The organism is Beduini massiliensis, from assembly GCF_000829905.1.
Lineage (GTDB): Bacteria > Bacillota_I > Bacilli_A > Erysipelotrichales > Coprobacillaceae > Beduini > Beduini massiliensis.
This window is the reverse complement of the sequence record NZ_CDPP01000004.1, coordinates 1-115,343: the sequence shown is the minus strand read 5'-3', so window position 1 is coordinate 115,343 and position 115,343 is coordinate 1. Positions and strand designations below refer to the sequence as shown.

At 34.9% G+C, this 115,343-nt stretch carries 103 protein-coding genes, 15 tRNA genes, 1 rRNA gene, 1 other RNA gene, 1 riboswitch and 1 other annotated feature (1 of these 122 running past the window's edge); of the genes, 105 read left to right on the top strand and 15 right to left on the bottom strand.

The features are described from left to right. From BN1225_RS04360 to BN1225_RS04250, 23 genes are all read left to right on the top strand, one after another. Window positions 1-77: the final stretch of a nicotinate phosphoribosyltransferase gene (locus tag BN1225_RS04360; RefSeq protein ID WP_041138593.1), read on the top strand. It extends 1,402 nt beyond the left edge of the window; only the last 77 of its 1,479 coding nucleotides appear in the window; its start codon lies off the left edge, out of view; it ends in the stop codon at window positions 75-77. Next, complete coding sequence (locus BN1225_RS04355) at window positions 77-475, top strand: hypothetical protein (RefSeq protein WP_041138592.1); 399 nt, start codon at window positions 77-79, stop codon at window positions 473-475. Before BN1225_RS04360 ends, BN1225_RS04355 begins: the two co-directional genes overlap by 1 nt. Window positions 476-495: 20 nt before the next feature. Further along, window positions 496-2,244: an ABC transporter ATP-binding protein gene (locus BN1225_RS04350; protein WP_041138591.1), complete on the top strand. Its 1,749-nt coding sequence runs from the start codon at window positions 496-498 to the stop codon at window positions 2,242-2,244. Next, window positions 2,244-4,262, top strand: coding sequence for an ABC transporter ATP-binding protein (locus BN1225_RS04345; RefSeq protein ID WP_041138590.1), 2,019 nt, complete (start codon window positions 2,244-2,246; stop codon window positions 4,260-4,262). Before BN1225_RS04350 ends, BN1225_RS04345 begins: the two co-directional genes overlap by 1 nt. Before the next feature lie 33 nt (window positions 4,263-4,295). Further along, window positions 4,296-4,521: a binding site (T-box leader), on the top strand. Window positions 4,522-4,557: 36 nt separating this feature from the next. Next, window positions 4,558-5,397 (top strand): prephenate dehydrogenase, encoded by an 840-nt coding sequence (locus tag BN1225_RS04340; RefSeq protein WP_041138589.1) that lies wholly within the window; start codon window positions 4,558-4,560, stop codon window positions 5,395-5,397. Window positions 5,398-5,531: 134 nt separating this feature from the next. Then, window positions 5,532-6,065: a cupin domain-containing protein gene (locus tag BN1225_RS04335; RefSeq protein ID WP_041138588.1), complete on the top strand. Its 534-nt coding sequence runs from the start codon at window positions 5,532-5,534 to the stop codon at window positions 6,063-6,065. 9 nt (window positions 6,066-6,074) lie between these two features. Beyond that, window positions 6,075-7,118, top strand: a complete 1,044-nt coding sequence (gene potA, locus BN1225_RS04330) for a spermidine/putrescine ABC transporter ATP-binding protein (RefSeq protein WP_041138587.1) — start codon at window positions 6,075-6,077, stop codon at window positions 7,116-7,118. Next, window positions 7,118-7,990 carry an ABC transporter permease gene (locus BN1225_RS04325; protein WP_041138586.1) on the top strand — a complete coding sequence of 291 codons (873 nt, stop codon included), beginning with the start codon at window positions 7,118-7,120 and terminating at the stop codon, window positions 7,988-7,990. Before potA ends, BN1225_RS04325 begins: the two co-directional genes overlap by 1 nt. Beyond that, window positions 7,962-9,806, top strand: a complete 1,845-nt coding sequence (locus tag BN1225_RS04320; RefSeq protein WP_242857692.1) for an extracellular solute-binding protein — start codon at window positions 7,962-7,964, stop codon at window positions 9,804-9,806. The genes BN1225_RS04325 and BN1225_RS04320 overlap by 29 nt, the downstream gene beginning before the upstream one ends. 90 nt (window positions 9,807-9,896) lie before the next feature. Next, window positions 9,897-9,971: transfer RNA gene (locus BN1225_RS04315), tRNA-Cys, on the top strand. A gap of 9 nt (window positions 9,972-9,980) precedes the next feature. Next, window positions 9,981-10,069: transfer RNA gene (locus BN1225_RS04310), tRNA-Leu, on the top strand. A 97-nt stretch (window positions 10,070-10,166) separates the two neighbouring features. After that, window positions 10,167-10,243: transfer RNA gene (locus BN1225_RS04305), tRNA-Arg, on the top strand. A gap of 21 nt (window positions 10,244-10,264) precedes the next feature. Continuing rightward, window positions 10,265-10,341, top strand: a tRNA-Pro gene (locus BN1225_RS04300). A gap of 7 nt (window positions 10,342-10,348) precedes the next feature. Next, window positions 10,349-10,424: transfer RNA gene (locus tag BN1225_RS04295), tRNA-Ala, on the top strand. Window positions 10,425-10,446: 22 nt separating this feature from the next. Beyond that, window positions 10,447-10,523, top strand: a tRNA-Met gene (locus BN1225_RS04290). Window positions 10,524-10,566: 43 nt separating this feature from the next. Beyond that, window positions 10,567-10,643, top strand: a tRNA-Ile gene (locus tag BN1225_RS04285). Between the two features lie 20 nt (window positions 10,644-10,663). Next, window positions 10,664-10,756 (top strand) — tRNA-Ser (locus BN1225_RS04280). Window positions 10,757-10,773: 17 nt separating this feature from the next. Then, window positions 10,774-10,850, top strand: a tRNA-Met gene (locus BN1225_RS04275). A 4-nt stretch (window positions 10,851-10,854) separates the two neighbouring features. Then, window positions 10,855-10,931 (top strand) — tRNA-Asp (locus BN1225_RS04270). A gap of 4 nt (window positions 10,932-10,935) precedes the next feature. After that, window positions 10,936-11,011, top strand: a tRNA-Phe gene (locus BN1225_RS04265). Window positions 11,012-11,637: 626 nt separating this feature from the next. Then, window positions 11,638-13,878 (top strand): hypothetical protein, encoded by a 2,241-nt coding sequence (locus tag BN1225_RS04260; RefSeq protein WP_041138585.1) that lies wholly within the window; start codon window positions 11,638-11,640, stop codon window positions 13,876-13,878. Continuing rightward, window positions 13,865-14,500, top strand: a complete 636-nt coding sequence (locus BN1225_RS04255) for an ABC transporter ATP-binding protein (protein ID WP_197066532.1) — start codon at window positions 13,865-13,867, stop codon at window positions 14,498-14,500. Before BN1225_RS04260 ends, BN1225_RS04255 begins: the two co-directional genes overlap by 14 nt. An 886-nt stretch (window positions 14,501-15,386) precedes the next feature. Next, on the top strand, window positions 15,387-16,739 hold the full coding sequence (locus tag BN1225_RS04250) for a PTS sugar transporter subunit IIC (RefSeq protein WP_041138584.1): 1,353 nt from the start codon (window positions 15,387-15,389) through the stop codon (window positions 16,737-16,739). A gap of 259 nt (window positions 16,740-16,998) precedes the next feature. Here the strand turns inward: BN1225_RS04250 and BN1225_RS04245 are convergent, their stop codons facing one another. After that, the gene (locus tag BN1225_RS04245; protein ID WP_041138583.1) at window positions 16,999-17,490 is read right to left on the bottom strand and encodes a cysteine hydrolase family protein; all 492 of its coding nucleotides are present in this window, start codon (window positions 17,488-17,490) and stop codon (window positions 16,999-17,001) included. A 102-nt stretch (window positions 17,491-17,592) separates the two neighbouring features. Between BN1225_RS04245 and BN1225_RS04240 the strand changes: the two genes are divergently transcribed. The 14 genes from BN1225_RS04240 (at window position 17,593) to BN1225_RS04175 (ending at window position 38,354) form a co-directional block, all read left to right on the top strand. Then, on the top strand, window positions 17,593-18,525 hold the full coding sequence (locus tag BN1225_RS04240; RefSeq protein ID WP_041138582.1) for a helix-turn-helix transcriptional regulator: 933 nt from the start codon (window positions 17,593-17,595) through the stop codon (window positions 18,523-18,525). A 544-nt stretch (window positions 18,526-19,069) separates the two neighbouring features. Further along, window positions 19,070-19,843, top strand: coding sequence for a hypothetical protein (locus BN1225_RS04235; protein WP_041138581.1), 774 nt, complete (start codon window positions 19,070-19,072; stop codon window positions 19,841-19,843). A 51-nt stretch (window positions 19,844-19,894) separates the two neighbouring features. Then, window positions 19,895-21,127 (top strand): aminopeptidase, encoded by a 1,233-nt coding sequence (locus tag BN1225_RS04230; RefSeq protein WP_041138580.1) that lies wholly within the window; start codon window positions 19,895-19,897, stop codon window positions 21,125-21,127. Window positions 21,128-21,329: 202 nt separating this feature from the next. Beyond that, window positions 21,330-22,394, top strand: coding sequence for a leucine-rich repeat domain-containing protein (locus BN1225_RS14020; RefSeq protein WP_052466329.1), 1,065 nt, complete (start codon window positions 21,330-21,332; stop codon window positions 22,392-22,394). Window positions 22,395-22,531: 137 nt separating this feature from the next. Continuing rightward, window positions 22,532-24,013 (top strand): vWA domain-containing protein, encoded by a 1,482-nt coding sequence (locus tag BN1225_RS04220; protein ID WP_052466328.1) that lies wholly within the window; start codon window positions 22,532-22,534, stop codon window positions 24,011-24,013. Beyond that, window positions 24,013-25,530 (top strand): ATP-binding protein, encoded by a 1,518-nt coding sequence (locus BN1225_RS04215; RefSeq protein ID WP_041138579.1) that lies wholly within the window; start codon window positions 24,013-24,015, stop codon window positions 25,528-25,530. Before BN1225_RS04220 ends, BN1225_RS04215 begins: the two co-directional genes overlap by 1 nt. Window positions 25,531-25,848: 318 nt before the next feature. Beyond that, complete coding sequence (locus BN1225_RS04210) at window positions 25,849-28,029, top strand: ATP-binding cassette domain-containing protein (protein ID WP_041138578.1); 2,181 nt, start codon at window positions 25,849-25,851, stop codon at window positions 28,027-28,029. After that, the gene (locus tag BN1225_RS04205; protein WP_041138577.1) at window positions 28,016-29,737 is read left to right on the top strand and encodes an ABC transporter ATP-binding protein/permease; all 1,722 of its coding nucleotides are present in this window, start codon (window positions 28,016-28,018) and stop codon (window positions 29,735-29,737) included. Before BN1225_RS04210 ends, BN1225_RS04205 begins: the two co-directional genes overlap by 14 nt. Before the next feature lie 13 nt (window positions 29,738-29,750). Continuing rightward, entirely contained in the window at window positions 29,751-31,763 is a 2,013-nt protein-coding gene (locus BN1225_RS04200; protein ID WP_041138576.1) for an ATP-binding cassette domain-containing protein, read from the top strand. Beyond that, on the top strand, window positions 31,756-33,522 hold the full coding sequence (locus BN1225_RS04195; RefSeq protein WP_041138575.1) for an ABC transporter ATP-binding protein: 1,767 nt from the start codon (window positions 31,756-31,758) through the stop codon (window positions 33,520-33,522). The genes BN1225_RS04200 and BN1225_RS04195 overlap by 8 nt, the downstream gene beginning before the upstream one ends. Window positions 33,523-34,000: 478 nt before the next feature. Continuing rightward, window positions 34,001-34,876 carry a helix-turn-helix domain-containing protein gene (locus BN1225_RS14015; protein WP_052466326.1) on the top strand — a complete coding sequence of 292 codons (876 nt, stop codon included), beginning with the start codon at window positions 34,001-34,003 and terminating at the stop codon, window positions 34,874-34,876. Window positions 34,877-34,942: 66 nt separating this feature from the next. After that, entirely contained in the window at window positions 34,943-35,428 is a 486-nt protein-coding gene (locus BN1225_RS04185) for a hypothetical protein (protein WP_041138574.1), read from the top strand. 108 nt (window positions 35,429-35,536) lie between these two features. After that, on the top strand, window positions 35,537-37,315 hold the full coding sequence (locus tag BN1225_RS04180; protein WP_052466324.1) for a MutS-related protein: 1,779 nt from the start codon (window positions 35,537-35,539) through the stop codon (window positions 37,313-37,315). 271 nt (window positions 37,316-37,586) lie between these two features. After that, window positions 37,587-38,354 carry a histidinol-phosphatase gene (locus BN1225_RS04175; protein ID WP_041138573.1) on the top strand — a complete coding sequence of 256 codons (768 nt, stop codon included), beginning with the start codon at window positions 37,587-37,589 and terminating at the stop codon, window positions 38,352-38,354. A 95-nt stretch (window positions 38,355-38,449) separates the two neighbouring features. Here the strand turns inward: BN1225_RS04175 and BN1225_RS04170 are convergent, their stop codons facing one another. From BN1225_RS04170 to BN1225_RS04150, 5 genes are all read right to left on the bottom strand, one after another. Continuing rightward, the gene (locus BN1225_RS04170; RefSeq protein ID WP_041138572.1) at window positions 38,450-39,220 is read right to left on the bottom strand and encodes a MurR/RpiR family transcriptional regulator; all 771 of its coding nucleotides are present in this window, start codon (window positions 39,218-39,220) and stop codon (window positions 38,450-38,452) included. Window positions 39,221-39,447: 227 nt separating this feature from the next. Beyond that, window positions 39,448-39,523 (bottom strand) — tRNA-Phe (locus BN1225_RS04165). A 4-nt stretch (window positions 39,524-39,527) separates the two neighbouring features. Continuing rightward, window positions 39,528-39,604 (bottom strand) — tRNA-Asp (locus BN1225_RS04160). A 4-nt stretch (window positions 39,605-39,608) separates the two neighbouring features. Next, window positions 39,609-39,685, bottom strand: a tRNA-Met gene (locus BN1225_RS04155). A gap of 17 nt (window positions 39,686-39,702) precedes the next feature. Further along, window positions 39,703-39,795, bottom strand: a tRNA-Ser gene (locus BN1225_RS04150). 256 nt (window positions 39,796-40,051) lie between these two features. Between BN1225_RS04150 and BN1225_RS04145 the strand changes: the two genes are divergently transcribed. The 8 genes from BN1225_RS04145 (at window position 40,052) to BN1225_RS04110 (ending at window position 50,539) form a co-directional block, all read left to right on the top strand. Continuing rightward, the gene (locus BN1225_RS04145) at window positions 40,052-41,068 is read left to right on the top strand and encodes a D-alanine--D-alanine ligase family protein (protein WP_041138571.1); all 1,017 of its coding nucleotides are present in this window, start codon (window positions 40,052-40,054) and stop codon (window positions 41,066-41,068) included. Between the two features lie 318 nt (window positions 41,069-41,386). Continuing rightward, window positions 41,387-42,916: an ABC-F family ATP-binding cassette domain-containing protein gene (locus BN1225_RS04140; RefSeq protein ID WP_041138570.1), complete on the top strand. Its 1,530-nt coding sequence runs from the start codon at window positions 41,387-41,389 to the stop codon at window positions 42,914-42,916. A gap of 74 nt (window positions 42,917-42,990) precedes the next feature. Then, window positions 42,991-45,009, top strand: a complete 2,019-nt coding sequence (gene recG / locus BN1225_RS04135) for an ATP-dependent DNA helicase RecG (protein ID WP_041138569.1) — start codon at window positions 42,991-42,993, stop codon at window positions 45,007-45,009. A 39-nt stretch (window positions 45,010-45,048) separates the two neighbouring features. Continuing rightward, a complete protein-coding gene (gene plsX / locus BN1225_RS04130; protein ID WP_041138568.1) occupies window positions 45,049-46,035 on the top strand; it encodes a phosphate acyltransferase PlsX in 987 nt (328 codons plus the stop codon). Further along, on the top strand, window positions 46,022-46,729 hold the full coding sequence (gene rnc / locus BN1225_RS04125) for a ribonuclease III (RefSeq protein ID WP_041138567.1): 708 nt from the start codon (window positions 46,022-46,024) through the stop codon (window positions 46,727-46,729). Before plsX ends, rnc begins: the two co-directional genes overlap by 14 nt. A 35-nt stretch (window positions 46,730-46,764) precedes the next feature. Continuing rightward, window positions 46,765-48,693, top strand: a complete 1,929-nt coding sequence (locus BN1225_RS14315) for a phosphotransferase (protein ID WP_074434796.1) — start codon at window positions 46,765-46,767, stop codon at window positions 48,691-48,693. Between the two features lie 198 nt (window positions 48,694-48,891). Next, complete coding sequence (locus tag BN1225_RS04115; protein ID WP_041138566.1) at window positions 48,892-49,926, top strand: DNA-processing protein DprA; 1,035 nt, start codon at window positions 48,892-48,894, stop codon at window positions 49,924-49,926. Beyond that, a complete protein-coding gene (locus BN1225_RS04110; RefSeq protein ID WP_041138565.1) occupies window positions 49,916-50,539 on the top strand; it encodes a rhomboid family intramembrane serine protease in 624 nt (207 codons plus the stop codon). The genes BN1225_RS04115 and BN1225_RS04110 overlap by 11 nt, the downstream gene beginning before the upstream one ends. A 30-nt stretch (window positions 50,540-50,569) precedes the next feature. Here the strand turns inward: BN1225_RS04110 and BN1225_RS04105 are convergent, their stop codons facing one another. Then, window positions 50,570-51,118 (bottom strand): hypothetical protein, encoded by a 549-nt coding sequence (locus BN1225_RS04105; protein ID WP_041138564.1) that lies wholly within the window; start codon window positions 51,116-51,118, stop codon window positions 50,570-50,572. A gap of 131 nt (window positions 51,119-51,249) precedes the next feature. Here BN1225_RS04105 and BN1225_RS04100 point away from each other — a divergent pair, with 131 nt between their 5' ends. From BN1225_RS04100 to BN1225_RS04005, 20 genes are all read left to right on the top strand, one after another. Continuing rightward, entirely contained in the window at window positions 51,250-52,107 is an 858-nt protein-coding gene (locus tag BN1225_RS04100; RefSeq protein WP_041138563.1) for an HAD family hydrolase, read from the top strand. Beyond that, on the top strand, window positions 52,104-52,592 hold the full coding sequence (locus BN1225_RS04095; protein ID WP_041138562.1) for a GNAT family N-acetyltransferase: 489 nt from the start codon (window positions 52,104-52,106) through the stop codon (window positions 52,590-52,592). The genes BN1225_RS04100 and BN1225_RS04095 overlap by 4 nt, the downstream gene beginning before the upstream one ends. Before the next feature lie 112 nt (window positions 52,593-52,704). Further along, window positions 52,705-52,971, top strand: coding sequence for a 30S ribosomal protein S15 (gene rpsO / locus BN1225_RS04090; protein WP_041138561.1), 267 nt, complete (start codon window positions 52,705-52,707; stop codon window positions 52,969-52,971). Window positions 52,972-53,092: 121 nt separating this feature from the next. Then, window positions 53,093-55,243 carry a polyribonucleotide nucleotidyltransferase gene (pnp, locus tag BN1225_RS04085; RefSeq protein WP_041138560.1) on the top strand — a complete coding sequence of 717 codons (2,151 nt, stop codon included), beginning with the start codon at window positions 53,093-53,095 and terminating at the stop codon, window positions 55,241-55,243. Next, window positions 55,236-55,805: a Maf family protein gene (locus BN1225_RS04080; protein ID WP_041138559.1), complete on the top strand. Its 570-nt coding sequence runs from the start codon at window positions 55,236-55,238 to the stop codon at window positions 55,803-55,805. The genes pnp and BN1225_RS04080 overlap by 8 nt, the downstream gene beginning before the upstream one ends. A 92-nt stretch (window positions 55,806-55,897) precedes the next feature. Next, entirely contained in the window at window positions 55,898-56,704 is an 807-nt protein-coding gene (locus BN1225_RS04075; protein WP_041138558.1) for a Cof-type HAD-IIB family hydrolase, read from the top strand. 56 nt (window positions 56,705-56,760) lie between these two features. Next, on the top strand, window positions 56,761-57,396 hold the full coding sequence (locus BN1225_RS04070) for a DUF2238 domain-containing protein (RefSeq protein WP_041138557.1): 636 nt from the start codon (window positions 56,761-56,763) through the stop codon (window positions 57,394-57,396). A gap of 70 nt (window positions 57,397-57,466) precedes the next feature. Next, a complete protein-coding gene (gene spoVAC, locus BN1225_RS04065; protein WP_041138556.1) occupies window positions 57,467-57,904 on the top strand; it encodes a stage V sporulation protein AC in 438 nt (145 codons plus the stop codon). Next, window positions 57,888-58,889, top strand: coding sequence for a stage V sporulation protein AD (spoVAD, locus tag BN1225_RS04060; RefSeq protein WP_041138555.1), 1,002 nt, complete (start codon window positions 57,888-57,890; stop codon window positions 58,887-58,889). The genes spoVAC and spoVAD overlap by 17 nt, the downstream gene beginning before the upstream one ends. Further along, window positions 58,889-59,239, top strand: coding sequence for a stage V sporulation protein AE (gene spoVAE / locus BN1225_RS04055; protein ID WP_041138554.1), 351 nt, complete (start codon window positions 58,889-58,891; stop codon window positions 59,237-59,239). Before spoVAD ends, spoVAE begins: the two co-directional genes overlap by 1 nt. Then, window positions 59,236-60,549, top strand: coding sequence for a spore germination protein (locus tag BN1225_RS04050; protein WP_041138553.1), 1,314 nt, complete (start codon window positions 59,236-59,238; stop codon window positions 60,547-60,549). The genes spoVAE and BN1225_RS04050 overlap by 4 nt, the downstream gene beginning before the upstream one ends. 71 nt (window positions 60,550-60,620) lie before the next feature. Continuing rightward, on the top strand, window positions 60,621-61,346 hold the full coding sequence (locus BN1225_RS04045; RefSeq protein ID WP_041138552.1) for a segregation/condensation protein A: 726 nt from the start codon (window positions 60,621-60,623) through the stop codon (window positions 61,344-61,346). Next, window positions 61,343-61,936 (top strand): SMC-Scp complex subunit ScpB, encoded by a 594-nt coding sequence (gene scpB, locus BN1225_RS04040; RefSeq protein ID WP_041138551.1) that lies wholly within the window; start codon window positions 61,343-61,345, stop codon window positions 61,934-61,936. Before BN1225_RS04045 ends, scpB begins: the two co-directional genes overlap by 4 nt. A gap of 92 nt (window positions 61,937-62,028) precedes the next feature. Continuing rightward, window positions 62,029-63,456 carry a pyruvate kinase gene (pyk, locus tag BN1225_RS04035; RefSeq protein WP_041138550.1) on the top strand — a complete coding sequence of 476 codons (1,428 nt, stop codon included), beginning with the start codon at window positions 62,029-62,031 and terminating at the stop codon, window positions 63,454-63,456. A 231-nt stretch (window positions 63,457-63,687) separates the two neighbouring features. After that, a complete protein-coding gene (locus BN1225_RS04030) occupies window positions 63,688-65,352 on the top strand; it encodes a Na/Pi cotransporter family protein (RefSeq protein ID WP_041138549.1) in 1,665 nt (554 codons plus the stop codon). Between the two features lie 52 nt (window positions 65,353-65,404). Continuing rightward, window positions 65,405-66,442 (top strand): DmpA family aminopeptidase, encoded by a 1,038-nt coding sequence (locus tag BN1225_RS04025; protein ID WP_041138548.1) that lies wholly within the window; start codon window positions 65,405-65,407, stop codon window positions 66,440-66,442. Continuing rightward, entirely contained in the window at window positions 66,429-67,274 is an 846-nt protein-coding gene (locus BN1225_RS04020) for an MBL fold metallo-hydrolase (protein WP_041138547.1), read from the top strand. Before BN1225_RS04025 ends, BN1225_RS04020 begins: the two co-directional genes overlap by 14 nt. A 134-nt stretch (window positions 67,275-67,408) precedes the next feature. Beyond that, the gene (locus tag BN1225_RS04015; RefSeq protein ID WP_041138546.1) at window positions 67,409-67,822 is read left to right on the top strand and encodes an RrF2 family transcriptional regulator; all 414 of its coding nucleotides are present in this window, start codon (window positions 67,409-67,411) and stop codon (window positions 67,820-67,822) included. Continuing rightward, window positions 67,819-68,229 (top strand): RrF2 family transcriptional regulator, encoded by a 411-nt coding sequence (locus BN1225_RS04010; protein ID WP_041138545.1) that lies wholly within the window; start codon window positions 67,819-67,821, stop codon window positions 68,227-68,229. Before BN1225_RS04015 ends, BN1225_RS04010 begins: the two co-directional genes overlap by 4 nt. A gap of 15 nt (window positions 68,230-68,244) precedes the next feature. Continuing rightward, window positions 68,245-69,045 (top strand): Cof-type HAD-IIB family hydrolase, encoded by an 801-nt coding sequence (locus BN1225_RS04005; protein WP_041138544.1) that lies wholly within the window; start codon window positions 68,245-68,247, stop codon window positions 69,043-69,045. 30 nt (window positions 69,046-69,075) lie between these two features. Here BN1225_RS04005 and BN1225_RS04000 read toward each other — a convergent pair whose 3' ends face one another. Next, the gene (locus BN1225_RS04000; RefSeq protein WP_041138543.1) at window positions 69,076-69,720 is read right to left on the bottom strand and encodes an ECF transporter S component; all 645 of its coding nucleotides are present in this window, start codon (window positions 69,718-69,720) and stop codon (window positions 69,076-69,078) included. A gap of 79 nt (window positions 69,721-69,799) precedes the next feature. Beyond that, window positions 69,800-69,917, bottom strand: a riboswitch (FMN riboswitch). A 120-nt stretch (window positions 69,918-70,037) separates the two neighbouring features. On the opposite strand from BN1225_RS04000, the gene BN1225_RS03995 reads away from it, so the two are divergent. From BN1225_RS03995 to BN1225_RS03985, 3 genes are all read left to right on the top strand, one after another. Beyond that, entirely contained in the window at window positions 70,038-70,553 is a 516-nt protein-coding gene (locus tag BN1225_RS03995; protein WP_041138542.1) for a hypothetical protein, read from the top strand. 144 nt (window positions 70,554-70,697) lie between these two features. Further along, window positions 70,698-71,162 carry a hypothetical protein gene (locus BN1225_RS03990; RefSeq protein ID WP_187117530.1) on the top strand — a complete coding sequence of 155 codons (465 nt, stop codon included), beginning with the start codon at window positions 70,698-70,700 and terminating at the stop codon, window positions 71,160-71,162. Window position 71,163: 1 nt separating this feature from the next. Next, entirely contained in the window at window positions 71,164-72,285 is a 1,122-nt protein-coding gene (locus tag BN1225_RS03985; RefSeq protein WP_041138540.1) for a hypothetical protein, read from the top strand. Window positions 72,286-72,296: 11 nt separating this feature from the next. Here BN1225_RS03985 and BN1225_RS03980 read toward each other — a convergent pair whose 3' ends face one another. Genes BN1225_RS03980 through BN1225_RS03965 form a run of 4 tightly spaced genes read right to left on the bottom strand, consistent with a single transcriptional unit; the run spans window position 72,297 to window position 75,155 of the window. Continuing rightward, window positions 72,297-73,058: a pseudouridine synthase gene (locus tag BN1225_RS03980; protein WP_041138539.1), complete on the bottom strand. Its 762-nt coding sequence runs from the start codon at window positions 73,056-73,058 to the stop codon at window positions 72,297-72,299. Window positions 73,059-73,098: 40 nt separating this feature from the next. Then, window positions 73,099-73,593 (bottom strand): hypothetical protein, encoded by a 495-nt coding sequence (locus tag BN1225_RS03975; RefSeq protein ID WP_041138538.1) that lies wholly within the window; start codon window positions 73,591-73,593, stop codon window positions 73,099-73,101. Beyond that, on the bottom strand, window positions 73,586-74,143 hold the full coding sequence (locus BN1225_RS03970; RefSeq protein ID WP_041138537.1) for a hypothetical protein: 558 nt from the start codon (window positions 74,141-74,143) through the stop codon (window positions 73,586-73,588). Before BN1225_RS03970 ends, BN1225_RS03975 begins: the two co-directional genes overlap by 8 nt. After that, window positions 74,136-75,155: a D-alanyl-D-alanine carboxypeptidase family protein gene (locus BN1225_RS03965; protein WP_052466322.1), complete on the bottom strand. Its 1,020-nt coding sequence runs from the start codon at window positions 75,153-75,155 to the stop codon at window positions 74,136-74,138. The genes BN1225_RS03970 and BN1225_RS03965 overlap by 8 nt, the downstream gene beginning before the upstream one ends. Before the next feature lie 130 nt (window positions 75,156-75,285). Between BN1225_RS03965 and BN1225_RS03960 the strand changes: the two genes are divergently transcribed. From BN1225_RS03960 to BN1225_RS03930, 7 genes are all read left to right on the top strand, one after another. Next, a complete protein-coding gene (locus BN1225_RS03960) occupies window positions 75,286-75,819 on the top strand; it encodes a hypothetical protein (RefSeq protein WP_041138536.1) in 534 nt (177 codons plus the stop codon). A 794-nt stretch (window positions 75,820-76,613) separates the two neighbouring features. Beyond that, window positions 76,614-77,852, top strand: coding sequence for a radical SAM/SPASM domain-containing protein (locus BN1225_RS03955; protein WP_041138535.1), 1,239 nt, complete (start codon window positions 76,614-76,616; stop codon window positions 77,850-77,852). Continuing rightward, window positions 77,842-79,329 (top strand): ATP-binding cassette domain-containing protein, encoded by a 1,488-nt coding sequence (locus BN1225_RS03950; protein WP_041138534.1) that lies wholly within the window; start codon window positions 77,842-77,844, stop codon window positions 79,327-79,329. Before BN1225_RS03955 ends, BN1225_RS03950 begins: the two co-directional genes overlap by 11 nt. Before the next feature lie 2 nt (window positions 79,330-79,331). Further along, window positions 79,332-80,915, top strand: a complete 1,584-nt coding sequence (locus BN1225_RS03945) for an ATP-binding cassette domain-containing protein (protein ID WP_041138533.1) — start codon at window positions 79,332-79,334, stop codon at window positions 80,913-80,915. A 165-nt stretch (window positions 80,916-81,080) separates the two neighbouring features. After that, window positions 81,081-82,451 carry an MATE family efflux transporter gene (locus BN1225_RS03940; RefSeq protein WP_041138532.1) on the top strand — a complete coding sequence of 457 codons (1,371 nt, stop codon included), beginning with the start codon at window positions 81,081-81,083 and terminating at the stop codon, window positions 82,449-82,451. 145 nt (window positions 82,452-82,596) lie between these two features. Further along, window positions 82,597-84,573 (top strand): ATP-binding cassette domain-containing protein, encoded by a 1,977-nt coding sequence (locus BN1225_RS03935; RefSeq protein WP_041138531.1) that lies wholly within the window; start codon window positions 82,597-82,599, stop codon window positions 84,571-84,573. Continuing rightward, the gene (locus BN1225_RS03930; protein ID WP_041138530.1) at window positions 84,570-86,333 is read left to right on the top strand and encodes an ATP-binding cassette domain-containing protein; all 1,764 of its coding nucleotides are present in this window, start codon (window positions 84,570-84,572) and stop codon (window positions 86,331-86,333) included. The genes BN1225_RS03935 and BN1225_RS03930 overlap by 4 nt, the downstream gene beginning before the upstream one ends. 109 nt (window positions 86,334-86,442) lie before the next feature. On the opposite strand, the gene BN1225_RS03925 is transcribed toward BN1225_RS03930, so the two are convergent. Next, the gene (locus BN1225_RS03925) at window positions 86,443-86,640 is read right to left on the bottom strand and encodes a ferredoxin (protein WP_041138529.1); all 198 of its coding nucleotides are present in this window, start codon (window positions 86,638-86,640) and stop codon (window positions 86,443-86,445) included. Window positions 86,641-86,762: 122 nt separating this feature from the next. Between BN1225_RS03925 and BN1225_RS03920 the strand changes: the two genes are divergently transcribed. The 11 genes from BN1225_RS03920 to nth all read left to right on the top strand — a co-directional run bounded on the left by BN1225_RS03920 (window position 86,763) and on the right by nth (window position 95,334). Further along, entirely contained in the window at window positions 86,763-87,518 is a 756-nt protein-coding gene (locus BN1225_RS03920) for a hypothetical protein (protein ID WP_041138528.1), read from the top strand. A 43-nt stretch (window positions 87,519-87,561) separates the two neighbouring features. Continuing rightward, window positions 87,562-88,245, top strand: a complete 684-nt coding sequence (cmk, locus tag BN1225_RS03915) for a (d)CMP kinase (RefSeq protein WP_041138527.1) — start codon at window positions 87,562-87,564, stop codon at window positions 88,243-88,245. Then, window positions 88,230-89,537 (top strand): ribosome biogenesis GTPase Der, encoded by a 1,308-nt coding sequence (gene der, locus BN1225_RS03910; protein ID WP_041138526.1) that lies wholly within the window; start codon window positions 88,230-88,232, stop codon window positions 89,535-89,537. Before cmk ends, der begins: the two co-directional genes overlap by 16 nt. A 1-nt stretch (window position 89,538) precedes the next feature. Continuing rightward, window positions 89,539-90,540: an NAD(P)H-dependent glycerol-3-phosphate dehydrogenase gene (locus BN1225_RS03905; protein WP_041138525.1), complete on the top strand. Its 1,002-nt coding sequence runs from the start codon at window positions 89,539-89,541 to the stop codon at window positions 90,538-90,540. A 44-nt stretch (window positions 90,541-90,584) separates the two neighbouring features. Next, window positions 90,585-90,827, top strand: coding sequence for a stage VI sporulation protein F (locus BN1225_RS03900; RefSeq protein WP_041138524.1), 243 nt, complete (start codon window positions 90,585-90,587; stop codon window positions 90,825-90,827). Window positions 90,828-90,929: 102 nt separating this feature from the next. Continuing rightward, the gene (gene spoIVA / locus BN1225_RS03895) at window positions 90,930-92,402 is read left to right on the top strand and encodes a stage IV sporulation protein A (protein WP_041138523.1); all 1,473 of its coding nucleotides are present in this window, start codon (window positions 90,930-90,932) and stop codon (window positions 92,400-92,402) included. An 89-nt stretch (window positions 92,403-92,491) separates the two neighbouring features. Beyond that, window positions 92,492-92,767: an HU family DNA-binding protein gene (locus BN1225_RS03890; RefSeq protein WP_041138522.1), complete on the top strand. Its 276-nt coding sequence runs from the start codon at window positions 92,492-92,494 to the stop codon at window positions 92,765-92,767. Between the two features lie 80 nt (window positions 92,768-92,847). After that, the gene (locus BN1225_RS03885) at window positions 92,848-93,534 is read left to right on the top strand and encodes a zinc metallopeptidase (protein ID WP_041138521.1); all 687 of its coding nucleotides are present in this window, start codon (window positions 92,848-92,850) and stop codon (window positions 93,532-93,534) included. Window positions 93,535-93,603: 69 nt separating this feature from the next. Further along, window positions 93,604-94,071, top strand: coding sequence for a hypothetical protein (locus BN1225_RS03880; RefSeq protein ID WP_041138520.1), 468 nt, complete (start codon window positions 93,604-93,606; stop codon window positions 94,069-94,071). Window positions 94,072-94,076: 5 nt separating this feature from the next. Further along, window positions 94,077-94,679: a DnaD domain-containing protein gene (locus tag BN1225_RS03875; RefSeq protein WP_041138519.1), complete on the top strand. Its 603-nt coding sequence runs from the start codon at window positions 94,077-94,079 to the stop codon at window positions 94,677-94,679. Further along, window positions 94,672-95,334 (top strand): endonuclease III, encoded by a 663-nt coding sequence (gene nth, locus BN1225_RS03870; RefSeq protein ID WP_041138518.1) that lies wholly within the window; start codon window positions 94,672-94,674, stop codon window positions 95,332-95,334. Before BN1225_RS03875 ends, nth begins: the two co-directional genes overlap by 8 nt. 76 nt (window positions 95,335-95,410) lie before the next feature. Here the strand turns inward: nth and BN1225_RS03865 are convergent, their stop codons facing one another. Both BN1225_RS03865 and recU read right to left on the bottom strand, forming a co-directional pair. Next, window positions 95,411-98,221, bottom strand: a complete 2,811-nt coding sequence (locus BN1225_RS03865) for a transglycosylase domain-containing protein (RefSeq protein WP_052466319.1) — start codon at window positions 98,219-98,221, stop codon at window positions 95,411-95,413. Further along, a complete protein-coding gene (recU, locus tag BN1225_RS03860) occupies window positions 98,222-98,788 on the bottom strand; it encodes a Holliday junction resolvase RecU (protein ID WP_242857691.1) in 567 nt (188 codons plus the stop codon). A 143-nt stretch (window positions 98,789-98,931) separates the two neighbouring features. On the opposite strand from recU, the gene gpsB reads away from it, so the two are divergent. The 19 genes from gpsB to BN1225_RS14490 form a co-directional block, all read left to right on the top strand. Continuing rightward, complete coding sequence (gene gpsB / locus BN1225_RS03855; protein ID WP_041138516.1) at window positions 98,932-99,273, top strand: cell division regulator GpsB; 342 nt, start codon at window positions 98,932-98,934, stop codon at window positions 99,271-99,273. A gap of 42 nt (window positions 99,274-99,315) precedes the next feature. Then, window positions 99,316-99,635, top strand: an RNA gene (rnpB, locus tag BN1225_RS14310) — RNase P RNA component class B. 202 nt (window positions 99,636-99,837) lie between these two features. Then, a complete protein-coding gene (locus BN1225_RS03850) occupies window positions 99,838-100,785 on the top strand; it encodes a helix-turn-helix domain-containing protein (protein WP_041138515.1) in 948 nt (315 codons plus the stop codon). Between the two features lie 3 nt (window positions 100,786-100,788). Continuing rightward, window positions 100,789-101,364 (top strand): CDP-diacylglycerol--glycerol-3-phosphate 3-phosphatidyltransferase, encoded by a 576-nt coding sequence (gene pgsA / locus BN1225_RS03845; RefSeq protein ID WP_041138514.1) that lies wholly within the window; start codon window positions 100,789-100,791, stop codon window positions 101,362-101,364. Beyond that, the gene (locus BN1225_RS03840; protein WP_041138513.1) at window positions 101,364-101,819 is read left to right on the top strand and encodes a CinA family protein; all 456 of its coding nucleotides are present in this window, start codon (window positions 101,364-101,366) and stop codon (window positions 101,817-101,819) included. Before pgsA ends, BN1225_RS03840 begins: the two co-directional genes overlap by 1 nt. A 38-nt stretch (window positions 101,820-101,857) precedes the next feature. Next, a complete protein-coding gene (gene recA, locus BN1225_RS03835; RefSeq protein WP_041138512.1) occupies window positions 101,858-102,895 on the top strand; it encodes a recombinase RecA in 1,038 nt (345 codons plus the stop codon). Between the two features lie 283 nt (window positions 102,896-103,178). Continuing rightward, window positions 103,179-104,738, top strand: a complete 1,560-nt coding sequence (gene rny, locus BN1225_RS03830; protein WP_041138511.1) for a ribonuclease Y — start codon at window positions 103,179-103,181, stop codon at window positions 104,736-104,738. Window positions 104,739-104,777: 39 nt separating this feature from the next. Further along, on the top strand, window positions 104,778-105,545 hold the full coding sequence (locus BN1225_RS03825; protein WP_041138510.1) for a TIGR00282 family metallophosphoesterase: 768 nt from the start codon (window positions 104,778-104,780) through the stop codon (window positions 105,543-105,545). Window positions 105,546-105,592: 47 nt separating this feature from the next. Next, a complete protein-coding gene (locus BN1225_RS03820) occupies window positions 105,593-105,853 on the top strand; it encodes a stage V sporulation protein S (protein WP_041138509.1) in 261 nt (86 codons plus the stop codon). 59 nt (window positions 105,854-105,912) lie between these two features. Beyond that, complete coding sequence (locus BN1225_RS03815; protein ID WP_041138508.1) at window positions 105,913-106,140, top strand: hypothetical protein; 228 nt, start codon at window positions 105,913-105,915, stop codon at window positions 106,138-106,140. Window positions 106,141-106,222: 82 nt separating this feature from the next. Next, window positions 106,223-107,668 carry a tRNA (N6-isopentenyl adenosine(37)-C2)-methylthiotransferase MiaB gene (miaB, locus tag BN1225_RS03810; protein WP_041138507.1) on the top strand — a complete coding sequence of 482 codons (1,446 nt, stop codon included), beginning with the start codon at window positions 106,223-106,225 and terminating at the stop codon, window positions 107,666-107,668. Then, window positions 107,661-107,987 carry a YlbF/YmcA family competence regulator gene (locus tag BN1225_RS03805; RefSeq protein ID WP_041139008.1) on the top strand — a complete coding sequence of 109 codons (327 nt, stop codon included), beginning with the start codon at window positions 107,661-107,663 and terminating at the stop codon, window positions 107,985-107,987. The genes miaB and BN1225_RS03805 overlap by 8 nt, the downstream gene beginning before the upstream one ends. A 59-nt stretch (window positions 107,988-108,046) precedes the next feature. Further along, window positions 108,047-108,526: an outer spore coat protein CotE gene (gene cotE, locus BN1225_RS03800; RefSeq protein ID WP_052466314.1), complete on the top strand. Its 480-nt coding sequence runs from the start codon at window positions 108,047-108,049 to the stop codon at window positions 108,524-108,526. Between the two features lie 48 nt (window positions 108,527-108,574). Then, window positions 108,575-111,097, top strand: coding sequence for a DNA mismatch repair protein MutS (gene mutS, locus BN1225_RS03795; protein ID WP_041138506.1), 2,523 nt, complete (start codon window positions 108,575-108,577; stop codon window positions 111,095-111,097). Between the two features lie 3 nt (window positions 111,098-111,100). Continuing rightward, a complete protein-coding gene (gene mutL, locus BN1225_RS03790; protein WP_041138505.1) occupies window positions 111,101-112,900 on the top strand; it encodes a DNA mismatch repair endonuclease MutL in 1,800 nt (599 codons plus the stop codon). After that, the gene (locus BN1225_RS03785) at window positions 112,901-113,251 is read left to right on the top strand and encodes a phage holin family protein (protein ID WP_041138504.1); all 351 of its coding nucleotides are present in this window, start codon (window positions 112,901-112,903) and stop codon (window positions 113,249-113,251) included. Next, window positions 113,244-114,467, top strand: coding sequence for a tRNA (adenosine(37)-N6)-dimethylallyltransferase MiaA (miaA, locus tag BN1225_RS03780; protein ID WP_074434795.1), 1,224 nt, complete (start codon window positions 113,244-113,246; stop codon window positions 114,465-114,467). The genes BN1225_RS03785 and miaA overlap by 8 nt, the downstream gene beginning before the upstream one ends. Then, window positions 114,464-114,913, top strand: coding sequence for a D-aminoacyl-tRNA deacylase (dtd, locus tag BN1225_RS03775; protein WP_041138503.1), 450 nt, complete (start codon window positions 114,464-114,466; stop codon window positions 114,911-114,913). Before miaA ends, dtd begins: the two co-directional genes overlap by 4 nt. 304 nt (window positions 114,914-115,217) lie before the next feature. Next, window positions 115,218-115,343 (top strand): 16S ribosomal RNA (locus BN1225_RS14490); the annotation flags it as partial.

The following is a 115,343-nucleotide window of genomic DNA, read 5'->3' as shown; positions in this document are numbered from 1 at the left end:
ATGTTGATTTAACTAAAAAATTATTAGATCAAAAAATCGAACTATTAGAAAAAAATAAATATAAAGGAAAGAAATAATGAGCAGATTTAAAAGACAAATGGAACGCGGCGGATTATCTGACTATGAAAAACAGTCAGCTGCTGTCGCTAAAAAGAAGAAAAGCAGCAATATGCAGGAACTAAAAAAATATGTTTCCCTGTCGTGGGTGACATTGACGCCGATGAGCGTATTAAAAATGTTTGCTGCATATATGATCGTAGCCTTGTTGATCGAATCACAATTAAGTGCCCTATATGGCACAGTGATGGCAACGGTTTTATCTCATGGGCTGATCACCAGTTTGCTTGTAGTATTACTATTAAATGGAAGTGACGGAAAAAAAGCAAATATAAAGGAGCTGTTTGTACGATATATCATTATGGGACTGATCTTTGGATTGGGAACGGCAATAACTTCGACCTTTATATTCAAATAAAATGAATGGGGAGGGGAATTATGTTTAATATATATAAGAAATTAAGTTGGTTTTTCAAGGAAGAGAAATGGCGCTATATTGCGTTTGCGATATGCAATATTGCCGCAACATTTTTAATGACATTGCCCCCTAAATATTTAGGAAACGCTCTGGATTCCATTGGAACCGGGCAAATCACTGAGAGTTATTTTTATGCCTTGATCATTAAGATGTCGATTGTTGCCATATTATTGTATGGAGCTTTCAATTTACGATCACGCTTGATGTTCAATGGGAGTTACAAGCTCCAATACATATTAAGAAATCAGCTGATGGATTATTTAGAGAGAATGGATGCCCATTATTATAATGACCATGAAACCGGCGACTTGATGGCAGTAGCAACGCAGGATGTCAATAATATTTGTATGGCGACGTCGCAGATTTTAAACCAGCTGTTAACTTCAGCGTTTACGATTCTTTTTGTTGTGTCACAAATGATTATTGGGGTTGATTTAAAATTAACGATAGCAGCGATATTGCCTTTGCCGTTTGCGATTGTTTTGGTCTATTTCATGTCAAAGAAAATTCGCCGTTTGTTTATTGCTTCTCGTGATGCTTATGGGGAATTCAACAATACAACGTTGGAATCTGTAGCGGGAGTACAGGTTATTCGAGCGTTTGTTCAAGAGAAAAATGATATTGAAAAATTAAAACGTTCAGCTGATATAGCACGTGATAAAGAGAAAATTGCGTTAAAACTTGATTCGGCATTTGGTCCGTTATTTAGGATCGTCTTTTCTGTGTCGGTGATGATTGCGATTGGATTTGGTGTGTTTTTAGTATTTAATCGTGAGATTTCTGCCGGAGAGCTAGTGTCTTTCAATCTTTATTTATCCATGTTAAGAATGCCGATGATGGGAATCGGTCAAGTCTTAAACCGTTTGCAGCGTGCTCAGGCGTCTTATGATCGTTTTGAAGAAACGACGATGGTGGATGTTCGTGTTGAACAGCCTAAGAATCCAATGACCCTAAAACAAATTGATTCGATTGAATTTAATCATTATTCATTTCGATATCCGGGCAGTGAGTTTGACAGTTTAATGGATATTTCATTTAAGATTGAAAAAGGACAAACGATAGGAATCATCGGTAAAACTGGAAGTGGGAAGTCAACGCTGATTCAGCAGCTACTGCGTTACTATAAAAAAGGGAAAGGTGAATTTAAGATTAACGATTATTCGGTTGATCTTTATAATTTCATCGATATTCGCCAGCATTTTGGTTATGTTCCACAAGAACATGTCTTGTTTTCTAAAACTGTGCGAGAAAATATTAAATTAGGACATGTAGGAGAAGTCAGTGATGAAAAAATGATGGAAGCTATTCGCTTGGCTGACTTTGAAAAAGATATTCAATATTTACGTGATGGTTTAGATACGCTTTGCGGTGAAGACGGAACGATGCTTTCTGGAGGGCAGAAACAGCGTCTATCCATTGCCCGTGCGTTTATTGCCGATCCGGAGATCTTGATTTTAGATGACTCTTTATCGGCGGTTGACGGAAATACTGAAGCGAATATCATCGGCAATTTGAAAACGGCACGAAAAGAGAAAACGAATATTATCATCGCTCATCGTCTTTCTGCTATCAAGCATGCTGATCAGATTATCGTGTTGGATAATGGAAAAATAATCGAACATGGCAATCATGAACAATTGCTGTCAGAAAAGGGCTGGTATTATGAGCAGTTTACCAACCAATCTTTGGCGAATGGGGGGGAAGCATAATGAAAGTGTTAAAACGTGCATTTAGCTATGCCTTTCATGTAAAATTTTTAATTGTGTCTACGATCGTGTTAGTATCGATTTTGATGGTTGTAGACATCTTGCCCACACGACTTACCCAACAGCTTTTAGATGACTATGTATCCGGGATTGAAAAACCTTGGTATAAAGTGGATCAAAAAGCGGAAAATGGGGTAGAAGTCAATGATAACTTTTATGTTCAGCAGAACCTTTATAAAGGAGATGCCGGGATCATTGAAGAAGCTTGTGTTATTGAAGTGAATAAGACACTTTATATGATTGATGGCGTAGGGCAAATCGAAAGTGGAATGCGCCAAATAGAGGGAAATACAGTTACGATTACGAATACGGGGCAGACCCATGAATATCAGGCAACGGTTTTGTCAGGCAATCAGTCGCGATTACTTTATGGTCCGTTGGTAAAACCGGTCATCTTTTTATTGGTAATGCTGGGGGCAATGTATTTCTTAAACTCTGTTTTGGTTTATGTCACCAATTATTTGTATTCATTGCTCGCTTTAAAATTATCGAATTTAATGCGTTATGATATGTTTGAAAAATTGCAGCGTCTGCCAATCAATTATTTTCAAAATGAAGCAGATGGACGCATTGTTTCAAAGATTACCAATGACACCGAGACAATCAAGTATTTATACAATGTTGTGATTACGATGGTCATTGAGGGGTTGTTTAAATTTATCATTATATATTTTGCAATGTATGTCTTAAATCCTCAGTTTGCGATCATGGTATTGTTTATTTTGCCATTGATCGTTGTATGGATCTTAGCATATCGCTATTATACCAATAAATATGCCACTCAGATTCGTGCGCTTAATTCACAGATTAATGCGACATTGAATGAAAATATTAAAGGAATGAAAGTCATTCAAGCTTTTAACCAAGAGAAATTTATTTACGATGAATTTGATGGTTTGAACCGATCTTATTTTGATTATCGTGTGAAGCAGACCAGTTTAAATGTCAATGTAGGAGGACCTGTCTTTGGTTTATTCAGACGTGTTACTCAGATCATGGTTATTTGCTTCTTCGGGTATAAAGCTGTATATACAGGCGAATTTGCAACCTATGGGGTGATGTACGCCTTTGTTACGTATTTAGGAAACCTGCTTGATCCAATTGATCTTATTATGGAAAGTATTGAGATGCTTGAAGATGCTATGGTATCCGGAACACGTGTCTTTGAATTTTTAGATTTACCGGAAGAAACAGTTGCTTATGATGATGAGGTTCCGCCATTTAACGGAGAAGTGGAATTTTCACATCTTGATTTTAAATACAATGAGACGGCTCCTTATGTTTTAAAAGATATCAATTTTAAAGCGGAAGCACATCAGACAGTAGCATTTGTAGGACATACCGGAAGCGGAAAAACAACAACGATGTCATTGTTAATGCGATTTTATGATTACAATGAAGGGTCAATTAAAATTGACGGACGTGAACTTAATACAATGTCAAAACAGGCATTCAGAAAACATGTAGGAATGGTGCTTCAAGATCCGATTCTATTTAAAGGAACAATCAAAAGCAATATTTCTTTGAATGATGAACAAGTGACCGATCAAATGGTATTGGATGCCATGCATGCGATTGGAGCGGATGAAATCTTAAATAAATATGAACATGGGATCGATACTCCGATTGCCAATTTAGGGGAGAACCTCTCTACCGGAGAGCGACAGCTGTTATCTTTTGCCAGAGCGATGCTTTATGATCCATCAATCTTAATCTTAGATGAAGCAACTGCTAATATCGATACTCAGACGGAACAGATGATTCAGCGCGCTTTAGCGGTAGCCAGTGAGAACCGTACGACATTTATCGTTGCCCATCGTTTAAGTACAATTAAGCATGCCGATAAAATTATTGTTCTTGATGGCGGAAAAATTATTGAAATGGGAACGCATGATGAATTGATTGCATTAGGTGGAAAATATTATCAGATGTACCTTTCTCAATCAAATGTCGCAAGTTAAAATTGACAAATAGATTATACATGCTAATATATAATAAATACGAAGAAGTGAACAAGTAGCTTTTTGTACATTGCATAGAGACGTTATGGCAGGTGGAAATAACGAATAAGCAAAAAGTGAATACATCATGGAGTAGAACGTTGAATGAAGTAGGCGTTGCCGGGATGCCCGTTAAAGCAGGAGTCAATGACTCCATGAGGCTGATTTTGTGAAAGATCAGTGAATAAAGGTGGTAACACGAATTGCTTTCGTCCTTTAAGGAGGAAAGCTTTTTTTATTTGAGGGAGGAATGAACATGATTATTACAGTTGTCGGATTAGGAGTCGTAGGCGGAAGTTATGTCAAAGCACTGCATGGATTGGGCTATGACGTCTATGGGATAGATACCAATATACAGACATTAAACAAAGCAAAAGAAGAGGGTTATATTTTAGAGGGATATCGTGATGGAAAAGAAATCATCCCCAAGAGTGATCTTACAATCATCTCACTTTATCCATCTTTGATTGAAGCATTTATCGAAGAAAATCAGTTTAAACCCGGAAGTTTGATTACGGATGCAGTTGGGGTAAAATCTTACTTTGTTGAAAAGATAGCCGCCAAATTACCGGATAATGTGGAATTTTTGAGTGGACATCCGATGGCGGGCAGAGAAAAAAAAGGATACCAGTATTCAAGCAGTGATGTGTTTAAAGGGGCTAACTATATCATTACCCCTCATGCGGGCAATAGTAAAGAAGCAATCCTTATATTAGAAAAATTAGTTCGTCAGATGGGATTTAAAAATATTAAAGTTGTCTCTCCGCAACAACATGATGAAATAATTGCGTTTACATCTCAGCTGCCTCATGTTTTGGCAGTGGCTTTAATTAATTCGGATCAACAGAAGTTTGATACAGGAAAATTTATTGGGGATTCCTATCGTGACTTGACGCGCATTGCTAATATTAACGAGGATCTGTGGAGCGAACTTTTCTTTAAAAATAAAGAGAATCTTTTAAATTGTATCAATCATTTTGAAGATGAATTGATGAAATTAAAAAGAGCCATTTTAGAAGAAGATGAGAAGATGATCAAAGAGCTGTTTATTCAATCCAGTGTGCGTCGTGAGCACTTAGAGAAAAAAGACGATTAACTCAAAGAGACACTTTGAGTTTTTTTATTGGGAAAATGTGTTAAACCAGTTGCATTTTGTCATAATTTTTATATAATAGTTATGTTTCGTAAAAATATACAAAAAGTTTTATAATACTAAACAGGAGGACGCATATGGATATCGGTGAAAAAATCAAACGGTTGCGCGTCAGCAATCAATTAACTTTAGAAGAGTTAGCGAATCGAAGTGAATTAACAAAAGGTTTTTTATCACAGGTCGAAAGGAATTTGACATCTCCTTCTATTTCCACGCTTGAAGATATACTGGAAGCTTTGGGGACGAATCTGCGTGATTTTTTTGATGAAAAGCAGGAAGAACAGATTGTTTTTTCAAACAAAGACTTTTTCGTCAATGAGCAGGATTTACATACGATTTCCTATATCGTTCCGAATGCTCAGAAAAACCAAATGGAACCTATTTTAATCGAACTGCAAAACGGAGCACAAACAAATCAAATCGAACCCCATGAGGGGGAAGAATTCGGCTATGTACTAAGTGGTCGTATTACCTTGCATTACGATCATCAGGAGTTATTGATTAAAGCAGGACAGACATTCTATATAAAAGGGGATAAACCTCATTATATTTCTAATCAGCATCAACATGTGGCTAAAGTGATATGGATCTCAACGCCACCATCATTCTAGGAGGGTTATATGAAAAAATTAATACAATTAAAGAATCTAACTAAAGAATATGGCGGACAAGTCGTATTAAAAGGAATAAACCTGGATATTCATGAAAATGAATTTTTAACATTATTAGGACCCAGTGGTTGCGGAAAAACAACGACTTTACGTATTATCGGTGGTTTTGAAGAAAAAAGTGGGGGTGATGTTTTATTCGATGATGTGGATATTTCATCTTTACCGCCTTATAAAAGAGAAATCAACACAGTCTTTCAAAAATATGCATTGTTTCCTCATATGAATGTATTTCAAAACATAGCCTTTGGGTTAAATTTGAAAAAGATCGATCATTCGATTGTTGAACAAAAAGTTACTAAGACTTTAAAATTAGTAGGGTTATCAGGATTTGAAAAAAGAGCGATTGATCAGCTTTCAGGCGGACAGCAGCAACGTGTCGCTATTGCCCGTGCATTGATTAATGAACCTAAAGTTCTATTACTGGACGAACCTTTGGGAGCGTTGGATTTAAAATTGCGAAAAGAAATGCAGCTGGAGTTAAAGAAGATTCAAAAAGAAGTAGGCATCACCTTTATCTATGTAACCCACGATCAAGAAGAAGCGCTGACCATGTCAGATACAATCGTTATCATGAACGATGGAATGATTCAGCAGATCGGTTCACCGACAGATATTTACAATGAACCAGAAAACCGTTTTGTTGCTCAGTTTATTGGGGATTCAAATATTGTTGAAGGGGTTATGCTGAAAGATTATCTTGTGAAATTTGATGGACAGGAATTTGACTGTGTCGATTATGGTTTTGATGATAATGAAGAAGTAGACGTTGTTTTACGTCCGGAAGATTTGGATATCGTCGAATTAGGGCAAGGAAAAATGTCAGGTGAAGTGGAAACCATTATTTTTAAAGGCGTTCATTATGAAATTACAGTACGTTGTGAAAATCGTCATTATTTGATCCATACAACAGATTATGTAGAAGTAGGTAAAAAAGTTGATTTGAATTTCTATCCGGAAGACATCCATGTGATGTATAAGATGGGGACTTATTAATGAAGCAATATAAAAAGTTGGTCATTCCTTATATTGGCTGGCTCTTGCTTTTTACTCTTTTACCTATGCTGATGATCGCGCTTTATGCCTTTACAGATGGAACCGGTGAAGGCGGAGCGATGATGTTTTCTTTTACACTAAGCAATTTCACAAAATTCTTTGATCCGGTTTTTGTAAAAGTATTATTCAAATCGTTTGTTTTAGGAGTCATTACAACGGTAATCTGTTTAGCTTTAGGTTATCCGGTAGCGTACCTGATTTCTAAATGTAAAGAAAGAACACAAACGCTCTTAATCTTATTGATTACGATTCCAACTTGGATCAATATGCTGATTCGAACCTATGCGTGGATCAGTATTTTAGGAAGTAATGGGATTATCAACAATATGCTAAGTGCAGTCAACTTACCCCCGGCGACCTTATTGTATACGGATTTTGCGGTAGTGTTAGGAATGGTTTATAACTTTTTGCCATTCATGATTCTGCCTATTCATACGGCTTTGACAAAGATGGACCCTTCTTTAAATGAAGCGGCTATGGATCTTGGGGCAACGCCTTTGCAGACGTTTTGGAAAGTGACATTTCGTTTATCTTTAAGCGGAGTATTGACTGGGATTACGATGGTATTCTTACCTTCGATTTCAACCTTTATGATTCCTAAATTACTTGGCGGCGGTCAATATGCATTGATCGGAAACTTCATTGAACAGCAGTTCATCCAGATCGGGGATTGGAGTTTCGGTAGTGCCGTATCTATGATTCTTGCAGTCATTGTTATATTAATGATGGCAGGGGTAAGTAAAATAGAAAAATATACTGGACAAGATCAGGAGGAGACACACAGTGATAAAAAATCGAAAATTCTCAACTAGTCTTTTTGTTGGGTTATGTCTTCTTTTTCAATATTTACCGATCATTGTCATGGTTATCTTTTCTTTCAATTCAGCAAAGTCATTATCTAATTTCAAAGGCTTTTCATTTTATTGGTATGAAGAACTATTTAAAAACAATGAATTAATGTCTGCTGTTTTTGTATCGGTATCTATTGCGATTATTGCTACTTTGGTTTCTACGATCTTAGGAACGATCACAGCCATTGGATTATCCAAATCAAAAAAGATTGTTCGTCAGATTGTCTTGCAGTTAAATCAACTGCCTATTTTGAACCCGGAAATTGTGACGGCGATTTCATTGATGTTGTTTTTTGCGGCATTTAAAGTGGATAAAGGATATATGACAATGCTTTTTGCTCATATTGCTTTTTGTACCCCCTTTGTCATCACTAATGTTTTACCTAAGGTAAGACGTTTGGACCCCAATTTATCTGATGCGGCAATGGATTTAGGAGCAACGCCTTTTCAGGCTCTGACGAAAGTCATTTTGCCGCAGATTAAACCGGCAATTTTTACGGGGGCTTTATTGGCGTTTACGATGTCATTTGATGATTTTATTATTTCTTATTTTGTAACTGGAAATGGAGTGCAGAATATATCGATTGCTGTCTATAATATGTCAAAACGTATCAACCCAAGTATCAATGCATTATCCGCTATTGTTGTGTTTGTTATCTTAGGGGTGTTGGCTTTATCTTATATTGTACCGGCGATTGTGAAAAAGAAAACGACCTCTAAAGTGCGTAAGCGTACAGCACGCATTGTGATTGCTTTAAGCTGTCTTGCTTTAGTGATAGGAATTGCAGTTCGTGAGAGCAATAAACCGGTATTACGTGTTTTTAACTGGGGAGAATATGTAGATAAATCAGTTATTAAAGCTTTTGAAAAAGAATATGATTGTAAAGTTGTTTATGAAACCTTTGATTCAAATGAGTCCATGTATACAAAATATACGGGAGGAAATAAGTATGATATTTTAGTTCCATCGGATTATATGATTGAACGTTTAATTAAAGAAGAACGCATCCAAAAGCTGGATTGGTCATTAATTACCAATAGAGACAGTTTAGATACTTCTATCATGAATCAGCCCTTTGATCCGAATAATGAATATTGGGCACCCTATTTCTATGGAAATGTTGGGATTGTCTATGATAAAACAAAAGTAGACGAAGCAGATTTAGGACAAGGTTTCGAGATTCTGCGCAATCAAAAGTATAAAGGCAACATTTATATGTATGATTCCGTTCGTGATTCATTCACAGTCGCTTTAAAGGCTCTGGGTTATTCCATGAATAGTGATAATGATGCGGAGATTCAAGAAGCTTATCAATGGCTGGCAAACCAAAAAGAAACCATGGCACCGGTCTATGGCGGAGATGAAATCATTGATAGTATGAAAAATAGTGAAAAAGCAATGGCAATCATGTATTCCGGTGATGCTGCGGCAATTATGGCTGAAAACGAAAATATGGATTTCTATTTACCGACAGAAGGAACCAATGTTTGGTTTGATGGTTTTGTGATTACCAATGAGTGTCAGGAAGTAACATTAGCTCATGAATTTATCAACTATATGATTTCTGATGAAAATGCTTTATTAAATACTTTAGAAGTAGGCTATTTGACAAGTAATAAACATGCCTCTGCAATCGCTAAAGAAGAAGATTTTGAAGGCAATAGTGCTTATGGAATTCGTACAGATTTAACTGGAAACGATGAAGTTTTCACTTATCAAGATAATGCTTTGAAAGAAAAATATGCGATTCTATGGACAAAAATTATTTCACAATAAAATGGGCTCAAATTTGAGCTCATTTTTTTAACTTTTTTATTGCATTTTATAAAGGCTTAGTATATAATAAAAAAGCAGTCAACAAGAGATGGTTCCATAGCCAAGTTGGTAAGGCAGAAGACTGCAACTCTTCGACCGTCGGTTCAAGTCCGGCTGGAACCTCCATTTTTTATTGCCCAGGTGGCGAAATTGGTAGACGCACAGGACTTAAAATCCTGCGGACCTTAAAATCCGTGCCGGTTCGACTCCGGCCCTGGGCACCATTCTTAAGAAAAAAACTTAAGAAAAAATCGAAAAAAGACTTGCGAAGATTTGGCGATTATGGTAATATAAATAAGCGCTGAAGATAACGCAGGGAATGCGCTAGTAGCTCAACTGGATAGAGTGCTTGACTACGGATCAAGAGGTTGTGGGTTCGATTCCTGCCTAGCGCGCCATTTCAATTCAATATAAATTTTCGGGAAGTAGCACAGCTTGGTAGTGCACCTGGTTTGGGACCAGGGGGTCGCAGGTTCGAATCCTGTCTTCCCGACCATTTAAATGGGGCCTTAGCTCAGCTGGGAGAGCGCCTGCTTTGCACGCAGGAGGTCAGGAGTTCGATCCTCCTAGGCTCCACCATTTTTAATGTAAAGACTCATTTGGCGGGGTAGCTCAGTTGGCTAGAGCAATCGGTTCATACCCGGTGGGTCGGGGGTTCGAATCCCTTCCCCGCTACCATTATTATTTTTAAAACAGGTAGACGCCTAGTAGAGGTCGATATGGACCCTTAGCTCAGTTGGTCAGAGCCACCGGCTCATAACCGGTTGGTCGTAGGTTCGAGTCCTACAGGGTCCACCAATTTCATAAAATGGTTATCCGGAGGTTTACCCAAGTCCGGCTGAAGGGATCGGTCTTGAAAACCGACAGGGGGTGGAAGCCCCGCGGGGGTTCGAATCCCTCAACCTCCGCCATTTTTAAAATTTCATATCGCGGGATGGAGCAGTCTGGTAGCTCGTCGGGCTCATAACCCGAAGGTCGTTGGTTCAAATCCTTCTCCCGCAACCATTATGGTCTGGTAGTTCAGTTGGTTAGAATGCCGCCCTGTCACGGCGGAGGTCGCGGGTTCGAGTCCCGTCCAGACCGCCATCATGGTTCCGTAGCTCAGTCGGTAGAGCAGAGGACTGAAAATCCTCGTGTCGCTGGTTCGATTCCGGCCGGAACCACCATTTAACTGTTTGGAACAGTTTTTTTATTTTAATGATTGATTTTTAAATTTGCTATATTAATTTTAGAATTAATATAGCTTTTTTATTGTTACATTTTAAATGAAATTGCTTGTAAAATATGTGAAAGTTTGTTAATTTTTATTTAGAAAGTGATATATCATTTTCAATTGAAAGAAGAAATTATAATGAAGAAAATTGGCTTTAGTTTAATTGTCTGAATGATGTTAGCTTGTTTATTTGGAATACTGGATTATGTAGCTGCAAATGGTTTTGACTCTGGATAAAATAATGCTGCAGCTTTTCTGAGTGACCAGGACTTCGGGTAATACGGTTAAGGGTAGGCATGGTATTATAGAGACAGAAATGCAATATTTTATAAATATGCTTATAGTAATTACTTTCAAGCTTCTTGACAACATGAAAGTAACTGTGCATTAGGTACATCTGTGGAAGGATACTCTAATCATGCTTTTAGTGGTATAGTTGAAGCAGGACAGACATCATATGCACAAACTTCCAATGGAAGTAGTAATTATGGAGTAATCCTAATTTCAATTAAATAACTAAATGCAATTAAAACAAGTTTAAGAGATGTTTCAAATTTGTTTTTTGTATAGGAGAATACTATGAAGAAAAAAATTTGTATAATAACTTTTATTTTAGTCAGTATCTGTGTTGGATGTTTTACATTTATACAAAAAAATAACGATAAACTAAAGTGGCAGAAATTGTATACTGATAATACAATTTCAATTACTTTTGTAGATACTCTAAGAATTGAAGATGAAAAACTAATAGAGATATGCAAAAATATTGCGGTTAAGTATGATGCTAATCTTTATAAAATTCTTAATACATCAGAAAAAGGTTCGACAAGAGTTATTGCTTCTTTCATAACTAATGATTATTATAAACCGTATCAAGTAGTGGGCAATGATTTAACAACTAAAACAATGAATGGAGAATATTTTATATCTACTGAAAGTTCTGATAGTACGAGACAAATTGGTATTATTAAGGATGTGTTCGCCGATGATCAAGTGGTTATCGGAACATTTGATTACTATCTAAAAAATTATGAATTAAACAATAATATAACGATAGAATTTAAAGATTTAAATTTGGCTAACCACTTTTTTGATGAATTAGCACAGAGTCTCAACATTACCCGTAATGAAATGACAATAAATCCTATTCATATTAATGAAAATAATCCACTTAATATACTGGCTTTCAGTTTAGTTGCTGTTTCTTTGTTAACTTTTTGTATTATAGTGTTTTATTATACATGCTCGAACTCCAAAAAAATAGGTGTACTAAAATTAAATGGTTTTGATAAAAATTATATTTTTGAAAAAATTATGATGCCGATATATTTAACTACATTGCTTACAGCTAGTTTTGGATTAGGTATAATGGCATTTTTTGTTAAAAATGCAGATATTCAATTTTGGTTTAACATTTTAAAATATATTTTTTCTATGTTTTTTTTGATAATTGCATTATCTTTTATTTCTTATTTTATCTTGTCAAAGTTTACTTTGATTGAAATTCTTAAGGGAAATTATGGTAAGCGATTGATAGAAAAATTTAATTATGTATTAAAGATAATAATTTTAATCTGTTGTTTTATGTTTAGTGGAGTAATTATAAGTAATCTTAGTAGAGCCTATGAATTTAGAAAAGTAATATCATCTTGGGTTAATTATAAGGATTATGCAATCCCAATTGAGATTAAAACAACAAACTTTACAGCTTTATTTGATGCAAGTGAAAAAGAACTTAGAGGCATTCATAAAGATTTATTTTCCAAAGGAAGTTTATATATATATAATTCTATATTAGAAACGCAGAATTTCTTTTTTAATGATCAAAGTATCTTAGAGGTGGAGAAAAATGATTTTTTAGAAGTGGAGGAGTTCAATCGAGATATAAAATTTTATTACTCCACTATAAATACTAACTATTTAAAAGCTCTAAATTTGAAGGATATAAATGGAGAAGATATTATATTTGATGATCAAAATAGTGATTTAATATTTTTATTGCCATATTCGAAAGTAGAATTGCAAAATTACCCTTATATATTAAAATTCCATATGGCGGATGCAATTATTTCGGACGGTAAAACTTTTGATGATTTTAATTTTAAATTTATAATCTATGATGATAGAGTTAATAACAAATTTTTTTCATTTAATGTTAATCTAAATGAAGATGGAAAATACAATATATTTTCACCTGTGTTTAATGTGATTACAAGCCAAAATATTTTAAATAGATATCTTACTAATATTTTTGCAACGGGTACTAATTCTCGTTTGAAAATCCCACTTAATAATGATACTATCGAAATGGCAAATATGAATATAGAGTCTATTTTTAAAAGTAATCTTACTGAGCATTCAACAACGCTTAACCTAGGGGGACTATCGCAGCCATTTGTTTCACAAATTGACATGATAGATTACACCTTGCAATTCTATACTCCAATGTTAGTTCTACTTTTAATTGTTTATATCATAATAGTAATTCAATCTACTAAATTATATATTAAGAATAATCTGAAAACTATAGCAATAAAGAAGCTTAATGGATTTACTTTGGTGCATTCATTAAAAAAATATATTATCAAAACACTATTATTAGATATGGTCGCATCAATAGCTTTTTTAGTTGCAACTTATAATTTTCTAACTCCAAGTATAACTGATCAGTTTCATTTAATTAAGGGAAGTTCGTATGTTTATTTAGCTTTTATACCGCTGATTATAGTAGATGTTCTCTTCTTAGTTGGCAATATCAAATTAATAGAAAAGAAATCCCTTAATAACTTATTAAAAGGAGATCATTATGGAAATAATTAGAATTAACGGATTGACAAAAACATTTAATAATCGGAAGATTATTGATAATATGAATTTTACAGTGTCCGAGGGAGAAATGATTGCTGTTACTGGTAAAAGTGGTACCGGAAAAACAACTTTGCTTAACATTATAGGATTAATTGAAAATTTTGATGAAGGAAATTATTGGTTTTATGATCAATTGAATGTCAAACCAAATTCAAAAGAAGCAACTTTATTAATTAGAAATCATATTAGTTATTTGTTTCAAAATTTTGCATTAATTGATGATGAATCTATTCTAAATAATTTGTTGATAGGGTTGGAATTTAAAAATCTTAATAAAAAAGAAAAAATTGAGGAGATAAATAATGTTCTTCAACGTGTTAATATACAGCATGAACTACATACAAAAGTCAGTAGTCTAAGTGGTGGAGAACAACAAAGGGTTGCTATTGCAAGGTTAATTTTAAAACAAGGTCAATTAATTTTGGCTGATGAGCCAACTGGTTCGTTGGATGAAGAAAATCGTGAAGTTATTTTATCTTTATTAAAAGAATTAAATCGTGATGGGAAAACAATTATTATTGTCACTCATGATTTATATGTTGCTAATAAGTGTGATCGTATTATATCATTATAGCATTCTAATATTATAATTATCGATTAGACCAATGAGATCAACTGGGAGCTTTAAAGTGTACCCATGTCAAGGATAATTAAATAAAAAGAATCAACTTAAGTCTTCTTTAAATTGATCCTATTGGTATCTTTCCGTATGAAAATTCCATCTTTAAATTATTATATCTTCGTTGTATAGAACCTGAAAACAAATGAGATAATGAAACTGTTCGTATTTTCTCACAAGTATTAAATCAGCTCATGATAAACGATAAATTTACGTTTGGGATTGAGGAATATCTAAGGTAGTGATAGTTTACTTACGCACCTTTCTTGAGATACTCATTAAAGAACCTATAATGCTTACTATGATTTAAATTTGAACATATATTTCATATAATAAAGCTGTCTCCGAAAGATAATAAAATCTCATTTTGGAGGCAGTTTGCATTTAAAATTATTTTTTCGTTTCTCTTCATCAATTAAATTTAATTTTAATAGAGAATACTAACAACAAGCACTCTACTAAACATAAATCTCTAAAGCATAATTTGATTATAATTTTTAGCTTCCTATTATCTCTTAATTTATATAATACTAAATGGTCTCTTTTAAAACCTCCCCCCTAAAACCTGGGGCATATACGTCTCTAACGCCAACTACTTTAAATCCTATTTTTTCTAACTTAATCAATTTAATAAGACTTTCTTTATTTTTATTTAATTTTGATAAAATTTTAACTTGAAAAAGATTGAATTAATATTAAATAGTGAGAAAAAAATACATATCTTTTCCTACTTATTTTATCTAAACAGTGAACTTGTATAATGACACTGATGATGAAAAAACGTCTCAAAAGGGAGTGAAAACATGAAGAGACACGTCATATATAAGGGGAGGAAAACATAATGAAATTTTTAGAAGAAAAATTTGTCCCTCTTGCAGCTAGAATCGGGTCTCAAAGACACTTAGTTGCAATCAGGGATGCCTTCGTTGTTATCATGCCAGTTACAATCGTTGGTGCGATTGCAGTATTGATCAACAACATTCAAGGAGTATTCGCAAAGAATGGGTTGAATATCGTTTCCATACAAGAAGGATATACCAACTTTATCAAAACAACAGGTATTCAAGACGTTATGACCGCTGTCAATAAAGGGTCAATCAATATGATGGCAGTATTACTTGTGGTGACATTAGGATATCAAATGGCAAAAGGATTAAACGGAGATGGGATTGCCACTTCAGTTGTTGGATTGACTTGCTATTTAGGATTAGCGCCGGCAGTGCAAACATTAACGAACAGCTACAAATGGGCTGAAGAAGCAACGAATGTAGATGTATTAACAGCAGATGTAGCCAGCGGTGGATTAGCAGCGAACAAACTGGACTCTGGGGGAATGTTTGTCGGAATGATCTTAACCATGATTGTCTCAGAAATTTTTGTCAGATTATCAAGAAACGATAAATTAAAAATCACGTTGCCAGATGGAGTACCACCAGCAGTAGCGGGGTCATTTTCCGTTCTGATTCCAGCTATCATCACGGTTATTTTGGTGGTGGCAACCGGAGTTTATATCGATAAGTTATCAGGAATGGACTTATGGACAATCGTACAGAAATTCGTATCCGCACCATTAAACAGTGTAGCGGATACTTTAGGAACAGCTGTTTTAGTTTATTTCTTAATCAACTTCTTATGGGTATTTGGATTACATGGGGCAAACATTGTTGGATCAGTAACAACACCCATCTTTACTCCTTTATTACTTGAAAATACACAAGCCTATGAAGCAGGGAAAACCGGAACTGAAATCCCAAATGTTGTGCATGGAGTAGGTGTCTTTTCTGTTATCGGTGGATCAGGATCAACATTAGGATTAATCATTGCCGTATTGATCTTTGGTAAAGTACAAGCAGAACGTACAGTCATCGGAATCTCAATTGCACCAGGATTATTTGAAATTAATGAACCTGTTATTTTTGGGGTACCTATTGTTATGAACCCTGTCTACATGTTACCGTTCATTGCCGGACCTACTATTTTAGCGGCATTGTCATACATTTTGATGGATATGGGAATTATTGAAAGAGTATGTTTATCTGCACCTTGGGTAACACCACCAATCTTATATCAATTTTTAGCCACAGGTGGTGGGATCAAAGCAGCTATCTTTACAGCAATTGAAATTGTTGGATTGACCGTTTTATGGATGCCATTTGTCATGATCTCAAACAAACAAAATGCATCAAAAGAATAAATAAATTATATAAAACGCATGTAAGTATATCTATTGACAGTTTAGCTCTTTTGATAAAAATAGCAGACTGTCAATTTTTAATATTTTCTTATCGTTATAAGATACGTGTTATGGTTATACATATAAATAATATTTATCAGTGAGTGTGACTTCGTAAAAGAAAAGACTGATAAATGTAAGGTTTACTTACACATCAGTCATTTTTAGTGTTTAATCTATATATTGTTTATGTATGTTGCCATCTGGTTTTGTTGAAAAATTATTGCAAGAGAGCACTTAAACTTATAATCTTGCAGCCTTTACTTTCATAATATTTCAGCATCTCATCTAATTTCCTTTTGTCATAGCTGGTAATGCAATCCGATAAGACATTAACTGTATAATTCGCTTTACGTAAGTTATAACAAGTTGATTTCACACAAGCGACCGCATCTGCTCCGGTAATGTAAAAATCAGATATTTCATTTTTGTGGATATAATCAACGAATGCTTCACTAGTTAAGGCATTCCCCTTATATTTTGTGAAAATATTTTCGGATACTATTTTTAGATCCGGAACTAGTTTGGCCCCTTGGGTATCGGGTTTAAATGTTCTTGTACCGGCGGATAAGTTTTCATGTCGTATATAAATCACATGAAAATGTTGATTAACCGCCCAATCAATCGCTTTATTAATGTTCTCAATAATATCTTTGTAATTCTTGGTTATGTCATTTTGAATATCAATAATGACTAAAGCCTTTTTTTGCATTCTCTTCTCCTCCTTCTTTACATTTTAAGTATATCATGCGATTGTTGACAGCATTATGGCAGCAATATATAATAAAATCAATAAATTTTAAAGGGGAATTCCATGAAAGTAGACAGGCTCATCAGTATTATAATCATCCTGCTTGATAAAAAGCGCATAAGTGCACAGCAGTTAGCAGATATGTTTGAAGTTTCACTGCGTACAATCTATCGTGATATCGATGCCATCGATCGTGCCGGGATTCCAATTCGGGCAATATCGGGAGTAGGCGGAGGTTTTGAAATCATGCCTAAATATAAGCTGGATAAACAAGTATTTTCGATGGCTGATCTCTCTGCTATCTTGATGGGGCTTTCCAGTCTTTCTAATATGATACGAGACGATGAACTAAGAAACGCTCTTATAAAGGTGAAAAGCTTGATTCCTGTTGATCAAGCAGAGGATGTTGAATTAAAAACAAATCAAATACATATCGATCTAAATCCATGGATGGGAAACAGCAGTATACAATCCTATTTAGAAATGATCAAAACTGCTTTAGAAGAAAAAAGAGTGATTTCCTTTGTATATATCGCTCACCATGGAAATAAAACAGTGCGTACCGTTGAACCGTATCAGCTTGTATTAAAAAGCAATCATTGGTATGTTCAAGGGTATTGTTATAAAAGAAATGATTTTCGTTTATTCCGACTCTCCCGTATCGCTAACTTGCGGTTATTAGAGAAAGCTTTTACACCTCGAGATTATCAAAAACCACAGTTAGAATTTGATGATATGTTGGCTAGTATGCAAATTGAAATCAAAATTCGTATTCACAAGTCAGTGTTAGACAGAGTCCTTGATTATTGCTCTTATGAATGTTTTTGCCCAGATGGTGATGAGCATTATATTGTTCGTTTCCCGTTTGTAGAAAATGATTATCATTACGATATTCTTTTAGGTTTTGGTGATAAATGTGAATGTTTAGAACCTTTGCATATCCGTACAAAAATGAAACAAAGAATACAAAATATGATCACTGTATATGGAAATTAGAGAATCCACGAAAACGATTAAGAAATTATTTATCTTAATCGTTTTTTCTATGAAGAAAATCATTCGTGAAGGCACATGGGTACGCAATAAACTTTTTTATATTGAAAGCAGACAGCATATTAAAAATCCATATTTAATAAGAATAAAAAACAGCCTTTAAGCCGTTATAAAAACTTATATTAAGGAGATAAACACAATTAAACAATATACCACCAATAAACTAATGATAAGACGAATGAAATTTTTGGAAGTTTTAATTGTATAGTCTCTCTTACCTTTGAGCAATAAGTAAAAAAGAGAAGATTTCTATTTTATCATCGGGGTTATTAGTTGTCTAACTGATTGTTTTCTCCTTGCTTCCATTATATGAAAATGATGATTAAATACAATGAATGAAAAAAGGTTGATATCTTTTTCATTATGTCATGTAGAAAAAAGAAACGTGATGTGAGAAGAACTTATCAATGGATAAAACATTTCTTCTTAATAAATGAGAAAAATGAGCAAGGAGATTATGTTATAATAAAAAAGAGGAGAGATTTTGATGAATGCTAATATGATATTTGGACTGCTTTTCATCTGTTTATCGATAGTCAGCGGTTATTTATATAAACGTTGTATGAAAAAATGGATTTTCAAGCTATTATTATGGGTGTTTCTTTATATTGGATTTTATTTTCTGTTATCAACGTCTTTAGTCATTATCCCTCTGGTATGTTATATGGTGATTATTTACTTCATATATAAAGAAGTGCCTACAGGAAAGGTGGACGAAAGAAAAAAACTACCGAAAATTGTTTGGACGCTGATTATATTTCTATTGATTTACTTGATTCCCGGATCTTTTTATCATATAAACCGAGAAATAACATTGGATAACGCATTAGAAAGCTTCCCTGATGTTACCCTTATGCAGGAAATTGTGGGAGAAGAAATTCCGATAAAAATGACTCAGGATGATTATCGACTTAATGATCGACTGATTAGCCATTCTATTATTTTTCAACCATTAGAAGAAAATACGATAATCGATATTCAACACGTATTTGCACAATCAAGACATACTATTTCCCAAAGTTTTGCAGATGCCGCTGATATAAAAAATAAGCCATTAAATCCAAATGAATTTTTTGTGAATGACTTTATTGTTTCTATTAAGTATGTAGAAAGGGAAGATGGATCAATGGAGATCAGATATAAAGCATATAACGATCAGATTCTTATCGAAGGATATGGAATAGTGCCCATTGAATGGATGAGTGAAGAGGATGAGGTGATCGTTAAAAATAAAGTGGTTAGAATTATAGAGGCGTTCTAGGGCTTACTCTATTGAGACAAAACGTGTATACTGATATTAGAAAGTGGGGATATGATGAATAAAGTATTGATGGAAAAATATGCAGATTTATTAGTAAGAACCGGGGTCAACTTACAGGTCGATCAAACATTGATTATTGAGTCACCGATTGACTGTGCAGAATTTGCAAGGCTGGTGAGTGAAAAAGCGTTTGAAGCAGGGGCAGGGGATGTAATTTGTCATTACAATGATCCAGTGTATCAAAAGATTAGAGCGAATCATCTTTGTGAAGAAAAAATAAGCGAAGTGCTGGATTGGCAGAAAGAAAGTTTAGACTATTATTTGAGACAAGGAGCGTGTTCGCTAATGCTGACTTCTCCGCAGCCTTATTTAATGTCGGATATGAATGCAAGCAAGGCAGGCGCTTTGCAGACCTTTACCAATGATCTAAGAAATGTTATTCGTGGTCGTATTGCGACGGATCATGTACAGTGGTGTATCGCCGCAGTACCGAATCAAAAATGGGCGGAAGCCATTATGCCAGATGTGAATAAAGACAAAGTATTAGATGAATTTTGGGCATTATTATTTAAATTAGCTTATGTTGATGAAACGAGTGACGCTAATGACAACTGGCGAGAAAATGCAAAACACCGTCAGAGATTGACAGAAAAATTAGATGAATTTCATTTGGATTCTATTCACATGACATCAAGTAATGGGACGGATATTACCTTTGGGTTCCATGAAGATTATAGTTGGGGGTCTAAAAAGAAAGAAGATTCAAAAGAAATTAAATATTCTCCTAATATTCCAACAGAAGAAGTGTGTACATCACCGGATAAATATCGTACGAATGGTATTGTCTATTCCACAAAGCCACTGATGTTGGGAGGGAAAATTGTCGATCAGTTTTCAATTCGTTTTGAAAATGGAAAAGTAGTTGAAGTCCATGCTGAAAAGGGAGAAGAACTGCTTAAAGACATAATCGATCAAGATGAAGGAAGCAGCTATTTAGGAGAAGTTGCGTTAGTTCCTTATCATTCACCGATTAGTGAAAGCGGACTGGTTTATTTTAATACGTTGATCGATGAAAATGCTTCTTGCCATATCGCTTTAGGAAAAGGATTTCCAAATACTGTAGGAGTGACAAGTCAAGATCCATCAGACTGGGAAGCAAAGCATTTAAACTATTCCAGTGTTCATGTTGATTTCATGATTGGTGCTAAGGATACAAAAATTATAGGACATACAAAAGAAGGAAAAGAAGTTATTATTTTTGAAAATGGAGATTTCGCAATTTAGAAGATTGCGATTTCTTTTAATTTTGGAGAGAAGGGTATAAAGAAATCTTCGCAGATATAGTTTTACTAAATAAAATGATATGTATTTTTGTAATATGGTGCGTTGAAAATATTAATGATTAGCTAAAATAATGGATGTATCCTTTGAGCTAAATATGTTAGAATAAAAATGATATAAATAAAGCAAGAAAAGGAAGTACAATATGGAAGAATTTAGTATATCCAACGGTAATCTAAGTAAATATTATGGAACTGATGCAAATATCGTGATTCCCGAATCGGTGACATCAATTCAGGATTTTGCTTTTTATGGCTGCGAGAATTTAGAGACTGTAGTCATTTCTGAACATGTAACATCAATTGGAACACATGCTTTTTATGGCTGTGAAAAATTGGTATCCATTGAAATTCCCGAATCGGTGACATTAATTGGCGGTGGGGCTTTTTCATGCTGCAAAAGGCTGGAAACAATTACGATTCCTGAGTCCGTTAAATCGATTGGGAAAAGTACGTTTTACAAATGTGAGCGTTTAAAGAATATTTATCTTCCTGATTCGATTCAATCTATTGATCATAGTGCTTTTGCTTTCTGTACGAATTTAGAATCCATTCAATTACCGGCATCATTATTGAATATCGGTGAGAATGCCTTTGAGGAATGTGTCAGTTTAAAAGCGGTTATGATACCCGAAAGCCTCACCACTATTGGGAAGAAAGCATTTATTAACTGTGTGAATTTAAAGAACATCATAATATCTGAAAATTTAAAAGAAGTGGGAGAAAATGCATTTCTGACACGTAGTACGTTAACTTTTGAGTCCAATGATACTTTGTTTTTAAAACCTGTTTACTTTGATAGTAACTGGATGCTTAGTTTTAGAAGAAAAGAAGATGAAAGCTATAAATTTATCAATTCCTATCTTCCAAATTTAAACTTAACAGAATGGAAGCCCTATGCTAAACTCATTTTATTAGTAAATTTCTTAGAAACTTATTCAAGACATACCGGAAGCCAAAAAGAAAATTATGAACATGCCTGTCGTGAACATAAAATAGAACTGCTTGAATTTCTGATTAGTGAAAAGCGATACGCCCCTTTAAATCAAGCATTAGAGATTGGGGTTATTACTTCGGGAGACTTACAGCCTTATTTTGATAGTATTACGGATCGTGATCAAAAAGTAAAATTAATGGAATACAAAAATAAAGAAAGTCAAAGGGAATCTCTATTAAGTAATTTAGAAGATGAGCTGATGAATATGTTTTAAATGGCAGTGATGCCATTTTTTGTTTACAGAAATTAATTTCATATTATAAAAAATTTCTTTTATGTGAAAAAAGTATGATACAATAACGCTAGTTTTGCTTAGCAGTAAATAAATTGAGATAAAGTAAGGTGGAAAATATGGATAATGAATTAATTGATATATGTAATGAAATATTTAAAAACTTAATCAGTCAGATTACAATGCACCTCAGATTCATGGATATTGCTTTAGCAAAGTATATTTTTGTACCGAATTCTACCTCTATTGAATGCGATGGCATCTACTTATACTATGATCCTATTTATTTGATTAAGACATTCAAGAATAATCCGAATTCACTAACACGCGGATATTTACATATTGTGCTTCACTCCGTTTTTAGACATCAATACTTAACATTTAACTGCAATCGCCAACTATGGAATTTGGCGTGTGATATCGCTGTAGAAAATATGATTATTGAGTTGAATCTCGATTGCATGGAGATTGCTAACAGTGAAGAAATGAATAAAGAAATTGATAAGCTGAAAAGTAAGATTAATCTTTTAACGGCACAAAAAGTTTACCATTATTTACAAGATGAACTTAACTCGGATCAAATAAAATGGCTAAGTGATTTATTTTATTTTGATGATCATTCACGCTGGTATTCGATTCGTGATATCACAAACAGTTCGACAAATTTATATGGGGAAGAATCTAAGGATGATCCAACTAAATCCGGTAGAAATCGGTTTGACAATGCGTCACATGAATCTGATGATCCGGATGATGAATCAAAGCAGGATCGTGAGGAATCTGATGATCAGAATAAACCAAACGATGAGTTAAGTGATCAGGAAATTATTAAGATTAAAGATTCTATGAAAGAATGGAAAGAAATCTCAGAAAAGATTGAGACGGATCTGGAAACTTTTTCTAAAGAATATGGGGAACAAGCCAGTTCAATGGTGCAGTCTTTAGCTCGTTTAAACAGAGAAAAATATAATTATACAACTTTTTTAAGAAAGTTTATGACAACCGGTGAAAAGCAGATGATCAATGATGAAGAATTTGACTATGTCTTTTATACTTATGGATTGCAGCTATATAAAAACATGCCGTTGATTGAATCTTTAGAGTACAAAGAGACAAAGAGCATTCGCGATTTTGTGATCGCAATTGATACATCGGGATCGGTTTCTGGTGAGATCGTACAATCTTTCTTGCAGAAAACGTATAATATCTTCCAGCAAAGAGAGAACTTCTTTAATAAATTTAATATCCATATTATTCAGTGTGATGCTCAAATCCAGCATGACCAAAAGATTACAAGTTTATCGGATTTTGATCATTATATTCAAAATATTGAAATACATGGATTAGGGGGAACCGACTTTAGACCGGTCTTTAATTATGTGGATGAGTTAATCATGAAGAAGGAATTTACGGATTTGGAAGGACTTATTTATTTTACCGATGGAGATGGGAATTATCCGAAGAAACAACCGGATTATTTAACCGCTTTTGTCTTTTTAGACAAAGGGAATTTAGTGGACGCTAAAGTTCCTTCATGGGCAATTAAATATATATTAGATGAAGATGAAATAATAAATGAACAGATGGTGGAGGAAAAGTAATGAATATAAAAGAAGCAAAACAGCAGATAAAGAATGCGATTATAGCCTATTCGACAAAAGATGAATTTGGGAATGCCTTAATTCCTGTCAGCAAGCAAAGACCCGTTTTCTTAGTAGGAGCACCGGGTATTGGAAAAACAGCGATTATGGAACAGATTGCTCAGGAATTGGATATTGCCTTAGTTTCTTATTCCATGACACATCATACCCGTCAAAGTGCCTTGGGATTGCCTTTTATTGTGGATAAAAAATATGGAGATGAGGAGTACCATGTTTCAGAATATACGATGAGTGAAATCATTGCATCTATTTATGAAGCAATGGAAGCAACACATAAAGACAGTGGTATTTTATTCCTTGATGAGATTAACTGTATCTCAGAAACATTGGCCCCTTCAATGCTGCAGTTTTTACAATATAAGACGTTTGGCAGACATCAAGTACCTGAGGGATGGATCGTCGTAACCGCAGGGAATCCCCCTGAATACAACAATTCCGTTAAAGAATTTGATATTGCAATGTGGGACCGTCTTAAAAAGATTGAGGTAGAAGCAGATTATGAAATTTGGAAAGAATTTGCTGTTAATACAAATGTGCATCCTGTAGTCACTTCATATTTGAGTATCAAGTCAAATAATTTCTATAGTATATCAACGACTGTGGATGGAAAAAGTTTTGTTACTGCCAGAGGTTGGGATGATTTAAGTCAGATGATCATTCTTTATGAGATGAACAACATCGAGGTGGATTATAATTTGATTGCTCAATACATTCAAGATGAAATGATTGCGAAAGATTTTGCCCATTATTATCAATTATTCCATAAATATCAAGCAGATTATAAGGTGGATGCAATCCTTGATGGAACAAGTACGAATGATATTAAACTGCGTGCTAAAAACGCAAAATTTGATGAGAGATTATCTCTGATTTCATTGATTATGTCTCAATTGGACGATACGATCTCTAAAACGGTGGAATTAGAAGATGCGTTAAGAAAAGTAATGGGGGAAATAAAACAAATTCAAGCTATCAGCAATACAAAAGAAGAGTATATTTCAAATATTACAACGAAGATATCCGAATTAAAGACAGAATTAAACCAAAAAGAATCAGGGAATGCACTCTCTAGTGAATATCAAGCACAAGTGTACCATGCCATTGCTTTACTCAATACCATCGTTGAGACCCTGAAATTAAGTGATCGTCAGGAAAAACCGGCTAGTTTAGTAAAAGGCGTATTGCAAAAAGAATTGGGAGAACTGAAAAAAGAGGATGAAACGGCTCAAAATGCTTTAAATCGTACCTTTGAATTCTTTGAAGAAGTTTTTGTGGAAGGACAGGAAATGCTGATTTTAGTCACTGAAATGACAATTAATAAAGGGATTTCTAAATATATTTATTCTCATGGATGTCAGAAGTATTATGAACATAATAAGCAGTTATTGTTTGAAGATAAGCAGAATGAATTGATGGAAAAAATTGATGCAATCAATCTGTTGGAGATTGAAGATTAGTATAAAATATATTTGATTAAATCACGATGGGACAATTTTGTCCCATTTTTTTGTTATATGCTAATCATCGCTGCATAATAATGTTTTTTATCTCAATTAGAAGAATAATTGAATTTATCATATTTTTTTAAACAATGATTAATTTTATAATTATTCTAACAAATGTATTAAAATTAAATTATATTGTATTATATTTCTAAAACTGTTACGATATATTTAATAAGTATAATAAGTTTGGGGAGAATATTTTAGGACGATTGTACTAATACATATTATTGTTGTAACTTTATTTGAAAGTAGCATAAGGGGGAAAGGGATATGCTAACAATAAAAGATTTAGAAATAAAATTTGATTCACCCATCTTGAAAGTTGATGAAATCACCTTTAATTATGGAAATATTTATGGAATAACTGGGGAAAGTGGAAGTGGTAAAAGCTGTTTTTTAGATTGTGTAGCTTTATCCAATAATCATGGTGATTTTACATACTTGTATAATCATCAAAAGATAGAGGATTATGATCGTTTTAGACAAGAACACATTGCTTATTTGAGTCAGCAGGAAAATTTGCTTAACGAACTAACATGTCAGCAACATATTGAATTACTTTGTCATCATCAAGAGTTAAAGGATACTTTGTTAAATCAATTTTTGATTGATTTTGAATTAACGGCTTATCCAAATATGTTATCTGGTGGGGAAAGGTTAAGATTTTCTTTGCTTTTAATGTATTTAAGTCGTGCTGATATTTTAGTGCTAGATGAAGTCACAGCTTCATTAGATGAGGATAACGCAATAAAAATTGCTGATTTAATTAAAAAATTAGCGCATGAAGAAAACAAGATGATTATTGTAGCAACACATGATCCAATATTGAAAGAAATTTGTGATACTTTATATCAAATCGAATACGGTGAACTGATTTTAAAAGAAAAGAAATTAGAGCATGTTGTTGATCATCCAGTTACACAAAGACCTGTTCGTGGAAACTTCTTTAAGAATTTAGTTTTTCCACAATACAAAAATATGACGAATAAAAAATTAATTTTAATGATGCTTTCTATCTTAATGCTTTGTATAAGTTTGACTGGTATTCAAGTTGGATATACACATTCAGAAGGATTTAATGATCTTATAGAAACGGTTGGTAGAGAACAAAGCTATATAATGAGTAAAGATCAATGGATAAATAATAACATATTACCATTTTCTACAAATGAGGTCGAGAGTTATATGAATAGTAACCCAGATATAGTGAGTTATTACCCATTTTCCAATTTTATGACAGCATCAGCATATATTGATCGAAGAACATATATCAAAAGTGATGATAATGAAACAAACATACTGGTTGATTTAGAAAATACAGATGGGAGTTTTTTATATCGGTATACAGTCAGCCAGGCCGACGAAGAAAGAACAATAACAAAAGAAGTAGATACCAAACGAATAAGTAGTGAACCTATCTATCCTTATTTTGATGAATCTGCTTTAGATTATAAATGTACACAAATAGTAGATGTGGATGGGATTTACTTATCTGCCTCATTTGCCGCGGCATTAGGAATTGCCTCTTTGGATGAGAATACTACTGTTACGATGAACTTTTTAGTCCCCACTGCAAGAGTCCAGCTTCAAACTAAAGACCATAATACTTCAGAAATTTTATTTGAAACCTCAAAATTTATTCTTTATGATGTCGAAATGATGACTTTTAAAGTAAGGGGAATATTAGATCGTCAATATATTCAGCCTACTAAAAATTTTCTTTTTTATCTTGAACATGAACGATACAATGAAATCTTAAATGCTCATACGCAACAAATTATTCCTAGAATAGATACGACATCTCGCACGGATTATTATTCAAACGTAATTTCATGGGGATATACAGATAAGATGGCAGAATTATGCAATAGTAGTTTTGCTAGATTTAGTGGTCAAGAAACAGATATTAGCATTATATTAGAACCATTTAGACATAATACGTATACATTGTTTACAAAAAAGAATATGTCCGTAAAGTCAATTGAAAAAGACCTTAAAGCAATGAATGAGAATTATGGATTATTAAACATAGGAGAAGTGATGAATACGTCTAAAATGAATATGGATATTTTAGATCAGTATTTTAATTCTTTTAGTTTAGTCTTTATTTTCGCAGTTATAATATTTAGTTTTGTCATTAATCATTTTAACAAATCTAAGAGATCAGAAATGCTATCTATTCTATTACGGCTAGGTTTCTCAAAGAACGAATACAAAAAATATTTAACAAGTGATATTAAGTTTAATATATTAGTGACTATTGGATTTGGTTTAACTTTCTTATTTATAGCAAATATCTTTGCTTTAATCTTTAAATTTATGAACTTTAATAGTTTATATTTAAAATCGTTATTGATTGTTGTGATTGGAATAATTCCATTGTCAGTGTTACTTGTCATTATACAAAACTTATCTAGTTACTCATTGGTAAAGAACAATGATAAAGATTGATCACATACACATTAAAAAGAAAAGAACGATTTTAGATGATGCTTCCATTGTAATCTATGACCATGCCATGAATGTTGTTTACGGAGCTAGTGGAAGCGGTAAAACGCTATTGTTATATATTGCTGGCTTATTACAAACGAAAGATGAGTTCGATTATTCATTTGATGGAATTCAATTGAATGACTTATCCCATGAACAACGGGCTACTTTTATTAAAAAAAATATAAGTTTTGTATTTCAAGAGAATACTTTAATAGAATATGCAACTGTTTATGATAATCTTAAGTTAGCTTTTATCCTGCATCATAAAACATATTCAGATGAATTATTTATGCATATGCTTCAAGATGTTCGCTTAAATATTCCATTGAAGCAAAAAATAAGTGAATTAAGCAGGGGACAAAGACAACGATTATGTATCGCCATTGCACTTATTAAAGAACCAAATCTTCTAATCCTAGATGAACCTACCAGTTTCCTAGACAGGGAAAATGAAGCCGCAATCATAAAAATAGTAAAAGAGATTTCTGTAAAAAGAGGAATTGCAGTACTTGTGGCATCTCATTCTCAAGAGGTAAGGAATGCCGCTGACCATTTATATGAAATAAAGAATTGTCAGATTTTACCAAACAATGAGGTCATTGTAGAAAATACATCGGAAGTAATAAAAAAAGAGCGAACACCATTATCCTTTATCTATGAATATATTCGCATCTATCTGTTTCATCATACTAAAGAATATGTTAAATTATTTTGCTTAATCCTATTGGTCTGCAGTGCAGTATTATTTAATAAGAATTTTTCTCAATTTTATATAACCCGTCAAATAAATAATTTGAATGAGCAGTTAGATAATGGGATTGTACTTTATAGCGAAAATACAATCGATTATTCTATGCTTGACCAAATATTGGAGATTGATCACATAGAAAGTGGCTATTACAATAAGGGCATTGAGGTTATACGTGTAGAAGATGGAAAAGAAGATGTCATTACTGCTAGAATCGTATATCCAGAGCAACGACAATTCTCTGATTCCGGAGTTTATGTCAAAGAGGATGAAGCAAACACAAGTCAACACTATTATTTGTTAGAAGATACAATAAAGATAGAGCTACCTGTTGTTGGTCATATTCCAAATGATTATCAAGATCCTGTTTCAAATCAAAAAAGTACAATCGTAGTGTCTTATGATAAAGTAAAGAATTTTATAGATCCACAAAATATAGTGGTTGTATTCATTGATAGTATTGAAAATACATTTATGGTTCAAAAACAATTACTTCAGTTAGGGAATGGAATATTTGTCTATCCGATGGCACAAGAATTGAATTTAATCAAAGACAACTTGGATATATTGACAAAACTAAGCAGTATTTTTAGTTTTGTTATTATTGGTATTTCCTCACTTGTCATTGTTGGAATTTATACGAAATCTTTTTCAAACAGAAATAAAGAGTTTCAAATTTTAAAATCAATGGGACTATCCAATGGTGATATTATGAAAATGATTTTATTAGAGTTAAGTACATTTTTAAGTTGTTGTTGGATCGTCTTTGTAGGAGTTGAAATGCTTTTACCTAATATATTATCGGGATATGGATTATTAATGGGAATGTTATATATATCTGTTTTAATGATTTTTGTTTCTATATATACAGTACAAAAATGCTTGAAAAAAGAAATAGCGGATGTATTAAGAAGTTAAGGGAGAGATGAATATGCTTGAAATACATGACTTATCAATAGAGTATGAATATCCGTTAATAGAAAAAAGTAGTCTTGTTTTAAATGCTGGGAAATTAATTTCTTTGGTTGGCCCAAGTGGATGTGGTAAAACTAGTATTTTGGAATCCATTGCCTCTGTCAATAAGAAAAATATCGGAAGTTTTATCTACAGGGGTGAGAATTTAACAAAACGGAATTCTCAATATATCGATATGTTTAAATATCAGCATATTTTCTATATAAAGCAGGATTATGCTTTTATTGATTCATTGACTTGCTATAACCATTTGTTGCTAATGCACCCAAATTATCAGAGAAAGGATATATTAGAAGTTTTATCGATGGTTTCTTTAGAAATTGATGAAAGTATTTATCCTGACAACTTATCTACAGGTCAAAAACAGCGCTTTTATTTAGCGTTAGCTATAGCGAGTGGTGCAGATATTATCCTTTGTGATGAATTAACAGCGTCTTTAGATCGATTGAATAAAGATAAGGTATTAAATCTTTTAGAATATTTAGCTAAAAATAAGAATAAGACAATATTATTTGCTACGCATGATCAAGAAGTTGTCGATCGTTGCGATGGTATTTATGAAATTAAAGATTGCCATGTCGAGGAGGTGACAAAAGCGGGGGAAGATAGCGGTCAGGAGATAATGCCATCAAGAAAGAAAATTACATTTCTTCATATGATGAAATGTCAATTATTAGGTATGAAACATAAATTAGGGAATCTTCATCTATACTGTCTGTTTACAATGGTAATCGTCATTGCATGTGGATTAGGTATTATATTCGGTTCTCAGGAAACTATAAACAACCAACACATTTATGCATTGTTGGGGAATGATCAGTACTATCTTACGAATAAGTATGTTCCTGAACAAAAGAGCACTTATTCAGAGTATAATCCACCTTTTAATGATGAATTTATTGAGCAATTAAATAAAGTAAAAACAATTAATGCTTTATACCCATATTATCAATTACCTATGAATATTCGATATCTTAATAGTGATGCTGAATTTGTGGATCATTTATCTGATAACTATATAGTTAAAATAAATAATATAGAAAAAAAATATGATAAAAATTCACCACAGTTTAATACTTTTCCGTATTATCAAGAAGACTACATGGACGAAAAATGTCAAGGACAAACGTACAATAGCAATGGAGTTTATCTTACTTATGATGCTGCTAGAAGTTTAGGAATTAGTTCTCTTGATGAACCGACTACGATTGAATATACTGTCTTGATCCCTGTAGGTTATAAAGATAATAATTCTATATCTTTTGCTGATGAAGCGGGGATAGTAAATGCTGATAATGGGTTAAAAAAAGATTTTTATCAAGAATGTACGATTACACTTCCAATTTCCGGGATATTGGATATGGCCCATGTAAGTTATGGTGGATCGAATAATATTTATGTTCCTTTTGACTATTTAAATACCATCTTTGAAAGTGAAAGTCCCGAATATAAATTTAATACGTATGTTGCTTATGTGGATGATAACTTTGATAGTGAGGAATTTACAGAATTTATGAGTCAATATAATTCGCATTTAGATGTTTTTAATTTAAGAAGTCATTTTACTGAAATTGACTATTCTATTTTGAATACTGAAAAAATGATGATAACAGCTGATGTTATATTGATTATAACCGCTATCCTCTTATCCTTTGTTTATGGTTTATATTTACGCAAAGCGAATAAGCAATTAGACGAAGTATTAGCGGGATATGGATATAACCATAAACTTAGAAAGAAATATCATCAAGCAACGGTCGTGGGACTTATCGGAATCATCGCAATTGGAGCATTTTTGATTGGTAATATTATTTATTTTGCGCTAACTACGGCTCATGTCATTTACCGTTTTTATAATTATCAATATTTATATTTTGGCATGTTAGTTATTATATTGGGGTTATCTATCCTTTTACCATGGGTGAGTTATCTACCAACTTTAATAAAGAAAGAAGACCATTATGATTGAAGTCAATCATATCACGATTTGTTATAATAGAACCTTATTGGAGGACGCAAAAATTTCTTTACCTCAAGGGAAAATGACATGCTTAATCGGTAAAAGTGGCATTGGTAAAAGCAGCTTATTGTATGTTTTGGGATTAATCAGTAAAATAAATTATAAAACAGAATATAATTTTAATGGATATCCAATTAATTTAAGAGATGACGAAGAAAAATCTTTATTTAGAAGGCAACATATTGGATATGTTTTCCAAGAGAATAATATTTTAGAATATATGACCATTGAAGAAAACTTTCGATGGCTTGCTCAATTAAGCGGTAAATCGATCGATGATACGGCTATGCACACATATCTGAGGTTAGTAAGACTATCAAATTTAAGCATAAAAAAATATCCTAAAAATATAAGTGGTGGTGAACGACAGCGTTTAAATATTGCTTTAGCTTTATCAAAAAAACCAGATTTGTTACTACTGGATGAACCTACAAGTGCGTTGGACAAAGAAAATAGACAACAATTAATATATATATTAAAAGATATATTAAATTATGGAAAAATGACGATATTGGCAGTTAGTCATGATGAACAATTAAAGAATGAAAGTGATTGTGTTTATGAAATAAACGATAAGAAAATAAAACTGGTATCAGGAAAAATACAAAATAATAACAACAATAAAATTAAAATTGAAAAAAAGCAGAAACTCAATAAACCCTTATTAACTTATGCACTTACTCAATTAAAACGGAATATCAAGTTCTATTTGATCGGATTTTTCTTTAGTGGAATGGTTTTAGGTAGTTGTGTCTTTTTTCAAGGGTTCAACAAGGACTATCAGATAATGATTGATAAGACATTTGGTGATTCGAGGTTAACCGAAATTCGGGCTGCGAATGTAAATTGGTCCAAAGAGACTTATCATCAGATTGAAAATGATAGTCGTGTGACAAAAATATATCCTTATGAGCAATATATAGTTCATTCAATCCAAATTGATAATGAACTTATCGAAAAAGAGATGGTTGTCGAATTCTATAATGAGCAAATGCTTACAGGGAATGGTATTTATATTAGTAAATCAATTCAACATTTAACTAACTCTAATAGTAAGTTAAATATCCAAATGAATGGAATAGATTATGAATGGATGATATCTGGTGAGATTCCAAAAGACTATGCTTCCTTGTATCAATCAAATAAAAATGTTATACTAATTCCCTTTAATGAGAGTGATAGGGTGTTAAATGATTATCTTATTTATGTTAATGACTTGAAAAATGTGGATGCCGTGATGAAATATATCAGGAATTTGAATCCTAATGCTCAACTGCAAAATCAGAGCAGCTCTATTGAGTTGATACAAGAAACAGTTCACAGTATAAGCCGTATCGGAGTTGTTTACACAGGGATTATTCTTGTCGTTATTGTATTAATGCTTTATGCAATATATAATCGCATCATTTCAAATCGCAAATTGGAAATATTGCTACTCAAGGCAAATGGATTAACTAAGAAGAATATACGATTTGTATTTAATACTGAAATTATTTTTCATCTAACATTTATGACGATATTTAGTTTAATCAGTTACTTTATTTGCAGTATTGTATTTTATCAATATTATCATATGAATATGCAACCCGATATTTTAGTCAATAGTTTAAAGTGCTTTCTGCTTAGTAGTGGTAGTGTATTAATGATTAGTGGGATAAATTTATATCGTCTAAATAAAAATGAATCAAGCGAATTACTGCGTAGATAAATGGTCTTTCATCTGTTGAAAATTGGAGCTAGTATTAAATATTGATGGGACAATTTTGTCCCATTTTTCTATGATTAATATAGAAGAAACTTATATACGTTAATGTAATTCAAAAATAAATTGATAAATCCAATAAGAGGATTTTTTTCATATTATGGCGAATAAGTTATTTTAGAAAACTTTTTTATAGACAATAATATACGCTTTCAAGAAGAGTGTTTATATGAAGATACGATTTTTACTTGTGAAACAGCGTTATGTTGTAAAAAGGTAAACTTTATAGATAATATGAATGATGTATTCTATTGTGAAATAAGAATTGCTGACTTATTCTATGCTTACCAATTTGGATGTGTAAGAAAAAATATGTCTGACTATTATAAAATTTAATTGAATATATCAGTTGATTATGTATTTCTACGGTGGGTAGATAGGAAAAATCAAAGGATTATGGTAGGATACAAGAGAGGTGAGACATATGGATAATAAAACAATTGGACACTTTATCCACCAATTAAGAATAGAAAAAGGATTTACTCAACAAGAGTTAGCGGATCAGTTAAATGTGACGAATAAAGCCATCTCTAAATGGGAATGTGGTCGTGGTTGTCCGGATATTTCGTTATTTGAAAAGTTAAGTGAAGTGCTAGGGGTATCCGTTATTGAATTATTAAACGGGAAGCATTTGGAAAGGCCACTGCCCCAACAAGAAATATTAAAAACTTCAATTGATTATTCCGATAAGATCGTCAAAGAGAATTCCCAGCACCTAAATACGCGTATGGTCATATTGGGATTGGTCATCTTATTTTGCGTAGGATTCTTTTTGCTGCCATTTCTTAATCAAACGATCTTTCACTTTCCAGAAATGACACAACCTATTTACACACCTCTTAATATTGATTCAAAAGACACAACAAATCTATTCAGCAGTCAATATTTTCACTCTTTAGAACGTTTCCACACGGCTTATATTGGCGATAATTCAAAAGTTGGGAATTTGATTAACGCCTTACCATTAAATCAATATGGTTATTCAATAGAAATTTTAAGTGAAGATTATCAGTTGAATGTCTATTATCATGATGTGAGTTGGAATATTGATACTCTAAATGGGGATGAACAGTATGTCTATAAATCAATATTGTATAATGCTTTAGCCACCTTTAGTTATATTGATAATATGAATGCCATTCAATTTTATTTCTCAGATCAAAATATGAAAATCAATCGGGCGGATTTTAATCAGTTATTTATTAGTCAAAACACAGAAGGAAGACTAAGTGAACTGCTGAAAATGTTAGAGGATGATCAAATTGTTGAAGAAAAAATACAATTTTTAAACATTTTGTGACATTTTGTGATGAAATCTATTTCTTTTTATGATATTCTATAGGTAGGGAATAAAAGGAGAAATATTATGAAAAAATTATTAGTTGGCTGTTTAGCCCTTATGTTGCTAGCAGGATGCAGTTCATCAAAACCATTAGAAGAAAAGTATGTGTATTCGTTTGAGGATGAGGGACTTGTTTATGAAGAAGTCGTCACTTTAAAAGGGACTCTGAAAGGGAAAACAGATTGGTTAGACGAAACTTCAAGTGAATTGACAGTTACTTTTACAGATGATGCAACTTATCAGGAATTTATCGGAGATTTAGAAACAGAATCTGAAGCCTACCGTGCATGTCCGGGTGGAAACAATGGAACGGATTGCAGTAAATATGTTACTTACGATTATTCAATCGAAGAAAATAAATCTTATAAAAGCAAAGAAACGATTGATTATAAAACAGCTAGAAAAAATAAAGATGCTGTAACTTATGATCAGCCTTATAAAAAAAATGAATATTTTTCATTTGATAAAACTGCTGAAGAATTGGTAAGTCAAGGATACGTTAAACAATAAGCACAGATGACAAAATCTGTGTTTTTTTGTTTATAACAGTTGTTTTATATATCTTCGCAACAGGTAAAATATATGGTATACTTTTACCGGTAAAGAGAAGGTGAATATATGTATAAGAAACATTATGAAGAACTTTATCAAAATGAACAAAGTATTCTTCAGAAGCTGAAAGAGACATCCAATCGTTACACTTTTTTAAGAGCTATTGTCTTGGTTGTTTTTTTGCTTTTTGTCTATATTAATATCACGGATTTAAGTATTCCTTATTTTTCAATGCTGGGCATCTCCATCCTTACCTTTATAGGATCGGTTTGTTTCCATGGGAAAATAAAGAAGCAACTCAATTATCATACAAATAAGGTAACCGTATTAAAGCAGTATTTAGATCGATTTAATTATGATTGGTCTGAATTTAAAGAGACCGGTGAACGTTATAAAAAGAATGATTATTTCATTGCTAAAGATTTAGATTTATTAGGAAAACATTCACTATTTCAATATCTAAATGTTGCGAAAACATCATTAGGTCAGCAAAAATTAGTTGATAGCCTTGTTCATCCTGGTTATTCTTTAGAGGAATTAAAACAGCGTCAAACAGCTGTAAAGGAATTAGCTGAAAATGTTGTTCTCTCCATTGAGATTCAAACATTACTGGTGGATACAAATAAAAAAGACGATGTTGCGGCCTTAGAGGAATTTTTGAAGAAAATACAAATGGGGATCAAACCTCAGCGATATGCTTGGGTCGTTCGGCTTATTACCCTTACTCTTATGATTTTGGGACTGCTTCAAGTATTCGGTGATGCTAGCGGATCGGTGATATTTTTAGGAATCTTAGTCAATTTATTAGTGGCAAATATTGGTGGATTAAGCTATCATCGCCATTTTGAATTAGTCCATTCGATTTCCAAATCATTAAATCGTTATCAGAATATTTTTACATTGATCCAAAAGAATCAATATCAATCCCCATATTTAATAACTTTATTGAAAGATATCCAAAATGGAAAAGCAGCACAGGGCATTCATGATATTTATCAGGTAAGCGAAATGATCAGTCAGCGTCAAAATGTAATCGGAAATTTCTTTTTGAATGGATTGGTGATTTATGATCTGCTGTGTATTGACCAATTAGCTAAGTGGAAAAAGAATTATGGTGAGGAAGTCATGACTTGGTTTGATCAATTCGGAGAACTTGAGGCCTTGCTTAGTTTAGCGATTATTCCTCAGACGAGAAGGGTCACGACGTATCCGACTTTAGTAGAAAGTCCTCTAATGATGGATTTCAATGATGTCTATCATCCGTTAATGGATCAAGATGAAGCTGTAGCGAATCCATTCCACTTAGTTCATCAAGCGAATATTATCACGGGCTCTAATATGTCCGGTAAAACAACTTTTCTAAGGACATTAGGAATCAATATGGTATTGGCTTTTGCGGGAGGTGCAATATGCGCAGAAAAAGCAACTTTATCTTATATGCATGTCTTGACTTCTATGCGAATTGAAGATGAATTAAGCAGCGGAACCTCGACTTTCTATGCAGAGTTAAAACGAATAAAGCAGATGATTGATGAAAGTGATAAAAATATTCCGATTTGCTGTTTTATTGATGAAATCTTCAAAGGGACAAATTCGGCAGATCGTATTGTTGGTGCTAAAGCTGCTATTGAGCGGCTAATGAAAGAGAATGTATTGGTTTTTGTATCTACACATGATTTTGAATTATGTGACTTAGAAAAGACCCTGCCTGTCAGCAATTATCATTTTAGAGAAGATTATGCCGATAAGCAGATTACCTTTGACTATCGGATTCGTCTAGGGCGTTGCCATACAACCAATGCTCGCTATTTATTAGAGATGGTAGGGATCATTAAAGATCTTTAATGTCGTTGTTTAATATAGGTCCTCTTTAAATAATTACATGGACGTATTCGCAGATGAAAATGGACATGGGCTGTGGTGATACATAGTCCTGCAACACAGTTGAAAAACTTGGTTGTTTATAGATGAAAACCGAAAAATAAGAAGAACTCATCGAGGATGAGTCTTTTTTGTAAAGATTCAGTCTGATTTTTTAAGAATAAGTAAAATAAATATTTATCCCTTGGCAAAAAAGTAAGCTTTGTATATAATAAATGAGGAAAGAAGGAACGTTATGAAAGCAAATTACCACACACATACACCACGTTGTCATCACGCACGTGGGAATGAAGAACAATACATTGAAGCAGCAATCAAAGCCGGACATCGTGTGATCGGATTTTCAGATCATTCTCCTTGGCATTATAATTCTAAGTTTGTACCAACTATGCGTATGAAGTTATCTGAATTAGATCATTATATAGAAACTTTAAAAGCATTGAGAGAAAAATACAAGGATAAAATAGAAGTGAAAATAGGATTGGAATGTGAATATTATCCTCAATATATGGATTGGCTGAAAGAAACGTTAAAGGAAAAAGAAATCGATTATATTCTATTAGGAAATCATTTCAAGGATAGTGATGAGCATGGGCCTTACTATGGAACGAAGACAGCCGATGACCGCATATTGAAACGTTATGTGGATGATGCGATTGCCGCAATGAAAACGGGGCTATATTCTTATGTGGCACATCCCGATGTTATTCATTATTATGATGCTCAAAGCCCTATATACAAAATAGAGATGGAACGTTTGTGTAAGGCGGCAAAAGAAATGAATATTCCTTTGGAATTCAATTTATTAGGATACAGCACTCAGCGTCATTATCCAAATGAGAATTTTTGGGAAATTGCTGCTAGAATTCAAAATACGGCAATCTTAGGCATTGATGCTCATGATTTGTTTCAATATGAAGATGAAAAATGGGAAGCGAAAGCTACCCAATATTTGAATGATTTAGGTATTCAATTAATTGATGAAATCACGTATTTAAGATGAAAATGAGTTTGGAAGAGCTCCTGACTCTTTTTTATTTTATGTAATTTTCAGCTTTAGTGATTATGTTCATTGAAATAAAGATATAAATAGAAAAATCAAGAAGTAAGCACCATCTCGATAAAAAAGAACATGAGATGTACATAAAGCTGTGAATTTTCCAAATTATGTGGTTGTGCAGCATTTTTGAAAACAGGAATGCAGTGATTAAATAAATGAGAGCGAGATGGATCTTCGATTGCGCTTAACAGTAATTTGTAAGCAGGGCAATGAAGAAGGTAACGTCCTACTCTATTTTCACCTTTAAAAATATTTCCGGTATTCGAAAAAACAATGACACAATCGTCTTTTGAAAGGGTGGTTAGCTGTGAGTAATCATTGACAATGATAATGACTTTTTCTCTACGGGTATAACTCAACGAAAGCTGAATATGCTGTGTCACAACATTCATTGAGACCATTGAAACAAGATAGATTTTAGGATAATAATCAAAAACATCTCGAACAAATTCAATGTCTTTTTTTTGAACCGCATTTAAAAAAGGCAGAAGCCTTTGATTAAAATAACGATCAATATTATCAGGGGTTAAATGCAATGGCTGAACATTTTGAGATAAGATAGAGTGCTGTTTTAAAGCTTTGGCATTAAATGTACAATCATGACGAAATATTTTATAATTCTCATACCCCAACTGATTAATTAGCCTAGAAATGCTGGAGGTAGAAGTTTGACAGCATTTTGCCAGTTCCTCGATTGTCATTTCACCAACTTTATCAAAATGACACTTCACAAAATCAGCAAACCAATACTCCATTCGATCCGGTGCGGATTCATTTATGATTTGGTTTAACTTATCCATTAAATGCATAGTCATTTCCCTCCTCTTATTGCTTTATATTTTACCTTAATTATCAATAAATTAAAAGGGATGGATTATTGTTTGCGTTAGAAAAGAGAAGTAAAATAAAGCAAAATGCCTGTGGAAACAATGGAGTGAACATATGCAAATAAAAAATAGGAACACCTAAGTATTCCTTACTAATTATATAAAATAAAAAGAAGATATCTAACAACCTTCTGCGTTACGTTTTAGAATGGTGGTTCCGGCCGGAATCGAACCAGCGACACGAGGATTTTCAGTCCTCTGCTCTACCGACTGAGCTACGGAACCATAATGGCGGTCTGGACGGGACTCGAACCCGCGACCTCCGCCGTGACAGGGCGGCATTCTAACCAACTGAACTACCAGACCATAATGGTTGCGGGAGAAGGATTTGAACCAACGACCTTCGGGTTATGAGCCCGACGAGCTACCAGACTGCTCCATCCCGCGATATGAAATTTTAAAAATGGCGGAGGTTGAGGGATTCGAACCCCCGCGGGGCTTCCACCCCCTGTCGGTTTTCAAGACCGATCCCTTCAGCCGGACTTGGGTAAACCTCCGTCAACATCTAAATAATACATGATATTTAAAGACATGTCAATAAAAACTACCTGCTTCCTTTATTGCAGATATGAACACTGTTATTTTTGATGGTTTAGAACGCTTTTAGTTCAATATAAAAGATTGCTATATTTTATGATTCTTATATGAATTCCCAGAAGTAATACGAATTAAATCATATAAGTAACTTTATATACCCATTATTTTCTTTCCAAAAAGGTGTGCTTAGCATATAATAGCGTTGAGGTGAAAAAGATGAACATAGTTGTATTAACAGGTGGAAACAGCAGCGAAAGAGATGTCTCTTTATCTTCTGGGACATTAATTCATAAAGCATTGGTAGAAAAGGGATATCAGGCTATTTTGATTGATGTTTGCGAAGATTTACCTGTCATAGAAAATAAAACCTTATTTGAAAGTCGAAAGAATTTTATCGGCGATGCAGCGATTACCGCAAAGCCGTTTATCTTAAATGAAAGTCATCTGGCAAAAAAAGGATACTTTGGTCAGCACGTTTTAGATGTATGTAAGATGGCAGATGTTGTTTTTATTGCGATGCATGGAGCAAATGCCGAAGACGGAAAGATACAGGCAGTATTTGATTTATATGGGATTACTTATACTGGCAGTGGTGCTTTTGCCAGTGGATTAGCCATGGATAAGGCAGTTGCAAAACAGTTGTTTAGGCAAAACAATATTCCTACTGCCAAAAGTATCACCATTTCAAAACATGATAAGGTCGAGGATATATTTGTTCCTTGTGTTGTCAAGCCGTTGAACGGTGGTTCCAGCATTGGGGTTACGATCGTTAACGATCACGCACAATTAGAAGAAAGCTTAAAAGAAGCATTTTTGTTTTGTGATCAAGTATTGATCGAAGATTATATCAGCGGCAGAGAATTCTCCGTTGGTATTTTAGATCGTGATGTCCTGCCAATCATCGAAATCCGTATGGAAGAAGGCTTCTATGATTATTTTAATAAATATCATACGGAAAAAGTATCGGAGATTACCCCGGCACCAATAAATGAAAAGAAGGCGAAAGAAATGTCTAAACTGGCTTTAAAGGCATATGATGTTTTAGGCTTGAAAAATTACGCACGCATTGATTTTATGATGGATGAAAATGGAAATCTATATTGTTTGGAAGCAAATTCCTTGCCAGGGATGACTCCTTCAAGCTTGCTTCCCCAAGAAGCACAGGCAATCGGAATTGACTTTGCCAGCGTATGTGAGAGAATCGTTAGGTACGCACTAGACCATCGAATTTGACATCCATTTCAAAAATGTTTATAATCTTATCGGATGGTGATAGCGATGTTTTATCAATTATATGTGAAAAGATGCAGAAATTCAGCTCCGTACAAAAGAAAACGATGAGGCGTTGTACGGAGATAATCTATATTTAATAAGCACTTCATCGATAAATAGTAAAAAACAGGTAGCTTGACTATCGTTTTAAGCATACTATTTATCGTTGCTATAAGTGGATAATAGAGGATCATGGCAATGCGTTCATGATCTTTTGTATTTTAAGGACAAAAGATAGTATGCTTTTGTCTTTTTTATTTATAAAGGAGAAGAGAAAAAATGAGTTTATTAACAGTAACGAATTTAACTCAGGAATTTGCGGATAAGTGCTTATACCAAGATGCAAATTTTGAGTTGTATAAAGGTGAGCATGCAGGGATTGTGGGAGCAAACGGTGCCGGCAAAAGCACACTTATTAAAATTTTAATTGAAGAATATTTACCTGACCAAGGTCGAATTCTTTGGCAGTCCGGAATCAAAATCGGACATTTAGATCAGTATGCAGTGATAGACAAAGAAGAAACGGTGTTAAGCTATCTGCGTTCAACGGCAAAAGAAAGCTATGAACTAGAGGCTAAGATGCTGATTCTCTATGAAAAAGCAGCGACAGACTCAGAACTTCTAATGACAGCAGGAAAATATCAGGAAGCATTGGAAAAATCTGATTTTTATACCTTGGATGTCCGTATTGAAAAGATTGCTCAAGGGCTGGGGCTGAATGTGATTGGCTTAAACAGGAAAATTGGGCAGTTAAGCGGTGGACAGCGAGCTAAAGTCATTTTAGGAAAATTGTTATTAGAAGAACCGGACGTTTTACTATTGGATGAACCCACTAATTTTTTAGATAAAGAGCATATCGACTGGCTGATTCATTATCTGCAGGAATTCAAAGGGGCATTTATGGTGGTATCGCATGACTTTGATTTTTTGGAAGCGATAACGACTTGTATCTTTGATATTGAGTATGGAACAATTAAGAAATATTACGGGTCATATTCCCATTTTATGAAGCAAAAAGAACACTTACAGGCTGATTATTTACGTCGTTATCAGGCTCAACAGGTGCAGATTAAAAAGACTGAGCAGTTTATTCGCAAAAATATAGCCGGAAATAACTCGAAGATTGCTAAAGGACGACGAAAACAGTTGGAACGACTGGACCGTTTAGCGCCACCGGGAACATTGGCGATACCTAATTTTAGATTCAAGGAACAGTCAGGAACAACCAAAGATATCTTGACAGTTCAACATTTAAGTGTGGGTTATGACCATCCATTGATCGAAGATATCAACCTGTTTGTTCGTGGGGGTGAAAAAGTAGTGATTACCGGTTTTAATGGGGTAGGAAAATCAACATTACTAAAGACTTTGGTGCATGAGATTTTACCTATAAGCGGGACATGTTGTTTTGCAGATCAAGTGAGCTATCGTTATTTTGAACAAGATTTGAAATGGGAAAATCTAAATATAACCCCTTTCGATATTCTTCATACGGCATATCCCGAGTTGAATAATATTGCTATTTACAGCAGTTTAGCGCAGTATGGCATTAAGCGTGACCTTGCTAAAAAAGCTATCGGACAGTTAAGCGGCGGGGAACAATCTAAAGTAAAGCTGTGTCGTTTAGGATTAAGCCCGGCGGATTTGCTGATTTTAGATGAACCCACCAATCATTTAGATCAGTTAACGAAGAATGCCCTAAAAAATGCCTTGATTCAGTTTAACGGCAGTATTTTATTAGTGTGTCATGAAGAAAGTTTCTACCATGATTTTGCTGATCGTATCATTAAAATTGATCAACATTCATAACCTAGGTGAATTAAGTTCCTAGGTTTTTCTTTTGAAACAAACATGATATAATGTTAAACAAAAGGTGGGATAATATGTTTGATATCGATTTAAGTTATTTGAAAATAAACCAGAACAAAGTAGCCTTACTTCAAGAAATGGGTATTGTGACGATTGAGGATCTGATTCGTTTTTATCCCAGCCGTTATGATGTGATTGTGTCAATCCCACCGGTTTTAGTGGACGAAAAGACAATCTTTGAAGGCGTTATCATAGAAGAACCGAAGATTTTCTTTATTCGCCGCAACATGTCAAGAATGACATTTAAAGTTCAGTATCAAGATACAAGTTATTCCATCGCAATCTTTAATCGCCATTTTTTAAGAACGCATTTATCACTTGGAAGCGTGGTGACGATTATCGGGAAACTGCAAAGCCCCAATCAGGTGGTAGCGAGCGATATCAAACTGCAAAGTTTGGAGAGTTTGAGTGGATTTCATCCAATCTATAATCTAAAAAGCGGAATCACCACAAAATCAATGAGTGGCTACATCAAAAAGGGACTGACATTTGTTGATAAAGATTTAATTGACTTTATACCGGAAAATTTGATTCAGCGCTATCAGCTGCCTTATTTAAAAGAGGCTTTGTGGCAAATTCATTTCCCTAAAGATGAAGTGCATTTAAAGCAGGCATTAAAATATCTGAAGTATGAGGAATTTTTAAAATTTCAAATGACTCTATTGTTTATTAAAAGAAATACGCACACTATTGATGTTGGTATTAATAAAACTTTTGATACTCAATCATTGCAGCAGTATATTTATGACCTGCCCTTTGTGTTAACCGATGATCAAATCAGCGTATCTAAGGAAATCTTGCAGGATATTCAAAGCCCTCATATCATGGATCGTTTGGTGCAGGGAGATGTTGGAAGCGGCAAGACGGTGGTTGCCAGTATCGCCATTTATGCGAATCATTTAGCCGGGTATCAGAGTGCTTTGATGGCACCTACTGAAATTTTGGCGTCTCAGCATTATCGCACTCTACAGAAATTATTTGCCAATACTTCGATGCACATTGCTTTGTTGACGGGAAGTCTGCCTGCTAAAGAAAAGAAAGCAATTTATCGTCAGATTGAAAATTATGAAGTGGATGTCGTGGTCGGAACACATGCCTTGATTCAAGATGCTTTGCAGTTTAAAAAGTTGGGACTGGTGATCGCTGATGAACAGCATCGCTTTGGTGTGAATCAACGTAAGAAACTTCAGGATAAAGGAGATAAAGTGGATCTGCTGACAATGTCGGCAACCCCGATCCCAAGAACCGTTGCCATGGTTTTATATGGAGATAAGGATGTATCCGCTATCCATACGATGCCAAGCCGAAGAAAAACGGTACAAACAAAAGTCATTAAAACCAAAAGTATGAAACCGATCTTGCCCCAATTAGAAGCCTATATTAAAGAAGGCGGACAATGTTATGTGGTGTGTCCTTTGGTGGAAGACAGTGAAACGATGGATCTTCAAAGCGCGACTAAAATTTATGATGCGATGTGTGCCTATTACAAAAATAAAATAAGGATTGGTTTACTGCATGGAAGAATGAGTGATGAACAAAAAGATCAGATCATGCAGGCATTTATGAAACATGAATTGGATATCTTAGTGTCTACAACGGTGATTGAAGTAGGAGTAGATGTAGAAAATGCCAATATGATGGTAATTTATGATGCCCATCGCTTCGGATTGAGCCAGCTTCATCAGCTAAGAGGAAGAGTCGGACGTTCGACTCAACAAAGCTATTGCTTTTTGTTTACCTCTTCAAATGATCAGGAAGCATTGGAACGATTGACTTTTTTGGAAAATGAGACCGATGGCTTTAAGATTGCAGAATATGACTTAAAACTTCGTGGTCCGGGGGAACTGTTAGGGCAAAAGCAAAGTGGACTGCCTTCTTTTTTAGTGGCAGATATCATGAAAGATTTCAACATTTTGGAACGTGCCCGTATCGATGCTATGGAGATTATCGATCACATCGATACCCCTCAGTACTATTCGATTCGTAAATATTTAGAAAAGAAAATTGAAAAAAATGAGACTTATTTAGACTAATTTATAAAATATGATATAATGGTAGCCGAGGTGAAAGAAATGATGAATTTAGCCATAGATGCAATGAGCGGCGATCTGGGATCGAAACCCGTTGTAGAAGCAGTCAAAGAATTTATAAAAGATAATAAAGATGTCCACTTGCAAGTTGTTGGGAAAGAAGAGGAATTGAGCGAACTTCAATCTTTAGCACAAGTAACGATCATCGATGCCAGAGATGTCATGGAAATGACAGAAAGTATTTTGGCAGTCAGAAGAAAAAAAGAGTCAAGTATGTTTAAAGCTGTTCATTTAGTGAAAAATAATGAAGCAGATGCTATTGTTTCGTGCGGGAATACAGGAGCTTATTATGCAAGCTGCATGCTGTTTTTAAAAAGAATCGAAGGTGTAGAAAAATCATGTTTGATGGCAACGATGCCTACATATAACCGCAAAGGTGTTTTGATGCTGGATGTAGGAGCTAACGCTGAAAATACTCCTGAACAATTGACTCAGTTTGCCATTATGGGAAGTATTTATGCTTCTTTGGTCAATGGAGTAGCTTCACCAAAAGTGGCTTTGTTGAACATTGGAAGCGAAGAGAAAAAAGGGGATGAGGTACATCAGGCAACATTTAAGCTGCTGAAAGAATCTCATTTAAACTTCCAAGGCAATATTGAAGGAAGAGAAATATTAGATGGTGAAATCGATGTTGTGGTGACAGACGGGTTCAGCGGTAATATCGCGCTTAAATCAATCGAAGGAACCGCAAAAATGGTGATGAAGCTGTTGAAAGAAACATTGATGTCTTCAACCAGCGGGAAAATTGGAGCCTTGATTGCTAAAAGTTCTTTTAAATCATTGATGGATACATTCGATTATCGTTCAGCAGGGGGTGCTTTAATGGTTGGATTTGATCATCCTGTCATCAAAGCACATGGCGGAAGTGATGCTAAAGCCTTTTTAAATGCGATGATCCTTGCAAAAACAATGGTAGAAGCAGATGTGGTTGCAAAAATGAAGGAAGGATTAAATAATGAAACTGATTGATTTTTTAAATCGACATGGGATTCCTTATCAGAATCTTGCTTTATATAAAGAAGCGTTTACCCATGCTTCTTATGTCAATGAACGTCGTGAGATGATCAATGACTATGAACGACTGGAATTTATGGGAGATGCGGTTCTCCAATTATATGTTTCAGATTTTTTATTCAAAAAATTTCCTAATGAATCAGAGGGACAACTGACGACCCATCGGGCTAAGCTTGTACGTGAAGAGTCTTTGGCTCGCTTTGCTAGAGAGTTGGGGATCGGTGAAGTATTATTCCTAGGTGTTGGCGAAGAAAAGAATGGCGGACGTGACCGTGAATCAGTATTGGCCAATGTGTATGAATCATTTATCGGTGCAGTCTATTTGGATGTTGGATCAAAATATGCTCGCAAAATTTTGGAAGAAACCATTTACAAGCATGCCAATGATTTAGATTATGAAGATATAACGGATTATAAGACTAAACTGCAGGAATTGATACAAGCAGATACACGTAAAACGGTCAATTATGAATTGCTGAATACATCGGGTCCAAGCAATGCTCCGGAATTTGAAATTGCGGCAATGATGGATGACATGTGCTTAGGTGTAGGAAAAGGAACCAGCAAAAAAAGAGCGGAACAAAAAGCGGCACAGGATGCTTTAGCGAAACTTGCAAAAACAGATTTTAAAGCGAAAAACGAAGTGTAAGAAACGTGGAAACACGTTTTTTTATGGGAGGAAATATGAAAGAACCGACATTGATCATCTTAGCCGCAGGGTTAGGAAGCCGTTATGGCGGATTAAAGCAGTTAGATGCCTTTTTACCACAAGATAAAACGATCATTGAATATTCACTGTATGATGCTTATAAAGCGGGATTTAGGAAATTTGTTATCGTTATTAAAAAAGAAAATGAAGAAGCTGTAAAACAAATGGTACATCATTCTTTTGATGAGAGCTTTGATATTATGTATGTTTATCAGACTCCTTGGGCAGGACGTTTAAAACCATTAGGAACAGCACATGCTTTATACTGCTGTAAAGATGCCGTCAGCGGAGCAATGGGGATCATTAACGGAGATGATTACTATGGCTACGAATCGTTTGTTAAATTATATTATTTTTTAAAGACGAAAGTCGATGCCCAGAATTATGCGATGGTGGGTTATCGTTTAGAAAATACATTGTCACATTTTGGCGGAGTCAGCCGTGGGATTTGTTATGAAGAAGATGGCTATTTAAAAACGGTTCAAGAATGTACAGGAATTTTTGATGACGAGGGTCAAATAAAATGCGATTTGCCGATTACCTTAAAAAGCAATCAGATTGTATCTATGAATATGTGGGGATTTGATGATCATATCTTCAGTCAGATTGAACATTATTTACATCTCTTTTTAGAAAATGAGTATAAAGATAACCCAGAGAAAGCCGAGTTTTATCTGCCCGCTGTTTTTGACCGTCTAATCAAAGAGGAAAAAGTTCGTGTACATATTCTTAAAAGTGATGCAAAATGGTATGGTGTCACTTATAAAGAAGATCGTCAGGAAGTTATTGATGGTATTACAGGACAGTTAGATCACTATCAAACGAATCTATCCGAGTATGATCGTGTTTTACATAAAATAAAAAAGATTGCTGAACAATTTGATATCAGCGGCGAAATTGTGCAGATTTTATTAAATCAATCGGGAAATATTAATGATACTTATCAAGTAAAGACAACCAAGGATCATTATCTTCTCCAAAGAATCAACCACCATATCTTTAAAAATGTCGAAGGTCTCATGAATAATATGGCATTAGTCACACAGCACCTTTTAGGCATGGGACGTGTTACTTTGGAGTTGGTAAGAACTAAGGAAAATCAACTTTATTTAGTTAATGAGGGAAATTATTATCGTATCTTTAAATTTATTTTAAACAGCTTTACTTATGATTACAGTGAAAACATTGAGGACTTTTACCGTACAGCTAAATGTTTTGGGACTTTCTTTAAAGACCTTCGTGATTTTGATGCATCAACGCTTATTGAAACTATTCCGGACTTTCATAATACGCCTGTTCGCTATCAGCAGTTTGAAAAATGTTTGAAAAGCGGAGATCCAGAGCGTATTACGGAAGCAAAAGAGGAGATTGAGGCATTGATCGAACGTAAAAAAATCAGTCAGCGTCTTTATGATCTTTATGATGCAGGGGAAATCTTACAGCGTGTCTGTCATAATGATACGAAGCTGTCAAATATTCTTATGGATAAAACAACCCGTGAACCTATCTGTGTCATCGATTTTGATACGATCATGCCCGGCTTTATTGGCTATGATTTTGGGGATGCATTGCGTTCTGGAGCGAATCACACTTATGAAGATAATCCTAATCTGGATGAAGTTTATTTTGATTTAGAGCTTTTTGAAGCTTTCAGCAAAGGGTTTTTAGAATCCTTGAAAGATACGCTGACAGCAGGAGAAATCAATGCTTTAGTTGATGGTGTGAAAGTGATTGTCTATGAACAGACCCTGCGTTTTTTGAGCGATTATTTAGATGGTGATCGTTATTATAAAACTTCTTTTCCCAAACATAATTTAATACGTGCTAAAAATCAATTAGCTCTCTTAGTGGATATTGAAAAGAAAGAATCCTTGATGCGAGAAATTATTGAACGCTATAAGTAAATCCATTAAAAAGATAGTATAAAAGAATGTACTATCTTTTTTATATAGGGGATTTATGATATGATAATATGACAGGGTATGACAAAATGGGATGATAGATTATTGCATAGGTCCGCCCGTACTTAGATAAAAAACTTCCGTTTGTTTAATTTGGAACATTAGGAAGATCACCTATAGATGGATATAAGAGGTATGGATATGAAAAATGAATGGAACGACTTAAATCATCAAAGACTGCGACTCTCTTTGGATAGCATCGCACTGCTTCTTTATTGCAGTGAATTTTATGAATGTGAAGAACTGCCAATGACGTTGACGCAATGGAATGATCTGGAAAAGATGCTGAGAGCTTCACAGCTGAAACGTCCGGCAGCCTTGTTAGCTTTAGAATATGAAGCGATTATGATTAATCTGGATATTGATGAAGAATTGGCACATAAGATTGCTTTGCGAAATGTTGGTATTGCTTTTTTATTAGAACAGCTGCAGCGTTTGGAAAGTCTTGGGGTTTTGGTCACCACCAAATATGAAGAAGAATATCCTTATCAATTGAAGCGAAAGATGAAAAAAAACATGCCATTGATCCTATACTATAGTGGAGATATCACGATGCTGAAAGATCCGCTTGTATGTGTGGCAGGACCTATTCGCTCAAATCGCCGCATTGATCAAAATACGAAAGCAGTTATTTCTAAATTAAATGAAGAAAGCTATACATTGATTAGCTGCGGTAATCGTGGAGTAGAGACACTGGCAATGAAACATCAGTTAAGAATTGGTGGAAAAGCAGTGAACTTCTTATGCGGCAATATTATCATTGAAATGAAAGAATATCTTCGTCCAATCAAAAACGGACAGATGCTTTTAGTCAGTGCGGTCTATCCTTTTGCAAATTTTGACTTGGTGCATGCGATTGATCGTAATCAATATGTTTTTTCTTTATCGGAAGTTGCGATTATCATGTATTCACAGATCAATTCGGGAGCCGTATGGCTGAGCGCTATGCAGAATTTCACCCAGCGCTGGACAAAATTAGCGGCAATCATGGATGATGAGTTTTATGGAAATGCACGTTTAATTGAGTTAGGAGCCATTGGTCTAACAATGGATATGATTCAATCCCCATTAACTTTATCCGAGCTGCTTGATCAAGAAGAGGAAAAAATTCAGGAAACAGAGAGTTATGATCAGATATCGATCTATGAATTTTTAGGAGAACAATATGAGATTTGAATGGAAAAAATATAAATTAACATCATTGCTGATCGCTGTTTGTATTGTCGTATATATAGTAACCGTAGTGACATTTGGGCGTGAAACAATGAGTGCTACGCAGGCGATTCAAGCCGGTGGTTTCAATTCTTTGCTAGTTGAATATAATCATGAATACTGGCGTTTTATCACCGCTAACTTTATTCATTTTGGTATTTTGCACTTACTGGTTAACTGTTACAGTTTATACAATGTAGGCAGCTTTATGGAACGTACATTTAACCCTAAGCAATATGCTTTCATTTTATTGATATCCGGTATTTTTACCAATCTTCTGCCTTATATCATGTATTTCTTATTTGGTATCGGTACGTTTAGTGTTGGTGGGGGAATCAGTGGTGTCATCTTTGGCTTATTAGGGGCTATGTGTGTCATTGCTTACCGATATAAAGGTGTCTATTATCATATTTATCGTCAATTGCTGCCGAATATACTTTTGATGTTTGGTATTTCGATTCTATTGCCGAATATTTCGTTATGGGGACATTTAGGTGGATTTATCGGGGGAATTTTGGCAACTTGGATCGTTTCATATTTTATTGATAAAAAGAAGAATCGTCCTTTATATAACTAAAAAAACTATCCGGCTTAGCTTGGATAGTTTTTATGCTTCAGTACTTAATGCTTCCAATTTAGTAAGATAAGGAGTTAAGATATCCTTCATCTGTTCGAATTCAATGAAAGATTCATTGATCGTTGTTTCTACTTCATGTTTATAAGCTTCATTTTTTATGAATTGAACTTCATGATTATTGTACCATGTTTCTAAGTTCATTTTTAGATATTCAAATACAGTTTGTCTCATGCGTTCCGTGTCTGCCTGATCATCCAAGGCATCATAGATAACCTCGATTCCGTCGATACGATCAAGAATATATTGATATTGTCCTAAAATATCATCGAGTTCTTCCACTGAACCCATTTGAGCAAAGAAGGTTTGCATTTTTCCGTCAAAATCATCTACAATTCCTGTTGCATTACGCTGACATTTCTTACAGACATGTCTGTTGAATAAAATGCGTTTACCACAATAAACGCAGCGTCCGCGCCAGAATAACAGATAGACTAATGAGAATGGAAATGTGAAAACCATTGCTAAAACAAATACTACTTTTTGCCCTAAAGATGCTTTAGGAGCCTTTGCGTATGCCATCTAACCACTCCTTCTTATAAAGTTATAACACAAATAGACATTTCTTTCAACTTATTCACTATTTACTAAAGAAGAAAAAAATGAAGCGTTTTCAAAACCTATGTTAAACTAGAAAAGCGGAGGGTTAAAATATGATTAAATTAATAGCGAGCGATATGGATGGCACGTTACTGGATGGAAACGGGGGAATTAGTCCCTATAACGTGGAAATGATCAAAGAAGCAAAAAAGAGAGGGATTCATTTCGTTATTGCGTCAGGAAGAGCCTATGCGGATATTATCCCGGTTACAAAGCAGAGCGGTATAGAATGTGCCTGTGTCACAGGGAACGGAGCAGAGTATATCGATGAAAAAGGAGAAATCATCAGTTCATGCTATTTAGGAGCAGAAGAAGCAATTTTAGTAGTTGATATCTTAAAAGCATTGGATATAAAATTCATGATTTATACGACTGATAACCGTTATTCGATAGAAGCGGTAGAAAATGTGCAGGATGCTTTTATTGCGCGTTCTTTACATAAAGATAAAACACAAACCTATGAAGAAGTAAAAGAACGATTGAAAACACGACATTCTATTTTTAGAATGGAAGAAGTCAAAGATTATCAGTCATTACTGCCAACCAAGAAGATTATTAAAATTGAAGCGTTTGACGTTGATACAAGCAAGATCGAAGAAGCAAAAAAACGATTGAGTGTATTAGGCAACGTTGCCTATCTTTCTTCATTTCCGGATAATGTTGAAATTACGCATATCGATGCAACCAAAGGAAAAATATTATTGAAAGCGGCATCACAGTTGGGAATCAAAGAGGAAGAAGTAATGGTACTAGGAGACAGTTTCAATGATTTAAGTATGTTTGAATTGTTTGAAAACTCTGTTGTCATGGAAAATGGCGAAGAAGAAGTCAAAAAAGTGGCAAAATATAGGACAGAAGCGTATTATGAAGATGGTGTTGGAAAAGCAATTAAAAGGTGGGTGTTAGAATGAATGATGCATTGTATGCATTAATGAAAGAATTATTTGATGAAAATGAGATCCGTCCTCGTGAACAATTGGAAGCGTTTATTAATGAAGGGATATGCAAAATTGAGACCACTATGCAAGACGAGACGATTGAAAGCCTCCTCATCTATTTCGATTTAGAAGATTACGTCTTTATCGATTATCTTGGCATTAATCCTAAATTTCATGGTCAAGGTTTGGGCTCTAAAGTCATGAAGGATTTCTTAGCACGTCAGACTAAGCTGGTCTTATTGGAAGTAGAAAAAGTAGATAATGAATTGAAACAACGTCGTGTTAACTTTTATGAACGGCTTGGACTTATACTTAATGACGGTGATTATGACATGCTTTCTTATCTTGATCCGTCTCAAACAATCCCGATGAAAATCATGAGTTATCCAACAGCTTTGGATAAAGAAGCATTTGAGGTATATGTGAAAAAGATAAAACAGGATATTTATCTATTATAATTGACATTAAGAACAATTTATGGTATAAATTTGATTGCGGCAATCGCTAGGATATCTGAGTTCCTGACGGATACCTTGGCATTCGCTAAGTTTAAGAAAAAGGAGAAAACAAATGTTAACTAGAGAAGAAAAAACAGCTATCATGAAAGAATATGCAACTAAAGAAGGAGATACAGGTTCACCAGAAGTACAAATCGCTGTATTAACTGCTGATATCAACAAATTAAACGCTCACTTCAAAGTGCATAAAAAAGACCATCATTCAAACAGAGGGTTATTAAAGAAAATCGGTAGAAGAAGAGATTTATTAAAATATCTTAAAAATAAAGATATCGAAAGATACGGTGCTTTAATCGAAAAATTAGGATTAAGAAGATAATCCTTATAGGACATCGCCATGCGATGTCTTTTTTTATGATAAGATTTATTTCAATTTTATTTGGATTAACATAATAAAAATGCTATAATGTATTTTGAGAAAAAATGAGGTGAAAAAGCAGATGTCAAAACAAGTATTTAGTATAGATTTTTATGGAAAAAAATTAACAGTAGAAACCGGAGAACTAGCCAAACAAGCAAATGGTTCTGTTTTGGTACGTTATAATGATACCGTTATTTTGTCAACAGCTGTAGCAGGGAAAGAACCGAAAGATGTTGATTTCTTTCCATTGACAGTAACTTATGAAGAAAAATTGTATTCTGTAGGAAAGATCCCGGGAGGATTTTTAAAACGAGAAGGACGTCCCAGCGAACACGGGACATTAACAGCGAGAATGATCGATCGCCCGATTCGTCCGTTATTTGCGGATGGATTCAGAAACGAAGTGCAGATCGTTAACACTGTATTATCTGTAGATCAAGATGCAACACCGGAAATGGCGGCAATGTTTGGGGCGTCTTTGGCGTTGTGTTTATCTGATATTCCATTCAATGGACCGATTGCCGGTGTCACTGTCGGCTATGTCAATGGGGAATTTACAGTTAATGCCGGACCGGAAGAAATGGAAAAAAGTGAGCTTCACTTAGAAGTGGCCGGGACAAAAGATGCCATCAACATGGTAGAAGCAGACGCGAAAGAAGTTAGCGAAGAAGTTATTTTAGAAGCTTTGGCTTTCGGACATGAAAAAATCAAAGAATTGATTGCTTTCCAAGAACAAATCGTGATGCAATGTGGAAAAGCAAAACAAGAGATTCCTTTGTTTACATTAGATCAGACAATCGTGGATGAAGTCACTGCCATGGCTTATGACCGTATGAAAGCGGCAGTCAGCCTGCCTGGTAAATTAGAACGTTACGGAGCTATCGATGATTTGATGGCAGAAGTAAAAGCAGACTTCGAAGCACGCGAATTTGACAATGAAGAGATTAAGAAATCTGTTTTAAAACAAGTAGGAATCGTTTTACATGACTTAGAAAAAGACGAAGTAAGACGTTTGATAACAGAACAAAAGATTCGTCCGGATGGAAGAAAATTAGATGAAATTCGTCCATTGGATGCTCAAGTAGATTTACTGCCGCGTGTTCATGGTTCCGCTTTGTTTACTCGTGGAGAAACACAGGTATTATCTGCATGTACATTAGGCGCAATGGGAGAACATCAAAAAATCGATGGTTTAGGACTAGAAGATCAAAAACGTTTCATGCATCATTACAACTTCCCACCCTATTCGGTTGGAGAAACTGGACGAATGGGTGCTCCGGGCAGACGTGAAATCGGGCATGGAGCTTTAGGGGAAAGAGCTTTAGCTCAAGTTATTCCTTCTGAGGAAGAGTTCCCATATACAATTCGTGTTGTATCAGAAGTATTAGAGTCAAATGGATCATCATCACAGGCCTCAATCTGTGCCTCTACAATGGCATTAATGACCGCTGGAGTACCTATTTCTGCCCCTGTTGCAGGAATTGCGATGGGACTTGTGAAAAAAGGGGATGATTATACCATCTTGACAGATATTCAAGGGATGGAAGATCATTTAGGAGATATGGATTTTAAAGTAGCAGGAACGACAAACGGAATCTGTGCTTTGCAAATGGATATTAAGATTGATGGGATTACTCAGGAAATCTTAAAGGAAGCATTGGCACAAGCAAAGATCGGACGTGAACAGATCATGAAAACAATGTTGGATGCAATCAGTGAAGTAAGACCGCAGTTATCGGCTTATGCACCAAAAGTATTCCAGATGCATATCGATCCTGATCAAATCAGAGATGTTATTGGTCCTGGTGGAAAAATGATTAATGAAATCATTGAAAAATCAAATGATGTAAAGATCGATATTGAACAAGATGGACGTGTTGTGATTTATCATACGGATCAAAACGCCATCAATACAGCGGCAAAACTAATTGAAGCAATTGTAAAGAAAGCCCAAAAAGGTGAAATTTATGAAGCTAAAGTGGTTCGATTAGAAAAATATGGGGCTTTTGTTAACTTGTTTGAGGGTACAGACGGATTGCTTCACGTATCTCAGATTGCCCATGAACGAGTAGCCGCACCTTCCGATGTCTTGAAATTAGGAGACACTGTCCGTGTTGTGGTGACAGATATTGATGAAAAAGGACGTGTCAATGTTTCTGCAAAAGCATTGCTGCCTAAGCCTGAAAAGAAAGAACCGGTAAAAAAAGAAGAAGTAAAGCCAAATGAATAATATTATCTTGGCTTCTCTTTCACCTCGTCGTCATGAACTGTTAAGTCAGCTAGGGATTCCTTTTATAGTAGAAAGTGCAAATATTGAAGAAATAATGGATGATCGTCTGCCCTTAGATTTACGTTTGGAAGACTTGGCATATCAAAAGGCGTTGCCGATTGCTCGGCTTCATCCTCAATCCATTGTGATTGGAGCAGATACGATTGTTAGCTTTCATGATCAAGTATTGGGAAAGCCAAAAGATTATCAAGAGGCTAAAAAGATGCTGTTGATGTTTTCCGGCAAGTCACAGTATGTTTATACCAGTGTTACCTTGCTTCAAGGAGAAAAAAGAATCAGTTTCACATGCAAAACGGAAGTGATTTTTAAACACTTGGATGAAAAACAAGTAGAAGCGTATTTAAGTTATAATGAATGGCAAGATAAAGCAGGCGCTTATGCGATTCAAGGTGCCGGAGAAATGCTGGTTGATCATTATATCGGAGATTTCGATACGATCGTCGGATTACCGCTAGAACAGTTGCGTCATGTTTTGAAAGAAGAATTTGATATTGAAGCTTGAGAAAATCAAGCTTTTTTTGCTTTCAGAATATGGAATTTATTGTTCATTCTTATATCAATGTGATAGGATTCTAAGCATAAGGAGGATGAAAAATGATTAGACTTATTGCAGTAGATATGGATGGGACCTTTTTAAATCACCATTTGGAATACGATCGCAAGCGTTTTCGTGAATTATATCAAATCATGAAAGAACAGGATATTAAATTTGTTGTTGCCAGTGGAAATCAATATTATCAGTTGAAATCTTTTTTTGAAGACTATCAAGATGAACTGATTTATGTGGCAGAAAACGGAGCTTTGGTGATTGACCGGCAAGAAGTCCTGTTTTCGGCGGATATTCCTAAAAAGGAAATTCACCACATTTTAAATATCCTTGAACACTACCCGGAAATCGAAAAGATTTTATGTGGATTAAACAGTGCATATATATCAAGTGAGATTCCGGATGAACTATACAAATGGATGCAGCTTTACTTGCACCGTTTAAAGAAAGTAGATGATTTTTATAGTGTCGAAGATCAGTTCTTAAAAATTGCTTTAACTTGTCCAGTGGAAAAAACATATTCATTGACCGAGGCATTAGATAAAGAAATGAAGGGGAAAATCAGACCTGTAACTAGTGGGCATGGATGTATTGATCTTATTGTTCAAGATTATCATAAAGCCAGCGGCATTCAACGAATCTGTGACCGATATGGAATTTTACCAGAAGAATGCATGGCTTTTGGTGACGGAGATAATGATATTGAGATGCTGAAGCATTGTTTTTATAGTTATGCTATGAAAAATGGGACGGACAGGGTTAAAGCTGCCGCCCGTTATGAAACGTTATCGAATGAAGAAGGTGGTGTCATCAAAGCGATCGAAAAGCACTTTAAAGAAATGAAATTAATTTAGTATATCCGTGGTAATCTATTTAAATGGGGCATATAATAATAGCATTGAGGTGTAATATGAAAAAAAGAAAATCATTTTGGCTGACAGCAACCATCCTTTTTTATATTGCTGGATTAGCCTATTCCGTTTATTACAATTTAAACGGGCATACGGAACTTTGGTTAGTTCCCGTCTCTTGTCTTGTGCCATTTATTGTGCCGATCGTATTCAAACTCCTACATATCAAAATAACAGAAAGAATTATGATCTTAAATTTATTATTTTGTTTCTTTGCGGCGATTGTCGGGAGTACATTAGGAGGTTATAATCAGCCTTATTACGATAAGGTTGTTCATTTTGGCAGTGGGTTGTTGCTGACGATGGCAGGATATATTTTATTTTGTGTTTTAAAAAAAATCCGTCGTGTTGAGGGAAAAGAAGATGCTTATGTCATGATCATCTTTATTAATGCCTTTAATTTAGCGATTGCTGTATTATGGGAATTTTACGAATATGCGATGCTGGTCTTTTTTAATTATGATTGTATCAATCACTATTCAACAGGAATTCATGACAGTATGACCGATATGCTGTGTGCGTTTGTCGGCGGGCTGTTGATTACATTAGGTATTTACCATTCTTATCATCGTCATCAACCTAATTTTTTAACGAAAATTTATGAAGAGCTGTTTGATGCGAATGAAAAGGTTTGAGTTTCTCAAATCTTTTTCTTTTTGCATATAATCGACATCTTTATACATACTATCATTGAGGTGATAAAAAATGGATGAAACAAAATACAACAAGATTGCCGACAGCTGCAAACCAAAAAGCGGTATTGTGAAAAACTGCATCAATGCGTTTATTTTTGGTGGAGTGATTGCTGTGATCGGTCAATTCTTATTAGAGTTTTATATGGAACTTCTGAATGTCGGACAAGAAAAGGCATCGGCACCGATGATCATTACCATCGTATTTATTACATGTTTATTAACCGGACTAGGTGTTTTTGATAAGATTGCCAAACATGCAGGAGCAGGAACGTTTATTCCAATCACAGGGTTCGCAAATGCGATGAGCAGTGCTGCTTTAGAAAGCAAGAGCGAGGGATTAATTCAAGGGATCGGTTCTAATATTTTTAAATATGGCGGAAGTGTCATTACATATGGAATTGTATCTTCATTTATTTTTGGGGTGATTCGTTATGTCTTCAAAATCTAGCACTCATTTTTTTCATAACGTCTATGTTCAAAGTACCGGAACCTGTGCCGGACCGATGGAACATACGGGACCGTTAGGAAGTTATTTTGATGTTTACTTCGATGATTTATATTGTCACCAGAAGACCTTTGAAAAAGGGGAAAGAGAAATGCAGAAAGTAGCGATAAACAGCTGTCTGCAAAAAGCAAAGAAAAAACCGAATGATATTGATCTGATTCTAGGTGGTGATCTGACCAATCAGATTACAGCAACTTCATACACAGCAGCCCAATATCCTGTTCCTTATATAGGCATCTATGGGGCTTGTTCATCTTCTTGTTTAAGCATGGGAGTGAGCAGTATGCTGATCGAATCTAATTATTTTTCTTCTGTTTTAGCATTTGTTTCTTCTCATAATGCGACAGCAGAGCGACAGTATCGTTACCCGCTTGAATATGGTATTCAAAAACCGGAAACAACGACTTATACAGCTACCGGAGCAGGAGCAATCTTACTATCTAATGAGCCGTCAGATATTCGTATTGAAGCTGTTACTTTTGGAAAAGTGATTGATTTTAAGCAAACTAATGTCAATGATATGGGGCGTGCGATGGCACCGGCAGCGTATGATACTTTGAAACAGCATTTTACTGATACCAATCGTGATTTTAACAGCTATGATTTGATCGTGACCGGAGATTTATCTGATTACGGTAAAAAGATTTTAACTAAGATGTTTGAAGAAGACAATATGGAAGTCAATCATTATAATGACTGTGGAACACTGCTTTATGATATAGAAAAGCAAGATGTCTTTTTAGGCGGAAGCGGATGTGCCTGCAGTGCTTTGGTGACTTATGGTTATATTATGGATCAGCTGCGACAAAAGAAATGGAAAAAAGTATTGATCGTCGCTACCGGAGCGTTGATGTCTCCAATCACGATCATGCAAAAAGAAAGTGTCCCTTCAATTGCACATGCAATTAGTTTGGAGGTGTGTGACTAATGGATTATGTACTTGCCTTTGTGTTTTGTGGTGCCATCTGTGTCATCGCCCAGCTGATTTATGAATTTACTTCATGGACCCCGGGACACATTACCAGTTTATTTGTTTGTATTGGTTCGTTCTTGGATTTATTTCATATTTATGATCGTTTGATAGGAATTTTCCATGCCGGAGCCATGCTGCCGATTACCAGTTTTGGTCATTCATTGATGCATGGGGCTTTAGAAAAGGTCTCTGAGTATGGACTGCTTGGATTGACGATGGGAATGTTTGATCTGACCGCCGCCGGTATTACAACAGCGATTTTATTTGGTTTTATTGTCGCGATTATCTTTAAACCACGCTCATGAATCAATCCTACGATTATTCCAAGCGCATCATTCAATCAGGAAAGCATGTCTATACTATTGAATTTATTACCAGCCTCGTCAGTGATGATCAGATCACAATGCTTTGTGCCGGTATCGAATTAATTAAAGATCCAAAAGAATTGGATGGAAATCTCTTTAATGGCAATGTTAAAAAAGTAACGGATTTAAGCACGTTGGATCTTTCCTTATTATCCGGCAATGCCATTATTGAAGTAGAAAAGCAATATTATGTTTTAGAAGTAAGAAAATACCCAAGCCGCTCGATTAACGAACCGGAAACGGAAAAAAGCGTGCGTGGAGCAAAAGACGGATTTGTGGAACAGCTGTTAACGAATACAGGACTGATTCGCCGCCGCATCCGTAATCCGTCCCTAACCTTTGAAATCATCACGATTGGGTCTTTAGCACCGATCGATGTATGTTTATGTTATATAGATGAAATATGTGATCCGACGATCAAGGCTGATATTTTGGAACGCTTAAAAAATGTATCGACGAAAGATTTAGTGATGTCTGATCGTGCCTTAGAAGAACTGCTTATTCATCAGGTCTATAATCCTTATCCGTTAGTTCGCTATAGTGAAAGACCGGATATCGTTTCTACTCATTTGACAAAAGGAAACTTTGCGATTATTACCGACACGTCAGCCTCGGTCATGATGCTGCCAACCTCTTTATCTGAGATTTTAGAGCATGTCGAAGAACATCGCCAAGTACCGATTATTGGTACGATGATCCGTTTAGTGCGCCTGTTAGCGGTGTTTCTTTCAGTGTATTTGGTTCCGTTTTGGCTGCTTACTTTGATGAATGGCAATAAAGGTATCTTTTTGTTTGCCGGTGTTCATGATTTGGAATTTAATCATTTATTAATGCAGTTATTTGTGGTGGAGATTGCCATCGAACTCTTGCGTATTGCAACGATTCATACCCCGACCGGACTCTCCAGTGCCATGGGGATTATCGCCGCCGTCTTGTTAGGAGAAATGGCAATCGATATGGGATTATTTATACCGGAAATTCTCTTGTACAGCGCCATCAGTAATGTCGGGGGTTTTGCCACCCCAAACTATGAACTTTCGCTGGCGAATAAATATATTAAGTTGGGAATGATCCTTGCGATTTGGATATTCCATAACGTTGGGTTTGTCTTATATAACTTTGTATTGATTCTTTACCTAATGCATCTGCACATTTTCGGCTATGATTACCTTTATCCTTTTGTTCCCTTTGATCCTAAGAAAGTACTGTACTTTTTTATACGTAAACCAAAATCAAGCAAAGCGAAGTGACATTCATTTCGCTTTTTATTATGTAGTTTTTTATATGGAAATATGATAAAATCATAAATTAGAGGTGGAATATGGAAGAATATCGCGTATCGCTTGATCAATTTGTCGGACCTTTAGACCTTTTACTGCACTTGATCAAAGAAAAAGAAATGGATTTAGAAAACTTAGAACTTTCAAAGATAACAGACCAATACTTAGATTATCTCCATCAATATCAAGCTGTTAATTTAGAAGTAGCAAGTGAGTATTTGGTTATGGCAAGTTCTCTGATCGAACTGAAAAGTAAAATGCTGCTCCCTATTGAAGTGGTTAAAATCAATGAGGATTATGAGGAAGATCCTCGTGAGGCATTGATCAAACGTTTGATCGAATATAAAAAGTATAAAGATGTTGTTGAGAATTTTAAAGAACATTATGAATCCCGTCAGCAATTCTACATCAAATCAAGCAGTTCTATGGAAGAATATGCGATAGATACTGCTAATCTGATACCCGATAATTTACAGATTTACGATTTGATGAAAGCGATGCAGAAAATGTATCAGCGGAAGATTTTGTCTTCCCCTTTGATTACATCGGTTGGCAAGAAAGAAATATCGATTGACGATCGCTGCGATGAAATCCGCCATTATTTTAAAAATCATCGTAAAGTTAATTTTGAAGAATTATTTGATCACCCGACACGTCATTATTTTGTCGTTACTTTTTTAGCGATTCTAACTTTAGCGAACAAAAAAGAATTGGCAATTACACAAGAAAAACAGTTTGATCAAATATTTTTGGAGGCTATAGAATGAACATAAATACATATAAAGCGGTTATTGAAGGAGTTTTGTTTTTAACCGGGGACGAAGGCTGTGGGGTTAAAGAGATGGCAGCGATCCTAGAATTACCGGTAAAAGAAACTGAAGCGCTGATGCAGGAAATGATGGAACAATTCGATCAAGATGAACAAAAGGGCTTGATGATCGTCTATTTGGGCGGAAAATATAAATTAGCGACCAAAACTCAGTTTAAACCTTATTTTGAGAAGATGGTCAGCCAAGCAGAAGCCAGCTTATCCAATGCTGCTTTGGAAACATTGGCGATCATTGCCTATAATCAGCCGGTGACAAGAACTAAGATCGAAGAGATTCGTGGAGTCAGCAGTGATGCAATGGTCCGAAAACTGCAGGCAAAAGCCCTCATTAAAGAAGTGGGGCGTGAAGATACACCGGGGAAACCTATTTTATATGGTGTCAGTGAAGAATTCATGGATGCCTTTAATCTTGCTTCGTTAGATGAGCTGCCGGATCTGCAGAATATTGCGCAAACCAGCATGGAAGAAGATTTGTTTGACGCTAAATATCGCGAAGAAGAGGATAAACCTAATGAATCACAGGGATAGCCGAAAGGTTGTCTTTTTTCTATATAATTTTTATTTTAATTTATGATTATTTGATGTAAAATAGAGGTATCATGATAGTAGGAGGATATGAAATGGCAGAATTAACACCAAAGAAAACAAAAGTAATTTGTACGATCGGTCCCGCTTCTTCAACAGAAGAAACATTGACCGCCATGGTAAAAGCCGGAATGAATTGTATGCGTCTTAACTTTTCCCATGGGACTCATCCGGATCATTTAGAAAAGATTCAAATGATGAGAAAGATCAATGACAGCTTAGGAACGAATGTCGCTATTTTATTAGATACAAAAGGTCCGGAAATCCGTACCGGAGATTTTGAAAACGGACAGATTGAAATTGTAAAGGGCGATCAAGTTGTTGTATGTTATGAGGATGTATTAGGAAATAAAGAACGTTTCTCTATTACGTATAAAAATCTTTATATGGATGTGAAAGCGGGGGATCACATCTTAGTGAATGATGGTCAAATGGATTTGTTAGTAGACAGCATTAAAGATCGTGATATCTTCTGTACATGTTTAAATGACGGAATCCTAAAAAATAAACGTGGTATCAATGTTCCCGGAATTAAATTGGGATTTGATTATTTATCAGAAAAAGATATTTCGGATATTATCTTCGGGTGTGAAAATAAAGTGGATTTCATTGCCGCTTCATTTGTTCGCCGTGCACAAGATGTCCTAGATGTCAGAAGATTATTAGTGGAACATGACTGTCCGGAAATTCAAATCATTGCCAAGATCGAAAACCAAGAAGGGGTCGAAAATATGGAGGAGATCCTTGAAGTGGTAGATGGAATCATGGTAGCTCGTGGGGACTTAGGTGTTGAAATTCCCGGAGATTTAGTTCCGGTTGTACAAAAGAAATTAATCAAAAAATGTAATGCAGTAGGAAAAATCGTCATCACTGCCACACAAATGTTAGAAAGTATGCAGTTAAATCCCAGACCGACTCGTGCAGAAGTATCTGATGTGGCAAATGCCATTCATGATGGAACAGACTGTATCATGCTGTCAGGAGAATCCGCTTCTGGAAAATATCCGGTAGAAGCAGTGGCAATGATGGCAAGAATTGCACGTACGACAGAAGATAATTTAGACTATGGACATTTACATCGTCGTGCTTTACGTACAGCGCCTGCGGACAAATCAGAAGCGATCTGTTTATCTGTAGCCGAACTAGCGATGCAGTTTGATGTGAAAGCAATTATTGCCTTTACAAAATCAGGATTTACAGCCCGCAAAATGTCACGTTATCGTCCGGAATGTCAGCTGATTGCAGCGACACCGGATTTAGATGCTATGCAGAAGCTTGCTTTAAATTGGGGAGTTATTCCGGCTTATTGCAAATCGATGAAAAGCAGCGAAGCAATGCTGAACTTAGCCGAAGTGATTGCTAAAGAAAATGGCGTTAAGTCTGGAGAAACGATCATTGTGACCGGAGGAACACCGGGAATCAGCGGAGCAACAAATTTCCTACATTTAATCGAAGTAAAATAAGTCACCGATGGTGGCTTATTTTTTCTTCTTCCTGTTGATTTAGCTTCAATGCACAAAAGATAAACAACACTAAAATAAAAGCGCCAATACCTAAAAACAAGTAGATCCAAATCATAAAAAACACCTCATTTTAGGTATCGGCAGAGTTTTGTTAATTATACGTTAAGTTTATGTTACGTATATTTATTTCAGTATTTATTTATGTTAAAGTTGTGTTATGAGGTGGAATTAATGAAAATAACGGATATTTTTACTTTGTTAGGCGGACTGGCATTATTCCTTTATGGCATGCATATGATGTCCAGCGGTTTAGAAATCGCAGCCGGAAATAAAATGAAATCGATCTTGGAAAAATTAACGTCTAATCGCTTTTTAGGGGTTGGCGTAGGTGCATTGATCACCGCAATCATTCAGTCTTCATCAGCGACAACGGTCATGGTCGTAGGTTTTGTCAATGCCGGACTGATGACTTTGAAAAATGCAGTTTGGGTCATTATGGGAGCCAATATCGGAACCACGATTACGGGACAACTGATTGCTTTGGATATTACGGCAATTGCACCCGTTATTGCTTTTGGCGGTGTGGCTTTAGTTACTTTTGTGAAAAATAAAAAAGCAGATGCTTTTGGTCAGATTATTGCCGGACTTGGAATTTTATTTATGGGAATGGAACTGATGACCAATGCCATGTCCCCATTAAGGGAATCACAGCAGTTTATCAGCATGATTTCTAATTTTCAAAATCCGTTGATTGGTATTGCGGTTGGAGCACTATTTACTGCTGTGATTCAATCTTCGAGTGCTTCTGTCGGTATTTTGCAGGCACTCGCATTAAGTGGGATTATTACCTTGCCCAACGCTATTTTCGTATTATTTGGACAAAATATCGGAACTTGTATTACAGCGGTCATCGCTTCTATTGGAACGAACCGTAATGCCAAACGTGCGACGTTGATCCACTTATCTTTTAATATTATTGGAACGGTTATCTTTGTGATAATCAGTATGGTGACTCCATTTGCTAGTTTCATGGCCTCTGTCACTCCGGGAAATGTTCCTGCACAGATTGCCAACGTACATACTGTTTTCAATATTGTCACCACTGTTCTTTTACTGCCGTTTGGGTATAAGCTTGTTAATATGACTTATAAGATTTTGCCTGAAAAAGCAGGAATGGAAGATAAGATGGAAACAAAGTTCTTGGATTACAAAGTATTTAATAATGATTTCCACATTGGAACCAGTGCCATTATTATTACACAGCTGTTTAAAGAGATAGAAAACATGCTGGCCTATGTCACAATCAATGTGAAACGTTCATTTGATCTGATTGAGAAATTTGATGAAAAAACCTATAAAAAGTTATTGGAAGATGAAGAATATATCGATTATTTAAATAAAGAAATCATCACTTATACAACCAATGCGATATCCATTGAATTTCCGGTTGAGGAAAGCAAAACAATTGGCTTATTCTTAAAAGCAGCAGGGGATTTAGAAAGAATTGGTGATCATGCCGTTAATATTTCCAGCCGTTCATTGAAACTTCACAGCAATAATGAGCATTTCTCATCTGAGGCGATCGAAGAAATCCATCAGATGTGTGAATTAACAACAAAACTGCTTGAAGAGTTGAATGTAAAAGACCGTAAAGAATTGGTCGGTATAATTGAAAAAGTAGATGTTTATGAAAATAAGATTGATGATGCGAATAAACAATTTTCATTGAATCAGCTGATTCGTTTAAAAGATAAAAAGTGTACACCGGAACATAGTGCTTTCTATACGGAAACATTGACTGATTTTGAAAGAATCGGAGATCATGGGCTGAATATCGCCATTAGTTTTAATGAAATTATTGATCATTTAACCTTACTGAATGGGGATGCAGAATAAACTGTATCCTTTTCTTTTTTATTATTATATAATGTCAAAAAGGAGGATATTAATGGGAACTTTATTATATAAAACAAATTTAATGCGGGGTAAAAGAAATCTGATTACGGATGTTCCGGGAATAAAGGTGGGTCATGTCACCTTATCTAATCATGCTATTCAAACAGGGGTAACCATCGTTTTGCCACGTACAGATAATATTTTTCAAAATAAATATGCTGGAGCGAGTCAAGTGATCAATGGTTTTGGCAAGAGTACCGGATTAGTTCAGCTTGATGAACTAGGAACACTGGAAAGTCCGATTGCTTTAACGAACACGCTAAGTGTCGGAACAGTTGCTCAGGCATTGGTAAAACTGATGCTGAAAGATAATGAAGATATTGGCACAACTACCGGAACAATTAATGTTGTTGTGGGAGAATGTAATGACGGACATCTAAATGATATTCGCGGATGTCATATAAAAGAAGAACATGTTTTTGAAGCCTTTGAACATGCAAAGGAAGATTTTGAAGAAGGAGCAGTAGGGGCAGGACGCGGAATGACTTGCTTTGGGGCAAAAGGCGGCATCGGTTCTGCTTCTCGTATCATCACACTGGATGAAAAAGAATATCATATTGGCAGCTTAGTCCTAACAAATTTTGGCTTGAAGCAAGATTTTACGTACCATGATTTAAAGGCAGAAGAGATGGAAACAGTAGAAAAGGGTTCCATTATGATGATTCTTGCTACAGATGTTCCATTGGATGCCCGACAGTTAAAACGTGTCTGCCGTCGTATGCCGATTTCTTTAGGACGTTTAGGTTCTTATATGGGAAACGGCAGTGGAGATATTGCCATCGCTTTTTCGACTGCTAATACTTTTCCTCATTATGCAAAGGAGGAAATCATGAATGTTAAAACATTGCATGAAAGTAAAATAGATAAAGTTTTCCGTGCAGCCATCGATGCATGTGAAGAAGCGATCTTTTCTTCTTTGGTTCATGGAGAAAGCGTTATTGGTAGAGATGGACACACCACTCTTAGTCTAAAAGAAATATTAGCTAACCAAGAAAAAGATGCAGGAGAGAATAAGGATGAAAACAAGTAACGACTATTATAATATCATTCAAGTAAAAGAAGGCGTTTATCATATCGGCAGTGCAGAGGGCGTTTTCATGGATTTATTTGTCGGCAGTAAACAGGCACTGTTGTGGGATACCGGTTATGGTTTTGGTAATCTGCGTCATACTGTAGAAACACTCACAGACAAACCTTTGATTGTAGTCAATAGTCATGGTCATTTAGATCATGCCTGCGGTAATTTTCAGTTTAAAGATTGTCCTGTCTATATGCATTTAAAAGATAAATCATCTTATGAATATTTCAATAGTAAAGATGCCAGAAGAGACAATATCGAACGTGTAAAAAATACTGAAGAAGGTCTGCCAAGTGACTTTGATGAGGAATACTATATTCATGCACCAATAAAAGATACCATAGAAATAAATGAAGGCGATCAGTTTGACTTAGGCGGTATAACCTTAACTGTTAAAGAAGTACCCGGACATACTGCCGGAAGTATCGGGCTAATCTATGAAGAAGAACAATGGTTTTATGCCGGTGATGCAATGAATCCGTTTGTCTGGTTGTTTTTACCTGACGCCCAGCCTTTATCGGTTTATTTAGAGACACTGGAAAAGGCAAAAACATTTGCTTGTAAAAAATTATGTATCAGTCATCATGCCGAAGCTTTGGACTATGCCATCTTGGACAGCTTTATTCGCTGTGCAAAAGAATTGGATTATGCTTCGGGTATTCCATTTGAGAATATGTTATTTCCTCAATATATTGCCCGAATCTGTCCGCTTAAAGGTGCTGATCAATCTCTTATCGGACAGCCGGAATGCCCGGCAGTTGTGATTAGTGAAGATCGACTATAGAGAAAAATCACTAATAAACCTAAAAGGTTAAAACGAATGATAATACGGTTATTATTTTCAATTTTGTAAAAAAGAAAGGCGAATCTTGTAATTGTAAAGGGTTTCCTTTAGAATATATCTAAAGGAGACTTTTTATGGAGATAGGAACTAAAGGGCAATATGGCTTAGAGGCACTTGTGTATATGGCAAGTTGTCCTGAAAATACACAATTTTCAATTAATACCATTGCAACACAAAGAAATATTTCAGAAAAATATTTGGAACAGATATTCTCTTTACTTAAAAAGGGGGGTATCATTCAAAGCAGTCGAGGAAAATACGGCGGATATCACTTCTTGATAGAACCTAAAGATTTGACTGTATTAAGAGTCTTGGAGTGTTTAACGGGAAGTTTAGAACCGGTAAGATGTATTCACTCGGTTCAATGCAAACGAGAAGCTATTTGTAAAAGCAAACCGGTGTGGGAAAAAATGTATGATCATATGAAGCTGGTTTTAGAAGATGTAACGATTCAGTCTTTAGCGGACGAATACAGGAGACAGTTATGAGATTATCAACAAAAGTACGATATGGATTGCGTTCACTTATAGCTTTGGCTCAAGAGAAAGGTGAGATTATCTCAATTAGTGTCATTGCAAGTGAGCAGGAACTTTCACAAAATTACTTAGAAAATATTTTTGCGGAATTTAAGAAAGCGGGCATTATTGAAAGTGTAAAAGGGGCTAAAGGCGGATATCGTTTGATTGCCGACCCAAATGAAATCAGCATTGTTGATATTATGGAAATGCTGGATCGTGAAATTCATGTGGGAGGGAATAAAAAACATGATGTTCTCAATGACATTATTAATAAACGGGTATATGAACGTTTGGATAAGGAGCTTTATGCGTATTTAAAATCAATCAGCTTAGCTCAGATTGCCGTAGAAGATATTCAAAATATCAGTTTGTTTTAATGAAAGGGAAAAGAGATGGATAAGAAAATTGCTTTTTTTGATATAGATGGAACAATGGTGAATGTTCCTAATGGCATGCTGCATCCAAGCAGTGAAACAATGCGAGTTTTAAATACGTTTAAGCAGCAAGGAAATTATATTGTAGTTGCCACAGCACGTGGAAGCGCACCGGGCAGTGTACAAGATATTGATTTTGACGGTTATATCTTTAATGATGGACATTATATTCTTTTTAATAAAGAAGTATGGTTGGATGATCTTTTTTCAAAAGAAGATATTGCCAAACAAATAGCGGCTTATAAAAAACATGGTGGAAAAAGTATGTTCTGCGGACATGAGCAGACATGGTGTGAATATTTAGATGATCCTATGGTGATCGATCATCGGGAGATGTTTTCTGGAACACGTACACGTCCAACAGATCAAATCGAAACATTTACAGCGGCTGATGTAAAGGCAATATCGTGTTGTGTGTTATTTGAAACAGTGGAACAGTTAAAGGCCTGCTATAATGAATTGAAAGAAGAATTTACGATGGTACCTTATTATACTGGACTGATTCGTATGGATGTCTATAGGAAAGGCTTTACCAAAGGTCCGGCATGCCAATTCATGTTTGAAAAATTAGGTATTCCAAGAGAAAATACCTACGCTTTTGGAGATGGCATTAACGATAAAGAAATGCTTCAGCTTGTTGGTCATGGTATTGCAATGGGCAACGGATTAGATGAAATCAAAGCAGTTGCGGATGATATTACGGATACAGTGGATCAAGACGGCATTGCCAAAGCGTTTAAAAAATACTTTAATATTTAAAAATATCCCCGTTCATGAACGGGGATTGTTTTATTCTAATGTATAATTCTTTTCTATTGGTCTTACAAAACTATAGACAACAGCACAGATAATGCCCTTTAAGAAATTGAATGGGAAATAAATAATAAAGATTGCCTGTGCATATGGAGATAAGAAGTTCAGTATCGACGGTATCGCAATGTTGGAACCATACTGACTATTAAATGCCATGATATCTACATTAAAAGGCAGTTGTGTATACCAAGTCGGCTTATTCATCAAATAAGTCGGAGTAACGAATAAATAATTGATGATATACATAATAAAAGCAAATGTCAGCATCGTTAAAAACATATTCACGGCATAATTTACCCATGACTTTTTAAAATGCAAAACCTTCTTTAATAGGTAATACATCATACAGATACTTAAACTGGCAATCAGTGACGTAATCTGACCGATAGCAATCGGACCTACCGGTCCTTTAAATAAAACAGACGCCAAAAACTTACAGATACATACAAAAACAGCTGGAACGACTCCCATAGTTGAAACGGCAGACAATACCACAATCTCTGAAAGATCAAAATTCAGCCATGGTGCAAACGGATAGGGAATCTCAATTAAGTTGAGAATCATCCCTAAAGCGGATAAAATCGCTATCATCACCATTTTTCTTGTTTTAGTACTTTTCACAAATATTCCTCCCTTATATATAAAAAATATCGTGAAAATACTAATCTTCACGATAAAAGGGCATTTTTGAATATCAAAAAAATGTCTCTCTTCCATCTAGACTGTACTATCGGTATTGGAATTGCACCAATTCATGCTGTAAACAGCTCGCGGACTTTACCGCCGGTCGGGAATTTCACCCTGCCCTGAAGACGTTCTTTTCATCTATAGTGTATGTTAATTTCTTTTTCTTGTCAATCCCTTTGCCTACTATTTTTATTATGTGAATTATGATATGATAAAATAAAGAAAGGGGTTACAAGAAGGAGGGGAGAGCAGTGATTGAATTAAATCCAATCTATTTATTTGATAAAGAGGGGTTATCGGAATATTTGCATCAACAGGCATTAAATGGAAAGCATATTACCTACGTGACTTCTGATTTTTTGGTATTTAAAAGGGGAGCTCCAAAAGATCTGCGGTTTACCGTATTATTATCGGATGATCAACCTGTCGAAAAGGTGAACAGAAAAAGAATTGCTTCTTCTTATGAGTATTGTATTTACACGTTTGAAAAGGAAGAAGATACCTCGATTGCTTTACGTAAACGGTCACGATTTGCAAAGGCTGTTTATGTTACGCCATTAACAAATTTTATAATTTGTTTGTGTTCTTTTGCTATAATCAATACTTCTCAAAATAATTTCATTTTTGGAAGTCGTCGGGCTTTATATGCAAGGATTACCTTACCAGTGATCATTATTAGTTTTCTTTTATATTGTTTTTGGTTGTGGCGCAGAAAAAAAGCTTTAAAAAAAGCAAGAAACAATCATCAACAGCTTTATAAAAACTAATGGGATTATATGGGGAAATTGGTTTGTTTAAGTATCATATTCATCAATTTTTTTATAGTTGTGGGCTTTAGCTATTATATCATCTTTATCATTTTTCTTTACTTGTTGTTTCATTTCATATATTTTCATTCCACCCTTTATATCATGATTCTTATTTTATGTATGTCAATTTTCTTGTTTCTGCCAGATCATTCAAACCAAAATAATATGTTAAAAGAATATTTCCCATCTACTCCAAATGGGTATATATACCATGATGATCAAACCCTATTTGTATCTAAATATGAGAATTTAGGAGCTAAAAGTAACATCAACGATTTTAAAGAAACGCTTTTCTATGACTATTACCAGGTGACCTCTTCATGGGTTTTGCATAAGTTAGAGGAGTATTTATTTATTAAGCAGGAAACTCCAATTCAATTAGATACATATGAACGGCTTAGTGACAATTCTTTTGAACAAGCATATATGAAAACAGTAGAGGGAGGCGTTCAACTTTATTATTTTCAATCCGGCTATCATATTTTAATTCTTGCAAACAATTCATCAAATACAACCGAACAAGTTATTCGTTTTGCTAAAATGAAATTGAATATAGAGGGGGATTAGGATGATTGTGCTCAATCGTTTTCGCCGTTTTGATACGGTAGGTTTATCACATTATTTAAGTGATGAAGCAAAATTAGGTCATCATATTCTTTACGTTTCACGACTGTTTTTAATCTTTAAAAATGAGTTGCCTAAGCATTATTATTATGTGGTCCTGCCAAGACCCATGAAATTGAAGGAGGATATCGTTGGAACACAACTGAGAACTTCTATTGATTACGTAATCTATGAAACAGAAACCGTACCAAATGCAGATAATGTAAAATTGGAAAAAGAACCCATGACATTGAACTGGTGGATGTTATTGTTTTTAATTATCATGCCGATTTTATCTTCAGGATTTTATCAGTTTAGTTTGGCAAACTGTGGTTATGTTTTAAGCAGAGTAGGCGTATTGATTTTATTCATCATGATGGGGGTCGTTCAATATTATTATGAACGTGAAAAAAAGAAAAAGAGATTGTTTAAAAAGGAGCCGAGAAGGACAAGCAAGGTAATTCCAATCTTGGATTATATTGGGTTTTTCATTTTGTTTCTAACTTTTTCTCTTTTGGTTTTCGGTTTTAGTTATCGAGTCATATTGTTCTTATTAGCGGCTTTCTTCTTTCTTTTTATTCCTATTCGTGAATATGTCTTTTGGTGTTTATTTGTTTCTCTTGCTTTGTGGGTAATGGTATTATTACCTTCAACTACTGTGGATTCAATACGAGTAGAAGATTATTTCCCGATTCAAATTACCAATGAAACTATTCAGCAAGGTCAAACTGGGTTTGTTCCTGAATATGTGGAGTATTCTGCCAGTCAAAAAGTAGGGGATACATGGAAATCGATTCGTTATACTTATTATCGTACAATCGGAGATTATGCCTTTAATCAATTAAAACACGATATGAGATATCACAGAGAGAATAGCAGAGAAATTGAGGTAGAAGGATTTGAGCGTGTACTAGTAAAAGAAAAAATAGATTATCAAAAAGTAGACGTAGAGGGACTAGAAGAAGTTTATCAAAAAGAAGCAGCAATCACGGAGTATTATTTTGAAAGTAATCATCAAATATTAATTATCACTCCAATGGATGATGGAGACCTTATTGGTTTTGCTAAAGCGAAAATGAAAATATAAAAAGAGAGGATTTATTTTCCTCTCTTTTGTCTGAAATTCTTGTTTTTCTCTTTTGCTTCTTCCGCTAATCGTCTTAAATCTTTGACTTCTTGTGGTTTTAAGATACGATATTCTCCGGGTTTCATTCCTTTAAGGTTGATTCCTCCGCAAGCAGCACGATGTAAACGAATCAGATCATGTCCGACTGCTTCAAACATACGACGAACCTGACGATTCTTACCTTCGACCAAACGAATTAACATACGTGTGTTTTTATGCTCCATGTTTTTAGCTGTAATCTTTATTTTACATGGCAGTGTTTTGGCACCATCTAAATAGATTCCTTTTTCTAATTGATGAAGTGTTTCACCCGTAACGATGCCACGTACAGTGATATCATATACTTTTTCTAAATGACTGCTCGGATGCATGATTAAATTTGCAAAATCCCCATCATTTGTCATAAATAATAATCCGGTAGAATCATAATCTAAACGTCCTACAGGATATACACGTTCTTCAATATCATTAAATAAATCAACGACACATGGACGTCCTAATTCATCACTTGCTGAACTGATCATTCCTTTTGGTTTGTATAAAACATAATAAACTTTATTTTCAAATTCGATGGTTTTTCCGTCAATTTGGATCACATCGCCTTTTTTCACTTTTGTACCCATTTCTGTGACGGTTTCACCATTAACTGTCACTTTTCCTTTTGCGATAAGTTCTTCTGCTTTTCTTCTTGAAGAATATCCGCTTTTGGCAATGACTTTTTGTAATCTTTCCATTTTTATCACCCAAATGCATTATACAGGAAAACGGATAAGATTAAAAGAAAATTATTGTCATGATAAAAGCAAACAAGATCGCTAAGGCATCTAAGAACAATCCTAGACCTACTGCTTTGCTGTCATTTTTGATCCCCAGTGAGCCTAGATATAAACTGGCAACATAAAGTGTAGTATCTGTAGAAGACTGAATAAAGGTGGCTACCATACTAAAGAAATGGTTTAATCCATACTGCTGGTAAATCTGATCCAACAGTAATAAAGAACCACTGGAAGAAAAGGGTCTTAAAAACATCATAGATAATAATTCGCTCGACATATGTTTAAAGATTGGAATTTGACAAATGGTTTGTACAAGTCCGGTTTTGATCATCATATTAATAAAAAACATTAAGGCTAACAATGCAGTGAATAGTGGAATAAAAAGTGTAAATCCTTCTTTCGCTCCTTCAACAAATAGGTCAAAGCAATTTGCTTTTTTATAAGTCCCATAGATCACAATAAAAGCAATAAAAATAAGAATAATTTTATTCACGATATTTATAGTTAATAATCAGTAAACCAACCGATAAGGCAAGTAGACTGATCATAATCGTATAAGGAATAAAGTCGGCACTATGGGTAGTATCGTAGGTTTGTCTTAAGGCAACTACGGTTGAAGGAAAGAAAGATAATCCGGTAGTATTGAGAATAAAGAGGGTCATCATCGCTTTTGACAGCCGATCCGGAGTTGCCTCTTTAAGCAGCCGCATGGCTTTTAGTCCACTGATGGTCGCTACACTTCCCAACCCAAAAAGATTGCTTAATAGATGAACACTGATATATCCCATGGTTTCTTGGTTAACCCCTTTAAATAAATGTTTTAAGATAGGCTGAATCAAATGGGATACTTTATCCAATAATCCACAGCCGTTTGCCATATTTAAGATTCCATTGAAAAAGCAGGCGTTCAAAGTCAGTTTGAGTGCCATGTTCAAAGCATCGTTTGGTACCTCGAAAAGTAAGGCAAACAAAGTATTTTCCTGATGGGTCAATAAACCGTAACATATACAGATAACAATGCAGACTGACCAAATCTTATTCATAGATTAAACGCTTGAAAACTTCATAAATCTTATCGAGCAATGGTGAGCGTAAATATTCATAAGAGTAAGAACCGACTAATTTGGAATTGGCATACAGATCAATCTTATTTTGCTGAATAGTGTAAGAGACTTTCACTTCCTCATCTTTTTTAGCGGGAAACGTTAATTGTTCATCTAAGGTGAATTTATAATGATCAATAATATGGGTTCCTTTATTAAAAAGTAGGATTTGATCGAAACAATTAAAATATGTTTCAAAAAGATTTTCCTGGAAACCAAAATCATCTCCGCAGTTAAATGTTACACAGACGAGTGTAATACCATCTTTTTGAGCGGCATTAACTAATGTACGTTTTGCTTTTTTTGTATAACCGGTTTTTCCGCCTAAACAGTATTCATAATTTGCCAGCAGTTTATTCTTGTTAGTCCAACTGCCATTGCGATCTAAACGACGATATGTCTGGGTTCCTACAATTTTTGCGAAGATAGGATTATTGATGCAATAGGACATTAACAGTGCCATATCATAGACACTGGATATGTTTCCGTCGTCCTCTTCATCCAAACCACTAGGATTATTGAAATGGGTATTATCCATTCCGATTTCTCTCGCCTTTTGATTCATCATTTCTACAAATTGCTCTACACTTTGACCAACATGATCAGCAATTGCTAAGGCAGCATCATTTCCTGAACGAAGCAATAATGCATACAATAAATCCTGCATGGTGATAGTATCGCCAATATGTATATAGACGGCACTACCGTATGCTTTGGAAATGGATTCGTTTAGGACAATTTCTTGAGATAATTCACAGTTTTCAATGGCTACGATTGCAGTCATAATCTTGGAAATGCTTGCGACACTTTGGGTCTGATGAATTTCTTTGCCTTCTAGTACTTGCAAGGTATCTGCATTCATCACAATATAATTCTTTGCATAATACTCTGTGGCGTTGACAGGAGCAATGCAACAACAAAAAATAAGACAGAAACTTAAGAGTCTTTTCATTTTATCACCCTTACACTATATGATTTAATCTTTTATTTCATACCACGAACCTCTGTTGTCTTTATTGCTTCCTATCTTTCTTTTGTTTTTTCATATATAATTATTATATAGAGAATAGGGGGAAAAGAGGATGAAACGAGTGAAACTGTGTATGGTTTTATTGTTGATACTGTCTTGTATCGGTTGTAGTACAAAGGGTAATGACCAGATTGAATTTTTGATTAAAGGAACGATGAAAGGCGAAGATTACATTCTGGAAAAAGAAGAACTTTATGCTAAGGTGGTATTTTATGCACAACATGCTGATTTTGAAGAATTAAGTTTAATGATTGAAAATGAAAATGATCAAACCCTTGTTTTAAAAAAGACATTGCCTAAAGAAAAGGTGCTTGATGAAGCAATATGTGAGGTAAAGATAGAAAATATGGATGGAAGATCTTATCTTTCTGTAGGCATAAATGGTGAATATGAGAAAACAGATATAGGGGAAAAATGGGATAATATCTTTGCAGAAAGCTATCACGTGTCAAAAGAGGAAAATGCTAGCCTAGATCTTATGCAATTTTTAGAGTATAGTGGTTGTGTTGCAGAGACTGTGAATTTATTTTCGATTAAAAAACTACCATTAGATAAGGGATTTATTGTAAAACTGGCAGTATCTTAGTTAAATAATTAAAAGCATATCATAACGATATGTTTTCTTTTTATATTAGAAATATCTAGAGTAATTTTATATTATTTATACACTTTTTGATAAAAACTTAGATAGTATTACTTTGAAAAGATGGATATAATGTGTTATTTGATGCAATTATTTATTATTTCCCTATAATAGATGCTTGTTTGTATATAAAGAAATATTAGATTTAGTGTGTTTTTCTCTTTCGGTTGCATTGTAACCGATTTCTATTTATTTTTTTAGGAACTATGATAAACTTAATATAAATTAAGAAACCAAATGAAAGCGATAAATAAACTAGAAACTTTATTTAATATTTTGACAAAGGAGTAGAATATAATTTAGAATTCTGGTTATCTAAATAATAGAACGTATATGTAAGAGAATTTGATTGTGATAAACAAATCAGGTTCTCTTACATAAATTGTAATAAATTTATTTTTTAAACATTAAAATGCCATTATATAATTCATGTCTAAAACTTTAATAACATATATCTATTTATTATCATAAGTTATTAAGTTTTAAATATAAAAAGTGAGGAGGGTGTTATATGACAGTATATTCAACAGGTATTAAAGATTTGCTTAGAATCTGTGATGCTAGTGGTGGATGCAACTTTAGTTGCGGTGTGTATCGTGTTTAATTTGTCTGTATATCGTACATAAAATTAATTTAATATTTAAGACAATCACCATTTATAATAAATTCATTTATATGAGTTGAAATAAATGGTGATTTTGCAAAAAGATTGTTAAAATAAAAATGGAGGTTCAAATATGGAAGGCTCAAGATATAATTTAATAAAACAGGTAGAAGATGGGATAATTATTTATAATACTTTAAGCGGTGCAGTTATTAAGTTAGATAAAGAAAATGAAGGTTTATATTTAGATAAAAAATTTGAACAAATTAAGTATTTAAAAGAATTGCGCGATTTTAGAATTATTGTGGATAATTTAGAAGATGAAGAGAAAGAGATTATTCAGTTGAAAAATGACTTTAAAAATAATAATGGTATTTTAGCAATTACCATTTTAACTACTACATTATGTAATTTGCGTTGTGTATATTGTTTTGAAAGTATTAGACATATAACTATGGATGAGAAAGTTATCAATCAAACAATAAAATTCTTACGTGAATATCTTATTAGCAACAATTATCGCGGCTTAAGTATTACTTGGTTTGGTGGAGAACCATTATTCTATAAGAACATCATTAAAGAGGTTTATGCAAAAATTGTCGAATTAGTAGATTCTTTAGATATAGAACTTTTTAATGGAATTATTACTAATGGAACATTATTAGATGAAGATACATTTAGTATGATTAAAAATATGAGAAATTTAAATTTTGTACAGGTGACAATTGATGGTTGTAAAGAAACACATGATGCTAGACGTCCATTAATTGGTCAAAGTAGTTTTGATTTAATTATTAGTAATGTATCGAAATATATTGATTATCTGCCATTCCAATTGAGAGTTAATATAGATCAAACAAATTTAAATGATATTGAAAATCTAATAGAATATTTATCGAAAATACCTGGTTTTAAAGAAAAGAGTTGTATTCATTTTGCAAAAGTAGTTGGGGATAATAGCGTTTGCTATACTAACAGAGAATTTGCCTATAAATATAGTGAATGTTGTCAATTTTTGAAAAAGTATGGATTTATTAACTCTGTTAAGAATTTAGTTCCACAAGTGGTAGCGGTTCAATGCCCCTCTTTAACAAAACACCATCTGTTGTTGGATGCAAATGGAGATATATATAATTGTTGGCAGGTAGTTGGAGAAGTAAAATATCGAATAGGGACAGTCTTTAATGGCTTTACACCACCCGAATGTGAGTTGGTAGAAACAGAACAGGAAGAATGTTTGCATTGTAAAGTTTACCCAATATGTCATACGGGATGCCCATTACATTATGATGAATTGCTAGAAAATAATTGTAAATATATCCCAGAATTATTGATTAAGGACATTGAGGAATACATAGTAAGTGAAAAATGATTTGTTAATAATATTTTTAAAAAAAGAATGGTGGAAAATATTAATATATTGGACTAGCATATTTTGTGGAGGCATTATTCCGCTGCTTTTAAGCATAGAGATAACAGAATTAATTAATATTATTTTAGCTAACAAAAGTGTGGATAAGATGATTATATTCGTTTTAATCGGTATTTTTATGTATGCATTATCTGTTTATTTCAGTCAGATATACTCAGTAAATTTAGTGGCATCTTTTAAAACAAAATTAATAAATCAGAAATTTAATACTATTATGAAAGCCTATAAGAACGTTTTAAATACGGATATCAATAATTCTGAGCTTTCACAAAAAATTATTAATGAAGCTCAAAATATGGCAGATTTCTATATTAATGCTACTATCAGAAGTTTACGTGCAATAGTATTGCTGTTGATTTTATGCTTTCTACTTTTTCAAGAAAATATAAAACTTACTTTGATATTATGTATAGTTGTTTCAATTGCTTTAGTTGTATTGCTGAGGCTGAATAATCAGGTTTTCATTAGACAACAAAAGGTGATAGAACTGAGTGCTAATTATTTTAGGAATAGTGAATCATGGATTAGAAATCTTGAACAGATAAAGCTTTTTTCTCTTTTTAAACATGTTTACAATGATATTCTTGACAATGGAAAAGAATTGATTAAAGCGGTTATCCATTCCTTTGATATAGAATTATCGGAGATGTTTATTGTTAGTGCTTTGAGATACTTATTTATTGCCTTGTTTATTTTGTACTCTTCTACATTATCTGAACTAAATTTAGGAAAAGTATTCTTAATTATTTCTTTGCTTACTCAATTTTTTGGGTATGCTGATGAATTGAAACAGTTTGTAATTACTTTTCAAAAATTCAAAGTCTCAAAATATGTGTTGAATTCTATAGAATCGCTGGAAACAGATGAAGAAAATCAAAACAAATTAATCTTTTCACATATTACACGTATCAATATTTCAAATCTAGTTGGTGATAAGCAAAAAAGTCGCCCTCTCAATTTAGAAATGGTATCAAATAATATTTATTGTGTAACAGGAGATAATGGAGTTGGAAAATCAACTTTTTTCAATATGTTGCTAGGAATAGAAAAAAATTATACAGGAATAATTAAAATAAATAATGAGTGTATTGAAAATATTAATTTAGAGGCAATGTACAATAAGAGTATTATTTATATGGATCAAAATAGTGAACTTATAGAATATATTGATATTCAGGAGGGGAAAGTAACTCAATCAAGAGGAGAAAAACAGAATTATTTACTCACTCATCAACTCCGATCAACGCTTCAAAATAGTCTTATTCTTTTAGATGAACCAACAGCCTCTTTAGATGTTCAAGCAAAAGAGAGGTTTGTTACGATGATTGATAAATTAAGAAGCCATAATATTATTGTTATTATTAGTCATGATAGCTATATATTAAGACAATCTTATATAGAAGTGAGGTTGGATTAACTATGCTGAAGATATTCATAAATATTATTAAAAAAAAGAAGACAATCGTTTTTCTTTATCTTATTCTGCTTATTTTATTAAATGTTTGTATTATTGTATATCCTTTATATTTAAATAAGGTTTTATCCCATATTCAAGAGTTATCATTAACAGAAATAGGAGAGTTTATTGCATTGTCATTAGCTATTCCTATCCTTTCTCTTTTGAAAGATCGTGCACTTAATTACACGGATAATGTTTTATCTATTTATATGAGTAATGATTTAATTCAGAGAATATTAAAAAAAGATGTTTTACAGATTAAAAATTTCAGTCCTAATTATATTACTCGAGCAGTTAATAATTTTTCTGGTTTAGTGTGTAATTTTTATTTATATAACATTGTTGATTCCTTTATAAGTATAATTGCAGTTATAGTGATGTTTGTAATATTAGGGAAAGAAAATATTTATCTGGCTTTATTTATCGTAATTATCAATTTGTTACGTTTGATAATCGTCATAAATTATAATTCGAAGCTTGAACGTGCAAATAAAGAGAAAATAAAGATGGAAAATATTTATTATGATTGTTTTAATAGTTATATACTAAAGTTAAAGTCAATTATTCTCAGAAATAAAAAGGATTCTGCAAATCAACAACTGAGTCTACATGCAGAAGAATATTTATCACATGCAAAGAGATATAGCTTTCCTATAAGCGTTATTTCTACCATTAATAATGCAGGTATCTGGATCATTCATTTTCTTACCGTTTTATTTTCTTTAATACTTTCTAAAATGACAGTAATAACTTTTTATACAATTCAATTGGCTTTTTCATATTCACAACAAATGGGTAACAGTTTTCAAAATATTGTCACAATATTTCCTAGCTATGCAAATATAAAAGCGTTTTATAAAGTTGTGGAAGAATTTTTGAAATTAGAAGATTTAAAATCGGATGGAGATATAAAGCCATTTAAAACAGTAGAATTAAAAAATGTTTCTTTCAGATATAGAAAAGATGTCCCTATCATTCAATGTATGAATTACAAATTTCATTCAGGAAACCTATATATAATTAGTGGGGAAAATGGGAAGGGAAAATCAACATTGTTGAAACTATTGACTGGAATTTATTCGAATTATCAAGGACAAATATTGTTAGATGACACTCCAATTAATAACTATAATATTTGTTACTATCAAAGATATTTGGTAAGCTTTTTAACACAGGAAGATTTGTTGTTTGAAGGTACAGTAGCAAGTAATATGCTAGAAAAAAATAGAGAAAAACTAGCAGCCATGTGTAATTATTTAAAAATTAATGATCCGAATAAGATAGTAAATGTGGATGGTAATAATTTATCCGGTGGTGAAAAGAGGAAAATTTTACTTGCAAGGGTTTTATTAGATATTCAAAACAAAGATCCTTCTTTAATTATTTTTGATGAGCCAACTTATGCTTTAGAAAAAGATTTAGCAGAAAAAGTATTAACTATGATTAAAACTTTATCTGCTTCTAAAATAGTCATTATGATATCTCATGATGAAATCAATCATACTCAACTGCTAGGGAAGTGTGAAATTGTTAATATTAAATAGTGGATACTAATTCGATGAAATGGGAGGTTATTTTGTAAGATTAAGAGGATGACTAATTAAAGTCCTCTTAACTTTTTTATTTAAACAATTATTCAATGAAAAGAAGATTGTTTCCCTCTATAAAAAGTGCTAAGATATAGACACTGTTAGGGGAGGGGGAAGTTTATGAAACAAAAAGAAACAGGGTTAAATGGGATTACAGAGGGGATTATCTGGAAACAATTGCTTTTCTTTTTCTTTCCAATTTTAGTAGGAACTTTTTTTCAACAATTGTATAATACGATTGATGCTATTATCGTAGGGCAATATGTGGGAAAAGAAGCTTTGGCAGCAGTTGGATCAACGGGAAGCTTAATCAATTTGCTGGTCGGTTTTTTTGTAGGGTTATCTTCGGGAGCAACCGTTATTATTGCTCAATTCTTTGGGGCAAGAGATGATGAAAGTGTCTCTAAAGCAGTGCATACTTCAATTGCTTTATCCATTGTGGGCGGAGCGATTATTATGGTGATTGGAATTATCTTTGCACCTAGTTGTTTAAAGGCGATGGGGGTGCCTAGTGACATCATGCATTTTGCGGTAGACTATACACGTATTTATTTTATTGGAATGATCGCTTCTTTAATCTATAACATGGGTTCAGGAATTTTGCGTGCAATAGGGGATTCAAAACGTCCACTGTACTTTTTAATTATCAGTTGTTTTGTCAACATTGTCTTGGATGCTTTATTTGTCATTATATTTAAAATGAACGTTATTGGGGTCGGGATTGCAACGGTTATTTCACAAATTGTCAGCGCTTTATTAACGATGGTGGTATTAATGAGAACCAACCAGTCTTATAAATTATATTTACGAAAGATCCGTTTTTACCGCGATATATTAAATCATATTATAACGATCGGATTACCGGCAGGATTACAGTCCGTGATGTATTCGGTTTCAAATATTATTATTCAATCCAATATTAATGCTTTTGGTACAGATACGATTGCTGCTTGGGCTGCGTATGGGAAAATCGATTCTTTATTCTGGATGGCAATGGGTGCCTTTGGCGTATCGATTACTACGTTTGTGGGACAGAACTTCGGGGCAAAGAAATTTGATCGAGTTAAAAAAAGTGTGGTTGTGTGTTTGAAAATGGCAATGGGCGTATCCATCGCTTTAAGTGTTATTCTCTTCTTTTTTGGCGGGACATTCAGTCAGTTGTTTACTAATGATGCTGCGGTTATTGAAAAAAGCAGTGAAATTATTCGTTTTTTAACCCCATTTTACTTCACATATGTTTGTGTTGAGATACTCTCCGGTGCAATTAGGGGAACCGGTGAATCATTAAAACCAATGATCTTAACATGTTTAGGAATCTGTGTATTACGTGTGGCTTGGATTCTTGTGATTGTTCCGTTATATCCGACTTTTACAATGGTCACAGTCAGTTATCCGGTGACCTGGGCAGCGACATCAATCTTGTTTATCATCTATTATGTGCGAGGAAGCTGGCTTAAAAAACATATTGAAAAAGAGAAAGAAGCAGTATAGACCATGTCAATGACATGGTTTTTATTTTAGATAAAGTTAAGGTAAAACAGGATTGTGTAAACTATTTTTATATGGTAGTCTAAAATTAAGAAGAAGGATATTTTATGGGGAAATATAGTATTAAATATAGAACGGGAGGGATAAAATGCAGTTAGAATGTAGAGAAGTTGTGAAAAAATATTCAGATACAGTCATTCTGGATCATATTAGTTATCGATTTAAACCTGCAAAGATGACAATGATACAGGGAAAGAGCGGGAGTGGGAAATCCACTTTATTAAATGTGTTGTCAAATCATTTAGAAGTAGATAGCGGAAAAGTGGTGTATGATTATTCTTTATTGCGTTTCGTATTTCAAAATCATTATTTAATTAATGAGTTAAACATAAAAGAGAATATATTGAGTGGGATAGAAAATACTGATCAAACCTTTGACGAAACTTATTTTAATTATTTAGTGGAAACACTCAATATTAGGCATTGTTTAAAGAAACGTATAAAGGAATGTTCACAAGGAGAATGTCAAAGGGTAAATATTGCTAGGGCATTGATTGCTAAACCGGATCTTATATTAATGGATGAGCCTACTGGCAATTTAGATGAGTACAATACACAGGAAGTTATGAAGATGATTAAACACTTGCAGAATGAACTTTCTTTAACGATTCTTTGTGTATCTCATGATCAGTCATTAGAAAAATACATGGATGAAGTGCTTTATTTGGAAAATGGAAAATTAGAGATAAAAAAATCAGTAAATGAAAATCCTGAATCGAATATGAAAGAAAAGATAGAATCAAAGACATCTAAAATCAAGATTATAGAGTATGTTAGTCTATTTATTCTTCACCATAAATGGATTGTTCTTCTGCAATGTCTTTGTATCGCATTTTGCTCGATTACGATTTTTTTATCCGCTAATATTGGAAGCAATTTAAAAAGTTATTATTATGAAGTCGCTTCTAAGCAGCCTGATCATCTGCAGATAGAAATCACCAGTAAAACCGGAACTCGTATTTTGAGTAGTGAAATCAACGAGATTCGCCAAATGGAGCATGTATCCGATATGACCCCACAATATTTCTTATATGGATGGCAAAGAAATGAAGAACATAAGCTCATCATGCAGTCAGAGACTAATAAACTAGAAGAGAATGAGCAGTTACCATTAGATGCGTTTATTTCAAGGACATCAGCTAAAGTTGTCAGTGGGGATTTTCCAACAGCCATGTTTGACATGATGTTGGATAGTACCTCAGCTGATGTACTGAATATTAAGGTAAATGATACTGTCCGGGTAGTTGTTCCTTATGTGGAATATTATCAAATGAAAGAATATCAGGACTTCTCTTTAGTTTATCCATTCTTTTCTATGATGTCGCCGATTTTAAATGAAGTGAATTTAGAGTTTAAGGTGACAGGTATCTTTGAGAGTCAGGAAAATATTTATCGAGGGATGATTTTTGATGAAGAGTTAAATGATTACTTTCTTAATTTAGTAAGTCAAATTGAAGTTCCTGATGGAATGATTCCGGCTGATTCTGCGGAGATGATGACAATTCATGTAGATAAATTGGAAAATGTTGTCTCAGTTTATGAATTACTTGCATCACAATATGATCATGAGTATCAAAATACAGTAGTTACCATTATGAAAGGGTTTGAAGATCTGAATAATATAGAAGATATTTACAGAATAATTTCAACTTTAGCGGCGGTTGTCATGATTGTAGTCATTGCGGTAGTACTCAAGATGCTCCTTGATAAAAAAGATCGAATGATGAATATTCTAAGTTTATTTAATTTTTCCAATAAAGCGCTGCGTTGGTTTTATTTCTTTGAAAGCTTATTTATCCTAATTGTTAGTTTAATGCTGCAATTAGTGATTTTAAATTTCTTTGTTCCATTTTTTAATAAGTTCCTGTTTAAAGTGAATCCAATTGTTTTTCAATTACAAATTGCATTAGATAATGAACTGCAGCTATTACACATGAGTATGAGTCAGATCGGCACTGCTTTTTTGATTGTAGTGATTGCGATAAGTGTTTCTCAATACTGGCATTACAAAAAATATTTGAAAATGAATGCAGTGATGACATTAAAGGAGGATGATGATTTATGATAAAGATACAAAATTATAATAAATTGTTGAATCATCAGCCCCTCTTTCATATAGAAGATTTTGAAGTAAAGAAAAATGATTTTGTGATAATAACGGGAGTGAGTGGCTGCGGAAAAACAACCCTGCTGGATTTGGTGTATCATTTACCGGAGTTAAGGTCATATCATAAAGAATTTGTACTACAAAACAATATGTTGTTGGATGAGTTGACATTAAAAGAGAATATTGATTTTTTTATCAATGGGGATGATGAAAAAACTTCTCATTACATAGAATTATTGGATTTAAAGCAGGTTTTAGATTTACCTGCCTATCAGTTGTCTGAGGGGCAAAAACAACGTGCTACTTTTTTGAGAGCTTTACTGATGCAGCCTGAAATTTTATTTTTAGATGAAATTACGAGCAAGCAAAATATTGAGATGATCCGGGTGATGATGGAGTTATTAAAAGAAGCACAACGTACGATCACGATTATCATGGTGACACATGATTTATCTTTATTAAAGTACGCCAATAAACACTATGCATTTATTAACGGAGAATTGGAGCTCATTAAATCGGAAAAAGCCCCTTTACAGACGATTCCACTGGAATATTGTGGAGTACAGCCAATAGGGAAATTAGTTATAAAAAATATAAAAGCTCATTTCAAAGAAAATATCTTGATCATGTTGTGTCTGACCTTGTTATGTGTGACCTTTATGCTGTCATTTAATGCCGGTAAAAGTTTAAAGAGTGAAATCTCAGCTTGGTATCAGAAACAATATTCCTATTATAGTTTGAGCGTTGCTTTTACGGATGGAACAAAAGGTGTAGATGAAGCTGTTTCGATTTGTAATCAGTTAGGAGCTGAGGACTATGTACTTAATATGAAACTGCTAGAACAGCCGCAGACTATTATAGTTGATCAGATTCCCATCCAAATAGAGACGGTAGAGATAGATAATACATTAGCAGACAATACAGTCAAACTTCCCAATGTTTCAGAAGGGAAAAAAGATATCCAGTTATCTGTTTTTTCGGGAAGTAAAGAATTTCTATATTATCGCTGGGCAGGATCAACAAAGCTTTATGATCCTCAATACAGACAGATAGAAATATCGGTTGATATTTTAAACACTGATCAAAATACAATGGTTCTTTCGAGTGAAATGTTTGTTTCTTTGTTTAAACAAGCGAATGATCCTTCTTTGGATTTATCGAATCTTTTGGTAAATTCATTTGTATTACGATTTGATGATGAATCCTCTTTTAAAGAAGTAAAGGAAAGATTATCCACAGCCGAGTACTATCTATATGATTACAGTAATGAACTTAAAACGATCAATAAACAAGTGACAGATCAGTTTAATCCATTTTTATATGTATCTTATTTTATTGTTGCGATTATGGGTATGATTACAGTCATCTTGTTTATTTCAAAACACAATAAGATGAAAAGGTCGATACGTATTTTAGATTATCTGCATTACTCATTTACACGCAAAAATATCGTATATACGACCGAGAATGTATGGATTGGCATCGGCGCGATTATTCTTTCGCTTATGTCTTCTGTCTTGATTATGGGAGGACTTAATCGGATCATTGATTTATCTCAATATGTTTCTTTAGGAGCCGGATTCAAAGCTTTGGATAGCTTCATTCAAACCATTCCTTTGTATAGAATTAATATAGGACATATCGGTATATTCGCAGTTGTATTTATTTTATTTTTAATAATAGTATCCAGTGCCATTCAGCGAATGAAATCGATTTAATAATAAAAGCCGCTATAAAGATATTTCTATCTATGTAACGGCTTGATTTCTATTATTCAATTTTATTTAATAAAAAAACCATTGAGCAATCAATGGTTTTGAATATTAATTATTCTACTTCGATAGCAGATACAGGGCAAGCTTCAGCAGCTTCTCTAACTGAACCTTCTAAATCAGCAGGGATTTCAGTGTCATTTCCTAAAATGTTTTCTGCCAATCCGTCTCCGTTTAAATCGAATACTTCAGGACATACTGCTGTACATGCACCGCAACCGATACAAGTTTCATTTACTTTAGTTTTTGCCATTATAATAAACCTCCTTCATATATAATTCATTATAAACTAGATCAAATGAAAATTAAAGTTTTTTTTATAATATTATCATTTAATAATTAAAGTATGCTATAATGGAAACGGTGGTGAATGACATGGAAAAAAGTTCAAGAGTAAATAAATATCGCAGTTTAAGAGAGTCTTTAAAAGAGGATGCAACCTTACCTAAACAAGACATTCAAGAACGAAGCGATGAAATAGATGATACTAAAATTCCAACATTAAGAGAATATCGTATGAAACAATTCATTCAGGAAGTGAAAGATTACGAAGGTGATCAGGAAAATGAATTGGACGGAGTAAAATCCGAGTTAGAAAGTAAAGAAATTGAAGAAGCAATCGGCAGAGTCAGAATGACTTCCGGCAAAGGGGAGCAATATAATACACGCTTAGATATTTTGAATCATATTCAATCTGGAGCAATTAAAAAGGTGGATAAGACACCGATCGTAGTGCCTCCTGCTGAAGAAGAAGCTGCGGAAGAAGTGGTGTTAGAACCAATCAAAGAAGCGGTTGAAGAAAAAGTGGAAAATCCGATTGCGGTTGAGCCTGCTTTTGAAGAACCGGTGAAACATTTTAAAATTTTCTTTGAAGATGAAGAAGACGAGGAAGAGGATGTAAAAGAAGCAGAACCTGTTTTTGAAGAAGAGGAAAAAGAAGAAAAACGTTCTTTGTTTAAACATCATAAAGTGTTTGAAGAAGATGAGACTGATGAAATAGAAGATGAAGAAGAACTAGAAGACGAAGAAGGATCAAGTGTGACCATGAAGGTGTTGACCGGGATGATTGTGGTATTAAGTATCTGTCTAGTGGCTTTGTTAGGGTATATTATTAAACTGTTTTTATTTTAACTAAGGGCTAACCTTAGTTTTCATTTGTAGGAGGTAATAAAGAATGAAAAAGATATCCATAGCGATCGATGGACCATCGGCGGCAGGAAAAAGTACCATTGCGAAACAATTGGCTAAAATATTGGGGTATACTTATATAGATACAGGAGCAATGTATCGCTGTGTTGCTTATTATATGATTCAAAAAGATATCGATTTGAATGATGAAGTGAGCATCGAGCGTTATTTGAATGAAGTTGGAATTGAATTGCTGCCAGATAATACAGTTCTCTTGAATCAACAAGTGGTCACAGATAAAATTCGCAGTGACGAAGTTTCTAAAGGCGCTTCTAAAGTTGGCGCTTATGGGGCAGTCCGTCATCATTTAGTGGCACTGCAAAGAAAAATGGCAGAAAATGGCGGAGTGATCTTAGATGGACGTGATATCGGCAGTGTTGTATTGCCAAATGCTCAGCTGAAAATTTATCAAGTTGCCAGCGTGGAAACAAGAGCGATGCGTCGTTATAAAGAAAACCTCGAAAGAGGAATTGAAAGTGATTTGGAAAAGATTAAAGCGGATATCGAACAGCGTGATTATGATGATTCGCACCGTGCGATTTCCCCTTTAGTAAAGGCGAAGGATGCTGTGGAGATTGATACTTCAGAAATGACGATTGATGAAGTCGTCGAAACAGTAATAAAATTAGTTAATGAACGATTGGAGGAAAATACATGTCAAGAGCAGTAGTAGCGATTGTAGGAAGTCCGAATGTAGGAAAATCAACTTTGTTTAACCGTATTGTTGGAGAACGTATTTCGATCGTTGAAGATACACCGGGAGTAACACGTGATCGAATTTATGCGAACGGAACATGGCTGACACGTTCATTCCGTCTGATTGATACAGGTGGAATTGAAGTTGCCGGACAGGATTTTGGTGAACAAATTAAAATGCAGGCTGAAATCGCAATTGAAGAAGCAGATGTCATTGTGTTTGTCGCTAATGGACGTGAAGGCATGAATGATGATGATTTATATGTAGCAAGAATGCTTCAGCGTTCAAAGAAACCTGTTATTCTTGCAATCAATAAGATAGATGATCAGGCGTTTATGAATAATATTTATGAATTTTATGCTTTAGGTGTAGGAGATCCAATCGCAATCAGCAGTAGTCATGGAATTGGAATCGGGGATTTACTTGATAAGATTATCGAATTGCTGCCAGAAGAAGTAGACGATCATGTAGAGGGAGAAATCCGTTTTTCATTGATAGGACGTCCAAATGTTGGAAAGTCAAGTTTAACCAATGCGATACTTGGAGAAGAACGTGTTATTGTTTCGGATATAGCCGGGACCACTCGTGATGCCATTGATACTCTTTTTGAAAAAGATGGTCAGAAATATCGTGTTGTCGATACAGCCGGAATGCGTAAAAAAGGGAAAATCTATGAAAATATTGAGAAGTATTCTATATTAAGAGCGTTAAGCGCAATTGAAAAAAGTGATGTTATTTTGGTTTTAATTGATGGAGAAACAGGGGTCATCGAACAGGATCGCCATGTTGCCGGATATGCTCATGAAGCTGGTAAAGGGGTCGTATTAGTTGTTAATAAATGGGATCTTGTTACAAAAGATGAGAAAACCATGCAGAAGATGGAAAAGAAACTGCGTGAAGAATTCAAGTATTTGGATTATGCACCGATTATTTTCTTATCTGCTAAGACACATCAGCGTGTGCAAAACATTTTCTCGTTGATTCAGATGGTGTATGAAAATAATCGTAAACGTGTGCAGACAAGCGTTTTCAATGATGTTTTGATCGATGCTCAGGCAATGAATCCAACTACCTCCTTCAATGGCGGACGGTTAAAGATTTATTATGGTAATCAAGTCAGCATTTGCCCGCCGACGTTTATCTTGTTTGTCAATGATCCAGAATATCTGCATTTTAGTTATAAGCGTTATTTAGAAAACAGAATTCGAGATAGTTTTGGTTTTGAAGGAACCCCTATCCATATCATCGCAAGAAAGAGGGATTAAGATGAGTAAGATCGCAATATTAGGAACCGGAAGTTGGGCAACCGCTTTGGCTCAGGTTTTAGTGGATAATAAACATGAGGTTTTACTATATGGGATCGATCCGCATGAAATTGATGATATCAATCTTCATCATCGAAATGATAAATATTTTGCCGTCGATTTGGATGAAAAAATTAAAGCAACGAAAGATTTGAAAGCCTGTCTGCAAGATGCACAATATGTTTTAATCACCATACCGACACAGTTTGTTCGTTCTGTTTTAGAAGAAGTAAAAGCAGTTTTGGATCATAAAGTAATCATTGTCAACGCGTCAAAAGGATTTGATAATACGAATAATATGCGAATGAGTGAAACAATTCGCAGTGTAATGGGAGAAGACCAGCGACATGAAGTGGTTTCATTGATTGGACCTAGTCATGCCGAAGAAGTTATCCTTCGCATGTTAACGGTGATTTGCTCTGTTTCATTGGATTTAGAAATTGCTGCAAAGGTTCAGCATCTGTTCTCGAATGAATATTTTCGCGTTTATCGCTTAGATGATGAGGTGGGTGCAGAATATGCGGTTGCTTTGAAAAATGTTATTGCAGTGGCTTCCGGCTGTGCGGCTGGATTAGGCTATGGAGATAATACTCGTGCGGCTTTAATCACTCGTGGATTAGCGGAAATGGTGCGTTATGGGATGGCAAAAGGCGGTAAATTCGAAACTTATTTGGGATTGACTGGAATAGGGGACCTTGTTGTGACATGTTCATCGGTTCATTCCCGTAACTTTCAGGCTGGTTATGAAATCGGAAAGACACAGGATGTAAAAGGATTTATGGAACATAACACAAAAACAGTGGAAGGTATCCGAACTTGCAAGGTTGTTCATGATGACCTTGTTCATTATCCGCAGATTCAAATGCCGATCATTGATGCCGCTTATGCAGTACTGTATGAAGGGGCGAATCCTAAAGATGTCATTCGTTCATTAATGTTAAGAGATTTAAAGCAAGAATTGTAACAAAAATTTTACCCCCACATAGATTAGAGTGGGGGTATTCTAATATGAAAAATAATCAGGATCAGTTTTTAAACAAAGTGGCAAGTAAAACAAATGTAAATAAAGATGATATTTTAAATTTAGCAAATGCTTTTCAAACAAAAGATCTTTCTTCGGAAAGTAATCTTCGTGAATTGATTCAGCAGGTATCACGATTATCCGGACGTGATGTTTCCAAATCAAAAGAAGATCAGATTATTAACATGGTAAAAAATGATAAAATTCCAAAAGATTTTATGAACAACTAACCAGTCTTTGTATAAGAGACTGGTTTTTATCTGTTTATTAGCGTAGATTGGTTCTAAATTCTATTGAATTTCATATATTTTTGTGAAATGGAGGAATTAAAAATGGACCAGATGATAATGGATATTGGTAAAAGAACAAAAGGAGATATTTATTTAGGTGTAGTCGGTCCGGTAAGGACTGGGAAATCGACCTTTATAAAACGCTTCATGGAACTGGCGGTTATTCCTTTTATCAATGACGAAGACGAACGTCGTCGTGCTATTGATGAATTGCCACAGTCGGGACAAGGAAAAATGATTATGACCGTGGAACCAAAATTTGTTCCTAATGTAGCGGCTAAGATTAAAGCCGATGATGAATTTTTTGTGAATGTGCGATTGGTAGACTGCGTTGGATATGTCATTGATCAGGCAAAAGGGTATCGTGATGAAAATGGGATTCGTTTAATTAAAACACCATGGTTTATGGAAGCTATTCCATTTGATGAAGCGGCTAAGATCGGAACACAAAAAGTCATTCAAGATCACTCTACAATTGGAATAGTCGTGACAACAGACGGAAGTATTACCGATATTGATCGTGACTGCTATGTTGAAAGTGAAGAACAGGTCATCGAGGAATTAACAGCCATCGGAAAACCGTTTATTATTGTTGTGAATACAACGGACCCTTATAGCTTTAATTGTGAAAGCTGCGTGAGTCATTTAAAAGAAAAATATGATGTCCCTATCTTACCGATGAGCATTGCGGATATGACAGGGGACGATATTCAAAATATCTTGAAACAATCACTCTATGAATTTCCTGTTACAGAAGTAAAGATCAATGTGCCTAAATGGGTCGCTGTATTGGATAAAAGCCATTGGTTAAAACAAGATATTGACAATAGTTTGGTAGAATCATTAAGTGAGATTCATAAATTAAGAGATGTTAAAAATGTAATTAGTAAGCTTTCTTCTTTCAATTCGATCGAAGAATCAAAGATCGTCGATATTAATACATCAACCGGCAGCGCTTGTGTGGATATCCGCATTAAGAGCGGGTTATATAATGATATTCTAAAGGAAATTCTTGGTTCTGATATGATTGATAAAGCGGAGTTTATTAAATTGCTGCAGCAGTTGGTGATGGCGAAAAACGAGTATGATCATATTTCCAGTGCTTTGAGCATGGTACAGCATACTGGTTATGGCTTTGCTTTGCCGGATCTGTTGGACATCGAACTTTCTGAACCCATTGTGGTTAAACAAGGACCTCGCTATGGAATTAAAATGATCTCTAAAGCCAGCACTATTCATATGGTGAAGGTAGAAGTTGAGAATGCTTTTGAACCGATTATCGGATCAAAACAGCAGGCGGAAATGTTTATTGATTACTTGATGAAAGAACACAGTACGAATCCGCAAGCCATCTATGACTGTGAAGTGTTTGGCCGAAAACTAGGGGATGTCATCAGTGAAAGTATGAAAATGAAGCTGGGAACGATCCCGGAAGCAACTTGTCAGCGCATTCATGATATTCTGTCTAAAATCGTGAATAAAGGAAAAACGAACGTCATTGCGATCGTCCTTTAGTTGATGCGTTTTTTGACGAATTTTATTGAACTAAAGCATGAAAAATGGTATTATAAACACGTTCAATATTCACGTATGGAGGTTTTGAAATGAATAAGAAAGAACTTGTGGAAGCTGTATCTGTTAAAAAAGAATTAACAAAAAAAGAAGCAGAAGATTTAGTAGATACAGTGTTTGATACAATTACAGATAGTTTACTAGAGGGGAATAAAGTATTGATTTCTGGATTTGGTACTTTTAAAGTAAATCATCGCAAAGAAAGAAAAGGTGTCAGTCCAAAAACAAAAGAAATCATGACAATTCCAGCTTCAAAAACTTTAACATTTAAACCTAGTAACCGTTTGAAAGATTCAATGAACAGCTAAGATGCATTCGATGCATCTTTTTTATTATTTGCAATATATTGTTCATAATAGTAGTGTATAATAGACTCGAGGTGAGAGGTATGAATTATTATATGTTTGGTTATTTACTATTATTTATTGGGGCCATTTTAACGATGGGAGCACAGATGAAGGTGCAGAGCGCTTATGGTAAATATAGTAAAATTCCTTCAAGCAGCGGACTGACGGGTTATGAAACAGCTCGGCGTATCTTAGATCAAAATGGGTTGCAGGATGTTGAAATCAACGTTGTCAATGGGAAACTAAGTGATCATTATAATCCTAAAAATAAAACTGTGAATTTATCTCGTGATGTGTATAATGGGCATAGTATTGCATCTATTGCGGTAGCTGCGCACGAATGCGGGCATGCCATTCAGCATCAAGTGGGATATCGTTCATTGGTTTATCGTAATGCTTTAGTGCCTTTATTCAATGTGTCACAGTGGGCAGGATATATCGTTTTATTTATTGGTTTTGCTATGGGTGAATTAAACATCGCATTATTGGGAATCGTTTTGATCAGCGCCATTTTATTGTTTCAGCTGTTAACATTACCGGTTGAATTCAATGCATCAAGCAGAGCGTTGGAAATTTTAGATACGGGAATGATTCCGGCAAGTGAGGTTGGCGGAGCAAGTCAAATGTTGTCTGCTGCCGCAATGACTTATGTAGCAGCCGTAGCCGCTTCATTGTTATCCATCTTGCGTTTGCTTTTATTGGTATTAGGAAGTTCAAGAAGAGATTAATCCTTTAGATATAAAGGATTTTTCTTTGCACCTAAAATACATTGGTGTATAATAAAAGTCGGAGGGATTATGAAAAAAGGAAAATTTTATGTGTTACTCATCACGTTATCCGTGATTTTAATTTTTATCAGCGGGTTCATTTATTTTTTTCATGAACCCTATAACAGAGCAGAAAATAAAGTATTGAACGCTAAAAAAGAAGCGATGGCAATCAACAAAATTGACTCTTTTAGTGAATTTTCTCAGTATAACAGTCAGGATATTTATTATATTGGACAGGACGAAGAAAATGTTTATGTTTTTAACAGCGATTATCAAATGGTAAAAAAAGAGGAGCTGCAGACACTTCAATTAGATTTAGTGAAAGAACGCTTGACTTCAGATTATAATGTCACGGATTTCAGTACCTTGGAATTAGGTTATGAAAATAAAATGATTAGTTATTTATGTCGTCAGAATTTAGGGAATGTTACCCAGTATATCTACTTAAATGCACAAGACGGCAGTGAAATAAAATTTTATGAATTAGGGAAGTAATGAAGATGGATGTATTTTTAAAGGAACATAATTTAATTGATTTAAAGGGACTGGCAATTCTTAAATATAAGGCATTGGGTTTAAATGAGAACGAAATTCTGATCCTGCTTTTAATTATGACATTACAAGCTTCCGGTCAAAAAGGGATTAATTATGAGATGTTAACTCACTATGTGCATTTAGATGACAAAGTGATTGACAGTGTGTTAGTCGGGCTAGTCAATAAAAAGATGATTAATCTGATCGGGACCTCAATCTCATTAGATGCTTTTTATAAGCGATTAGTGTTTGATGCTCCTGTGGAACAAGCGGAGAGATCAAAAGGAATCAATCTGGTGGAAGCTTTTGAAAATGAATTTGCCAAAGCTTTAACACCAATGGAATTGGAAACAATCAAGAGCTGGAAACAAAGTGGCTACAGTGATCAATTCATTTTAGATGCTTTGAAAGAAGCGGCCTTAAGCAATGTCCATTCATTTCGCTATATCGAAAAGATTTTGATTAACTGGTCGCAAAATGGTGTGCGCCGTTCTGGTGCGGAACCGATTGAACCCAGCGGTAATGAAGAGGAATTAGTAGAGTATAGGTGGTGGGAAGAAGATGATTAAACATAAATTAGATTTAATATTGAACACATTGGATGAGATGTTTCCGGATGCCTATTGTGAATTGGTTCATCACAATGAGTTTGAGTTACTGGTAGCGGTCATGTTATCCGCTCAGACAACCGATCAAAGTGTGAACAAGCTGACAAAAACGTTATTTGAAAAATATAAAGGTCCAAAAGATTTTGCTGAAGCCCCCTTAGCACAGATTGAAAAAGATATTAAAACAATCGGGCTGTATCGCAATAAAGCAAAGTCATTACATAATATGTCCATTCAGCTGCTAGAACAATTCAACGGGGAAGTTCCTCATACAATCGAAGAACTTACAACTCTGCCCGGAGTAGGGAAAAAGACGGCGAATGTAGTCGTATCCGTAGCTTTTGGGCAGCCAGCATTTGCGGTCGATACACATGTGGAAAGAATCTCGAAGCGATTAGGCTTTGCTAAATGGGATGATTCAGTGCTAACAGTAGAAAAGAAGCTGATGAAAGCTATCCCGAAAGAGCGCTGGATTAAGGGGCATCATCAATTTATCTTCTTTGGTCGTTATTTTTGTAAAGCGACCAATCCCACTTGTTATGAATGTCCTTTGTATGATATTTGCAAAGAACCTAAACGTAAAGCTATAAAAACTAAACATATGAATGAAAATTAGCGTTTCTTGATGAAACGTTTTTTTATGAGATCAATGTTGTTAAATATAATAAAAAAGCAGAAGGTAATCCTTCTGCTTAACTGCTAGGGGTTTGAGTGGTTCCATTGCCATTTTGGTTGTTACCTGTACCACTGTTTCCGCCATTATTGGTTGTGTTGTCATTTCCACCGGTCGATCCTCCTGGTGTTTCAGCAGGGGGTGTTGGAGTCTTTTTGGTGTAGTAGACATTAATCACAGAACTTCCATCTGCCGCAATCTTAATTGAAGTAGGATTAGCAACACCGGTGTTATAAGCAGCATCTTGATATTTTGTGACATCTGCTGTTATGGTCGCACCGATTGTTCCGGTCCCTTTTTCAGACTTAAATAAGACATTGTCTTTATAGTAGTTCACTGTATATTCTGCGGTCTTTGGTTTAATCGTCACATTGACTGATTTTTCTGACGAACGAATCGTCAATGCTTTTGAACGTGTGTAGAACCCAACTATAACGACACTCTTTTCTGGTGTGTAATTTAATTTGAATTCCGGTGTCTCACTTGTTTGACTGTAAAGAATGGCACCTGTATCCGGATCACGCACTTCTACACCGTAGATAGCGTCTCCATAGATATTGACCACGTTTTTATCATCTGCTGATTTATCATAAGCACCGAATTTAACATTTAAGTTATTTGCTTCACCGGTTACATCGAAAGATGTTAAGGCTGCTAACTGACTTGCTAAACTGTAATCTTTTGGCATGTTGCTGTTTTTAAACCAGGCTGTGATGACACTGTCTGATGGAGTAGAAGAATCCGGCTTCATATAAGGCGTGATTCCTTTTACCATTGTTGCTTGAGAAACACCGCTTGGTTGAGTATAACTGTTTACGGTAGTTCCATTTTGGATATGATCGATCAGCATTGCTCCGATCTTGCTGCCAAAATTCGTTTGATCATAACTTAGATAATAACCATAAGCAGAAGCGATGCTTCCCGGATAACCGACCCAGACAGATACGGCTAAGTCTTCGGTATAGCCTTGGAACCAGCTGTCTTTATTCGCACCTTGAGGAATACCAAATCGTACCCCTTCATCTCCCCAGTCACTTGTTCCGGATTTTGCAGCTAAGTTATAATTGATGTTTGTTCCGATATATTGTGTTTTTGCGAACGTTTTTAATACTTGCTGAATCATAAATGAAGATTCTGCAGATAATGCTTGTGTCGGTGTGATTGAATTGTGAATATCAATTTTTGTTCCGGTATCTTTTAGGATAATGTAGTCAATCGTATGCGGTTGGATGTAATTTCCGTTATTTGATAACGTTGCATATGCTCCCGCACCTTGGATCGGTGTAATTCCATGATCCCAAGATCCGATAGAGTAAGTGGTATTGAAAGATTCATCACTTAAATCAAAACCGAATCCTTCAACATATTTTTGATAATCGGACAGAGTAATTTTTTCCAGTACTTGATTAAACGTATGAATTGCCGGTAAATTTAATGAATTACGAAGTGCTTCTTGTAATTGCACATCCCCGCCTACCGAGAAGTCCCAGTTATTGACTTTGTGTCCTTCCGGTGTTGTATACGCTTCATTGGAAACACTTTGACCGGTTGACCAGTCTAAGAATTCAAAAGCGGCACAGTAAGAAATAATTGGTTTTAGCGAAGAACCCGGCTGATGTTTTTCTAATGCGTAATTGATTGGTGCTGTTTCAACCGCTTCACGTTCCGGTGTTGTAACGCCGGTATAATGGCGTCCGCCGATGACAGCAATAATTTTTCCGGTGTGTGTATCTTGAACACTGGCACCTAGTTCTAAGTTATCATCATAGAAGTTAAATAATTCTCCAGAAGCGATCGAATCTGCATAAGATTGAGCATCCGGGTCCATAAACGTATGAATTTCCATTGGCGTTTCTAAAGGATCTAATCCGGCAAGTTCAGGATATTTTCCTGACTTAGCTAATTCATAGTATTCAGAAAGAACAGTGTCCGTATAACTTGCATAGTTGGTATAATCGTTATCAGCATTAGCACTTTTCTTTAATGTGTTTTCAATTTTGATTTGTTTTGTAGCGTTCATTTCATCTTCTGAAATATAGCCATGGCGATACATTAAATCTAAAACAGTATCACGTCTTTGGGTGGCTGCTTCAAGGTGATAATAAGGATCAAAAGCATCCGGTGCATTCAATGTTCCGGCTAATAAAGCGGCTTCTGGTAAAGTTAATTCAGAAACATCTTTATCAAAGTAATATTTACTTGCAGCTTGAATCCCGATGGTCTTGTTTCCACGACCAAAAGCAATCTTATTTAAGTAAAGCTCTAATATTTTTTCCTTATCTAATTGGCTGTCTGCTTGTATTGCCAAATAAATCTCACCGATTTTTCTTTGCCAACGATTCGTATGTTCGTCAGGGTAGTAAGATTTTTTGATTAACTGCTGAGTGATCGTAGATCCACCACTGGTAATATCTCCAGCCAGCAGGTTCCCAAATGCAGCTTTGATGATACGAGGCAAGTCAAATCCGTTATGATCAAAGTAACGTGAATCTTCCGTTGCCACAACGGCATCGACTAATACTTGCGGTAATTGCTCGTATGTAATGTTTTCTCTGGTGCCGGCCTCATCATTTCCCCACATTCCCATGCTGCCGCCTTGCGCATCATACATTTCTGTTGCTTCCTGAGAAACAAGCTTTTCAATGCTGAATGTATCGGTTGATTTGATAATGCCATATACAAAATAGATGCCATATCCAATCACGGCAACAACGAGGACACTCAAGACACTAAAGATAATACGTTTATTACGTTTCTTGTTTGCCGCCTTATCTGCTTTCTTTGGCTGACTTCGTCGTCGCCTGTTATTTTCATTTGGTGTATTTGTCATTTATTTTTCCTCCTTAAAAAATACTTCATCTACAATCTTTAAATAATCCAGTCGAGGACGAAATCCATATTGGATACGATACCCATTTTGACTGATTTCTTCATAAGAAAGTGATTTCTTTTTTGATGAGTTGTATTTTTCAATCATATAATCTGCTTCCAGCAGATAAACCTCACTTAATTTTGTAAAAGCCATCACAATAAATGCAATGCCGCCATGTTTTAACACTTTATCTAAGTGTTCGATCTGATGGGGGTGGATATTTTGAAAAGGAAAGCTCATCTTGTTGATCTCTTTTGCTTCAAAGTCAATATATTTTCCCTTATATATACCATTGTAATCTGTCGTGCTTGGAATCTTGAAATATGCTTCAACGATCTTAGCAGAGCTTCGCGATGGATAATCCACCTTCACGATTTGGATCGGCGTTGGTTTTTTATGAATGACCGCCTTATCAAAAGTGAGATAGTATTCATTGGATTCATTAAGATCCTGTTCCAACGAATAACCACGGTGTCTTGTATCTTGCTTTAAAGAAGATACAGGTTGAGAAATGTTTTTTTTCATCCCATTTGGATAGTTTACCATTTATTATCACCGCTTCTATTATACTGTTTTTTTGAAGCGATTAAAAGTAATTTATATAAAATGCGCTTTTGTATTGCTTTTTTGCTCGTTATTTGTAAAATATAATATAAGGATGTGATAGAATGGATTATAAAATACAGTTAACTCCTAAAAAGATATTAAACAAGGAGTTTAAAGTTGATTTTAAAGGATATAACTCTGCTGAGGTAGATTATTTCTTGGATACGATCTTAGCGGATTATGAAAATTTTGCGAAAATCATTGAACTAGCCAATAAAGAATTGGAAGAATTGGAAAATGAAAATAAAAAATTAAAGGAAGAAATTGCACAATTATCACGTGATAAGAGTGTAGCGGAAGAAAGTGTTCAGAATTTGGAAGAACAATTATCACCGCAGGTGGATATTTTAAAGCGTCTTTCTTTACTGGAAAAAGCCGTGTTTGGCAATCGAAGTGCAGAATAAAGCTTGCATTCAAAATCAATATAACGTAAAATAAAAACGCTCATGGAAGATAATCGCTGTTAAAACAGAGGAAAGTCCAGGCTCGCACAGTCTGTGATGGCTGTAGTGATTGTGCATAACGAATCAATAAGTTATGGCAGTGTAAACTGACGACAGGCCTAAGACCTAAACGCAAGCATGGTCGCTAAGCCATAAAGTGCCACAGAAACTATGCCATGTAGAAATACAGGGATGAAAAGAGGTAAACTCCGCAAGCGAGAAACCCAAATTTGGTAGGGGAATCAATACAAAGGAAACGAACGATGTATTGGACATAGCAATATGTAGATAAATGATTATCTGAAAAACAGAACTTGGCTTACGAAATGAGCGTTAAACTGGCAAATGCCAGTTTTTATTTTGTTGGTATAAATAAATGGAAGATGACATATAAATAGATAGCCTTTCAAAATTTAATAAATAATCACTCAAATCGATAAATTTTTACAATTAAGATGATTGTAATTGCAGATGATTATGCTATAATTAAACTAAATGTAAGATAGTGCAGTTAGGAGGAATAGTGTGGAGGATTTAGGAAGAAAACTTCTTGAAGAACGTCAATTAAGAAACATCACTTTACAAGATATCAGCGCAGCGACGCATATCTCAGTAGGTGTCTTAAAAGATATCGAAAGCGGCAAGTTTGATAAATATGTCGGTGATGAAGAATATATAAAAAAATATATTAAAAAGTATGCAGATTACCTAGGGATTGAATCAGATGAATTGGTGGATACATATATCACACTAACTCAAGAATTGAATCTTTCTAAAATAAAGGAAAAAGAAGAAAAGCTTAAAGCAGAGCCGAAAAAAGCACCGGCGACAAAGATAACTAAACCTGCTTTTGCAAAAGCACCTAAAGTCTATGACAATCATAGTGGCCGAACCTTTGTCAAATATACGATTATCGTTGCTTTATGTTTATTGATCATTTTTAGTGTTTGGTACGCTTTAAAATTGTCAAGCAAAGATAAGGCTGGTTTTGATAATCAGAATCAGAATCATATTTCTGGAACTCCTAATGTCGATGATAATGAAGATCCGGTGATTCCACCTGACCAAGACAATAAAGAAGATGAAAAGCCAACAGATGAAAAAACACCGAAAGTGGAAATGACACGTACGGCAGCCAACCAATACTCAATTAAACTGCCGGCAGACAATGAAACATTCACAATGAAGATCGAATTTGTTTCATATACTTGGTCATCAATGTTAGTTAACGGAACGAACTATAGTCATTTTGCGGGTAAGGCATATAATAGTGCCAATACAGCAAATGATAAAAATGCAGCACCGGAAACAGTGGAATTGACTTTCAATACGAAAGATGTGAATACCATTGTTTTAAGCAATGGATATAATTTATATCACCGCTACTATATTAATGGTGAAAAACTTGATATCCCAGAAAGTGATCAAAGCGGCACTTACGCTGATGTCACATTTACATTTATAAAGGAGTAGTCTATGAATTTGCCTAATAAACTCACTGTCTTTCGCATGCTTTTAGTTCCGGTCATCATCATTCTGTGTATTTTTCCAGTCGGTGGCAGCTGGACAATCTGGGGACAGATTTTACCAATCAATCAATTTATCGTAGTGATGCTGTTTATCGTGGCATCACTTACTGATTTTTTAGATGGACAGATTGCCAGAAAACAAAATATTATCACTACTTTTGGGAAATTTATGGACCCGATTGCGGATAAATTGCTTGTTAATTCACTGATTATCATTTTAGCGTGTACCAGTAAGATCCATATGATCGTTCCGTTGATCATGATTTCTCGTGATCTTGTTGTGGATGCCATTCGTTTACTGGCAAGTCAAAATAATGTTGTGCTGGCAGCCAGTCAATTAGGGAAAGCAAAAACGTTTACCCAAATGCTGGGGATTATCTTTATTTTGCTGAATAATATTCCTTTTTGTTTTGTAGGAATACGCATTGATTTAATAACGATGGCGGCAGCAACATTGATTTCTCTTATTTCGGGTATTGATTATTTCATGAAAAATCGACAATTCATTTTGGAGTCTATGTAATGAGAGAGCTTGTTGAAAAATTGATTGAAAAAAAGTTAACGATTGCGAGCTGTGAAAGTTTCACAGTAGGACTTTTTGGTGCTGGATTGGGCAGTGTATCCGGCGCCTCTAATACATATAAAGGGACATTGGTCACCTATCAGACTGTTATTAAAACAGATGTTTTAAAAGTGGATCATCAGTTGGTAAAAGAATATGGGGTTGTCAGCGAGACCATTGCAAAAGAGATGTGTCTTAAAGGAAAAGACTACTTCAATTCGGATATTTGTGTTTCTTTTACCGGTAATGCGGGTCCGGAAGCGATGGAAAATAAACCGGTGGGATTAATTTATATCGGGATTAATTATTTAGGTAAAATCGTCACTTATGAGTATCGTTTAGTGGGAAGCCGAGCGATGATTCAAAAACAGGCAGTGCATATTGCTGAAAAAAAACTGCTTGATATGTTAGGATAATAATAAAAAGAGAAGAATGATTTAGATGGGAGGATATTATGGCAGAGAAAACAAAGAAGATAGATAAAGCTGAAGCAGGCGAAGAAAAAGCGCTGGATGAAGCGATTAAGCAAATAGAAAAGCAGTTTGGAAAAGGGTCTATCATGCGTTTAGGTGACCGCGCGGATTTAAGTGTGGATGTGATTCCGACAGGGTCATTGACTTTGGATTTAGCGTTAGGAATCGGCGGGTATCCAAAGGGGCGTATAGTTGAAATCTATGGACCTGAATCAAGTGGGAAAACAACGTTAGCCCTGCACGCTATTGCAGAAGTGCAAAAGCAAGGAGGACGTGCAGCCTTCATCGATGCAGAACATGCCATCGATCCGGTTTATGCTAAAAATTTAGGAGTGGACATCGAACAACTCATTTTATCTCAGCCGGACAGTGGAGAACAGGCTTTAGAAATTACGGAAACATTAGTTCGTTCCGGTGCCATCGATTTGATCATTGTCGATTCAGTCGCAGCGTTAGTCCCTCAGGTAGAATTAGATGGTGAGATGGGCGATTCTCAAATGGGCTTGCAGGCACGTTTGATGTCTAAAGCATTGAGAAAACTTTCGGGCTGTCTAAACAAATCGGAATGTACGATTATTTTCATTAATCAGTTGAGAGAAAAAATCGGGGTTATGTTTGGTAATCCGGAAACAACAACCGGAGGACGTGCACTTAAATTTTATTCTTCAATTCGAATCGAAATCAGAAGAAGCGAAGCGATTAAAAACGGTACTGAGATTGTTGGAAATAAAACCAATATTAAAGTTGTGAAAAATAAGGTGGCACCACCTTTTAAAACTGCAAGCGTAGATGTGATTTACGGACAGGGGATATCTAAAGACGGGGAAGTATTGGATTTATCCGTTGAATTGGAACTGGTTGAAAAGAGTGGTGCTTGGTATTCATATAAAGGTGAAAAGATTGGGCAGGGTCGTGAAAATTCAAAACTGTACCTTAAGACACACCCGGAAATTATGGAAGAATTAATCAATTCTATTAAATTAAAAATTATGGGCGAAGAAGCCATAGAAGAAAAATAAAACGAGAGACTTTGGTCTCTTTTTTTTGTTTGCAATGAATGCCTATTGGAGTCACCATTGCCTAAAATATAAAAATGGGGTCCTCAGATATGTCAAAATAAAGCCCATTTACAGGTAAATCCTACAAAATCAGTAGTCTATAAGGATTTGCCGGCTTTTTATTTTTTCTTTTATACTTTGTTGCAAAAAGGGACTATTTAGTTTAAAATGATACTTGTATTTTAATTAATACGATTATGTATGCAAATACATAACTTCAACATAGACAATAGGGAGGAACATTATGTTAGGTGACAACATGTTTTTAACTGGTTTGTCTTATGTTCTAGCTGTGCTTTTAGGAGTTGGCTTATTGCGCTTTTACTATATGGTAAGAGTGTCAAAAGCAAACGTCAATGCTGAAAAAATCATTGATGAAGCCAATAGTAAAGCGGATAATATTGTAAAAGAATCTATACTTGATGCAAAAACTCAGGCTTATGAATTAAAATTACAAGCTGAAAAAGAAATCAAAGAACAAAAACAGCAATCAACAGATTTTGAAAACAAATTATTACAACGTGAACAAAATATTGATCGTCGTGATATGATCTTACAAAATAAAGAAGATTCATATGATCAAAAAGTTCAGCAGTTGAACAAAAAAGAATTAGAACTAAACAAACTAGAGGAACAGTTAAAGGAAAAAATTGATGCCAAAATAGTTGAATTGGAAAAAATTGCTGCTATGACAGCAGGGGAAGCTAAAATCGAACTATTTAAACAAGTTGAACAGAAAATGGCAACAGAAGTTACTGCTTATATTAAAGAACAGGAAGAAGAAGCCAAATCTAAAGCATCAATGCTCTCAAGAGAAATCATTGCCACTGCAATTAATCGCTATGCTCAGGAGGAAACAGTTGAAAAAACTGTCTCTGTTGTCGCTTTGCCATCTGAAGAGATGAAAGGACGTATCATTGGTCGTGAAGGACGTAATATTAAATCGATTGAACAATTCACAGGCGTTGAATTGATCATTGACGATACACCAGAAGCGATCACGATTTCTTCGTTTGACCCGATCCGTCGTGAAATTGCGAAACGATCATTGGAAGTATTGATTCGTGATGGACGTATTCAGCCGGGACGTATTGAAGAAGTCGTTTTGAAAACGAAAGAAGAAATTAATGAAATTATTCGTCAGGCCGGAGAAGATGCTGTCTTCCAATTAGGGTTGGCGAAAGTGGATAAAGAAATTGTAACTTTGATCGGACGTTTAAAATATCGTACGAGTTATGGGCAAAATGCTTTACAGCATTCATTAGAAGTTGCTCATTTGGCAGGAATCATGGCAGCTGAATTGGGATTGAATCAGAATTTGGCGAAACGTGCCGGATTACTGCACGATTTAGGAAAAGCGATTGACTTTGAAATTGAAGGAAGTCACGTTGAAATCGGGGCGAAATTTGCTAGAAAACATGGTGAAAATGCGGTTGTGATTAATGCGATCGAATCTCATCATGGAGATGTACCGGCAACGAGTGTTATCTCAATTTTAGTGGCAGCGGCGGATACATTGTCTGCTGCTCGTCCGGGAAGTCGTTCGGAAAGCTTACAGAATTATATTCAGCGTTTAGAAAAATTAGAAGCAATCTCTAATGAGTTTGATGGGGTTGACAAGACATTTGCAATTCAAGCAGGACGTGAGGTACGTGTCATGGTCAAACCGGAACGTTTAGATGATTTGGCTTGTCATAAATTAGCGCGAGATATCAAAGAAAAAATTGAAAATGAATTAACTTATCCAGGTCATATTAAAGTGACAGTTATCAGAGAAATCAGAGCGAGCGAAATTGCAAAATAGTAGGTTTTAAAACCTACTTTTTTAAATAAGGAGATGTATATGAAATTATTATTTATCGGAGATATATTTGGACGCAGTGGTCGAGTGATGGTCGAAGATCATCTCTATACATTAAAAAAGCAATATCAGATTGATTTTGTCATTGCCAACGGTGAAAATTCTGCTCATGGGAAAGGAATCACACAGCGTGTTTATGAAGAATTGATCTTTAATGGAGTACAGGCAATTACCATGGGAAACCACACTTACGCTAAAAAAGAGTTGTTGGATTTTATCGATGAAGCGGACCGATTAGTAGTGCCTTATAATCAATTGAAAACATTGCCGGGAATCGGAAGTCGTGTCTTTACTTGGCAAAACAAGCGTATCCGTGTGACTAATTTATTAGGTGTGGCATTTATGAATGGGTATCAGTACAACCCGTTTATCGCTATGGATGAACTGTTGAAGGAATGTGAGGAAGATTATCATATCGTCGATTTCCATGCTGAAACAACCAGTGAAAAAATCGCCCTATCTTATTATTTAAGCGGTCGTGTCAGTGCTGTTTTAGGAACACATACTCATGTGCAGACGGCAGATGAAAAAATCATAGACAACAAAACTGCTTTCATCAGTGATGTTGGGATGACAGGACCTAAAAATGGAATCATTGGCTGTTCCAAAGAATCAATTCTGTATAAAATGACAACGGGCTTAAATCACCGTTTTGAAGTGGATGAAGGACCGGCACAGTTATGTGGAGTAGTGATCGAGTTTGATGATCATACGAATCTGCCGATTAAGATTGAGAGAATTATGATTTAGTCATAATTCTTTTTGTTTTACATATGAATGAACCGAGGAGGAAACATATGGAAACAATGAAAGTATCAAGACAATCAAATTCAAATCTGGTAGCAGGAGCACTTGCCAATATCATCCGGGTAGAAGAAACGGTGACAATGGTCGTGATTGGCGCCGGCGCCTTGAATCAGGCTGTAAAAGCGGTAGCGATCGCTAGAGGATTTATCGTTCCAACCGGACATGATCTCGTTATTGTCCCTTCGTTCAAAGAGTTGGTCGTTGATGAAAAAGAACGTACCGCTATAAATTTACTGATAAAATTAGTTTAATCATTGAATTTCATTCACCTGTGATGTATAATGTAAACGTATACAGGAGGTATGGAAAAATGCAAAAAATTATTGTTAGCGCAGGGATGTCAGCACTTATCATCAAAATGTTAGATGGTTACAAAGATGATAAAATTTCATGTAAATTTGTTGAAAAGACTGGAATTAATTGTTTATTTGATGTAGAAACAGAAATGGATGCTGCAACAACAGCGGCTTATATCAAAAAAACAGTGAAAGCAATGCCTGAAGGTGTTTCACTTTATTTCTCAGTTAAACCACAATAAATCAAATAAGGGCTTGTCCCTTATTTTTTTGTGGAAAAAATAATCTTCTTCGTGTATACTCATTAAAGAAAGTGGTGAAATGATGGAAAAAGATTACACAAAATATTTTAAAGGACCTTCTTTAAAAGAAGCGAAACATCGTGGAAAAGAAGAAGTCAAAATATTGAAAGATGAATTTGTTATTCCGGATACGATGAAAAACATTGGTGCAGGAAAAACTTATTATATTAAAACATATGGCTGCCAAGCAAATGAACGTGACAGTGAAACGATGCGCGGGATTTTGGAAAGCATGGGATATCAGGAAACAAAAGAGATGGATCAGGCAGATGTTGTGTTATTAAACACATGTGCGATCCGTGAGAATGCTGAATTAAAAGTGTTCGGTAAAATCGGGGATCTAAAACGAATCAAGCGAGACCGTCCGGATATGATTTTTGGAATGTGTGGCTGTATGGCACAGGAAGAAGAGGTTATTGCTCGTCTGCTGCAGAAACATCCTCATACCGATTTGATTTTTGGAACCCATAATATTCATCGTTTGCCGGAATTACTGCATGAAGCGATGATGTCGAAGGAAATGGTCATAGAAGTTTGGTCTAAAGAAGGCGATATCGTTGAAAATGTCCCTGCTTCCAGAGAAAATCCATTAAAAGCATGGGTAAATATTATGTATGGCTGCGATAAATTCTGTACATACTGTATTGTTCCGTACACGAGAGGAAAAGAGCGCTCACGTCTGCCAAAGGATATTCTTCATGAAGTAGAAGAATTGAAAGCTTCCGGATATAAAGAAATAACTTTGCTGGGACAGAATGTCAATTCTTATGGAAAAGATTTCAAAGATGCTTACAGTTTTGCGGATTTGATGCGTGATGTGGCAAAAACCGGGATAGACAGAATCCGTTTTACAACGTCTCATCCGTGGGATTTTACAGATGAAATGATCGATGTTATTGCGAAATACGAAAATATCATGCCGTTTGTTCATCTGCCGGTTCAATCTGGGAATGATGAAGTGCTGAAGCTGATGGGAAGAAAATATAATGCGGCTTCTTATAAAGCTTTATTTGATAAAATCAAAGCGAAGATTCCACATGTCAGTGTATCAACTGATATTATTGTGGGATTTCCTAATGAAACAGCGGAACAATTCGAAGATACTTTAAAAATGGTGGAATATTGTCAATATGATAATGCCTATACATTTATTTATTCACCAAGAGCGGGAACACCAGCCGCTAAAATGGAGGACAACATCGATTTAAAAGTGAAAGAAGAACGTTTGCAGCGATTAAATGAAACGGTCAATCGATATTCTCTTGCTCAAAATAAAAAATATTTGGGACAAATCGTAAAAGTTTTAGTTGAAGGTTATTCTAAAAAAGGAAATGATATGTTGATGGGATATACAGATACACAGAAATTAGTTAATTTCTCCGGTGATCCAAAATATATCGGTGAAATTGTTGAAGTCGAAATCACAGATGCGAAAACTTGGTCATTGAATGGTAAAATCTGTGAATAATGCAAGAGACATCGCTTTAAAACTAAATAAAGCGATTAAAGAAAGTGATATCTATCAGGAGTATTTAGCTTATGAGCAAAAGATTCATGAAGATGAGGCATTGAAAAAAGAGGAAGAGGCATTAAAATTAATGCAGCAGGATATTGTCAATGCGACTTATCATGAAGATGAACACTTAGAAAAATTGAAAGCAGAATATCAAAAGCGAATGGAAGCCTATGAACTTCATCCTCTAGTGGTGAATTATTTGGCAGCGAAAGATTCACTTAACGAATATCTGCAATATATCAATCAATATATTAACGGTGGGATAAAATAAGACAAAAAAGAATTGTCTTATTTTATTTTTACCGCATATAGTGTTAAGGGAGGGATACGATGTCTAATATGATTCGAGAGATTTACACCAAAGCACTATTAGCCAAAGGGATGAAAACGACATTATCCACATATAAGATCACTTTACCTAATACATGTGATTCGATCTTAGGGTGTTGGATCGTGGATCATCACCATCAGGCCAAGATCAGAGATAACCAAACATATTCCGTTGGAAGTTATGATGTTCATTTATGGTACAGCTACGACAAAAATAAAAGTGAAGTCTTTGTTAGCAAGATTACTTACTGTGACGAAATTGTTCCGGAAAAATTAGATCCAAAAGAGATTAATGAGAACGATGAAACGATCAGTACCTGCTTGCAGGAGCCAAAATGTATCAAAGCTACAGTTATTGAAGAAAAAGAAATTGAAGTTGAGCTAGAAAAAATAATGGAAATTAGTGTGTTGGGAGAAACGATGATCAAGATTGAGATGAGAGATGACATCAATCAGATCGATCCGAATTTTATTAAGTAGCATTCAGATGAAAAATTATGGTATAATATGAAGCAAGGATGTGGTTAAATGAAAGAAAAATATACGCCAATGATGATGCAGTATTTAGAAATAAAAGAACAATACCAAGACGCCATCGTGATGTTTCGTTTAGGCGATTTTTATGAGATGTTTTTTGAAGATGCCAAAACAGCATCTAAAGTATTGGAAATTGCATTAACCGGGAGGGATGCCGGAACAGCGGAGAGAGTACCGATGTGCGGAGTCCCTTTCCATGCGGTTAATGGGTACATACAGCGTTTAATTGATAAAGGCTACAAAGTTGCTATTGTAGAACAATTGACGCAACCGGGTGTCGATAAGATCGTAAAACGTGGAGTTATTCAAGTGATTACGCCGGGAACGGTCATGGAAGATGCGATGAACTTTAAAGAAAATAACTTCATTGCCTGCTATGTTTCGTATGAGTTTAACAGTATTGTAGGTTTTGCCGATATTTCTACAGGTGAAACAAGTGTGATGGCAATCGATAAAAATGAAGAAGCCCTCATTGATGCTTTGCTTTCTAATAATATAAAGGAATTAGTGGTTTTGGAAAATGAGGTGAATCTTGACCATCGTAAACTTCAGGAAAATTATCATATTTTGATATCCTTTGCGAGCAATAGTGATTTTAAAGAGGCCTATAAGCCATTATTTAAACAGATTAGTGACATGAAAATGATCAAAACCATGTCGATCTTATTTAATTATCTGGTAGAAACACAAAAACGTGAACTTCCTTATCTGCAGGAAGTCCGATTGATCGAGAATACAGATTATTTAAACATGGATGTGTTTACCAAAAACAGTTTGGAATTATTGACAACGATTCGTCAAAATGAAAAATACGGAAGTTTATTTTGGCTGTTGGATCATACAAAATGTGCAATGGGATCACGCTTGTTAAAGCAATGGATCGATAAACCTTTGATTGAACAAACAGCGATTGAAAAACGATTGGATTTAGTAGAACTATTGATCGATAATTATTTGGAAAGAGAATCTTTGAAAGAAATTCTGAAAGATGTTTATGATCTGGAACGATTAGCCGCTCGTGTCGCTTATGGGAATGTAAATCCCCGTGATATCAAGTGGATCGGAACCTCTTTAAAAGTGATTCCTGAATTACGAAATCAGCTGCAGGCATTGAATCATCCGCTGACAAATGAGCTGTTAGTGGATTTAGTGGATCTTTCAGAGACTACGGATTTAATTGATCGTGCTTTAGTAGACAATCCGCCTATTAATTTAAAAGACGGTGGCTTAATTCGCAGTGGATACAGCGCTTTGTTAGATGAGTTTACAGATGCCAGAGATCATGGCAAACAATGGATATTGGAATTTGAAGCAAAAGAAAAAGAACGCACCGGAATCAAAAACTTAAAAATCGGATATAATCGTGTGTTTGGTTATTACATAGAGGTAACGAAGAGTTACTTGTCACAAATTAAAGATGAATTTTTATATACACGAAAACAAAGTTTAGCCAATGCTGAACGTTTCATTACACCGGAACTTAAAGAGATGGAAAATAAGATTCTCAGTGCCGAAGATAAAATCACAAAACTTGAATATCAGTTATTTACAGAACTGAGAGATGAATTAAGAAAAGTCGTGTCAAAAATACAGCAAGTCGCCGGCGCTATTGCGAAAATCGATGCTTATCAATCTTTGGCGGTTGTTTCGAGCCAAAATGGTTATGTTCGTCCGACCTTTAATCATGACCATGTGATTGATATCAGTGAAGGAAAGCATGCAGTGATTAACGAAGTCATGAAAAAACAGCGTTATGTAGAAAATGATATCTATATGGATCAGTCCAGTCATGTCTTAATGATTACAGGACCGAATATGGGCGGTAAATCGACCTATATGCGACAAATTACTTTAACGATCATCATGGCGCAAATCGGCTGTTATGTTTGTGCGGCGTCAGCGAATCTGCCCATCGTGGATAAGATCTTTACCCGCATTGGGGCAAGCGATGATCTCATCAGCGGACAATCAACCTTTATGGTAGAAATGTTGGAAGCCAATAAAGCTTTACAAGGAGCAACTGAGAATTCATTGATTGTATTTGATGAAATCGGACGAGGAACCGCCACTTATGACGGAATGGCGATTGCACAGGCAATCATCGAATATATTGTCAACAAAATCCATTGTTTAACACTGTTTTCAACCCATTATCATGAATTAACGGAACTGGAAAGCACCTTAGGGAATATAAAAAATGTCCATGCCAGTGTAAGCGAAGATGGACATGACATCATTTTCTTGTATAAGGTTAAACCGGGGAAAGCCAATAAGTCTTATGGGGTCAATGTTGCCAAGCTGGCACATTTACCAGACAGTCTGCTTTATAGAGCGAATGACATTTTAATGTCTTTAGAAAATAATACAGTAGAAATAAAAGCTGTTGAAAAGACCGAAAAAACTATAGAAAAATCAATGGTAGAACTTTATTTAGATAAGATTGATCCGATGTCTTTATCACCATTGGATGCATTATCAACATTAATCGAACTTAAAAATATGGCAGGGAGGTAGTATATGGGAATTATCAGACAATTAGATAAGCAGCTGGCAAATAAAATTGCTGCCGGAGAAGTGATTGAACGTCCAGCCAATGTTGTTAAAGAGCTGGTAGAAAATAGTATTGATGCATCTGCACGTTCAATTTCAATTTATATTGAAGAAGGAGGCATGCAGCTGATTAAAGTCATTGATGATGGGGATGGAATGGATGCCATCGATGCACGTATGTGTATAAAGACGCATGCCACCAGCAAGATTAAGGATGATTTTGATTTATTTAATATCACTACCTTAGGATTTCGTGGTGAAGCCATCCCTTCCATTGCTTCCATTTCACAATTTGAATTAAAAACTTCACAGGGAATGCAAGGATATCGTGCCTTTTATGATTTTGGCGAGTTAAAAGAAGAAGGCGAAACGGATGCGAAAAAAGGAACCACTATCACAGTCAGTAAATTATTTCATAATGTGCCGGCACGTTTAAAATATTTGAAAAGTGTCAATTCAGAGTTTTCACATATTCAAGGTTTTGTTGAAAAGTTTGCCTTGGCGAATCCGCAGATTGCGTTTTCTTTATATCATCAGGACCGATTGATTTTTAGAACCAGTGGCAATGGTCAGCTGATTGAAGTGATTGGGCAAATCTATGGATTAGGAGTCGCTAAGAATATGATTAAGGTGGAGTTTTGTGATGAAGAGTTCTCCATCAGCGGCTACATATCTAAAATTGATACATCAAGAGCATCAAAAGCCAACATCATTACTTTAATTAATCAAAGGGTTGTGCGTAATCTGATGACGATCGATGCAGTCAATTTAGCTTATCGTGATTATTTAGCGTCTGATCGCTATCCCATTGCGTTTATTAATATTGAAATTGATCCGTATTTAGTGGATGTCAATGTTCATCCGGCTAAGATGGAAGTGCGTTTTTCTAAAGAAGGACAATTAAAAGAGTTGGTATATAACGGCGTTAAAGAAGCTTTAAAAGAAAATGATCTGCTTTATCAGCCAAAAAATAAGGAAACTGAAAAAGAAACGTTTAATAAACCTTTTGCTCAGCCGTCTTTTGATTTAGAGACAGAAGTATTAAAGACAGAAGAAAAAATGGATCTGGCAAAAGAAATCCCGGTTTATGTTAATCATCATGTTGAAACGGCTGCCGAAGATACGACAGAACCGTTGATCGTTAAAGAGACACAGTCGGTCTATCAAGAAGAAGCACCAAGACCGATCAAGAAAAAAATTTATGCAAAAACGCAGATCCACGGAAGCTATATTGTAGGTGAAAATCAGGAGGGACTTTATCTGATCGATCAGCATGCAGCAAAAGAGCGTGTTAACTATGAGTATTATAAACGTAAGTTTGAAACGTTTGTTCCAATTTATCAGGATTTGCTGATTCCGCTCGTGTTTGAATTTCCGATGAGTGAATTTATAATCTTAAAAGAAAAAAAAGATGCTTTATTAAAAGTAGGAATTGAACTGATTGAATTTGGAAATAGTAGTTTTACGGTGAAAAAATTACCGATTTGGATGAATAATATAGATGAAAAGAAATATATTGAGGATATGTTGGAACAGATTTTAACGATGAATAAGATAGATCTGCCAAGTCTTCAAGAACATGCAGTCGCAACCTTGAGCTGTAAAGCTTCGTTAAAAGCGAATACATATCTGACAACACAGGATATGCAGACGATTTTGGATGACTTAATGCGCTGTGATAATCCTTATGTATGTCCGCATGGACGTCCGGCTGTTATTTTTTATTCAGCCTATGAATTAGAAAAATTATTTAAGAGGGTGGTATAATTGAAATCTATTATTGAAACCATATTAGAATTTGTGTTAGGGGCTATTATCATTATGATTATCAGTTATATGTTTGATAGTGTCTACGTTAAAGATTTTACAGTAGCTTTATTAGTTGCGGTAGTGCTGGCAATCTTAAACAAACTAATTAAACCAATTTTAACGATTTTAGCTTTTCCGATTACTTTAATGACATTGGGAATCTTTCAGTTGATTGTCAATGGATTTATCTTAAAGTTAGCGACAATGATTTTAGCGCCTGATTTTTATATCAGTTCGTTCTTTATGATGATTGTCACTTCTGTTTGTATTTCTGTCATGTCGGGGATTGTGGGCATTAAAAATGACTGATCAGGTCATTGTCATTGTTGGACCGACAGCGGTAGGAAAGACAAAGTTAAGTGTTGAATTAGCACTGAAGCTTAACGGAGAGATTATTAGCGGAGATTCCATGCAGATTTATCGTCAAATGGATATTGGGACAGCTAAAGTAACAAAAGAAGAGATGCAGGGAGTGCCTCATCATCTGATTGATATTAAAAATTTTGATGAGGACTATTCTGTCAAAGAATTTCAGCAGAATGTCAGAGACTGCATTCAAACGATTCAAAAACGTCATCATGTTCCGATTATTGTCGGAGGAACCGGACTTTATATTAAAGCTGCATTGTATGACTATACCTTTCAAGAAGAGACGGAGCCTTTTAGTGATCCTGAACCGAATATGACGAATGAAGAACTGCATCATCGCTTAGCTCAAGTTGATTCGCTCAGTGCCAAAAAAATTCATCCTAATAACCGCAGAAGAGTACTGCGTGCCTTGCAGATTTTTGAACATAGCGGTAAAAGCAAAAGCGAGCATTTATCCTCACAACAGCATGTCTGTTTATATAACGTACGCTTTATCGGGCTGACACTGCCGCGTTCGCTTCTTTACGAGCGGATTAATCAGCGTGTTGATCTTATGGTAAAGCAGGGATTGATCGAAGAAGTGACGCACATGATACATCTCGGTGCCCTTCCGGAGCATCAAAGCATGAAAGCGATTGGGTATAAAGAATGGTTTGATTATTTTAATCAAAATGTCAGTTTAATAGAAACCTTGGAAAAGATTAAACAAAATTCCCGCCGTTACGCAAAAAGACAATACACTTGGTTTAGAAATCAGATGGATATCCATTGGATAGATGTAAATTTAGAAGATTTTGACCAAACAGTACAGGCAGCTTTAAATTATGTGGAAAAAGGAGAGCATTATCGCTATATTGCTTTTAATTATGCTTTCCAGGATTTAAGTTACTTTAAGCATCCAGGGATCCTAGACTATTGGTTTGGATATTGTCAGGGAGAAAAAGAAAATCCGACGATGTTTGAACTTCGTACTCATCGTTATCATCATCAGGTTTTAGTCGTGGTCTATTTTGATGAAACACAGATTTCCTTAGAAACGTTAAAATCACTATATCAGCAGGGACTAGATGAAAAGGTGTGCAGTTTTGTGAAACCACAATGGCATGAAGAAGGCAAACAAATCGATAAATTGGTGCGAATAAAGGAGCTTGTATGAAAATAGTATTGCAAAGAGTTACCTATGCTCAAGTAAAGGTGGAGGGTGAAATTGTCGGACGAATCGATCAAGGTTATTTGGCTTTGGTAGGATTTACCTCAAGTGATACCTTTGAAATTGTTGAAAAAATGGCAAATAAAATGATTGGTCTGCGTGTGTTTAGTGACCATGAGGATAAAATGAATCTGGCATTAGAAGATGTAAAGGGGGCTATTTTATCAATTTCACAATTTACTTTATATGCGGACTGCAAAAAAGGAAGGCGTCCAAGCTTTATTCAGGCGGCTAAGGGAGAAACAGCTGTCTTGCTTTACGATCACTTCAATACATATATTAAAAATCAAGGAGTGAAAGTGGAAACCGGAATTTTTGGGGCTGACATGAAAATCGAACTTCTAAATGATGGACCCGTTACTATTATTTTAGATTCAAATGAGATTCTATAAATATCTGAAAAATTTTCAGATATTTTTTTGTATAAAAAAATTATAATGGATAATAATATAGGAGGATTACCACAGAACTTGACAAAAATACAAAAAAAGTAAAAAAAAGAAAGAAAAGACTTGTCAAGAGAGGAAGGACGTGGTAATATAAACAGGCAGTCCGATCAAGGGCCGCGGAGACCATTGAAAACTGAACAGAACACGTCAAACAATTTCGATCGAAAGAAAGAAAATTGAGAAGAAAAAAAGAAACAAAAGTCAGAAGACAAAAGAGTCAAAGAAAAACAGATTGATGATATAAAGTATCATGGAGAGTTTGATCCTGGCTCAGGATGAACGCTGGCGGCGTGCCTAATACATGCAAGTCGAACGCATCACCTTGGTGATGAGTGGCGAACGGGTGAGTAAGACATAAGCAACCTGGCTGTAC

What these genes read in the sequence shown, in the direction of transcription:
- BN1225_RS03885 (WP_041138521.1), top strand. Translation starts at nt 92,848, where the DNA reads ATGAATTATTATATGTTTGGTTATTTACTATTATTTATTGGGGCCATT.
- BN1225_RS04355 (WP_041138592.1), top strand. Translation starts at nt 77, where the DNA reads ATGAGCAGATTTAAAAGACAAATGGAACGCGGCGGATTATCTGACTAT.
- BN1225_RS03945 (WP_041138533.1), top strand. Translation starts at nt 79,332, where the DNA reads ATGCTGAAGATATTCATAAATATTATTAAAAAAAAGAAGACAATCGTT.
- pgsA (WP_041138514.1), top strand. Translation starts at nt 100,789, where the DNA reads ATGAATTTGCCTAATAAACTCACTGTCTTTCGCATGCTTTTAGTTCCG.
- BN1225_RS04105 (WP_041138564.1), bottom strand. Translation starts at nt 51,118, where the DNA reads ATGGCATACGCAAAGGCTCCTAAAGCATCTTTAGGGCAAAAAGTAGTA.
- BN1225_RS04070 (WP_041138557.1), top strand. Translation starts at nt 56,761, where the DNA reads ATGAAAAAAAGAAAATCATTTTGGCTGACAGCAACCATCCTTTTTTAT.
- recG (WP_041138569.1), top strand. Translation starts at nt 42,991, where the DNA reads ATGTTTGATATCGATTTAAGTTATTTGAAAATAAACCAGAACAAAGTA.
- BN1225_RS03980 (WP_041138539.1), bottom strand. Translation starts at nt 73,058, where the DNA reads ATGGAAAGATTACAAAAAGTCATTGCCAAAAGCGGATATTCTTCAAGA.
- pnp (WP_041138560.1), top strand. Translation starts at nt 53,093, where the DNA reads ATGTCAAAACAAGTATTTAGTATAGATTTTTATGGAAAAAAATTAACA.
- BN1225_RS03985 (WP_041138540.1), top strand. Translation starts at nt 71,164, where the DNA reads ATGATTGTGCTCAATCGTTTTCGCCGTTTTGATACGGTAGGTTTATCA.
- BN1225_RS03890 (WP_041138522.1), top strand. Translation starts at nt 92,492, where the DNA reads ATGAATAAGAAAGAACTTGTGGAAGCTGTATCTGTTAAAAAAGAATTA.
- recU (WP_242857691.1), bottom strand. Translation starts at nt 98,788, where the DNA reads ATGAAAAAAAACATTTCTCAACCTGTATCTTCTTTAAAGCAAGATACA.
- BN1225_RS04015 (WP_041138546.1), top strand. Translation starts at nt 67,409, where the DNA reads ATGGAGATAGGAACTAAAGGGCAATATGGCTTAGAGGCACTTGTGTAT.
- BN1225_RS03955 (WP_041138535.1), top strand. Translation starts at nt 76,614, where the DNA reads ATGGAAGGCTCAAGATATAATTTAATAAAACAGGTAGAAGATGGGATA.
- BN1225_RS04100 (WP_041138563.1), top strand. Translation starts at nt 51,250, where the DNA reads ATGATTAAATTAATAGCGAGCGATATGGATGGCACGTTACTGGATGGA.
- BN1225_RS04345 (WP_041138590.1), top strand. Translation starts at nt 2,244, where the DNA reads ATGAAAGTGTTAAAACGTGCATTTAGCTATGCCTTTCATGTAAAATTT.
- BN1225_RS14020 (WP_052466329.1), top strand. Translation starts at nt 21,330, where the DNA reads ATGGAAGAATTTAGTATATCCAACGGTAATCTAAGTAAATATTATGGA.
- BN1225_RS03880 (WP_041138520.1), top strand. Translation starts at nt 93,604, where the DNA reads ATGAAAAAAGGAAAATTTTATGTGTTACTCATCACGTTATCCGTGATT.
- BN1225_RS14015 (WP_052466326.1), top strand. Translation starts at nt 34,001, where the DNA reads ATGGATAATAAAACAATTGGACACTTTATCCACCAATTAAGAATAGAA.
- BN1225_RS04215 (WP_041138579.1), top strand. Translation starts at nt 24,013, where the DNA reads ATGAATATAAAAGAAGCAAAACAGCAGATAAAGAATGCGATTATAGCC.
- plsX (WP_041138568.1), top strand. Translation starts at nt 45,049, where the DNA reads ATGATGAATTTAGCCATAGATGCAATGAGCGGCGATCTGGGATCGAAA.
- BN1225_RS03900 (WP_041138524.1), top strand. Translation starts at nt 90,585, where the DNA reads ATGAAAAATAATCAGGATCAGTTTTTAAACAAAGTGGCAAGTAAAACA.
- cmk (WP_041138527.1), top strand. Translation starts at nt 87,562, where the DNA reads ATGAAAAAGATATCCATAGCGATCGATGGACCATCGGCGGCAGGAAAA.
- BN1225_RS03925 (WP_041138529.1), bottom strand. Translation starts at nt 86,640, where the DNA reads ATGGCAAAAACTAAAGTAAATGAAACTTGTATCGGTTGCGGTGCATGT.
- BN1225_RS03840 (WP_041138513.1), top strand. Translation starts at nt 101,364, where the DNA reads ATGAGAGAGCTTGTTGAAAAATTGATTGAAAAAAAGTTAACGATTGCG.
- BN1225_RS03815 (WP_041138508.1), top strand. Translation starts at nt 105,913, where the DNA reads ATGCAAAAAATTATTGTTAGCGCAGGGATGTCAGCACTTATCATCAAA.
- BN1225_RS03875 (WP_041138519.1), top strand. Translation starts at nt 94,077, where the DNA reads ATGGATGTATTTTTAAAGGAACATAATTTAATTGATTTAAAGGGACTG.
- BN1225_RS04175 (WP_041138573.1), top strand. Translation starts at nt 37,587, where the DNA reads ATGAAAGCAAATTACCACACACATACACCACGTTGTCATCACGCACGT.
- BN1225_RS04230 (WP_041138580.1), top strand. Translation starts at nt 19,895, where the DNA reads ATGATGAATAAAGTATTGATGGAAAAATATGCAGATTTATTAGTAAGA.
- pyk (WP_041138550.1), top strand. Translation starts at nt 62,029, where the DNA reads ATGGCAGAATTAACACCAAAGAAAACAAAAGTAATTTGTACGATCGGT.
- BN1225_RS03965 (WP_052466322.1), bottom strand. Translation starts at nt 75,155, where the DNA reads ATGAAAAGACTCTTAAGTTTCTGTCTTATTTTTTGTTGTTGCATTGCT.
- BN1225_RS04030 (WP_041138549.1), top strand. Translation starts at nt 63,688, where the DNA reads ATGAAAATAACGGATATTTTTACTTTGTTAGGCGGACTGGCATTATTC.
- BN1225_RS03970 (WP_041138537.1), bottom strand. Translation starts at nt 74,143, where the DNA reads ATGAATAAGATTTGGTCAGTCTGCATTGTTATCTGTATATGTTACGGT.
- BN1225_RS14315 (WP_074434796.1), top strand. Translation starts at nt 46,765, where the DNA reads ATGAAAGAACCGACATTGATCATCTTAGCCGCAGGGTTAGGAAGCCGT.
- BN1225_RS03825 (WP_041138510.1), top strand. Translation starts at nt 104,778, where the DNA reads ATGAAATTATTATTTATCGGAGATATATTTGGACGCAGTGGTCGAGTG.
- der (WP_041138526.1), top strand. Translation starts at nt 88,230, where the DNA reads ATGTCAAGAGCAGTAGTAGCGATTGTAGGAAGTCCGAATGTAGGAAAA.
- BN1225_RS04250 (WP_041138584.1), top strand. Translation starts at nt 15,387, where the DNA reads ATGAAATTTTTAGAAGAAAAATTTGTCCCTCTTGCAGCTAGAATCGGG.
- BN1225_RS04195 (WP_041138575.1), top strand. Translation starts at nt 31,756, where the DNA reads ATGATTGAAGTCAATCATATCACGATTTGTTATAATAGAACCTTATTG.
- BN1225_RS03940 (WP_041138532.1), top strand. Translation starts at nt 81,081, where the DNA reads ATGAAACAAAAAGAAACAGGGTTAAATGGGATTACAGAGGGGATTATC.
- BN1225_RS04245 (WP_041138583.1), bottom strand. Translation starts at nt 17,490, where the DNA reads ATGCAAAAAAAGGCTTTAGTCATTATTGATATTCAAAATGACATAACC.
- scpB (WP_041138551.1), top strand. Translation starts at nt 61,343, where the DNA reads ATGAACATAAATACATATAAAGCGGTTATTGAAGGAGTTTTGTTTTTA.
- BN1225_RS04110 (WP_041138565.1), top strand. Translation starts at nt 49,916, where the DNA reads ATGAGATTTGAATGGAAAAAATATAAATTAACATCATTGCTGATCGCT.
- miaB (WP_041138507.1), top strand. Translation starts at nt 106,223, where the DNA reads ATGGAAAAAGATTACACAAAATATTTTAAAGGACCTTCTTTAAAAGAA.
- BN1225_RS04350 (WP_041138591.1), top strand. Translation starts at nt 496, where the DNA reads ATGTTTAATATATATAAGAAATTAAGTTGGTTTTTCAAGGAAGAGAAA.
- mutL (WP_041138505.1), top strand. Translation starts at nt 111,101, where the DNA reads ATGGGAATTATCAGACAATTAGATAAGCAGCTGGCAAATAAAATTGCT.
- potA (WP_041138587.1), top strand. Translation starts at nt 6,075, where the DNA reads ATGAAAAAATTAATACAATTAAAGAATCTAACTAAAGAATATGGCGGA.
- BN1225_RS03935 (WP_041138531.1), top strand. Translation starts at nt 82,597, where the DNA reads ATGCAGTTAGAATGTAGAGAAGTTGTGAAAAAATATTCAGATACAGTC.
- BN1225_RS04025 (WP_041138548.1), top strand. Translation starts at nt 65,405, where the DNA reads ATGGGAACTTTATTATATAAAACAAATTTAATGCGGGGTAAAAGAAAT.
- BN1225_RS04255 (WP_197066532.1), top strand. Translation starts at nt 13,865, where the DNA reads ATGGAAATAATTAGAATTAACGGATTGACAAAAACATTTAATAATCGG.
- rny (WP_041138511.1), top strand. Translation starts at nt 103,179, where the DNA reads ATGTTAGGTGACAACATGTTTTTAACTGGTTTGTCTTATGTTCTAGCT.
- BN1225_RS03930 (WP_041138530.1), top strand. Translation starts at nt 84,570, where the DNA reads ATGATAAAGATACAAAATTATAATAAATTGTTGAATCATCAGCCCCTC.
- BN1225_RS04325 (WP_041138586.1), top strand. Translation starts at nt 7,118, where the DNA reads ATGAAGCAATATAAAAAGTTGGTCATTCCTTATATTGGCTGGCTCTTG.
- BN1225_RS04050 (WP_041138553.1), top strand. Translation starts at nt 59,236, where the DNA reads ATGAATCAATCCTACGATTATTCCAAGCGCATCATTCAATCAGGAAAG.
- BN1225_RS03990 (WP_187117530.1), top strand. Translation starts at nt 70,698, where the DNA reads ATGATTCTTATTTTATGTATGTCAATTTTCTTGTTTCTGCCAGATCAT.
- BN1225_RS04200 (WP_041138576.1), top strand. Translation starts at nt 29,751, where the DNA reads ATGCTTGAAATACATGACTTATCAATAGAGTATGAATATCCGTTAATA.
- BN1225_RS04095 (WP_041138562.1), top strand. Translation starts at nt 52,104, where the DNA reads ATGAATGATGCATTGTATGCATTAATGAAAGAATTATTTGATGAAAAT.
- BN1225_RS04260 (WP_041138585.1), top strand. Translation starts at nt 11,638, where the DNA reads ATGAAGAAAAAAATTTGTATAATAACTTTTATTTTAGTCAGTATCTGT.
- BN1225_RS03960 (WP_041138536.1), top strand. Translation starts at nt 75,286, where the DNA reads ATGAAACGAGTGAAACTGTGTATGGTTTTATTGTTGATACTGTCTTGT.
- BN1225_RS04205 (WP_041138577.1), top strand. Translation starts at nt 28,016, where the DNA reads ATGATAAAGATTGATCACATACACATTAAAAAGAAAAGAACGATTTTA.
- nth (WP_041138518.1), top strand. Translation starts at nt 94,672, where the DNA reads ATGATTAAACATAAATTAGATTTAATATTGAACACATTGGATGAGATG.
- BN1225_RS04185 (WP_041138574.1), top strand. Translation starts at nt 34,943, where the DNA reads ATGAAAAAATTATTAGTTGGCTGTTTAGCCCTTATGTTGCTAGCAGGA.
- BN1225_RS04170 (WP_041138572.1), bottom strand. Translation starts at nt 39,220, where the DNA reads ATGCATTTAATGGATAAGTTAAACCAAATCATAAATGAATCCGCACCG.
- rnc (WP_041138567.1), top strand. Translation starts at nt 46,022, where the DNA reads ATGAAACTGATTGATTTTTTAAATCGACATGGGATTCCTTATCAGAAT.
- miaA (WP_074434795.1), top strand. Translation starts at nt 113,244, where the DNA reads ATGACTGATCAGGTCATTGTCATTGTTGGACCGACAGCGGTAGGAAAG.
- BN1225_RS04210 (WP_041138578.1), top strand. Translation starts at nt 25,849, where the DNA reads ATGCTAACAATAAAAGATTTAGAAATAAAATTTGATTCACCCATCTTG.
- BN1225_RS04010 (WP_041138545.1), top strand. Translation starts at nt 67,819, where the DNA reads ATGAGATTATCAACAAAAGTACGATATGGATTGCGTTCACTTATAGCT.
- BN1225_RS04240 (WP_041138582.1), top strand. Translation starts at nt 17,593, where the DNA reads ATGAAAGTAGACAGGCTCATCAGTATTATAATCATCCTGCTTGATAAA.
- spoVAC (WP_041138556.1), top strand. Translation starts at nt 57,467, where the DNA reads ATGGATGAAACAAAATACAACAAGATTGCCGACAGCTGCAAACCAAAA.
- cotE (WP_052466314.1), top strand. Translation starts at nt 108,047, where the DNA reads ATGTCTAATATGATTCGAGAGATTTACACCAAAGCACTATTAGCCAAA.
- BN1225_RS03905 (WP_041138525.1), top strand. Translation starts at nt 89,539, where the DNA reads ATGAGTAAGATCGCAATATTAGGAACCGGAAGTTGGGCAACCGCTTTG.
- mutS (WP_041138506.1), top strand. Translation starts at nt 108,575, where the DNA reads ATGAAAGAAAAATATACGCCAATGATGATGCAGTATTTAGAAATAAAA.
- BN1225_RS04140 (WP_041138570.1), top strand. Translation starts at nt 41,387, where the DNA reads ATGAGTTTATTAACAGTAACGAATTTAACTCAGGAATTTGCGGATAAG.
- BN1225_RS04235 (WP_041138581.1), top strand. Translation starts at nt 19,070, where the DNA reads ATGAATGCTAATATGATATTTGGACTGCTTTTCATCTGTTTATCGATA.
- BN1225_RS04145 (WP_041138571.1), top strand. Translation starts at nt 40,052, where the DNA reads ATGAACATAGTTGTATTAACAGGTGGAAACAGCAGCGAAAGAGATGTC.
- BN1225_RS04075 (WP_041138558.1), top strand. Translation starts at nt 55,898, where the DNA reads ATGATTAGACTTATTGCAGTAGATATGGATGGGACCTTTTTAAATCAC.
- BN1225_RS04220 (WP_052466328.1), top strand. Translation starts at nt 22,532, where the DNA reads ATGGATAATGAATTAATTGATATATGTAATGAAATATTTAAAAACTTA.
- rpsO (WP_041138561.1), top strand. Translation starts at nt 52,705, where the DNA reads ATGTTAACTAGAGAAGAAAAAACAGCTATCATGAAAGAATATGCAACT.
- dtd (WP_041138503.1), top strand. Translation starts at nt 114,464, where the DNA reads ATGAAAATAGTATTGCAAAGAGTTACCTATGCTCAAGTAAAGGTGGAG.
- BN1225_RS04080 (WP_041138559.1), top strand. Translation starts at nt 55,236, where the DNA reads ATGAATAATATTATCTTGGCTTCTCTTTCACCTCGTCGTCATGAACTG.
- BN1225_RS04020 (WP_041138547.1), top strand. Translation starts at nt 66,429, where the DNA reads ATGAAAACAAGTAACGACTATTATAATATCATTCAAGTAAAAGAAGGC.
- gpsB (WP_041138516.1), top strand. Translation starts at nt 98,932, where the DNA reads ATGGATTATAAAATACAGTTAACTCCTAAAAAGATATTAAACAAGGAG.
- BN1225_RS03820 (WP_041138509.1), top strand. Translation starts at nt 105,593, where the DNA reads ATGGAAACAATGAAAGTATCAAGACAATCAAATTCAAATCTGGTAGCA.
- BN1225_RS04335 (WP_041138588.1), top strand. Translation starts at nt 5,532, where the DNA reads ATGGATATCGGTGAAAAAATCAAACGGTTGCGCGTCAGCAATCAATTA.
- BN1225_RS03865 (WP_052466319.1), bottom strand. Translation starts at nt 98,221, where the DNA reads ATGACAAATACACCAAATGAAAATAACAGGCGACGACGAAGTCAGCCA.
- BN1225_RS04180 (WP_052466324.1), top strand. Translation starts at nt 35,537, where the DNA reads ATGTATAAGAAACATTATGAAGAACTTTATCAAAATGAACAAAGTATT.
- BN1225_RS03920 (WP_041138528.1), top strand. Translation starts at nt 86,763, where the DNA reads ATGGAAAAAAGTTCAAGAGTAAATAAATATCGCAGTTTAAGAGAGTCT.
- spoVAE (WP_041138554.1), top strand. Translation starts at nt 58,889, where the DNA reads ATGGATTATGTACTTGCCTTTGTGTTTTGTGGTGCCATCTGTGTCATC.
- spoIVA (WP_041138523.1), top strand. Translation starts at nt 90,930, where the DNA reads ATGGACCAGATGATAATGGATATTGGTAAAAGAACAAAAGGAGATATT.
- BN1225_RS04045 (WP_041138552.1), top strand. Translation starts at nt 60,621, where the DNA reads ATGGAAGAATATCGCGTATCGCTTGATCAATTTGTCGGACCTTTAGAC.
- BN1225_RS04340 (WP_041138589.1), top strand. Translation starts at nt 4,558, where the DNA reads ATGATTATTACAGTTGTCGGATTAGGAGTCGTAGGCGGAAGTTATGTC.
- BN1225_RS04115 (WP_041138566.1), top strand. Translation starts at nt 48,892, where the DNA reads ATGAAAAATGAATGGAACGACTTAAATCATCAAAGACTGCGACTCTCT.
- BN1225_RS04005 (WP_041138544.1), top strand. Translation starts at nt 68,245, where the DNA reads ATGGATAAGAAAATTGCTTTTTTTGATATAGATGGAACAATGGTGAAT.
- recA (WP_041138512.1), top strand. Translation starts at nt 101,858, where the DNA reads ATGGCAGAGAAAACAAAGAAGATAGATAAAGCTGAAGCAGGCGAAGAA.
- spoVAD (WP_041138555.1), top strand. Translation starts at nt 57,888, where the DNA reads ATGTCTTCAAAATCTAGCACTCATTTTTTTCATAACGTCTATGTTCAA.